This is a genomic window from Streptomyces yokosukanensis, from assembly GCF_001514035.1.
In the GTDB taxonomy this organism is placed as follows: Bacteria; Actinomycetota; Actinomycetes; order Streptomycetales; family Streptomycetaceae; genus Streptomyces; species Streptomyces yokosukanensis.
Genome location: NZ_KQ948225.1, coordinates 1 through 113,709 on the forward strand (window position 1 = coordinate 1; position 113,709 = coordinate 113,709).

General features: G+C 71.7%; 109 protein-coding genes and 1 pseudogene (1 of these 110 only partly in view). 58 read left to right on the plus strand and 52 right to left on the minus strand.

Going from position 1 to position 113,709, the window contains the following annotated elements:
- Nucleotides 1-12: 12 nt before the first annotated feature.
- The 31 genes from AQI95_RS48480 (at nt 13) to AQI95_RS36025 (ending at nt 27,264) form a co-directional block, all read left to right on the plus strand.
- Nucleotides 13-585 (plus strand): hypothetical protein, encoded by a 573-nt coding sequence (locus AQI95_RS48480; protein ID WP_067134112.1) that lies wholly within the window; start codon nt 13-15, stop codon nt 583-585.
- Nucleotides 582-1,121 (plus strand): hypothetical protein, encoded by a 540-nt coding sequence (locus tag AQI95_RS35875; RefSeq protein ID WP_067134116.1) that lies wholly within the window; start codon nt 582-584, stop codon nt 1,119-1,121. Before AQI95_RS48480 ends, AQI95_RS35875 begins: the two co-directional genes overlap by 4 nt.
- A gap of 233 nt (nt 1,122-1,354) precedes the next feature.
- Nucleotides 1,355-1,735: a hypothetical protein gene (locus tag AQI95_RS35880; RefSeq protein ID WP_079071753.1), complete on the plus strand. Its 381-nt coding sequence runs from the start codon at nt 1,355-1,357 to the stop codon at nt 1,733-1,735.
- 58 nt (nt 1,736-1,793) lie between these two features.
- Nucleotides 1,794-2,540 carry a glycosyltransferase family 2 protein gene (locus tag AQI95_RS35885; RefSeq protein ID WP_079071754.1) on the plus strand — a complete coding sequence of 249 codons (747 nt, stop codon included), beginning with the start codon at nt 1,794-1,796 and terminating at the stop codon, nt 2,538-2,540.
- Between the two features lie 50 nt (nt 2,541-2,590).
- Nucleotides 2,591-3,400: an SPDY domain-containing protein gene (locus AQI95_RS35890; RefSeq protein WP_067134125.1), complete on the plus strand. Its 810-nt coding sequence runs from the start codon at nt 2,591-2,593 to the stop codon at nt 3,398-3,400.
- A 180-nt stretch (nt 3,401-3,580) separates the two neighbouring features.
- Nucleotides 3,581-4,612 carry a hypothetical protein gene (locus AQI95_RS35895; RefSeq protein ID WP_079071755.1) on the plus strand — a complete coding sequence of 344 codons (1,032 nt, stop codon included), beginning with the start codon at nt 3,581-3,583 and terminating at the stop codon, nt 4,610-4,612.
- A 208-nt stretch (nt 4,613-4,820) separates the two neighbouring features.
- The gene (locus AQI95_RS50225) at nt 4,821-5,069 is read left to right on the plus strand and encodes a hypothetical protein (protein WP_341849490.1); all 249 of its coding nucleotides are present in this window, start codon (nt 4,821-4,823) and stop codon (nt 5,067-5,069) included.
- Nucleotides 5,066-5,410 carry a hypothetical protein gene (locus AQI95_RS35905; protein ID WP_067134132.1) on the plus strand — a complete coding sequence of 115 codons (345 nt, stop codon included), beginning with the start codon at nt 5,066-5,068 and terminating at the stop codon, nt 5,408-5,410. The genes AQI95_RS50225 and AQI95_RS35905 overlap by 4 nt, the downstream gene beginning before the upstream one ends.
- A 90-nt stretch (nt 5,411-5,500) precedes the next feature.
- Nucleotides 5,501-6,607 carry a hypothetical protein gene (locus tag AQI95_RS35910; RefSeq protein WP_067134135.1) on the plus strand — a complete coding sequence of 369 codons (1,107 nt, stop codon included), beginning with the start codon at nt 5,501-5,503 and terminating at the stop codon, nt 6,605-6,607.
- A gap of 76 nt (nt 6,608-6,683) precedes the next feature.
- Nucleotides 6,684-7,181, plus strand: a complete 498-nt coding sequence (locus AQI95_RS35915; protein WP_067134138.1) for a hypothetical protein — start codon at nt 6,684-6,686, stop codon at nt 7,179-7,181.
- A gap of 104 nt (nt 7,182-7,285) precedes the next feature.
- A complete protein-coding gene (locus AQI95_RS35920) occupies nt 7,286-7,726 on the plus strand; it encodes a hypothetical protein (protein WP_067134140.1) in 441 nt (146 codons plus the stop codon).
- Nucleotides 7,727-8,122: 396 nt separating this feature from the next.
- Complete coding sequence (locus AQI95_RS49315; RefSeq protein WP_067134143.1) at nt 8,123-9,157, plus strand: hypothetical protein; 1,035 nt, start codon at nt 8,123-8,125, stop codon at nt 9,155-9,157.
- A gap of 13 nt (nt 9,158-9,170) precedes the next feature.
- A complete protein-coding gene (locus AQI95_RS35930; RefSeq protein ID WP_067134146.1) occupies nt 9,171-9,869 on the plus strand; it encodes a hypothetical protein in 699 nt (232 codons plus the stop codon).
- A gap of 26 nt (nt 9,870-9,895) precedes the next feature.
- Nucleotides 9,896-10,651 carry a hypothetical protein gene (locus AQI95_RS35935; RefSeq protein WP_067134437.1) on the plus strand — a complete coding sequence of 252 codons (756 nt, stop codon included), beginning with the start codon at nt 9,896-9,898 and terminating at the stop codon, nt 10,649-10,651.
- A 400-nt stretch (nt 10,652-11,051) separates the two neighbouring features.
- A complete protein-coding gene (locus AQI95_RS35940) occupies nt 11,052-11,441 on the plus strand; it encodes a hypothetical protein (protein ID WP_067134149.1) in 390 nt (129 codons plus the stop codon).
- Nucleotides 11,438-12,238, plus strand: a complete 801-nt coding sequence (locus tag AQI95_RS35945; RefSeq protein ID WP_067134152.1) for an SPDY domain-containing protein — start codon at nt 11,438-11,440, stop codon at nt 12,236-12,238. The genes AQI95_RS35940 and AQI95_RS35945 overlap by 4 nt, the downstream gene beginning before the upstream one ends.
- A 29-nt stretch (nt 12,239-12,267) precedes the next feature.
- Nucleotides 12,268-12,624, plus strand: a complete 357-nt coding sequence (locus AQI95_RS35950; RefSeq protein WP_067134155.1) for a hypothetical protein — start codon at nt 12,268-12,270, stop codon at nt 12,622-12,624.
- On the plus strand, nt 12,615-13,442 hold the full coding sequence (locus tag AQI95_RS35955; RefSeq protein ID WP_067134439.1) for an SPDY domain-containing protein: 828 nt from the start codon (nt 12,615-12,617) through the stop codon (nt 13,440-13,442). The genes AQI95_RS35950 and AQI95_RS35955 overlap by 10 nt, the downstream gene beginning before the upstream one ends.
- Before the next feature lie 287 nt (nt 13,443-13,729).
- Entirely contained in the window at nt 13,730-14,035 is a 306-nt protein-coding gene (locus tag AQI95_RS49320; protein WP_244188960.1) for a hypothetical protein, read from the plus strand.
- Nucleotides 14,036-14,176: 141 nt separating this feature from the next.
- Nucleotides 14,177-14,530 (plus strand): hypothetical protein, encoded by a 354-nt coding sequence (locus tag AQI95_RS35965; protein WP_067134158.1) that lies wholly within the window; start codon nt 14,177-14,179, stop codon nt 14,528-14,530.
- Nucleotides 14,531-14,796: 266 nt separating this feature from the next.
- Complete coding sequence (locus tag AQI95_RS35970; protein WP_067134161.1) at nt 14,797-16,596, plus strand: type IV secretory system conjugative DNA transfer family protein; 1,800 nt, start codon at nt 14,797-14,799, stop codon at nt 16,594-16,596.
- A gap of 54 nt (nt 16,597-16,650) precedes the next feature.
- A complete protein-coding gene (locus tag AQI95_RS47560; RefSeq protein ID WP_067134164.1) occupies nt 16,651-17,019 on the plus strand; it encodes a hypothetical protein in 369 nt (122 codons plus the stop codon).
- A 413-nt stretch (nt 17,020-17,432) separates the two neighbouring features.
- The gene (locus AQI95_RS35980) at nt 17,433-18,029 is read left to right on the plus strand and encodes a hypothetical protein (RefSeq protein ID WP_067134166.1); all 597 of its coding nucleotides are present in this window, start codon (nt 17,433-17,435) and stop codon (nt 18,027-18,029) included.
- Nucleotides 18,030-18,061: 32 nt separating this feature from the next.
- A complete protein-coding gene (locus AQI95_RS35985) occupies nt 18,062-18,898 on the plus strand; it encodes a hypothetical protein (RefSeq protein ID WP_067134169.1) in 837 nt (278 codons plus the stop codon).
- A gap of 259 nt (nt 18,899-19,157) precedes the next feature.
- Entirely contained in the window at nt 19,158-19,997 is an 840-nt protein-coding gene (locus AQI95_RS35990) for a hypothetical protein (RefSeq protein ID WP_067134172.1), read from the plus strand.
- Nucleotides 19,998-20,115: 118 nt separating this feature from the next.
- A complete protein-coding gene (locus AQI95_RS35995; RefSeq protein ID WP_079071758.1) occupies nt 20,116-20,988 on the plus strand; it encodes an adenine nucleotide alpha hydrolase family protein in 873 nt (290 codons plus the stop codon).
- Nucleotides 20,988-22,259 (plus strand): DNA cytosine methyltransferase, encoded by a 1,272-nt coding sequence (locus AQI95_RS36000; protein ID WP_107121854.1) that lies wholly within the window; start codon nt 20,988-20,990, stop codon nt 22,257-22,259. The genes AQI95_RS35995 and AQI95_RS36000 overlap by 1 nt, the downstream gene beginning before the upstream one ends.
- Nucleotides 22,259-23,377, plus strand: a complete 1,119-nt coding sequence (locus AQI95_RS36005) for a DnaB-like helicase N-terminal domain-containing protein (protein WP_067134177.1) — start codon at nt 22,259-22,261, stop codon at nt 23,375-23,377. The genes AQI95_RS36000 and AQI95_RS36005 overlap by 1 nt, the downstream gene beginning before the upstream one ends.
- 54 nt (nt 23,378-23,431) lie before the next feature.
- Nucleotides 23,432-24,793: an SPDY domain-containing protein gene (locus AQI95_RS36010; protein WP_079071759.1), complete on the plus strand. Its 1,362-nt coding sequence runs from the start codon at nt 23,432-23,434 to the stop codon at nt 24,791-24,793.
- A 543-nt stretch (nt 24,794-25,336) separates the two neighbouring features.
- Nucleotides 25,337-26,548 carry a JmjC domain-containing protein gene (locus AQI95_RS36020; RefSeq protein WP_067134181.1) on the plus strand — a complete coding sequence of 404 codons (1,212 nt, stop codon included), beginning with the start codon at nt 25,337-25,339 and terminating at the stop codon, nt 26,546-26,548.
- Nucleotides 26,458-27,264 carry an aldo/keto reductase gene (locus tag AQI95_RS36025; protein ID WP_079071760.1) on the plus strand — a complete coding sequence of 269 codons (807 nt, stop codon included), beginning with the start codon at nt 26,458-26,460 and terminating at the stop codon, nt 27,262-27,264. Before AQI95_RS36020 ends, AQI95_RS36025 begins: the two co-directional genes overlap by 91 nt.
- Here AQI95_RS36025 and AQI95_RS36030 read toward each other — a convergent pair.
- Together AQI95_RS36030 and AQI95_RS36035 are read right to left on the minus strand one after the other, a co-directional pair.
- Nucleotides 27,252-28,091: a hypothetical protein gene (locus AQI95_RS36030; RefSeq protein ID WP_208614351.1), complete on the minus strand. Its 840-nt coding sequence runs from the start codon at nt 28,089-28,091 to the stop codon at nt 27,252-27,254. The genes AQI95_RS36025 and AQI95_RS36030 overlap by 13 nt on opposite strands.
- A gap of 212 nt (nt 28,092-28,303) precedes the next feature.
- Complete coding sequence (locus tag AQI95_RS36035) at nt 28,304-29,191, minus strand: DUF5655 domain-containing protein (RefSeq protein WP_067134183.1); 888 nt, start codon at nt 29,189-29,191, stop codon at nt 28,304-28,306.
- Nucleotides 29,192-30,203: 1,012 nt separating this feature from the next.
- Between AQI95_RS36035 and cas7g the strand changes: the two genes are divergently transcribed.
- From cas7g to AQI95_RS36055, 4 genes are read left to right on the plus strand one after another with little or no spacing between them, the layout of a single operon-like run.
- On the plus strand, nt 30,204-31,385 hold the full coding sequence (gene cas7g, locus AQI95_RS36040) for a type I-G CRISPR-associated RAMP protein Csb1/Cas7g (RefSeq protein WP_067134452.1): 1,182 nt from the start codon (nt 30,204-30,206) through the stop codon (nt 31,383-31,385).
- Nucleotides 31,386-31,389: 4 nt separating this feature from the next.
- Nucleotides 31,390-32,859: a type I-G CRISPR-associated protein Csb2 gene (gene csb2, locus AQI95_RS36045; protein WP_067134185.1), complete on the plus strand. Its 1,470-nt coding sequence runs from the start codon at nt 31,390-31,392 to the stop codon at nt 32,857-32,859.
- The gene (gene cas3g, locus AQI95_RS36050) at nt 32,856-35,882 is read left to right on the plus strand and encodes a type I-G CRISPR-associated helicase/endonuclease Cas3g (protein WP_067134187.1); all 3,027 of its coding nucleotides are present in this window, start codon (nt 32,856-32,858) and stop codon (nt 35,880-35,882) included. Before csb2 ends, cas3g begins: the two co-directional genes overlap by 4 nt.
- A 5-nt stretch (nt 35,883-35,887) precedes the next feature.
- Nucleotides 35,888-36,874 carry a type I-G CRISPR-associated protein, Cas3-extension family gene (locus AQI95_RS36055; RefSeq protein WP_067134189.1) on the plus strand — a complete coding sequence of 329 codons (987 nt, stop codon included), beginning with the start codon at nt 35,888-35,890 and terminating at the stop codon, nt 36,872-36,874.
- Nucleotides 36,875-39,584: 2,710 nt separating this feature from the next.
- Here AQI95_RS36055 and AQI95_RS36060 read toward each other — a convergent pair.
- The 10 genes from AQI95_RS36060 to AQI95_RS36105 all read right to left on the minus strand — a co-directional run bounded on the left by AQI95_RS36060 (nt 39,585) and on the right by AQI95_RS36105 (nt 52,933).
- Nucleotides 39,585-39,839, minus strand: a complete 255-nt coding sequence (locus tag AQI95_RS36060) for a hypothetical protein (RefSeq protein ID WP_341849491.1) — start codon at nt 39,837-39,839, stop codon at nt 39,585-39,587.
- Nucleotides 39,840-40,073: 234 nt separating this feature from the next.
- On the minus strand, nt 40,074-40,961 hold the full coding sequence (locus tag AQI95_RS36065) for a TrmH family RNA methyltransferase (RefSeq protein ID WP_067134193.1): 888 nt from the start codon (nt 40,959-40,961) through the stop codon (nt 40,074-40,076).
- A 100-nt stretch (nt 40,962-41,061) separates the two neighbouring features.
- Nucleotides 41,062-42,282 carry a uroporphyrinogen-III C-methyltransferase gene (cobA, locus tag AQI95_RS36070; protein ID WP_067134198.1) on the minus strand — a complete coding sequence of 407 codons (1,221 nt, stop codon included), beginning with the start codon at nt 42,280-42,282 and terminating at the stop codon, nt 41,062-41,064.
- A 200-nt stretch (nt 42,283-42,482) separates the two neighbouring features.
- Nucleotides 42,483-46,754, minus strand: coding sequence for a nicotinate-nucleotide--dimethylbenzimidazole phosphoribosyltransferase (gene cobT / locus AQI95_RS36075; RefSeq protein WP_067134201.1), 4,272 nt, complete (start codon nt 46,752-46,754; stop codon nt 42,483-42,485).
- A 393-nt stretch (nt 46,755-47,147) separates the two neighbouring features.
- A complete protein-coding gene (gene cbiE / locus AQI95_RS36080; protein ID WP_067134204.1) occupies nt 47,148-48,374 on the minus strand; it encodes a precorrin-6y C5,15-methyltransferase (decarboxylating) subunit CbiE in 1,227 nt (408 codons plus the stop codon).
- Between the two features lie 86 nt (nt 48,375-48,460).
- The gene (locus AQI95_RS36085; RefSeq protein WP_067134207.1) at nt 48,461-49,099 is read right to left on the minus strand and encodes a GNAT family N-acetyltransferase; all 639 of its coding nucleotides are present in this window, start codon (nt 49,097-49,099) and stop codon (nt 48,461-48,463) included.
- A 155-nt stretch (nt 49,100-49,254) separates the two neighbouring features.
- The gene (locus AQI95_RS36090; RefSeq protein ID WP_067134209.1) at nt 49,255-50,088 is read right to left on the minus strand and encodes a MetQ/NlpA family ABC transporter substrate-binding protein; all 834 of its coding nucleotides are present in this window, start codon (nt 50,086-50,088) and stop codon (nt 49,255-49,257) included.
- A 68-nt stretch (nt 50,089-50,156) separates the two neighbouring features.
- On the minus strand, nt 50,157-50,900 hold the full coding sequence (locus tag AQI95_RS36095) for a methionine ABC transporter permease (protein ID WP_067134212.1): 744 nt from the start codon (nt 50,898-50,900) through the stop codon (nt 50,157-50,159).
- Nucleotides 50,897-51,940 (minus strand): methionine ABC transporter ATP-binding protein, encoded by a 1,044-nt coding sequence (locus tag AQI95_RS36100; protein WP_067134215.1) that lies wholly within the window; start codon nt 51,938-51,940, stop codon nt 50,897-50,899. Before AQI95_RS36100 ends, AQI95_RS36095 begins: the two co-directional genes overlap by 4 nt.
- A gap of 342 nt (nt 51,941-52,282) precedes the next feature.
- Nucleotides 52,283-52,933 carry an HAD family hydrolase gene (locus AQI95_RS36105; protein ID WP_067134218.1) on the minus strand — a complete coding sequence of 217 codons (651 nt, stop codon included), beginning with the start codon at nt 52,931-52,933 and terminating at the stop codon, nt 52,283-52,285.
- A gap of 82 nt (nt 52,934-53,015) precedes the next feature.
- Between AQI95_RS36105 and AQI95_RS36110 the strand changes: the two genes are divergently transcribed.
- Both AQI95_RS36110 and AQI95_RS36115 read left to right on the plus strand, forming a co-directional pair.
- Nucleotides 53,016-53,375: a hypothetical protein gene (locus AQI95_RS36110; RefSeq protein WP_067134221.1), complete on the plus strand. Its 360-nt coding sequence runs from the start codon at nt 53,016-53,018 to the stop codon at nt 53,373-53,375.
- The gene (locus tag AQI95_RS36115) at nt 53,356-53,799 is read left to right on the plus strand and encodes a hypothetical protein (protein WP_208614352.1); all 444 of its coding nucleotides are present in this window, start codon (nt 53,356-53,358) and stop codon (nt 53,797-53,799) included. Before AQI95_RS36110 ends, AQI95_RS36115 begins: the two co-directional genes overlap by 20 nt.
- Here the strand turns inward: AQI95_RS36115 and AQI95_RS36120 are convergent.
- From AQI95_RS36120 to AQI95_RS36130, 3 genes are all read right to left on the minus strand, one after another.
- On the minus strand, nt 53,789-54,286 hold the full coding sequence (locus AQI95_RS36120) for a GNAT family N-acetyltransferase (RefSeq protein WP_067134228.1): 498 nt from the start codon (nt 54,284-54,286) through the stop codon (nt 53,789-53,791). The genes AQI95_RS36115 and AQI95_RS36120 overlap by 11 nt on opposite strands.
- Nucleotides 54,287-54,330: 44 nt before the next feature.
- Nucleotides 54,331-54,837 carry an RNA polymerase sigma factor gene (locus AQI95_RS36125; RefSeq protein WP_067134230.1) on the minus strand — a complete coding sequence of 169 codons (507 nt, stop codon included), beginning with the start codon at nt 54,835-54,837 and terminating at the stop codon, nt 54,331-54,333.
- A gap of 92 nt (nt 54,838-54,929) precedes the next feature.
- A complete protein-coding gene (locus AQI95_RS36130) occupies nt 54,930-56,108 on the minus strand; it encodes a glycerophosphodiester phosphodiesterase (protein ID WP_067134232.1) in 1,179 nt (392 codons plus the stop codon).
- Nucleotides 56,109-56,459: 351 nt separating this feature from the next.
- On the opposite strand from AQI95_RS36130, the gene AQI95_RS36135 reads away from it, so the two are divergent.
- Nucleotides 56,460-57,089 (plus strand): lysophospholipid acyltransferase family protein, encoded by a 630-nt coding sequence (locus AQI95_RS36135; RefSeq protein ID WP_079071772.1) that lies wholly within the window; start codon nt 56,460-56,462, stop codon nt 57,087-57,089.
- 87 nt (nt 57,090-57,176) lie between these two features.
- Here the strand turns inward: AQI95_RS36135 and AQI95_RS36140 are convergent, their stop codons facing one another.
- The 5 genes from AQI95_RS36140 to AQI95_RS36160 all read right to left on the minus strand — a co-directional run bounded on the left by AQI95_RS36140 (nt 57,177) and on the right by AQI95_RS36160 (nt 63,060).
- Complete coding sequence (locus tag AQI95_RS36140) at nt 57,177-58,700, minus strand: MFS transporter (RefSeq protein ID WP_067134236.1); 1,524 nt, start codon at nt 58,698-58,700, stop codon at nt 57,177-57,179.
- Nucleotides 58,701-58,714: 14 nt separating this feature from the next.
- On the minus strand, nt 58,715-59,263 hold the full coding sequence (locus tag AQI95_RS36145; protein ID WP_208614353.1) for a TetR/AcrR family transcriptional regulator: 549 nt from the start codon (nt 59,261-59,263) through the stop codon (nt 58,715-58,717).
- Nucleotides 59,264-59,369: 106 nt separating this feature from the next.
- Nucleotides 59,370-60,341, minus strand: coding sequence for an aldo/keto reductase (locus tag AQI95_RS36150; RefSeq protein ID WP_067134240.1), 972 nt, complete (start codon nt 60,339-60,341; stop codon nt 59,370-59,372).
- A gap of 57 nt (nt 60,342-60,398) precedes the next feature.
- Nucleotides 60,399-61,826 (minus strand): argininosuccinate lyase, encoded by a 1,428-nt coding sequence (gene argH, locus AQI95_RS36155; protein ID WP_067134241.1) that lies wholly within the window; start codon nt 61,824-61,826, stop codon nt 60,399-60,401.
- 40 nt (nt 61,827-61,866) lie between these two features.
- Nucleotides 61,867-63,060, minus strand: coding sequence for an argininosuccinate synthase (locus tag AQI95_RS36160; RefSeq protein ID WP_067134243.1), 1,194 nt, complete (start codon nt 63,058-63,060; stop codon nt 61,867-61,869).
- Nucleotides 63,061-63,197: 137 nt separating this feature from the next.
- On the opposite strand from AQI95_RS36160, the gene AQI95_RS36165 reads away from it, so the two are divergent.
- On the plus strand, nt 63,198-63,785 hold the full coding sequence (locus AQI95_RS36165) for a pyridoxamine 5'-phosphate oxidase family protein (RefSeq protein ID WP_067134245.1): 588 nt from the start codon (nt 63,198-63,200) through the stop codon (nt 63,783-63,785).
- 3 nt (nt 63,786-63,788) lie between these two features.
- The gene (locus AQI95_RS36170; protein WP_067134248.1) at nt 63,789-64,493 is read left to right on the plus strand and encodes a L,D-transpeptidase family protein; all 705 of its coding nucleotides are present in this window, start codon (nt 63,789-63,791) and stop codon (nt 64,491-64,493) included.
- A gap of 60 nt (nt 64,494-64,553) precedes the next feature.
- Here AQI95_RS36170 and AQI95_RS36175 read toward each other — a convergent pair whose 3' ends face one another.
- Complete coding sequence (locus tag AQI95_RS36175; RefSeq protein ID WP_244188961.1) at nt 64,554-66,035, minus strand: sensor histidine kinase; 1,482 nt, start codon at nt 66,033-66,035, stop codon at nt 64,554-64,556.
- Nucleotides 66,032-66,772 carry a response regulator transcription factor gene (locus AQI95_RS36180; RefSeq protein ID WP_067134456.1) on the minus strand — a complete coding sequence of 247 codons (741 nt, stop codon included), beginning with the start codon at nt 66,770-66,772 and terminating at the stop codon, nt 66,032-66,034. Before AQI95_RS36180 ends, AQI95_RS36175 begins: the two co-directional genes overlap by 4 nt.
- A gap of 211 nt (nt 66,773-66,983) precedes the next feature.
- Here AQI95_RS36180 and AQI95_RS36185 point away from each other — a divergent pair, with 211 nt between their 5' ends.
- From AQI95_RS36185 to AQI95_RS45510, 6 genes are all read left to right on the plus strand, one after another.
- A complete protein-coding gene (locus AQI95_RS36185; protein ID WP_067134251.1) occupies nt 66,984-68,336 on the plus strand; it encodes a ferredoxin reductase family protein in 1,353 nt (450 codons plus the stop codon).
- A gap of 10 nt (nt 68,337-68,346) precedes the next feature.
- A complete protein-coding gene (locus tag AQI95_RS36190) occupies nt 68,347-68,796 on the plus strand; it encodes an FMN-binding protein (RefSeq protein WP_067134255.1) in 450 nt (149 codons plus the stop codon).
- Nucleotides 68,797-68,854: 58 nt separating this feature from the next.
- Nucleotides 68,855-70,237 (plus strand): ferredoxin reductase family protein, encoded by a 1,383-nt coding sequence (locus tag AQI95_RS36195; RefSeq protein WP_067134258.1) that lies wholly within the window; start codon nt 68,855-68,857, stop codon nt 70,235-70,237.
- Between the two features lie 45 nt (nt 70,238-70,282).
- A complete protein-coding gene (locus AQI95_RS36200) occupies nt 70,283-71,110 on the plus strand; it encodes an FMN-binding protein (protein ID WP_208614354.1) in 828 nt (275 codons plus the stop codon).
- The gene (locus tag AQI95_RS36205; RefSeq protein WP_425264945.1) at nt 71,103-71,906 is read left to right on the plus strand and encodes an FAD:protein FMN transferase; all 804 of its coding nucleotides are present in this window, start codon (nt 71,103-71,105) and stop codon (nt 71,904-71,906) included. Before AQI95_RS36200 ends, AQI95_RS36205 begins: the two co-directional genes overlap by 8 nt.
- Nucleotides 71,907-72,012: 106 nt before the next feature.
- On the plus strand, nt 72,013-72,180 hold the full coding sequence (locus tag AQI95_RS45510; protein WP_167361982.1) for a hypothetical protein: 168 nt from the start codon (nt 72,013-72,015) through the stop codon (nt 72,178-72,180).
- A 59-nt stretch (nt 72,181-72,239) separates the two neighbouring features.
- Here the strand turns inward: AQI95_RS45510 and AQI95_RS36210 are convergent.
- The 9 genes and pseudogenes from AQI95_RS36210 to AQI95_RS36250 all read right to left on the minus strand — a co-directional run.
- Nucleotides 72,240-72,482 (minus strand): annotated as a pseudogene (locus tag AQI95_RS36210) (sigma factor); the annotation flags it as partial.
- A gap of 143 nt (nt 72,483-72,625) precedes the next feature.
- The gene (locus tag AQI95_RS36215) at nt 72,626-73,162 is read right to left on the minus strand and encodes an arginine repressor (RefSeq protein ID WP_067134260.1); all 537 of its coding nucleotides are present in this window, start codon (nt 73,160-73,162) and stop codon (nt 72,626-72,628) included.
- Between the two features lie 7 nt (nt 73,163-73,169).
- The gene (locus AQI95_RS36220; RefSeq protein ID WP_079071762.1) at nt 73,170-74,378 is read right to left on the minus strand and encodes an acetylornithine transaminase; all 1,209 of its coding nucleotides are present in this window, start codon (nt 74,376-74,378) and stop codon (nt 73,170-73,172) included.
- Complete coding sequence (gene argB, locus AQI95_RS36225) at nt 74,375-75,289, minus strand: acetylglutamate kinase (protein ID WP_067134263.1); 915 nt, start codon at nt 75,287-75,289, stop codon at nt 74,375-74,377. The genes AQI95_RS36220 and argB overlap by 4 nt, the downstream gene beginning before the upstream one ends.
- Nucleotides 75,286-76,473 carry a bifunctional glutamate N-acetyltransferase/amino-acid acetyltransferase ArgJ gene (gene argJ / locus AQI95_RS36230; RefSeq protein ID WP_067134266.1) on the minus strand — a complete coding sequence of 396 codons (1,188 nt, stop codon included), beginning with the start codon at nt 76,471-76,473 and terminating at the stop codon, nt 75,286-75,288. The genes argB and argJ overlap by 4 nt, the downstream gene beginning before the upstream one ends.
- Nucleotides 76,470-77,498 carry an N-acetyl-gamma-glutamyl-phosphate reductase gene (argC, locus tag AQI95_RS36235; protein ID WP_067134462.1) on the minus strand — a complete coding sequence of 343 codons (1,029 nt, stop codon included), beginning with the start codon at nt 77,496-77,498 and terminating at the stop codon, nt 76,470-76,472. Before argC ends, argJ begins: the two co-directional genes overlap by 4 nt.
- Nucleotides 77,499-77,551: 53 nt before the next feature.
- Nucleotides 77,552-77,950, minus strand: coding sequence for a GtrA family protein (locus AQI95_RS36240; RefSeq protein ID WP_067134269.1), 399 nt, complete (start codon nt 77,948-77,950; stop codon nt 77,552-77,554).
- The gene (locus AQI95_RS36245) at nt 77,947-78,897 is read right to left on the minus strand and encodes a glycosyltransferase family 2 protein (protein ID WP_067134272.1); all 951 of its coding nucleotides are present in this window, start codon (nt 78,895-78,897) and stop codon (nt 77,947-77,949) included. Before AQI95_RS36245 ends, AQI95_RS36240 begins: the two co-directional genes overlap by 4 nt.
- A 23-nt stretch (nt 78,898-78,920) precedes the next feature.
- Nucleotides 78,921-81,488 carry a YfhO family protein gene (locus AQI95_RS36250; RefSeq protein WP_067134275.1) on the minus strand — a complete coding sequence of 856 codons (2,568 nt, stop codon included), beginning with the start codon at nt 81,486-81,488 and terminating at the stop codon, nt 78,921-78,923.
- Nucleotides 81,489-81,741: 253 nt separating this feature from the next.
- Between AQI95_RS36250 and AQI95_RS36255 the strand changes: the two genes are divergently transcribed.
- From AQI95_RS36255 to AQI95_RS36265, 3 genes are read left to right on the plus strand one after another with little or no spacing between them, the layout of a single operon-like run.
- Nucleotides 81,742-82,167, plus strand: a complete 426-nt coding sequence (locus AQI95_RS36255; protein ID WP_067134278.1) for a MerR family transcriptional regulator — start codon at nt 81,742-81,744, stop codon at nt 82,165-82,167.
- A complete protein-coding gene (locus AQI95_RS36260) occupies nt 82,164-82,574 on the plus strand; it encodes a carboxymuconolactone decarboxylase family protein (RefSeq protein WP_067134281.1) in 411 nt (136 codons plus the stop codon). Before AQI95_RS36255 ends, AQI95_RS36260 begins: the two co-directional genes overlap by 4 nt.
- A 43-nt stretch (nt 82,575-82,617) precedes the next feature.
- Nucleotides 82,618-83,070 (plus strand): DUF6314 family protein, encoded by a 453-nt coding sequence (locus AQI95_RS36265; RefSeq protein ID WP_067134284.1) that lies wholly within the window; start codon nt 82,618-82,620, stop codon nt 83,068-83,070.
- On the opposite strand, the gene AQI95_RS36270 is transcribed toward AQI95_RS36265, so the two are convergent.
- Entirely contained in the window at nt 83,052-83,645 is a 594-nt protein-coding gene (locus AQI95_RS36270; protein WP_067134292.1) for a histidine phosphatase family protein, read from the minus strand. The genes AQI95_RS36265 and AQI95_RS36270 overlap by 19 nt on opposite strands.
- A gap of 73 nt (nt 83,646-83,718) precedes the next feature.
- Nucleotides 83,719-85,209: an aminotransferase-like domain-containing protein gene (locus tag AQI95_RS36275; RefSeq protein ID WP_067134296.1), complete on the minus strand. Its 1,491-nt coding sequence runs from the start codon at nt 85,207-85,209 to the stop codon at nt 83,719-83,721.
- Here AQI95_RS36275 and AQI95_RS36280 point away from each other — a divergent pair.
- Both AQI95_RS36280 and AQI95_RS36285 read left to right on the plus strand, forming a co-directional pair.
- Entirely contained in the window at nt 85,208-86,119 is a 912-nt protein-coding gene (locus tag AQI95_RS36280; protein WP_079071763.1) for a DMT family transporter, read from the plus strand. The two genes, AQI95_RS36275 and AQI95_RS36280, sit on opposite strands and share 2 nt — an antisense overlap.
- 19 nt (nt 86,120-86,138) lie before the next feature.
- Nucleotides 86,139-86,336, plus strand: a complete 198-nt coding sequence (locus AQI95_RS36285) for a DUF1918 domain-containing protein (protein WP_067134299.1) — start codon at nt 86,139-86,141, stop codon at nt 86,334-86,336.
- Between the two features lies 1 nt (nt 86,337).
- On the opposite strand, the gene AQI95_RS36290 is transcribed toward AQI95_RS36285, so the two are convergent.
- Entirely contained in the window at nt 86,338-87,564 is a 1,227-nt protein-coding gene (locus AQI95_RS36290; RefSeq protein ID WP_067134302.1) for a glycoside hydrolase family 10-like protein, read from the minus strand.
- 172 nt (nt 87,565-87,736) lie between these two features.
- Here AQI95_RS36290 and AQI95_RS36295 point away from each other — a divergent pair, with 172 nt between their 5' ends.
- Both AQI95_RS36295 and AQI95_RS36300 read left to right on the plus strand, forming a co-directional pair.
- The gene (locus AQI95_RS36295; RefSeq protein ID WP_208614355.1) at nt 87,737-88,612 is read left to right on the plus strand and encodes a 3-hydroxybutyryl-CoA dehydrogenase; all 876 of its coding nucleotides are present in this window, start codon (nt 87,737-87,739) and stop codon (nt 88,610-88,612) included.
- A gap of 194 nt (nt 88,613-88,806) precedes the next feature.
- Nucleotides 88,807-89,067, plus strand: coding sequence for a hypothetical protein (locus tag AQI95_RS36300; protein WP_067134305.1), 261 nt, complete (start codon nt 88,807-88,809; stop codon nt 89,065-89,067).
- A 29-nt stretch (nt 89,068-89,096) separates the two neighbouring features.
- Here AQI95_RS36300 and AQI95_RS36305 read toward each other — a convergent pair whose 3' ends face one another.
- The 10 genes from AQI95_RS36305 to infC form a co-directional block, all read right to left on the minus strand.
- Entirely contained in the window at nt 89,097-89,633 is a 537-nt protein-coding gene (locus AQI95_RS36305; protein WP_079071765.1) for an NUDIX hydrolase, read from the minus strand.
- 64 nt (nt 89,634-89,697) lie between these two features.
- Nucleotides 89,698-91,038 (minus strand): NsdA family TPR-like regulatory protein, encoded by a 1,341-nt coding sequence (locus tag AQI95_RS36310; RefSeq protein ID WP_067134312.1) that lies wholly within the window; start codon nt 91,036-91,038, stop codon nt 89,698-89,700.
- Between the two features lie 208 nt (nt 91,039-91,246).
- The gene (locus tag AQI95_RS36315; protein ID WP_067134316.1) at nt 91,247-92,338 is read right to left on the minus strand and encodes a PP2C family protein-serine/threonine phosphatase; all 1,092 of its coding nucleotides are present in this window, start codon (nt 92,336-92,338) and stop codon (nt 91,247-91,249) included.
- A 265-nt stretch (nt 92,339-92,603) separates the two neighbouring features.
- On the minus strand, nt 92,604-95,126 hold the full coding sequence (gene pheT, locus AQI95_RS36320) for a phenylalanine--tRNA ligase subunit beta (protein WP_067134319.1): 2,523 nt from the start codon (nt 95,124-95,126) through the stop codon (nt 92,604-92,606).
- Nucleotides 95,126-96,271, minus strand: a complete 1,146-nt coding sequence (gene pheS, locus AQI95_RS36325; protein ID WP_067134323.1) for a phenylalanine--tRNA ligase subunit alpha — start codon at nt 96,269-96,271, stop codon at nt 95,126-95,128. The genes pheT and pheS overlap by 1 nt, the downstream gene beginning before the upstream one ends.
- Before the next feature lie 130 nt (nt 96,272-96,401).
- A complete protein-coding gene (locus AQI95_RS36330) occupies nt 96,402-97,535 on the minus strand; it encodes a sensor histidine kinase (protein ID WP_067134326.1) in 1,134 nt (377 codons plus the stop codon).
- A 47-nt stretch (nt 97,536-97,582) separates the two neighbouring features.
- Nucleotides 97,583-98,440 carry a TrmH family RNA methyltransferase gene (locus AQI95_RS36335; protein WP_067134328.1) on the minus strand — a complete coding sequence of 286 codons (858 nt, stop codon included), beginning with the start codon at nt 98,438-98,440 and terminating at the stop codon, nt 97,583-97,585.
- Between the two features lie 198 nt (nt 98,441-98,638).
- A complete protein-coding gene (rplT, locus tag AQI95_RS36340; RefSeq protein WP_067134332.1) occupies nt 98,639-99,022 on the minus strand; it encodes a 50S ribosomal protein L20 in 384 nt (127 codons plus the stop codon).
- 106 nt (nt 99,023-99,128) lie between these two features.
- Nucleotides 99,129-99,323, minus strand: coding sequence for a 50S ribosomal protein L35 (rpmI, locus tag AQI95_RS36345; protein ID WP_003977225.1), 195 nt, complete (start codon nt 99,321-99,323; stop codon nt 99,129-99,131).
- A gap of 112 nt (nt 99,324-99,435) precedes the next feature.
- On the minus strand, nt 99,436-100,098 hold the full coding sequence (infC, locus tag AQI95_RS36350) for a translation initiation factor IF-3 (RefSeq protein ID WP_041667362.1): 663 nt from the start codon (nt 100,096-100,098) through the stop codon (nt 99,436-99,438).
- Between the two features lie 353 nt (nt 100,099-100,451).
- Here infC and AQI95_RS36355 point away from each other — a divergent pair, with 353 nt between their 5' ends.
- On the plus strand, nt 100,452-100,808 hold the full coding sequence (locus AQI95_RS36355; RefSeq protein ID WP_067134335.1) for a DUF1844 domain-containing protein: 357 nt from the start codon (nt 100,452-100,454) through the stop codon (nt 100,806-100,808).
- A gap of 1 nt (nt 100,809) precedes the next feature.
- Here the strand turns inward: AQI95_RS36355 and AQI95_RS36360 are convergent, their stop codons facing one another.
- Nucleotides 100,810-101,550 (minus strand): SseB family protein, encoded by a 741-nt coding sequence (locus AQI95_RS36360; RefSeq protein ID WP_067134476.1) that lies wholly within the window; start codon nt 101,548-101,550, stop codon nt 100,810-100,812.
- 173 nt (nt 101,551-101,723) lie between these two features.
- On the opposite strand from AQI95_RS36360, the gene AQI95_RS36365 reads away from it, so the two are divergent.
- Entirely contained in the window at nt 101,724-102,668 is a 945-nt protein-coding gene (locus AQI95_RS36365) for a serine hydrolase (protein WP_067134338.1), read from the plus strand.
- Nucleotides 102,669-102,762: 94 nt separating this feature from the next.
- On the opposite strand, the gene mycP is transcribed toward AQI95_RS36365, so the two are convergent.
- Complete coding sequence (mycP, locus tag AQI95_RS36370) at nt 102,763-103,950, minus strand: type VII secretion-associated serine protease mycosin (protein ID WP_067134341.1); 1,188 nt, start codon at nt 103,948-103,950, stop codon at nt 102,763-102,765.
- Complete coding sequence (locus tag AQI95_RS49325; RefSeq protein ID WP_244188962.1) at nt 103,947-105,647, minus strand: hypothetical protein; 1,701 nt, start codon at nt 105,645-105,647, stop codon at nt 103,947-103,949. The genes mycP and AQI95_RS49325 overlap by 4 nt, the downstream gene beginning before the upstream one ends.
- A gap of 273 nt (nt 105,648-105,920) precedes the next feature.
- Between AQI95_RS49325 and AQI95_RS36380 the strand changes: the two genes are divergently transcribed.
- Nucleotides 105,921-107,123 carry an amino acid deaminase/aldolase gene (locus tag AQI95_RS36380; protein ID WP_067134343.1) on the plus strand — a complete coding sequence of 401 codons (1,203 nt, stop codon included), beginning with the start codon at nt 105,921-105,923 and terminating at the stop codon, nt 107,121-107,123.
- Between the two features lie 21 nt (nt 107,124-107,144).
- Here AQI95_RS36380 and AQI95_RS36385 read toward each other — a convergent pair whose 3' ends face one another.
- Genes AQI95_RS36385 through AQI95_RS36395 form a run of 3 tightly spaced genes read right to left on the minus strand, consistent with a single transcriptional unit; the run spans nt 107,145 to nt 110,702 of the window.
- The gene (locus AQI95_RS36385; protein ID WP_067134345.1) at nt 107,145-107,927 is read right to left on the minus strand and encodes a 3-oxoacyl-ACP reductase; all 783 of its coding nucleotides are present in this window, start codon (nt 107,925-107,927) and stop codon (nt 107,145-107,147) included.
- Nucleotides 107,924-109,297, minus strand: a complete 1,374-nt coding sequence (locus AQI95_RS36390) for an aldehyde dehydrogenase family protein (protein WP_067134347.1) — start codon at nt 109,295-109,297, stop codon at nt 107,924-107,926. Before AQI95_RS36390 ends, AQI95_RS36385 begins: the two co-directional genes overlap by 4 nt.
- A 46-nt stretch (nt 109,298-109,343) precedes the next feature.
- Nucleotides 109,344-110,702, minus strand: coding sequence for a glutamine synthetase family protein (locus tag AQI95_RS36395; RefSeq protein WP_067134348.1), 1,359 nt, complete (start codon nt 110,700-110,702; stop codon nt 109,344-109,346).
- A 97-nt stretch (nt 110,703-110,799) separates the two neighbouring features.
- Between AQI95_RS36395 and AQI95_RS36400 the strand changes: the two genes are divergently transcribed.
- A complete protein-coding gene (locus tag AQI95_RS36400) occupies nt 110,800-111,537 on the plus strand; it encodes a FadR/GntR family transcriptional regulator (RefSeq protein WP_067134350.1) in 738 nt (245 codons plus the stop codon).
- 71 nt (nt 111,538-111,608) lie between these two features.
- On the plus strand, nt 111,609-112,304 hold the full coding sequence (locus AQI95_RS36405; protein WP_067134352.1) for a gamma-glutamyl-gamma-aminobutyrate hydrolase family protein: 696 nt from the start codon (nt 111,609-111,611) through the stop codon (nt 112,302-112,304).
- A 58-nt stretch (nt 112,305-112,362) separates the two neighbouring features.
- Here AQI95_RS36405 and AQI95_RS36410 read toward each other — a convergent pair whose 3' ends face one another.
- Together AQI95_RS36410 and AQI95_RS36415 are read right to left on the minus strand one after the other, a co-directional pair.
- On the minus strand, nt 112,363-113,316 hold the full coding sequence (locus AQI95_RS36410; protein ID WP_067134480.1) for a phosphotransferase: 954 nt from the start codon (nt 113,314-113,316) through the stop codon (nt 112,363-112,365).
- A 291-nt stretch (nt 113,317-113,607) separates the two neighbouring features.
- On the minus strand, nt 113,608-113,709 hold the final stretch of the coding sequence (locus AQI95_RS36415) for a LysR family transcriptional regulator (RefSeq protein ID WP_067134353.1). 822 nt of this gene lie beyond the right edge of the window; the window shows 102 of its 924 coding nt (coding positions 823-924); its start codon lies off the right edge, out of view; it ends in the stop codon at nt 113,608-113,610.

Genomic DNA, 113,709 nt, shown 5'->3' on the forward strand with positions numbered 1-113,709 from the left:
TAGGCGCCGGTCTTGCGAGATCCCGACTTCGAGCTGTACGACAACGTCGGCCGCGACACCGACCAGATCGCCGCCGCCCGCTACGGCATCGCCACCAACCGCGACCTGCTCCGCTGGGCGAAGCGCGACACCACACCGTTCCTGACCGAGCACCCGCTGCCGGACAAACCGCTGCCGAGCCCCGACCTGGCCCCGTACCTGGACGCGCTCGCCGCCGCCGAGACACCCCTGCAGGCCAGCGCGGTCACCAGGCACCTACTGGACGCCGCGGAACCCGTGCTTCAGGCGGTCAGCGACTACCTCGTGGCCGCCGCCCGGTGGCGCGGCCAGAACCGCGGAGCGGAACTGGACTCCCCGCCCAAGATGCTGATGACAGCGGCCAGCCGCAGCCTGTCCGTGATAGCCATCGCCCACCAGGCGGACCTGGCGATCCTACGCGCCGAATACGACCCGGCACCGCCCCCGCCGCCCCCTCCCCAGGCACGCACGGCGCCCGGTCTTCCCCCAGAGCCGCCCGGCACCCCGCCCGCTCCCTCGCACCCGCCCATGACGCGGGCGAACCCGCCGAAGGGCTCGATTCGATGAGCCGCCCGCACGCCGATTTCGTCCGCGCGCGCCTGGGTCTGTGGCAGCGCCGCATCCATGAAACCGCCGACTTCCTGGTCCTGGCACAGGACGCCACTCCCGTGGCGGGCATGATGCCCGTATTCGACCAGCTCGTCGCCGTGCACAATCTGACGTCCGGTCTCGTCGCCGACCTGCGCCAGTCCGCGGAGGGCTCCCTCGCCAGCACCGACGCCGGCCGTCAGTACCTGTCCCAGCTGGCCACCGCGCTCGCCCACGGCAGCCGCGCCGCCACACACCTCAGCACCGCCGCGATCGGACTGGCCGATGCCCACCGGGTCACCGCCGGCACCGGCAGCAGAGCGCCGGTGGAGAGCGAGCTGGCCGTCACGCTCGGGCACGCCGCCGCCCTGCGCAGCCTCAACCGCGCGCTGCAAGCCGTCACCCGCCGGCCCGCCGAGCCCGAGTCCGGCTCCGGCGCTCTGCCCGAGCCGGCCGTCGAGCACCGCCGGGCTCCCGATGCCGGCGGCACGCACCCCTCGCGCCGACGCACCTGAGAGCAGCGGCGTGAACGACCGCCGAACCCCACATCCCTGGAGTCCCTCTGTCCGCCCGCTCCTTCATCGCCCGGCCCACCGCCACCGGGTATCGCGGCGTCTGCGCCGGCTCGGGCGGCTACCCCAGCCACCATCTCCCTCTGCTGCTCGGCGCCTACCAGTACCGCTTCGCCAGCAGCCTCGATGCCCTGTCCCGGTACCTGATCGACGATGCACCCGCAGGCTGGTCGCAGTTGGGCACCGACCTCCTCGACGGCACTCCCGAACCGTTGCGTGCCGCGATCGTCGACGGCGATGAGCATCCCAGCGAGCCGTACGACGCACTCGACGCGGCCGGTGCAGGCCCATCCGAGCGGTGGAGTGTCACCGAAACGTCAGCCGGCCATCTGACGTGGGGATACGTCCTGCGTCCGGAGGGCATCGAGGTCATCCATCTCGAAGCATTCGCTCGCGGGCCGATCGTGACATGGGAGACCGACCCGCAAGCGCGGTTCGGCGGCGACTGGCGCTGGCACCTCGGCCACCCGCCGCCGACTACCTTGCCGCCCCGCGCCACACCCGTCATGCCGGCCTCTGCACCCGCTACCCGCGCACGTCCCGTCGCCCGCCGCTGAGCCATCGCCCCGCCTCCCGCTCCTGGAGAACTTCCTGTCCTCGCACACCGACCCGAAGATCACGGTCGTCATCGCCACCCGGCTGCAGCCCGACCGTCTGGCCTATCTCACGGCGATGCACGCCAGCCTCGACCGCCAAACAGTCCCTTGGAAGGCGGTCGTAGCGATCGACGGGGCCGACCCCGCCCGGCTTCCTGCCGCCCTCGCCACGGACCCACGCGTGCACGTCCTCGCGCTCCCGCGCGCGGTCGGCGCGGCCTGCGCCCGCAACCTCGCCCTCACCGAAGTCCGCACCCAATATGTGAACTGGGCCGATGACGACGACGAGTTCACCGACGGGGCCATGGCGCTGCGGCTGCGCACCCTGGAGGAGACCGGGGTGGGCTGGTGCGCGGGGTGGAGTGAGGATCTGTATGCCGACGGCGCCAGGGATCTGTGGCGATGTCCGACGCCGCCCGGCCGGCACGAGGCGGGGGACGTGTGGTCGTACTGGAAGGACCCGGGGGACACGATCCCGCTCGGCCCCACCACGATCCTCGCCCGCACCGACCTGGTGCGCGCGGCTCCCATGGGCGGACTCGTCCAGGGCGAGGACTACTGCACGCTCGCGGTCACCTGCCTCGCGCCAGGAATCCTGCTGCCGGTACCGGTCTACCGGTACCGCAAACACACAGGTCAGATGACCGCCCAGGACTCCTACAACGCCCTGGAGCCCCAGGTGCGCCGCTTCGCCCACCGTTTCGGTTCCAGCCTGCGCTCCGCCTCCCTTGCCCTGCGTGATGCCGCGTCGCCCGCAGCCGCATAGGCAGACGGCGCGCACGTTCCTCGCCCGTTTCCTCCACCATCGAAGGCTCCATGCCCCACGACCATGCCCCCGCAGCGGACGGGGAGATCCTTCTCAGCCCCCGCTACCTGGCAGCCAGCTACCCCGAAGAACACCACGCTCTGCTGGCAGCCTTCGCCGACGAGGCCGCCTGGTCCGCCTCCCTCGGTGAGTCGTCCTTCAGCGTCACCAGTCCCTGCGAGCGCCTCACCATCCGCCACGACCGCACCACCGAGGGCAACGGCCCCCACCTGGTAATCACGGCCCGCACGGACAAGGACGCGCCCGAACGCTGGAGAGCCGACGTCGCGGGCCTCGTACCCGTCGAGTTCGTCGCCTCCCTCATCAACACTGTCGCCACCGGACTCAAAGCCGACCCCGACCACGCCATCTACGGCATCGGCACCGAGCCCGACCTGATCGAGCTGCACGTGGACCCCAGCCACTGGGACTACATCGAGGACCTGGGGCTGACCGGGTTCCAGTCCCACGACGGACACGCCGCCGTGCTCGGCCGCCCGCCGGGCTCCCTGGGGCCGCCGCTCCAGGACGACGAAGCGATCATCTGGCACATCGGCGCCTACCCCGACGACCTGGGACCGCTGTGGGCCGTCTCCTTCACCGAGAAGACCCCGCCGTTCGTCGTCAACGTGGTCCTGGCCCAGACACTCAGCACCGCACCGATCCACCGGCCCACCACCTCCGTCCTGCCCGAGGCCCTGGCACCGCTGGTGTCCGCACGGTGGACCCCTCCGGCCCCGCGACACCCCACCGCGCAGCCCCGGCCCGCCCACGGCCTGCCGGGCGGACCCGGCACCAGCCGGTCCCCGCGGACACACTGACCCCTCCGCCAGCGACACCCCACAGGACCCGAAACGCCCCCGCACTCTCCCGCACACATCACGCTGTCGACCAGCACCACCACCGGCCTCGTCGCCGTCGCTCATGGTGAGAAGTACCCCTGGGCGCAGACCGTCCTGGACCTCTGCGGCTTCCAGCGCCGCGGCGACGGGACATCCTCTGTGTCCGTCGGCAGCCGGGAAGCAGCTCACCACACGCTTCGAAACCTGATCCGCACCGCCCACCGCCACCAGACCAGCGTCACGATCACCCCCCGCCGCTACCTCGGTGACGTCGCCGAAGAGATCGCCGCGCACCTGCCCGGGAGCTGGAGCGCCGAAATCAGCATCCACAGTCACCCGGCCTGGCAGCACGACCTGATCCCCCTGCTGTGGGACGACGGTGAACTGCTCCGCGCCGTTGAGGACCAGCGCGCTCCCTACGCCGCGGTCCTCAGCAACGGCGAGGGCGTCGAACTGCTCCTCGTGGAGCGGCCCGGCCACCCGAGCGACTACCTGGTCGGCGCCTTCGCCTCGGAGGGGTTCGACGACAACACCAACGAGCCGATCGTGCCCCGCAGCATCGCCATCCCCGGCGATCACCAGCTGGTGGCAGCGGCCATCGCGGAGCGGTTCCTGCCCGCCTACCACCAGGCCCTGCACGCCCGGCGGCTGGACACCGTCGCGTACGCACTCGACACGCTCCGCGAGGAGTACGAGACCTTGGCGACGATGGAGGAGTCCGGCCGCTACAGCGACGCCACCCTTCTCGACCCGGCCGAACTCCCTCACCTGGAGAAGCAGTTCGCCGACCTGGCCCAGTACAAGCTCCGCAACCACCTCATCCACGCACCGCATCTGCTGGAGCAGTGCCGACCGGACCAGACACCCTGGCCCGAAGACGCCGTCGCACTGGACCGCATCCGAAACGCCATATCGCAGTGGCAGGACGCGTTCGTCGAGTGGCGCCTGTTCGTCCCGCCCGGCCTCCTCGCGACGGCGTCGGACGAGGCCAAGGCGCAGGCAAAGACCCGGCGGGATGCCAGGCTGCGGCCGGTGATCGAGATCTGGATCGCCGACGGGGAAACCTTCCTCCGTCAGGCGAGGGCCGCCGCCCCCACCCCGCCACGCCCACTTCCCGGACCAGCCCAAGGCGCCCCGGCGCTCCCGCCGGCCCTGCCCGCACTACCCGGCACACCACCCCCGCGCCGGTGAGCAGAAGAAAGGCCCCCACCTGTCCGACCACTTCCACTTCGGCGCCCATCCCGAACACGGCTTCGTAGCCGCCGCCCACGCGAACATCCCCGCGCACCTGGCCCACTGGTATCTGGAGCGCACCCAGTTCGAGCCCGTCCCCGACACCCCGGGCCTGTACCGGCTGGCCAACCCCGAGCAGGACGGCCTGCGCCGCACCCGTCAGGCCGTGCAAGACCTGCGGGTCGTACTGCGCCGTCACGGCTACACGGTCGGAGCCGACTACGCCCTCGCCCCCGCCCTGACCTCACCCCCCGCGCCACCGAAGGTCCGCAGCCGTATCGCGCAGGCCGCCGCCACCCGCTCCCCGCAGCGGACATCCGCCCCCGCCGCCATACCCGGCCGACCCCTGCCCCAGGCCGTAGCCGTGCCCGCAGCCGGGTACACCCAGTCGGCCGGAAGCGGGCGGACCCGGTGAACTCCAACGACGCGACCATCCGCATCACCCGCGGCCAGGGCGGCGAGGTCGATGTCGACGGACCCGTCGACGCCTTCGCCGCGAGCATCCTGGACCGCGCCGGATTCGTCACCTACCCACAACTGCGGGGCGTGTGGATCCGCCTGCCGTTCGACCTCGGCCGCACCTGGGAGAACGAACACGCCACCTGGGCCGCGCAGATGCTTACCGCGGCCCGCTACGCCGTCGACCTCGCCCCCGACCTGCGCCCACGCACCGACGGGCGGGCAGCTCCCGGCGGGCCGGCACGCCCGCCGGCCATGACATCGCAGGCCCCGCCCCATCGTCCCTCCCGGCCCTGACCTCACATCTCCAGGAGCATCCCCATCCCCGACTCACCTACCCTGGCCATCTCGGACCTCGCCTCCCGGGCACGCGATTTCAGACTGCGGATGGGCGTCATCGACCGCGAGACACAGACCGCGTTCGACGCCGCCCGTGACCGCTACGGCCGCACCGTCCACCATCACGCCGAGGCAGCCGCACGGGCCCGCCGCAACCAGGCAGCCCTCGCCACGTACGCCACTCATCTCGTCCCGCACGCCGGCCAGTTGCTGGACGCCGCCCGCAGCGCCCTCGACGCACTGCCCCCGGCCCGGCACACGAGCGCCTGGTGCGAACTGCTCGACGCACTCGCCGCCTCCCACACCGAGGTCACCCGCGCACTGGACCGCCCCGCCGCACCCGGGACGCCGGCCAAGCGCGAGCAGCACACGGCCGTGTGGCCGCACCTCGCCTTCTGGGCAGAGAACGGTTGCCTCGCCGCCGACCTCGCCGACCAGCACCACCCGTCTCACACCAGCGAGCTGACCGCCGAGGAACGGCAGATGTGGACCGAGATGGCCCAAGCCGCCCAACGGCGTGGCGAGTTGGATCTGATCGAATCCTGGTACGCGGTGGACGGCCGCCTGGTCACTCTCGCCTATCTGGTCGAGGACGACACCGACACCGTTGTCGCTCTCACCGGTGACCCGGGCGCGCCGGGCTGGGAAGTGATCGGACAGTACGACAACGTATACGCGGCCGGACAGGCGCTGCCCGGGCCGGTGCCTCCGGGCGTCCTGCGCGCGGACGGCTCGTCCCGGTTCAACCGCCCCGAGCCTCCGCCCGAACTGCCCCTCCAGGAACTGCTGCGGGACGTCATCGAGGCCCGGGGCGCCGGCGACGTCTCTGAGGCCCTGCTCAGCGCCACGCAGAGCGGCTACGACGCTGGCCCGATGGTCAGGCTGGAGCAACTGCTGGAGACCGCGGCCGAGTTCTCCCACGCCCTGGACACCGTGCAGGGTCGGCAGACCGGCGCCCGCCTCGAAGCACTCGGCCGGCAGCTCGCCTTCCTCGTCCGCGAAGTCCATGCGGCGGCCGACGACCTCGGTGCCACCGTCGCCGTCCTGCCCCCGCACCGAACCCCCGCACCCCCACGGGTCCGGCCGCGCCCCGCCGTGACCACCGCGCCTGCGGCCACGCTGCCGCGCAGTACGGCCCCTGCGCGCCGCCCCTAGCGCCCGCAAGCGGCTCCCACCGACCAGCCGGCACACCCCAACCAACTCACCTGCACATAAGGAGAATCGTTACTGTATGGCCGTTCGTACACAGTGGACCGTCACGCACGCTTGCGGCCACGAGGCCGTCCATGATCTGTCCGGCCGTCCCGCCGACCGGCGCGCCGGCTTCGCCCGCTGGCTCGCAGGCCGGGACTGCTCCGAGTGCTGGAAAGCCGCCCGCGACAGCGACACCGCGTCCACGCAGCAGTGGCTTGCCGCCAAGCGCGCCGAGGAGCAGCAGGCAGCCTCCGAGTGGGCCGCCAGGTTCGACATGCCGCCGCTCGAAGGACCCGGCAAGGCACTTGCCTGGGGTGAGCGTTCCCGCCATCAGCTGGTAACCGCCGCACACACCGCGCTCGTCGTCGAGGGCACCTGGGACGAGGCGGACTGGGCCGTGCTGGAGGAGAAGGCCCGCACCGTCACCGCGGCTGGATGGTGGATCGACCAGCGCGACGCGGACGGCTCTGACCTGCTCGAACTCCTCGACGCGGCGTCGGAGGCGGACCACGGGACGGAGAATCCGTTCCGCTGAGGCGGGGGGGAACATAGCCGAGGATCGGCAGTTGGCCAAACGACCGATCCTGCGGAGCATAGATGTTCCCGCCGCTTCCCCAACTTCCGCGTGGAAGGACCCGCATGCTCCCGCCCTCCTGGACGTCTCCGCCAGCCTCGGCCTTCGTCCCGACGCCCGACCCGCTCACGCCTGCCCGAGACATCACCCATCAGCACTTCCAGGCCGGCGACGAGATCGTCGTCATCAAGGGCGTCGCCGACGGGGAGCTGTGGGGGGACGCGATGCGTGTCGTCGCCCCGTCCTGGCACACCCTGACCGAGGAGGACGGATGGCGGCTGCGCGACGCGGACGGCGGCGCGCAGACCTTCATCACCGCCCATCCCCGCTACCTCGTCCACCTCTCGCGCCCGTGCCCGGACTGCATGATCTACCTGCGCGCCATGGGGGACCACCTCCTGCCCAGGCACGCCGGAGCCGACAACACGGTCATCGACTGCGGCTGGTACACCACCACGGCCGTGGGCCAGCTCGTGCACATCGCTGACGTCCACGGCGGCCGGTGACTCTCCCTCCTTCCGCCGCCCTTGCCAAGCTCGCGCCATGCTCGGGCCGGCAGGCCGCGCGAACTCCACAGAGGCGCCAGCAAGCCGGCTGAGGCCGGCCGCCGGTGCCAGCGGCCGTGCACGCTGCCGCCCGGCACTCGACATGCAGATGGCTCCGGCATTCACGGTGCCGACGTTTCGCGACGACACCCCGCAAATGCGCCGGTCGGGGCATTCATCGACACGATGCCGCCGCCTACGAACATCCCGGTCCCACCACACCCTCCGCGGCCCGCGCCGGCCCCTGGGCCCAGGAAGCCAAATCGCCTCCCCGCCCTCGTACGCGATCGCTGCGGCGGCCGGCTGCCCGGGACCTTCACACCGCGACACCCCACCCACCGGAAAGAGCACACCGACGTGATCCCCCGCGTCAACGAACGCACCGACACCCCCCACGCCCCGCTCGGCGAAGCACTCGGGCGTGCCGTGAGACCGGAAGGAAGCCTGACCGAGCACGCCGTCGTCGCCCACTGGCCGGGCCTTAACTCCTACCTCGACGGCGAACAGGCCACCTGGAGCGCCGCCCAGTGGGCCGAACACCTCCAAGACCCGCTCTTCAACAACCCGTTCACCTCCAGCCCCGCCGGCGGCCGGAAGGCATTCGTCCACATCGGCGCCCGGTTCCACCCCGACGACCGTGACCTCAGCGGTGCCGAGTGGGCCGAGGTCGCCCACCGCCTCGCCCGCGCCGCCGGCATCGAGATCCCCGGCGACCAGGACGGCTGCCGGTGGATCGCCGTCCAGGCCAAGCCCGGCCGCATCGACCTGATCGCCAACCTCGTCCGCCTCGACGGCACCTGGCAGCGCCAGCCCGCCCACCTCCCCAGGCGGCTGGCGGACGAGGCCCGCCGGATCGAGCAGGACCTGCGGCTGAGGCCGCCTGCCGGGATCGCACGTGACCGCCACGGTCTCGCCGAGTCCGTGCCGACCGGACCTGCCCAGCTCGCGGCGCTCCTCACTCAGCTCGCCGACGAGCACTCCGGGCCGCTGGCCACCGTGCGCGGCCTGATCGAGCACACCGCCCACCGCGTCGCCCGCCAGCCCGGCACCCGGCCGGCAGCGGCCCGTGCGCAGGACCGGCCGAAGCAGGAAGCCGTCATGACCCGCTCGCACGACAACGATCACGACGCTCCCGATGCCGAGGACTACGAACCCAACCCGCCCTATGACCTGCCAGTCGGCGTCAGCAGCTGGGGGGAATGGCAGGGAGCCGGCCCCGACACCGCGCACCGCCTGGAGCTGATCGCCCGCCGGCTCCACGGCATCCAGCAGGACCTCGACACCACGGCCGCCCGTATGAACCCCCTGCCCCGCCCCACACCACCGGCCACGACTCCCGCACCGGCGCCGGCCCGGTCCGCGGTCCGGCCCGCACCGCGTCCGTCGCCGTAGGAGAAACGTCTCTTTGGCCCTCGCCGACCGTTTCCTGGCCATCCGCCGCGATCCGCACTCCACGGAGGTCCTCGCCCGCGGGGGTGACCGTGAGGCCCACAGCGTCCTGGAGCGCGCGGGTTTCGTGCCCGTGTACCGCCTCCATGAGACCTACCACCGCGCCCCCACTGGCCTCCCCCAGGACGAGGAGAGGGGCCTGGCCACCGAGGCCGTGGCCCGGCTGCGCGCCGTCGGCTACCACGTCGAGGCCGACGAGGACTTCGACACCGACCGCCGCCCCGCCCACTATCAACCGCTGGGCTCGTCGGTCGTCCACCTCGCCGACCGTATCCGGCAGGCCACCACCACCGGGGAGGCCGCCGACGTCCTGACCGAGCTGACTGGACCCCACGACGGCATCCTCGACGCTGTCGGGCAAGTCCTCGCCGCGGCAGCCGAGTTCCACGACGCTCTCGACGGCGCCACCGACCCCCACACGGCCAGGCGCCTTCGCTACCTCGCCGACGAGTACCTGCACGTCATCCGCACCAACCTGGGCCACACCCGCAACCGCCTCGCCGACCGGCACGCCGAGCACCCCGGCCGCAGCACCTGCACGAGGGAAGTCCCCGCCGGCGAACGCGAAGCCTCCGCCGTGTGCGCCTGCCCGACCCCGCCGCGCACCGTGCCGGCGCCGCCACCGCCTCCCGTGGCCGCCGCACCGCGCCGCTGACACCGCCCCACCCCGCCAAGGACACCATGCACACCCCTGAAGAATCCGAGCGCCTCGCCTCCTACGCCGACGTCCTCGCCGGCGAACTCCCCGGCGACTGGGCCGGCGCCCACCACCCCTCCGGGCACAAGGAGGACCTCACCGAACTGGCCGACCGGATCTGGGACCTGGACCTCATCGCCGAATCCCTTGCCGAACACCCGCTGGAGCAGGCGGCCGTCCTGACCCGCGCGGACGGCGCCCAGCTCGCCGTACTCGAGCGTCCGGGCGCCCGCGACGGCTTCCTCATCGCCGCCGTCGCGCCCCGTGATCTTCCCGACGAGGCGTACCGCGGCGTGCGCGAGCCCAACGGCATCGCTCTGGCGGACGATCCCTTCCTGGGTGCCGAGCAGGTGGCCGGCGACCTGCTCGCCCGCTACGACACCGCGCTCGCGCAGGTCCGCCACAACGCCGCCGCCGGCATCGTCCCATCCGATACGGACCGGGTCGTGCTGACCTGGCAGCCGGACGGCAGCCTCGCCGCCGCCCCCGTCGGCGCCAGGGCGGCGGCCGTGCTGGCCGCCAACGGCTTCGTCCACGACACGCAGACCGGTATCTACCGGCTCAGCGGCGACGACACCACCGCGCAGGCCCGCGCCGTGCGCGAGACCGGTCGGCAGCTCGAAGCGCACGGCATTGACACCGCGCTGCAGCATCCCTCGGGCCGGATCGCCCCCACCGCCACCCCGCCCACCACTCCGGCCGCGGCCGGCCACCGGTCTCCGGCGGCCAGGGCCCGATGAGCCGCACGGAGCCCGGCTTTCCGGTGGGGACGTACCTCAGCATCGCCAGCGGCCTCCGCACCGGCCTGGTCATCGCCCCCGGCCGGCGCCCCCGGCGTCGCGCACCCGCCCGGCACACGCCGTAAGACCGGACCACGGCCCCGGCTCCGGCCGGGCCGCCCCTGCCCGCACGATCAACCGGAGAACCCCGTAGCACCCCGCACACCCCCGCCGATCAGCCGGCGCCTCACGCCCCGCCTGGCGACCGCTCTGTTCCGCCGCTACCTGCGTGCCTGTACCCCCACCGGCCCCGACCGCGCTTCCTTGCTGGCCGGTGCGCGCCCCGAGGCCGTTCTCGCCGAGGCCCAGCGAACCGGCCACCGCCATCACCACTGATCCCGACACCGCGTCCTGGAGGAGCATGCCTCACCCCACCCCGAACCCGGCGCGCCTGGCCGAGGACATCGGCCGCCAGATCGGGCAGCTCGCCCATCTGCTCGCCCAGGCTCCACCGCACCAGGCCGCCCAGCTCCTCGGCGCCGTCCTCGACGCCGAGACCGGTGTCCTCACCCAGGTGACGGAACTGATCGGCACCGGCTCCCGCTTCGCCAAGGACCATTCCGAGCGCGGCCTCCTCCCGCCCGAGGTATGGCTCGCGCTGGGCCGGGCGGCGAACGACCTCGAACGTGTCGGCACGGACCTCGACGAGCACACCGACACCATCCGCAGCCACGCCCACCGGCCCCGCCCGGCCGGCAGCCCGGCACCCCAGCCAGTGGCCTCGGCCCTGGTGGTCAGGCGGCGCCGATGAAGAAACAGTGGACCGGCTGGGGACAGCACGAGCAGGCCGAGCAGCACTACCTCGTGGAGCCCCGTGCGCTCGCCGGGGGCGGCGACATCCGCCACATCAGTGAGTTCCTGCGCGCCTCCGGCTGGCGGGACACCTCCGAGAAGGGCGGGCCCCTGCTCCTGCAGAGCCCGGACCGCACCGTCCGCATCGCCTACAACCCCCATGTTCAGCCGGGCGGTTGGACGGTGCACGGGCTCGCCGCAGGGGACCAGGCCGAGTGGTGGGCGACTCTGGGCCGGCAGACGCCGGTGGAGATCCTCGCCGGGCTGACCGATGCCCTGACCCAGCCGCGCTCCGCGCACGCCCCCAACGTGTGGGCGCCGCTGGAAGAACACCAGTGGCGGGCCCAGTCCGAGGGCAGGCACTACACCGCGACCAGCCCGGACGGATCGGCGTGGCTGCACTTCCGCCAGGACGGCAGCGGCAACGCCGTGTGGTGGTCCGGCGCGAAGGACCAGCAGGGCAGCGCCTGGACCGCCCAGTTCACCTCCACCACCCCGATGCACCTCGTGCAAGCCTTCTCGGCCGCACTGGCCAGCCCCGAGCCCGTGATGCGCCCGCGCGGACGCCTCCCGCACAGCGCGAAGATCCGCGCCACGTCCGTCTCCGTTCTTCCCTCCGAACTCAGAGCCTGGCAGCAGGCCCGGATCACCGCCGCCCGGGCCGCCACCTGGGCCCGCAACTCGGTGAGACGACCCCGGCCCCGCACCACGGTCCCGCCCCACGCCCCCGCCGGCGGCGCCCGCGCCCGCCGCTGAAACCCGAAGCCGACCACCGAGGAGCACCGTTGCCCGCACTCACTCCGGACACCATCCACGCCGCCGCCGAAACCCTCGCCGACCTCACCGACTACCTGCGCGAGGACCCCGATCCCGCCGTCGCGCTCGCACTCGTCGAGCCGCTGCTGGACGAGTACACCGGCATACCCGTCCAGCTCGCCGACACCCTGCGCGCCCTCGCCCGCACCGTAAAGGAACACCCGGCCACCCCGCGCACCACCGACGTCGACCTCCTCATCGAGGAGCTGCGCACCGCCGCGCGGGAGCAGGCCGACCAGCACACCCTCCACTACGTCCTGGACGACCTGCGCGCCCTGTACGCGACCCCGCAGGCGAGGACACCGGGGTGCGGCCGGTGCCAGTGAGCGAACGGCAGCTCGCCGCCTTCGCCAACACGCACGCCTGGCGGATCCCCTTCGACACCAGCCCCCGCCACCTCGCCGGCCCCGGCGACGGACGCCACGTCACCCACGGCCTGGCCGCCGCCGGATGGCAGCGCATTTCCGATCCGCTCAGCCCCGAGATCGTCCTCACCAGCCCCGAGGGCCGCCACAGCCTCCAGTTCGACCCGCAGTCCGTCACCTCCGCCTGGTGGCGGCTGCGGGCCGAGCCCACCCGCACCGAGCCGGGCTGGTACGCCGAGTTCGGCGAACTCGTACCTGCCGAACTCCTCGCCGCCCTCACCGATGCCCTGACCGCACCCTCGCCGGACCAGCACACAGATCTCTTCCAGAAGCTGCGATCAGCGAACTGGCAGACCGACGCGCAGAACACGGCTCACTCGCCCGACGGCATGTGCCACATCGAACGGCGGCCCGCACGCAACGACAACGGCGCCAGGTTCTGGGCCGTCGAGACCTGCGAGCCCGGACACAGCACCCCGAGGGGCAGACGCCTCTGGCACGCCGTTTTCGACAGCCGCACCCCCATCCACCTGGTGAACGCCTTCGTCACCGCGCTCGCCGACCCTGCCCCGCTCCAGCGCGGCATGTACGACCGCACCGCCCACCACAGCGTCGTGCAGCAGCCCAGCCCGCTCACACCCGAGCAGGTCGTCGCAGCGCACACCGCCCGGCTCGACGCCGTCCGCGCGCAGACCCGTACCGCCGCCCGCCGCCGGCAGCCGAAACCCGCCACAGCCCCGGCGCACGCCGGTGCCGCCCGGCCAGCCGCTCACCGCTGATCCCGACAGGACCTCTCACCATCGCCTCCCGTCCCACCTCTCACCGCGAACTCCTGTGCCGCCTCGACGGTTTCCTCCAGGACAGCGAACAGATCCTCACCTCCTGGGCCGTCTACTCCGACGAGCACACCGACCTTGACGGCTGGCCCTACGACGACCACGCCTACGCACTGCGCCAGAGCCAGCGCGACGCCGACACCGCCCAGGCGTTCGAGACCGTCCGATCCGGCGCCCGTCACCTCCTGGCCACCGCCCACACGCAACTCGCCCACCTACCCACCCGCCTGGTGCAGAACCGCTGGGGATTCCAACTCGGCGTCCTCGCCACCGCGCTCGACCGCCTCGACGCCCTGCACGAGCAGTGGGAGCGCACGCGCGACTCTCTGCCCGCCGATGCCCGGCCCGGCACCCCGGTCTTCGACGACGCCCTCGCCGAGCACCACGCCGAATGCTGGACCTATCTCGACGACTGGGCCTCCCACGGAGATGCCCTCGGTGAGATCAACTCCGCCGCACGACACGCCCCCTCGCTGCTGGCCCCGCCTCCGACCGCAGTCCGGGCGCCCGGCCGGACCGCCTCGGCGGGAAAGTGACCGCCCTCGCCCGTCCGGAATCCGGCGCCGTCCTCCCCACCGCCAGCCAACCGGCTGCCAGGCGCACCCGGCGCCGACCGCCGACCGCCGACCGCACCCCCCTGCCCGATCACCTCACTCCCCACCCGCACAAGGACGTTGATGCCTCACACCCCCGGCCCCAGCCCCAACCAGGTCGCCCAGGCCACCGCCACGCTGGCCCACGTCAAGGACTACCTGCGCACCTACCCACCCGTCCCCGACGTGCTGCCGTTGCTCGCCCTGCTCCTGGATGAGGACACCGGCGTCCCCATCCTGCTCGGCGACATCCTGCGCGCTGCCGCCCGCTCCGTGTCCCAGCAGACCGACCAGCCCGTGAACGACACGATGCGGCGGAGCATCGACAGCCTCCGTGACGCCGCTCAGGAAGCCACCGACTGGCATGTCCTGCACTGGGACGTACAGCGCCTGCGCGACCTCGCGTCCAGCCCCGTAGACCCACCGGTCACACCCTGACCACCTGCGCCTGGCACCCGGCCGGACACGGCGACCCCATACCGCTGCGCCGCGCTCCCCTCGCCCTTCCCGGCCGGGCCCGACCGCGCCTGCGCACCACTCCCGTCCCCGACGCGGGCAACGTGCTGAAGCCGCTGGAAGAGCGCGTCCAGAACCTCGCCGCCGTCAAAGGCGGTCAAGGCCCAACGCCTGCACCGCCGAGCCAGCCACAGCCACCGCACCGCCGCTCTCGCTGACCGCGCCCTGCTCTCCCCTGGTTCCTGCCCTTGCCCCCTTCCTCCCCCGCCTCCTCCAGCAGCGACGGCTTCTACGACATCGCCTTCAAGGCTCTCCTCGGCGCCCTCGCCGTCGCCGTCCCCCTGTCCAACCTCGCCTGGCTGTGCGGAAATCTCACCGCCTGGGCCACCGACTCCGGCCGCTGGGCGCCGTATCAGCCCACCGAAGCACTCCTGCACCCCGCCCGGCTCTGGCCCAAAGCCGGAGAAACGTCCCTGCTCATCGGTGCCCGCATCATCCCCGTCACCGCGATGACCGCCCTCGCACTCACCGCCGCAATCTGGTGGGTGCGGCACAAGAACTCCGGCAACGGCCGGAAGAAGATCACCGGGATGGCCAAGGCCAAGGACATCGAGCCACTGATGGCCAAGGCGATCACCGTCAAGGCACGCTCCCTGCGCCCCAGCCTGAAGAACGCCACGCACATCGACGCCCGCGACACCGGCATCCTCCTCGGCAACCTCCAGGGCACCAAGCACGAGGTCCGCATGGGGTACGAGGACGTCGCCGTCGCGATCATGGCACCGCGCTCCGGCAAGACCACCTCGCTGGCCATCCCGTCCATCCTCAACGCGCCGGGCCCGGTCCTGCTCACCAGCAACAAGGCAGCCGGCGACGCCTACACCGCCACCCTCGACGCGCGAGCGGCGGCGGGGCGGGTGTGGTCGATGGACCCGCAGCAGATCGCCCACGTCCAACGACAGATGTGGTGGAACCCGCTCGCCGACGCCAAGACCCTCGACGGCGCGGGACGGCTGGCCGGCCACTTCCTCGCCGCGAGCGTGGACGCCTCCCAGCAGGGAGACTTCTGGTCCAAGGCCGGATCCAACATCCTGTCCCAGCTGTTCCTCGCCGCCGCACTCGACGAGCGGCCCATCACCGACGTGATGCAATGGCTCGCCTTCCCCGCCGACCGCACCCCGCTGGACATCCTCCGCGACCACCAGTTCACCGCCGTCGCCGCCCAGCTCAAGGGCACGGTTGAAGGGCCGCCCGAAACCCGCGACGGCATCTACGAGACGGCCCGCCAGTACGCCGCCGCCCTGCTGAACAGCGAGATCGCCGCCTGGGTCACCCCGCAGAAGGACATCCCCGAGTTCCGGCCCAGCGAGTTCGTCACCTCCACTGACACCCTGTACCTGCTGTCGAAGGACGGCGGCGGCGGAGCCTCGGCCTTGATCGCGGCGTGCGCCGACTCCGTCATGCGGGCCGCGACCGCCCAGGCCGAGCGTGCCGGCGGGCGCCTCGACCCGCCCATGCTCGCGATCTTGGACGAGGCCGCCAACGTGTGCAAGATCTCTGATCTCCCGGACCTGTACTCGCACTTGGGATCGCGCGGGATCATCCCGATCACGATCCTGCAGTCCTACCGACAGGGCCAGAAAGTCTGGGGCGAGCCGGGCATGGACGCCATGTGGAGCGCTGCGACCGTCAAGGTGATCGGCAGTGGTATCGACGATCCCGATTTCGCGGACAAGCTCAGCCGGCTCATCGGTGACCACGACGTCGAAACCACCTCCACCTCGACATCCGAGTCCGGCAAATCCACCTCCGTCAGCATGCGTCAACAGAGGATCATGCCCGCCGATGACATCCGCGCCCTGCCCAAGGGCACCGCCCTGTGCTTCGCCACCGGCATGCGCGTGGCCATGCTCGACCTGCGCCCCTGGTATCTCGAGCCCGGTGCCGACGAACTAGCCGCCGCCTCCGCCCGGGCCTCCAAGGCGATCACCGCCCGTGCCATCGCCAAGCACATGCCCGGCCAGTCCGACTTCGGCAAGGCCGCGTGAGCGCCGGCGAAGGATCTCGCACGCCCATGTCTGATCGCCTGGTTCGGAGTTGCATTGCAGACCATCGACTTGGCCGAGCACACCCGTCTCCTCGGCCAAGGTGTCCCCGAGTTGCACCATGTGTGCGAGGACGTGGAGCGGGTCCGGGAGGGCGACATCGCCAAGCCGGTCCGCGAGATCGCGCCCGTCGGCCTGCGTGTGCAGCAGCTGACGATGCAGCCCACACATCAGTTCCACGAGCTGTCCGCCAGCCAGTACGCCATCATGACGAACGGCCGGCAAAACCTGGCTCACCTCGCCTGCGCCTGTTCCCAGGTCTCGCTGGCTGCCACGTTGTGCAGCCTGGCCATGCACCACCATGCACCACCACACCCAGTTCCTGCTGCGTACGGACGCCCGCCCCACACCCGAGACCAGCCGTGACCAGCTCCGGCGGGCCGGTGACGGAATGAGACGGGCCGCCACGACGTACCGCGCTCTGGCACACCAGCTCTCTCGCCGGCTGGCTTCAGCCGCGGCACGAACCGAGGGCCAGCAGCTCATCGCCCGTGCCCTGTCCGGCGACTCGGAGAAGACGTCCGCTGCCTCAACGGCCCCGCCGGCCACCACGGCAGTGGCAGGGCCAGCGCCGAAGCCTCCCGCTCCTGCCAGGCGCTGACGGCCCGCTCGCCGCTCCCGGCCCCGACTCCTCCCCCACTACCTAACGGAAGTCCAACTCGATATGGCATCACGTCCACCCGCTGCCCCGTCCATCGATCTAGACCCTGACACCCATCGCAAGATCAGCCTGATCGCGCAAGCCTCTGCCCGCCGCTGACCCGACCTCCCGGAACGCCATGGCCGTCACCGACCACCACGATGTCTTCGTCGGCTCGACCGACGACGGATTCACCTTCGTCCTCCTCAACCGCTCCATCCGCGGCGCCCACCGCATCCTTACCGGCGCCGGATTCACCGTCCACCGGCATCAGGGGCGCACCCTCTACCTCCTCCCGCCCGAGACCGCCCAGGACGCTCACGAATGCGCCGGCATCGCCGTCTACGGACTCATGGCCCACACCATGGACCTCGTCGACCTCGCCTGGAGCACGCTCCACCCCAGCACCACAACCTCCGAGCCCGAAGCGACCATCCGCTTCCACAACAGCACGGTCACCGCCGCCGCGGTCACAGACCGCGCTGGCGCCGTCCTCGTCCAGCACGGCTTCACCCCCACCGGAACGACGCGGGAGTACGCACTGCCTGCCGGGCTCGGCGAAGCCGACGCCGTGAACGCGGTGGTCCGTGCCGAGACCCACCTCTACACGCTCGGTGTCAGGGTCCGCGTCAACCTCGGCATCCCCACCCTCCGGGACATTCCACCAGCGCCATCCCGCAGCTCTTCCGCGCCCGCCCCGCCCTCCCCGGAGCAGACGCAACGGCGCCGCCGCTGACCACCGCTTCCCCCTTCACCCGGAACAGCACCATGCATCAGATCGACCTGAAGGCCGAGGTCGCCCGCCTGCGACAGCTCGGCAGCGACTTCCAGGATGCGCACAGCACCGCCCGCTCGCTCACCCTCAGCCCCGGCACAGACGCCCTCCGGCAGCTCGTGCCCCAGATCACGGCGGTCAACGGCCTGGCCGGGCAGGCGATGGAGCGCCTGGCCGCGCTCGACGGCAGCCAGTACACCGCCGTCCCCGGCAGCCGCCCCGCCCTGGAACTCCTCGCCTCCGTCGTCTACTCCGCCAGCATCGCCTCCTGCGACCTGTCCGCCGCGCTGGAGGCCAACCCACTGGAGGGCGCCGCGTTCCCCGGCCCGCCCGCCGACGACGACGCAGTGCGTGCGGCACGGCACAAAGAGGCGGCACCTGTGATGGCGGGGCACCTCGCCGACGCGATCCACCAGCTCGACCTCGCCTACACCGGCTGCTACTACCTCGCCAGCGGCATCACCCGCGACATGGAACAGCACGCCGAACGCAGCCAGACCGTCGCAACGCCGAAAATCACAGACAGCCAGGCAGCCGTTCTCGCACGGCTGTCCACCGGTGGCGGCGCTCTCTACCAATCCCTCCGCAGGGGATCGCAATCGGCCTCGGACAATGTCGGAGCCAGCATCAACCTCGCCACCCTCAACGCTCTGATCAAACGGGGACTGGTCACGGTGGACGCCACGACGCCCCAGCTCGTGGGCCAACGCCTTGAGGCCACCGCCGAAGGCCGACGCGCCCTGGCCCAGCACAAACCGGCCAAAGTCTCCGCCCGCGCACCATCGGCGGTACCCCTCGCAGCACAGCAGCCGGCGGGACACAGGCGATGACCAGCTTCGCCCCCGCCGACCGCCCCCTCACCCTGCCGCGCCACCTGGCCGGCAGCGGACTCGACCGTCCCGGTGACGTGCCCGCAGGGCTGATCCACCCATTCGGCCTGCACCACGAGCACGACGATACGAGGGGCCGCCTCGTGCCGGGCAGTGCCCGTCACAGCCTCACCTCCGGCTTCACACCGGCCACGGGCCGGCACGCCGTAGGTGTCCGCAAGCTTTCGACCCGTTCGCTTCATTGCGAAGTCTCCTGCCGATGACGACACCGCCCGACGACGCCCTCCTGTTCGAGGTGGACGTGCCCGCGCCGCCGACGCCCGTGGAACGGCTCCTGGCCCTCGCCGACCTCTACACCCGGCACAATGACCAGCTCGACGCTCTTCTCATCGGCCGCCGCCCGTACGCCGACCCCAGCGCGCACACCACGTCGGCCCAGCGGCTGGAGCGCGAGACTCTCACGGCCGTCAACGCGGTCAAGGCCCAACGCCTGCGCCCCTGCGACACGGTGGCCAACACCGTCGTGCGCCTGAAACAGCTCGCCTACCTCAGCGGCGGCGCCACCCGCTACCTCGCCGCCGCGCAGGAAGCCCTGCCCGGAACCGGCGCGGAGCCCGAACACCTGGATCCTCATCGCGGTGTCGGCCAGTACGTACAGGTGGCCCGTGAACTCACCGGACTCGCTCCCGGCGCAGCCGTCGACTGCGCCAGCCACATCGCCGGCGAGATGCGCTGCCGAAGTGGCACCCGCGCCCCCACGCACGACCTCGACCCCGCCCTGTGCGGTGCCCTGCTCGAAGTCGCCCGCGGGCACATCACCGTCGCCGAGGACCTCGGCAGGGAACACGTCTACTGGCACACCGTGGTCGTAGGAATCGAAAGGCTGCGCCGGCTGGAAGCCCAGGACCTCATCACCCGCGAGCCCTCGTCCGCGCCGCCCGCGTACCGCGGTGGCCTGCCACGCGCCCGCGCCCGCCTGACCGCCCACGGCATCTCCACCGTCGGCGCCCTCATCGAACCGCCCCCGCAGATCAGCCTGTTGCCCAGAACAGCCGGCTCCGCCCCCAGCGCTGCCAGCGCCCCTCGCGCACGGCGCTGACAGCGCCACAGGGCCGTCGAAGCCGCCCTCCCGTACCCTGCTCACACAAGGAAGCGACATTCCCGCCCCACCCACGCTTAAATGTATTTCGCTAGGCGCCGGTATTCAGTCCAGCGCCATGCTGGCATTGTCCGCCGAGGGAATACTCCCGAAGGTCGACTACGCCATTTTCGCTGACACCGGCTGGGAACCGGCCGCCGTCTATACCCATCTCGACCGCCTCGAAGAGGAAATAGCCAAACCGGCCGGCATACCCGTGCTACGCGTGTCTGCAGGCAACATCAGAAACGACGCGCTTGACCCCGATCACCGCTTCGCGTCCATGCCTCTCTACGTCCTGAATAGGGACGGGAAACAGGGCATGACCAGGCGTCAGTGTACCGGGGAGTATAAAATTAAGCCGATCAAAAAGAAGGTTCGGGAACTCCTCGGATACCCCTACCCGTCGCGCATCCCGAAGGGGGTGTTCGTCGAGCAGTGGGTGGGGATCTCTACCGATGAATTCCATCGGGCCAAGGATGCAGACGTCAAGTACATGCGCAACCGGCACCCTCTCATCGATCTCGACTGGTCCCGTGCTGACTGCGTACGCTACCTGACTTCTATCGGCCTGGCGGATACGCCGAAATCAAGTTGCCTGGGCTGCCCATTTCACGGGAACGCCCAGTGGCGGCATATCCGGGACACGAGCCCGCAGGAATGGGTGGACGTGGTCGCGTTCGATGCGGCGATCCGGCAGGGCAACGCCCGCGCGAACGCTGCCGGGAACCGGCTGCTCGGGCAGGCGTTCCTGCACCGCTCCCGTGTCCCCCTCGGCCAGGCCCCCATCGACCATGTCACGGCCGCCGAATGGGCTGCACGCCAGGAAGAATTCAACGACGGCACCACCACGGTGGAGGAGCTGGAGGGCGGTGTGGCGGACGGCTGCTCTCCCTGGGCCTGCCGCGGTGACGTCCTGCTGGCGCAGGACGATTTTGGACTCGCCTCCTGATTACGCTGGATCTGTTCGCGGGTCCCGGTGGCTGGAGCCACGCACTGGCCGTGCTCGGCGTGCGGGACATCGGCCTGGAATGGGACGAGTGGGCCTGCAAGACCCGTGCCGCACAAGGCCAGTTGACGATTCGGACCGATGTGGCGATGTACCCAGTCCGGCCGTTCATCGGCAGGACCCGCGGATTCATCGCCAGTCCCCCCTGCCAAGCGTGGAGCATAGCCGGCAAGCGCCTCGGGCTGGTCGACCAGCCACTCGTCCACCAGGCCGTCGCCGACCTCGCCGCCGGCCACGACACCCGCGAAGCACTGCTGACGGCCTGCCGCGACGTACGGTCCCTGCTGGCGGCCGAGCCCATGCGCTACCTGCACGCCCTGAACACAGTCGGCGAGCCCGAGTGGGTGGCCATGGAAGAGGTACCCGACGTCCTGCCCCTGTGGCGGCAGTACGCGGCCATCCTGCGCGCCTGGGGCTTCTCGGTGTGGACCGGCGTCCTCAACGCGGCCGACTACGGCGTTCCGCAGACCCGGCGGCGGGCGATCCTGCTCGCCTCCCGCGTACGCACCGCCGCACCCCCGTCGCCCACACATGCCCAAGTCGCCGAGCCGGAGAGCCTGTTCGGGCCGGGCCGCGCCCGGTGGGTGTCCATGGCCGAAGCCCTCGGCTGGGGCGCCACCGACCGGCCCGTGCCCACCGTGTGCGCCGGCGGAGGACCGGGCGGCGGCCCCGAACCCTTCCCCTCCGGCTCCCGCAAGACCCTCTCCGACGCCCGCACCCGCGGCACCTGGTCGCCACGCAACGACACCGACGGCGTCCCGGCCTTGCGCCGTGACAGCTCCGGCCCAGCCGCGCGCCACGGCACCCGCGAGATACGCCCGCCAAGCGATGCGGCAACGGCGTTCACCCCCGATACGCCCCGCTGGATGTGGTCGCTGCGCAGCAACAACCAGACCAACGCCACCGTCCGACCGTTGTCCGAGCCGGCCGGGACGCTGTTCTTCGGCCACCGGGCCAACGAATGCACCTGGGTCGCCAATGCCACCGCCGACAACATGGAGGGCGAGCAGCCGGCGGTGCCAGAGCCGATCCGGATCACCGCCAGGGAGGCAGGCATCCTCCAGAGTTTCCCCGCCGACTACCCCTGGCAGGGGAACAAGAGCCAGGTCTTCTCCCAGATCGGCAACGCCGTGCCTCCACGTCTGGCCGCCCACCTGCTCGCCCCGCACCTCAACAAGCCCTTCAATCCCGGGGACTTCGCCCTCGCCGCCTGATGCCCCACACACCCGATACCCCCGAGGACGACGATCTGGACCGTGTGCAGGCTCCCCAGCCCGTGTATTACGCCGAACAAGCCCTCCTCGGTGCTCTCCTCCTCGAGCCCCGGGGTCTGGCCGACACCGGCACCCTGACCGCCGGCCACTTCGACAACCACAACCACGCGGCCCTGTTCACCGCGATCCGCACCCTCCCGGCGCCCGACCCCGCCGATCACGCGAAGGACACCGCCTGGCTCAACAAGGTGCTGGAACACTCCCAGCCCCACGCCCGGGGCCTGAGCGCCTCCTACGTCCACGGCCTCATCCAGTTCTGCCCGCAGTCAAAGCACGTCGCCGCGTACGCCCGGATGATCCGCGCCGACCACGCCCGCCGCACCCTGCGGCTGCACGCCGAACGCCTCGCACTCACCGCCACCGACACCACCCGACCAGACCCCGCTGCCGCCACCCTCGTCCAAGCCGACGCCCTCGGCCGCGTCCTGGACGACCTCGCCAGCCAGTTCGCCCCACACCCCGGCTCCCTGCCCCGCACGCCGACCGCTCCCGTCGCGGCCCAGCAGGGCAGCGAGGAAGCCCTCGACGAGGAGCGACTCCTACTGGCCACGGCCACCGCGCACCCGGCAGAGCTGAAGAACATGCGCTGGCTGCAGCCCGACGACTTCACGCTGCCCCTGCACGTCACGGTGTGGCAGTGCCTGACCGCCCTGGTCCACAACGGGGAGCCGGTGGACCCTGTCACCGTGCTCTGGGAAGCCCAACACCGCGGACTGCTCACCGGCAGCCTCGCCCCCAGCGACCTCATCGCCCTGGTCTCCACACCCGCAGGCTCCCCCGAACACTGGGGTGAACGCGTCCTTCAACGCGCCCTGCTGGCCCGCGCATTCGACGTCGCCACTCGAATCACCGCCTATGCCCAGGACCCGGCCAACACGCCGCACCAGCTGATCACCGGCAGCCGTCGTGCCCTGGCCGGCCTCACTGCACTGCGAACCCGATGGCAGCGCAGCACTGCCCCTACGCTGCCGGCACCTCGCGCAGGACACAGCCCGGCAGTCTCCCGCGCCGGCCCACCACCGCGAGCCGTCGCAGCCGGCGCACGAGCCCTCCGGTAGACCCACCTGCTCCGGCCGGCCCTGTGTCGGCCGGAGCCGCGAAACGAGAACAGATTGCCGCACCCCGAAGAAGACCTGCGCCTTCGCCTCGACCTGCTCCACGGTCGCCCCGGTGCCGTCACCGCCACCATCACGGGCACCAACAACCGCATCGTGCAAGCCCTGCTGGCCATCCACGGCTTTGAGCCTGTCGACGCCACGACGATGGTCATGGCACGCATCGACTGCGAGGAACCGCACTACGCCGGCCTGGCCGCACGCGCCCTGCGTGCCGAGGGCATCGCCGTGGACATCACGCCCAAGCTGCGCGAAGAGATCGACACCGAATGGACCTGGGCCAACTACCCCATGCCCTGGTGCTCACGCGAGGAGATCCGCGAGGTTTCCAACGACGCCCAGCGGATCTACGACGCCATCCGTCACGGCCGTCTGATCATCCACGCTCACGCCCACGACGAGTGGACCACCGTCGCGGTCGGCACCTACCGCGACGGCCCGAGCATCCACCTCCACGGTGAAAACCATCTGCGCACGGAGACGGCCCGGTACGACAACCCCGTTGCGGCCATCGCCGAGTTCGAGCGCCTCTACGGTGGCGCCGTACGCCCCGGCCCCGCCCCGGCCACCAGCACCGAACGCTACGCCGAGCAAGCACGCACCTCGTCGCCGGATACAGCCGACGCCAACCCGGCCCTGCCGGCGGCCGAGCCCGTAGAGGTGCACGCTGCCGTGACCGACGACCACGAAGCACTCCTGAACGACTTCCTCGAGTCGCACAGAGAGTGGGGAAGGTGGCGCACCTGGTCGGACGAGACCACCCACGCCGTCCACGAATCCCTCGTCCTGCGCGCCGAGTTCATCCACGAGGCCGACCCCGACGAACCCCAGTGGAGGATCGCCGCGTACGAAAGCCCGGTCGGCGAGCGCCTGTGGCACGCCACCGCGACCACCACGGTCCCCGTCGAGATCATGCGCGTACTCCTCGACAGTCTCGCCTCCGCCGACGCAGCAGAGATTGCGGCAGGCAGCCAGGTCTCGGAAGCGGCCATCGGCGAGGCCACCCGCCCGTTGGCGGACGCGGGCTGGGAGCACACCGTCGAAGGCCGCTGGATCCGCTGGCAGGCCCCAGGAGACCTCCCCGCTGGTGTCCAGTTCGACGCCTTCGCCGCCCACTCCCATCACAGCGCTCTGCCCACCTGGACGTTCTGGGGAGGCGACGACGCCGGCACTCCCGGATGGGCGCTCCACTTCTCGCCCCGCGCCGCAGCCTCCGTGCTGCAGGACGTGGCCTTCGAGGTGGCCAATGGGTTCGCGCCGAAGCCGGTTGCGGCCCGGCCCAGGGGGCTGAACGCCGCGTGCCGTACCGACATCCGCGCGCAGCCGACACCACGCGCCGGTTCGGCGAGGGGACGGTGACCCGTTCCAGCAGTCGCGCACCGACCCGGGCAGCATGGTTTGCCTGCGGCCCAACCATCTTCGCAGAGCAGTGTCCCTGCTCGTGGTGTAGCCGATCAAGGCAGCGGCATTCCCAGGTCTCGGCTCGAATTTCCCTTACCGGAAGCGCTGTTGGGGCCTACCGGGCCCCGGACCAGCGGCGATCGCCAGGCAGGCCGTCAGTAGCAGGTACAGGACGGCTCCGAAGCGGAGCCGACAGCCCGTGATCGACTACACCACGACGAGGGACACGACCCCTTCGCAGGCCCCGAGAGCCGCAGAGCGACTGTGCTGCACGGCCAACCTGCTGTGCCACCGGCAAGCGAGACCACATCACCACGCCATCGCACACCCGTCCGAATCTCGCTCTGGACCAGCCCCGCGCTTCTGATCGCCGTGGAGGAGCTGGCGACCGCGCACGACCGCAGCGAGTCCGAGCGGTCCGACATCACCAGCTCGCAGAACAGTGCTGGCGATGACGGCGACAACCGCGACCTGAACCTCCCGAAGGAGTAAGGGGAATCCATGGAGCACCGGCTCGTCGCCCACATCGAGAAGGCTCTCGGCTGGGACGGGCCGGGTTCCGTGGGGACCGCGTTCGCACGCGGCCGTCTCACGGACCCGGAGCTGCCCGCACGGCTGTTGACCCCTCACAAGCTGCTGGATCTGATCAAGCATCGCCACCTGGCGAATCCGCAGCTGCGCTGCTACGCCCAGGGCGACGAAATACACCCGTCCACGTTCCTGTCCACCAACGTCAACCGACGCAGGCAGGCCGTGAGCCAGGCCGACATGGCGGCTCTCGGACGGATCCTCAACGAGGGCGGCACCGTTGTCCTGGACCATGTGGACTTCTTCGACCCGACACTGGAAGTCGCCTGCCGAGCCCTGGGCTGGTGGTCGGGCGAACTGACCTCCGCGAACGCCTACCTCGCCGTCGGGGAAACCGACGGATTCCATCTGCACTGGGATGATCACGAGGTCATCGCCGTACAGATCTCGGGCGAGAAATCATGGGAGGTGCGCGGCCCGTCCCGGCGGGCACCGATGTACCGCGACGCGGAACGCAACCGGACGCCCTCGGAGGAAGTTCTGTGGAAGGGCACCATGCGGGCCGGCGACGTCATGCACATCCCCCGCGGCTTCTGGCACACCGCCACCCGCCTCGGCTCCGGAAGCGGTGGCCACTCGCTGCATGTGACGTTCGGGTTCACCAGACGGACCGGCGTCACGTGGGCCAACTTCCTCTCCGACGCGGTCCGCGCCGATGAGGCATTCCGCCAGAATCTGGAGGGCGTGGAAGGAGCCACGCACAAGGTGCTGACCGGCAAGCTCAGCGCCCTGGCCACCAGCTACAGCCCCGAGCGGTACCTGGACGAACTGAGGTCCAGTACCCCACCCGCACGCCACCTGCCTCACGTGGCCGCCTTCGGCCGGCCGGATCGAGTCGCGGCCGTCACCGAGTTCGCGCCATCCATCGTCCGATCCGGTGACACGGTCCAAGTCTGCGGTGGCGGCAAGCGACTGACCTTCCACGAGCGCGCAGAACCGGGCCTCCGGACGCTCCTGTCGGGCCACCCGGTCTTCCTCGCCGGAGCATCCGAGGACATCACCACTCTGACCGACCTACTGATCACGGAGGGGCTGTGCGAACCTCTGACGGGCGAATCGTCCTCGGGCTACACCGATCTGGTCACACCCGTGACCTTCTCGAAGCAGCCGCCGACCTCGGCATAACACACCTCGACACCGCGTCCAACTACCTTCGCCATCGCTCCCACGAGATCCTGAAGACCACGGCCGGCGACCTGCTGCCAAGATTTTCGGTCTCCACCAAGGTCGGTTTCTTCCCCGAGGGGCACAGCCTCGATCCCACCCGACTGCGGATCGCCGTCGAGCAGGCAGTCAAGGACCTCGGACACGAGCCTGATCTGGTGTTCCTCCACAACCCGGAGCACTCGACATCCGACACCGGAAGGCTTGGACCGGCGTGCGCAGCCCTTGCCGACACTGCACGAGCGGGGCTCTGCCGTTCCTGGGGCGTCTCAACCTGGGATCCACGCCCGCTCATGGACTCCGACGTGCCGTGCCCTGATGTCCTCATGGTCCGGGCGGGGCTACTGGTCGGAGTCGACGTCCTCGAAGCAGCCGAGGCCCTGGCAACGCGGTGGCGACCGTCGCAGGTCTGGGGCATGAGCCCTTTCGGCGGAAATACAGCCCAGGAGGTGTGGGAGCGGTTCGATCCAGGGGTCTTCCTGCGGAAAGCCGCGCCGGTCACGAAGATCCAGGCAGCGTTCCGCTCCGCCTACGGCCTGCCCCGGGTTGACGCGGTCGCGGTCGGCACGGACAACGTCGGCCACCTGCGCGAGCTGACTGAAGCCGTGGCGTACGAGGTCGACGAGTACGTCGTCCATGAGTACAGGCAGCTCCTCAAAGCCCGTCAGCTAGCCTGAAGCTCCTGCAGCAACTGCTCCGCCGTCTTCCGCGCAGGGACGAGGCGAGGGTCCTCCGGATCAGAGTAGGGACCAAGGATCTTCGCGGCGACGAACAGGGACATCAGCTTGCCATCCCGGCTCGCCAGATCGCTGCACCGCTCCCGGCGGACGCGGTCGGCCAGAGCCGGGACAGCAAGAGAGGCCCCCCACAGATTTGCCGCATCCAGGCCGCGCGGCGCCATGCCCCAGTCCTCCCAGTCGAACACGCAGAACACCGGCGCGGTCACATTCGCCCAGTTGAGATCCGCATGAGCCGGGCGCCAATCGGCCACCGCCGTATCCACGCCGGGGAAGACACTGTGGATCGTTCCCGTGATCAGTTCCTGTGTGAGGGTCTCGGTATCCGGTGTCGCGATCCGGTTCGTGTGCTGCGCGGCGAGGGCCTCCAGTGAAGCGCTCAGCGAAGCCCACCACTCCTCGGTCAGTCTCGGGTCCTCCGCCACCACGGCGCTCCCCACTGGTGCACCCGGCAGCAGTCCCGTCTCGTCCGCCCGCCACATCACCGGCTCCGCCTCGTCCCGCCACGCAACGCCGGCGAGCCAGGCCGGCTTCGCGATCCCCCGCAGGGCCTCCGCGGACGCGGTGCCGTCTCCGCCCTGAACCCCGATCCGGTCGAGCCCACGCCGCTCGATGCGCACCCACGTATCGCGGTCGGTACGCGCCCCCACAGACCGGCGCTTACGCACCACAGTCTCGCGGTCAAGGCGCACCCGCAGCATTCGCTCGACACGGTCCAGTACGGCTTCCACAGGCTCTTTACGCAGATCCACCGAACGCAGCGTCATGCCCCAGAACGTACCAAGCCCGAGCCGCAGCAGTCCGGCCCTTCACACGTGGGGCGGCAAGGTAGCGGAGGATCCCCGGTCACCGAAACCGGGGATCCTCCGCACCATTAGTGGTCCACCGCCATCCCCTGCCCGCCACGTCGAAAGGCAGCATCACCACGACAGTCCACAACTCCACATGCAGCCGGGGCCAGTGCGCCAGCGAGAGGTCTCTATGCCGCGGCGTAGCTGAGGCGGAGCAGGTCTCCAGCACGCTCCAGGTCCCGCTCCGAACGCAGCTGCAGCTCCAGGTCACCCGTGCCGTGGTGACCGAGCCCCGTCACGTCCCGGGTGAAACCGGGGACAAGATCGACCTCCTTCGGGTCGGCCTTGAGGTAGACGAGCAGCTTGGCCTGCTGCGGCAGGCAGACGCTGGCGAAGTTTCGCAGCCGTCGATAGGCGCGGTACTGCTTGCGCTGCACCCGCGTGACGCCCTCCCCGAGTCCGACCAGGGCCTCGTCGACCGCGTCGGCCAGCTCGGCCATCGCGCCGCCCTGCTTCCGGACCGGCGGCGTCCCGGCGGCACGGTGACGTACCCGCTTGGCCTCAGCCGCGTGCCCCGCGACCGAGGCCACGGTCTCAAGACCGAAGTGGTCGCTGCCGAAGTACCGGTAGCGGACCAGGTCGATCGAGCGCCGGTGCTCGCGTACGGCGTGGACGTCGTAGCGCGTGAAGTCGCCGGCCACGCAGATCAGCCGCGGTGCGCTCCACAGGATCTGGGACGCGGCCGTCACCCCGAGCCGGTCGCGGACCAGGTTCTGGAAAGCATCCTTATGGGCCATCAGCCAAGCCATGTAATAGAGGCCCTGGTTTATCACGCCCGCGTCGGTACCGCGCTTGTACTCGACGATCACCGGCGCCCCGTTCTCGTCGAGACCCACCGAGTCGATCCGCCCACCGTCGACACAGTCGATGACGAACTCGCTCGCCAGGAACCTGACCCCCAGCATCGTCTCCATGTGCGCCTCGACGAGGTCTTGCACATCCGCCTCGACCTCAGCAAGACGCGCGCTGACCTCCGTGACACCGCCTACTGTCGTGAACAGCTTCAGGACCGCCACTCCCCCTTCTTGTTCTCGGGTGCCACACGAGAACAGCATCGGACGCAGGGATATTTCCGTAGCCATGACGGCCGTTTCGTGGACTTCACGTCCGCCCGCCAAGCCGACGCCAAGGCGCTGGCTGACCACAGGGAAGCTGCCCCCACTCGAGAAGTATCCTGCGCAAGGACGACATCGTCGTTCCTGACGGTGTATCGGGAAGGGCGTCACAAGACCGCCGTCACCACCGTTTCCCGTCTCTCAGGCGAACCGGACTCCCGAGCCCATTCAGCGGAGGTAATGGTCCGATGGGAACGCCACCGAGACGTTCAGCGTGGGAGATGCCGTCTGGTAACCCGTGGTTTTGGGCCGCACTCCCCCGGGAGCCATCCGGCGCCTTGGCCAGGGCTGGCATTCCATGAGCCCCTGACGCAGCTGATCCTGGGGCTCCCGGACACAGGTTGGGCACGTCTCCAGTCATACCTACTAGCAGGCTCGCCCAGCAATACGAACATTCTGGTCGACACGTCGCCGCGCATGAAGATGTGTGACATCTCACGCGAAACCAGGGCCGGAAATCGCTAGTGCCTTAGATCGCATGTTTCGCACTACAGGGTCGCCAGGTCACGGAAATCGCCGCCATGACCAAGCATCCAGCTTGCTGTCACTGTGTCGCTCCGTCGCTATCGGGATCTACACAAACAGAGCCAAGATGATGGCGGCTGGCTCCAGTTGATGAGCGGTAGTTTTCCCGGCGTGGCCGTCCATTGGCCTGCGCTGTCCAGCCCTCGGGCGGCCACCGCACCGGACTGTTCGGTGACTGGTCGCCAAGGGGTGTCGGCGAGTGGGCAAGGGCTGGGCGGGCACCTTACCGAGCGCCACTGACATTCCATGTTTTCAGCCAACAAGGCGGTTTTGCGTTACCTGTTCCCTGCTGCTTCCATGGCGCCTGCCCTGCTCGGCTGACCGAATTCGCGTCCGCCTGGGGCGCGGACATTCACCATGCGAAGCGGAAGGCCCCGCCTTGAAGGACATGTACGAGCGGCTGCTGGCCGCTGCGAGCCTGCGGTCGACGGACGGTGCGATACGCGTCGTGTCGGAGTACGAGCCGGTGGCCGGGGTTGGTACGCCGCTGTTTCCGCCGACTGTGAAGGCGAAGGAGACGAACTCCGCCGGCTATTTGGTCGAGCCGCGCTATGTGGACGGCAATGAGACGCAGGTGGTTCTGCTGGATCAGCCGCAGTCCCAGGCCAATCGGTGTGAGACTGCCCTGCTCGACGCGGTGAAGCGACGAGAGATGTTCATCCCGCACCTGGAGATGGTGACCGAGTCGCACGGCATGCCGGTCCGGATGACGAGTCTGGAGGCTCCTCACCGATCGCGAGATGCGTATTTCCGTGACTCGGTGGATGAGGCGGGGACGAAGTTCGACGAGACGGAGCTGGGCGCCGCGCTGCGTGATGCAAGCTCCGGTGACCTGAGTGCGTATCTGCTTCTGGTCCCCAGCGATCTGGCCTACGGGGTATGGGACTCTCACCGCAAGCGGCGAATCCAGGTGAAGATTCCCCGCGCCTACCGATCCGAGATGATCGGTATCAAGCCGCTGGTCGGTGTCCGGGCAGCTGGTCGGGTCGATCGGCTCAACCTGGCGGGCGACACGGTGGAGCTGACTGAATCCGGGTGGGCTCCCAGCGCCTCCGAGAAGCCGAAGAAGGGTGTGAAGACGGCGCGCATGTCCGAGCTGGGACACGGGATGATTCCTCCTTCAGAGGGCCTCGGCGGGGTGTCGGTGACCTCGGTGCAGCGCAGTGCCTCACTGAGCCTGGCGCAACTGGCGGCGCTGCGCTTCGGCAATGCGAGCGAGGAACTGACGGCCGCTGCCCGGGCGTTGGTGGCCTCCATCGCGCTGCTGGGGGATCGGCTGGCGTTCTCGGCTCCTGCCCTGCACCTGCGCTCGGGGTGTGAGCTGCTGTTGGTCTCGGAACGCATCGAGTGGGTGCAGCGGGGCCGTGATGGGGTCCCGGTGCTCGAACCGCTGGAGCTTTCCACGCCCCAGGAGGCTCTTGAGCTGTTCACGATCGCGGTCGGCAGGGCCCGCGAGGCCGGGCTGCAGTGGGCGTCCGACCCGATGGTCGTGCGTCCGAACTCCAGCTTGCAGCAGGCGATCGACAAGTCGTATCTGATCGCCGGGGTCGGCGCAGCCGAGAGCGAGTGACCCGGTGCCGCTTCGCATCACTGTCGACCTGCTGGACTCCTCCTACCAGGCGTCCACGCTAGACCGCAGCCGGGCCGAATGGCCCCCGCACCCCTCCCGTATCTTCTGCGCCCTAGTGTCCGTGGCTGATCCAGCCGACCCCGTCCAGGATGCCGCTTTGTCCTGGCTGGAGCAGCAGCCCCTTCCTGCTCTGCGGGTGCCGGCACGGACCATGGAGGCCGAGATCCCGCGGATGTCCTGGGTGCCGACTAACGCCTCGGCGACCAAGCCCGGTCACGCGGTGCTGCCCGGACGGACGAGCGGCGGCAAGCCGAAGGTGTGGCCGCAGCGTTCATTGGCTCAGTCCCGGCTGGAGTTCGAATGGCCGTCAGAGCCACCGCGCGGGGTGTTCGCTGTCCTGGAGGAGTTGGCCAGGGCGGTGCCCTACATCGGCCGCGCCGGTGGCCACGCCCTCGTCACCGCCGACGTTGCCGCGCACTCCATGGCGGAGGGCAGTGGCGGTGACAGGGAGATCTGGCAGCCCAGCGCGGGAGGTTGCACGACAGACGCGGCGCAATCGCTGCGGGCTCCGTATCCGGGCTATTTGCAGCGGTTGCGTCTGGCGCATGAGCAGGGCGAGTCGGCCTGGCAGCAGGACCGGACGTTCCCCTACACCCGCCAGGGCGCCGCCGAGCCGGAAGCGGACGAGGAGCCGCTGGCGGGCCCGTTCGAGGACTTGATGACTTTTGCCTTCCCTCCGCGGTTCTCTCTGGATCCCGCGCTGACAGTTGAGGCGACCGGCGCTCTTCGGGAGAAGGTGATGGGCTTGCTGTCGGAGGCGGGGCACGACGTCGAGGCCATGGTCGCCGTCCACGGCCACAAGCCGAAGGGGGACGAGCGTCGCCTCTGTGCCTACCTGGGGCTGCCGTTCGTCGGCCATCCGCACGCCGATGGCCGACTGCGCGGTATAGCGGTCGCGCTGCCCAGCGACCTGGATCCCGCGCACCGCAGGGCGCTCCTGGCCGTGTTGCTGCGCATGGGCGGTGGCCTGCGCAAGCTCAAACTGCCCAGCCTTGAGCGGCCCGTGCAGCTGAGCTATGTCCGCGCCGGCGACGCGGCGGTGAACTCCCTCAAGTCGGTGATGGCGGAACAGTGGACGCGGGCCTCGCGCCAGTGGACGACGGCGCTGCCCATGGTTCTCGATCACTTCCCCCGGGGGCGTGACATCGAGGGCTCGGTGGCCACCAGCTGCCGCTTGGCCGGCCTTCCTGCGCCCGATGCGGTGGAGGTCCTGCGCACCGGTGCCTTCGTACCCGGTGCCCCCACCTTGCGGTCTGATGCGGTACGTCGCAAGGACGGTGAACGCCCGCTTCCCGTCCGGCATGTCCGTCTGACCTTCCCCCAGCCCGTCACGGGGCCGGTGGTGCTGGGCAGCAAGAAGAACTTCGGCCTGGGCCTGTGCGTGCCCACGGCCCCGCGGAAGGCAGACGCATGAGCCTCACTCTTGAGGACTTTCCCGACTTCGTCGAAGCCGTACACGGCCACCACCCCTTCCCCTGGCAGAGCGACTACCTCAACAAGGCTGGGGAGACGGGGAACTGGCTGGACCTGGATGTGCCGACCGGTCTGGGCAAAACCAGCCTGATCGACATCTGGCTGTTCCTGCTGGCCTGGCAGTGCGTCACCGGGCAGGAGCGGAGCGTCCCGCTACGGCTGTTCTTCGTCGTCGACCGCCGTCTGGTCGTCGACCAGGCGCACGAGCACGCCCGCACTCTCCAGCAGGCTCTGGCCGACGCCCCGCAGGAGTCCCTCACGGGCCGCGTCGCCCAGACGCTGCGCACCCTGAGTGGGGAGAGTACCGCGCTTCAAGCCGTACGGATGCGCGGCGGCGTGGACTGGGCCTCGCGCTGGCTGCGCTCCCCCGTCCAGCCCGCCGTGATCACCTCGACCGTGGACCAGTACGGCAGCCGCCTGCTCTTCCGCGGCTATCACACCAGCCCCAGGATGCGGCCCATCGATGCGGCCCTGTGTGGCACCGACGCGCTGCTGGCGGTGGACGAGGCGCACATCGCCCTGCCGTTGCTCACGACCGCCACCGACTCCACCGCCTACCAGCAGACCGCTTCCCACCCGGACCTTGCCCGCCGTGGCGTCCAAGTCGTCAGCCTCTCCGCCACCGCCACTGCTGATCCCGCCCGCCCGCCACACCAGATCAGCGAAAGGGACCGCGAGCACCCCGTCGCGGGAGCTCGTCTCAACGCCCAGCGGCGCCTGACCCTGTGGGACGCGAGCACCCTCGCCAAGCATCCCTCGCTCGCCTTCGCGCAGGCCGCCGAACAGGCCGTGGACGCCATGCTGCCGCTCGTGGCCCGGCCCGTCCTCGGCGTCGTCGCCAACACCATCCGCAGCGCCCGCGCAGCCTTCCAACGTCTGATGGCCCGCGACGAGATCGACGTGGTCCTGCTGACCGGCCGCTGCCGTGGCCAGGACCGCGAGCGTCTGCTGAACAGCCGCCACATGCGCGAGTTGTTCGAGGGCATCAGCGCCGACCGAGACCGTCCCCTGGTGGTCGTCGCGACCCAGACCGTCGAAGTCGGTGTCGATGTGTCCTTCGCGGGACTCATCAGCGAGACCGCAGCGGCTGCTCCGCTGATCCAGCGCCTGGGCCGGCTGGACCGCACCGGCGCCTTCCCCTGGGCCCCCGCGATCGTGATCCGCGCCGCAGCACCGGATCCGCAGGACATCCCGGTCTATGGCCCGGCCGCCCACGCGACCTGGGAATGGCTCTCCTCCCATACCCCCCTCACCAACCCCGCGGACCACGACGGCGATACCCTCCGGGACAGCCTGGGCCACGGGCTGGTCATCAACCCGACCACGCTTCCCGGCCTGCTGGACGGCATCGAGACTGCGCCGCTGAACGTGCCCGCACCGCGCATCCCCGTCCTCCACCGCACCCTGCTGGACTCCTGGGCCCGCACCAGCCCCACCCCGGTGCCCGACCAGCCGACCGCGCCCTTCCTCCACGGCCTGAGCACCACGCCCGAAGACGTCCAGGTCCTGTGGCGCAGCGACCTCCCGACCGTGGACGGCCAACCGAACTGGGAGCAGTGGGCCGCGCGCATGGCCCAAATCCCGCACCATCCCGGCGAAACCGTCGCCATCCCCGCCCGGCAGCTGCGCCGCTTCCTGACCCAGCCGACCGCCGACGACACCACCAGCGACCTCGAAGGCACACCAGACGGGGAAATACCCGGCGCGTCCACGAAGCACCAGGCGATGGCTCCGGCACTGCGCTACGACGACCGCGACAACCAGTGGGTCCCCGCAACCGGCCCCCGCGATATCCGCCCCGGCAGCACCATCGTCCTGCCCTCGCACTACAGCGGCCACGACGCCTACGGGTGGACGGGAACCCCCGGCGCCCCCGTCGTCGACCTCGCAGACTTCCCGCCCCGCACCGACAGCGAGCCAACCCGCCTGGATGCCCAGCCCCTGGCACTGCTCGGCGGATTCGACGAAGCCACCACCCACGCAGCCACGGCAGCCATCACCCGTGCGTCCAAGAAGCTGCTGGCCGGCGAGGACGGCGAGTCCGTCACCGACATCGTCCACCAGCTCCTCGACCGCCTCCTCAGCCTGCTGCCCGCCGCAGCCTGTGCTCAGCCGACGACCGGCTCGTACGCCCCCGAACTGCACCAGCGCCTCAGCCAGCTCCGAACCATCACCGCATGGGACACCGCCGCCGACGGCCGCTCGGCCCGCACGGGCCACGCCATCCTCGACTCCACCGACCCATCACGCCTGCTTCTCGTCCCCGCCCGCCCACAGGGCGACCGCATCGAGCGCACCGCCGGCGTCAACGACGAGGACGCCGACGGCAGTTCCCTCACCCGCCCCGTCACACTGACCCGGCACAGCAAGGCCGTCGCGGCACGCGCCGCCGACTTCGCCGTACGGCTGGAACTGCCCGCTCCCCTAGTGGCGGCCGTGGAAACCGGGGCGCACGCCCACGACTGCGGCAAACACCACCCCCGCTTCCAGTGCATGCTGTGCGCCGGCGACCGTCTCCTCGCCGAATCACTCGACGAGCCCCTGGCCAAATCCGGCATGGACCCGGCCGACCGCACCGGCCGCCGCCGCGCCGCCCGTCTGGCCAACTGGCACCCCGAGCTGCGTCACGAAGCACTCAGCGCCCTGGCCGTACAAAGATGGCTCACCACCAGCCCCGCCCACACCAAGGGCCTGGACACCGACCTCATCCTCCACCTCGTGGCCTCCCACCACGGCCACGCCCGGCCGCTCCTGCCGCCGGTGACCGACCCCGACCCCATCGACGTCACCTGCCTCATGCCCGACCAGCAGCACATCACCGTGAACAGCGCCGCCATGGGCACCGACTGGACCGGCCCCGACCGCTTCCACGCCCTCAACCGCCGCTACGGCCCCTGGGGCCTGGCCCTGCTCGAAGCCGTCGTACGCCTGGCCGACATGGCCTGCTCCGAGGAAGGCAGCTAACCCGTATGACCCACCACGCACTCGAACTGCCCGCCCTGGCCAGCAACTCCCCCCTTGGCTTCCTCGCCGCCCTGGGCATCATCCAGCTCACCACCCCCATCCTCGACCAACCCGCCCGGCTGTCCTGGCGCGGCCCCGACGCACCCGCCGTCCTCCACACCCACCAGCCCCTCACCCACCAAAACCTCGCCGACCTGCTCCACACCCAACTACCCGACGACCCCGCCAAGGAGCCCCTGCCACTGGTTCCCGGCATCCTCTCGCTGCCCCGCACCGGACCCAGCGACGCCCTGCGCATGCCCATCGACACCGCTCTACACCACCTGCGCAGCCACGCCCAGGCCGAGCGCGAGCACAACACCCCCACCGCCCACTGGTTCGCCGCACTCGTCAACCAACTGAGCATCACCCCCACCGAGAAGAACCCCGGCAAAGCCCGCCATCCACACGGCAAACAGCCCGCCCTCTACACATCGAGCACCCCGCTCTTCGGCCGCGGCGGACAAATGACCCTGGCCAACAACTGGATCAAAGCCGCAGAGGAATGCCGAAAAGACCCCACCCACCTCCACGCCGCGCTCACCGCCTGGCGCCGCGTCGACGGCTACGCCGGCGCCAACCTCGACCACCACTCAACCGGCGACGCCCACATGGTCAGCCAAGGCAAACCCACCCAACAAGGCGTACCCGGAGCCACCTGGCTCGCCCTCCACGGCTTCGCCACCTTCCGCCTCACCGGCGACAGCGCCTACGCCCAGACCACCAGCTGGGACCGCACCACCCCCAACGGCGCACTCACCTGGCCCATCTGGCAGCCCCCACTCACCACAACCAGCATCACCACCCTCCTCGAACACCCCCTCGTACGCACCCCAAGCGCCGACCCAGCCAAACTCCACAACCTCGGCGTCACCGCCATCTACACCGCCCCCCGCACACGCCTCCCACAAGCTGACGGACCTCTCCAACTCAGCTACCGCGCCTACCCATGAATCACCACCAAACCCGAGTTCGGAACCACGAGCATGCCGAGAATTCCAACAGCACACCGAAGCCGAATGCCGGAAAACACCCCATCCATCCCCGTGGGCCGCCCACTCGATTCCTCACACTCCGGAGTAACGCCTGCTCATTTGCCCTACCTCTGCGGCTCCGAACCGCAGCTCCATCACGGCACGTGTACGACTGCGGTAACGGGGCTGAGGGAGTCCACTACCTCTGCGGCTCCGAACCGCAGCACCATCACGGCATCCTGGACCACGTCCTGCCGTACCTGCCGGTCAAGCTACCTCTGCGGCTCCGAACCGCAGGACCGTCACGGCGAGATGACCTACGAGGAGTGGATCGCCACCCAGGTCCACCTCTGCGGCCCCGAATCGCTGCACCATCGCGGCGGCATCTACCTGCCCGATGTGGTGCGCCGCCGCACCCGCTACCTCTGCGTCTGCGAAGCGCAGCACCACCACGGCTGGGGAGGATCGGAGGCCGGAGACAACCAGGGCCCGACTGGCTCTGCGGTACCAAGCCGCAGCACCACAGCGGCTCGTAGCCGTTGCCGGCCTCGATGCCGAGCAGCTTCTGTATCTGCGGTCTCAAACCGCAGCGCCATCACAGCCACGAAATGTTCTTTTCTCAGGTCACAGGGTTGCGTCTTGCATCTGCGGTCTCGAACCACAGCACCATCACAGAATCGCGTGCAGCATGGGGACGACTTCTCGGGAGCGGCTGACTCTGCGGCTCCGCGCCTCAGCACTACCGCGGCGACTGGAGCCGCGGCCCACCTGCCGATGAATGGCAACCACCTATGTGCTCCCGAACCGCATCACCATCACGGTCCTGTAGTTGGACAGGCCATCACGCCCCTCCATCGCACTGCCTCTGCGGTCACGAACCGCAGCACCACCACGGCAAGGGCGACTACGGCGGTTTGGTCAGTGCCGGGCGGCTCCACTTCTGCGGCCAGCTCCGCAGCATCATCACGGCTCGTAGGCGTGCTCGTGGATTGCGTACCGGCGGATCTGCCCCTGCGGCTTCGAACCGCAGCATCATCACGGCATCGCGATCACCGAGGCCGTCTGCCACGTGGTCGCCTGCCTCTGCGGTCTCGAATCGCAGCACGACCACGACAACGCTGGCTGGGGCTCAGTCGAGCAGTACCGGGGTATCCGCTCTGCCGCCACACGCCGCAGCACCATCACAGCGTCCGCGCCTCCGCCACCTCCGTACGCAAGGTTGACTTGCCTCTGTGGTTTCGAACCGCAGCACCACCACGGAATCTTCGCCAGGCGCCGGACCGCGTTACCGAATTCGCCTGCCTCTACGGTCTCGAACCGCAGCACCATCAAGGCCACGACCCCGCGCTCAAGCATCTCACCGGCCTCGACATGCCTCTGCGGTCTCGAATCGCAGCACCACCACGGCACCATTACCCGCCACCCCGCCCAGGGTCTCGCCGTCCTGCCTCTGCGGGCTCGAATCACAACACCATCACGGCGTCGTCATCTGGCGCAGTGTGCCATACGTGACGCCCTGCCTCTGCGAACTCGAACCGCAGCACCATCACAGCCCGATTCCAGCCCGCGCCCTGGCCACCAGCGGCTCGCCGCTTCTGTGGTCACGAACCGCAGCACCACCACGGCTGCATGTCCAGCAGCACCAGCGTCCCGAAGGTGCGCACTGCCTCTGCGGATTCGAACCGCAGCACCATCTGGGATTGAACTTGTGAGCCTCATCAACGAACACCTGGTCAGAACTCTGCGATCACATATCGCAGCACCACCCCGGCGACCAGATCGGCATCTACGTTGGAAGCGGTCAGTTGCTTCCAATGCGCCCCGTGGCCACGGGTTCGACATATCTCTGCGATTCAGATTCGCAGCCTCATTGTGGCGATGGCGCCGACATCGGCCTAATACTTGGCCTGAGGTAATCTCTGTGGCTGCCGAGCCACACACCACCACGGACAGATATTCTGATCAATATCATTGCAGCTTCCCGTCAGTACCTGCGGCTCTACCCGCAGCACCACCACGGCACGCTGAACGTCATTGCCTAGGTCTACCGGAACGAGCGCACCTCTGCGGTCTCAAATCGCAGCACCATCGCGGCAGCGCGACCATGCTCCACGGCTTGGTCATGATGGTCTACCACCGTGGTCGCGAACCACAGCACCATCACGGCGGTTGAACGCAAACTGCCAACGCAGGAGCCGTCCTTCCATCTCTGCGGCGACCCTGACCGCAGCACCATCGCGGCCAGGACTTGCCGGACCACAACACGGCGTGAATCACCTACTTCTGCAGCCTCGCTCCGCAGCACCACCACGGCCTGTAGCATCGCTGGCATTCACGCCCGTGGTTCCGGTGGTACCTCTGCGGTTCGGGGTCGCAACACCATCACGGAAAGACCGTGGAGCAGCGCTGCAACGAGCGCCTACGCCCTGCCTCTGGGGTCCGGACCCCGGCAGTGGCGCCCGCTTGCGGACCGGGATCACCACCGATCAATAAGCCGTTGGAGTCCGGAAGCAAGGCCAGCAAGACGTCGGGTCCAGATCAGAGCGGTGGGAACATAGCGGAGGATGGCCGTTTGGCCAAACTGACGATCCTCCGCATCATTGATAATCCACCGCCACCATATGCCCGTAAGTCGAAAGGCACCGCCAGCATGACCACAACCCGAGCACGAAACGCCCACGTTGGCGTTTCAGTCCACCGTATAGCTCGCGCGGAACAGGTCCTGGGCACGCTCCACGTCCCGTGGGGTGCGTAGCACCTCCAGGTCATCCGTTCCGTGGTGGCCCAGCCCCGTCACATCCCGGGTGAACCCGGGAACAAGCTCGACCTGCCTCGAGTCCGCCTTCAGATAGACGAGGAGCTTGGTCTTGTGTAGCGGGCAGATGCGGGCGAAGTTCCCGAGATGCTGATACGCCCGGTAGTGCTTGCGCTGGACACTGCTCACGCCATCCCTCAGGCCGAGCAAAGCCACGTCGACCGCCTCTGCAATGTCGGCCGGTGGGGCACTTCGCTGACCGCCGACAACGGCCACCCTCCGGCAACCCCGCCCAACCGTCGGTGCCCGGCTACCGACGATGGCTTCCGCCTCAAGACCTAGCAGGTCGCTGCCAAATCTAGCGAACCCGCATCCAGCGCATGCCATCCGGCGATCTCTTCAGGTGTGGCTTAGCGATGGGACTCAGAGCCTCGTCGCATAGAAAGCCACAGCGGAGGCTGCTGCGACGTTGAGGGAGTCCACGCCAGCAGCCATCGGGATCCTGACCCATTCATCGGCCGCGCGCAAGGCGTCGACCGACAGTCCGTCGCCTTCGGTGCCGAGCATGAGTACCAGCTTCTCGTACCGGCGGGCGGCCAGTTCGTCAATCGTGATCGACTTCTCGTCGAGGCACAGGGCAGCCGTCACAAAGCCCTGCTCGCGGAAGATCTCAACGTCCTTCGGCCAGGAGGTCAGCCGGGTCCAGGGCACGTGGAAGACAGCGCCCATCGACACCTTCACGGCGCGCCGGTACAGGGGGTCGGCGCAGCGTGGCGTGAGGAAGACGGCGTCCAGGCCCAAAGCGGCTGCGTTACGGAAGGCGGCTCCCAGGTTCGCATGATCAACGATGTCCTCGAAGATGGCAACGCGCTGACCTGCACCCTTCTGTAGACCCAAAGGCAACACCGTGCCGATGTTGGTGTGGTCGTTGACCGACTCCATGACCACGACCCGGCGGGCGGAGCGCAGCAGTTCGCCGGCCGTGGGGAGCGGCTTGCGCTGCATGGAGGCGAGCGCGCCGCGGTGCACGTGGTAGCCGGTGACCTGCTCGGCGAGTTCGGGACTCACGGCGTAGACCGGGGCGGGGAGTTCGTCGATGACGTCGCGCATGACGTCGATCCACTTGGCCGAGAGCAGCATGGAGCGCATCTCGTAGCCCGCTTCCTTGGCCCTGCGGATGACCTTCTCGCCCTCGGCGATGAACAGGCCTTCCGCGGGCTCGCGCTTGCGGCGCAGCTCTACGTCGGTCAGGCCCGTGTAGTCGGAGAGACGCGGGTCGTCGGGATCCTCGACGGTGATGAGATCGGCCACAGGGTGATACTGCCTTGTCCTGGGTGTGGTGCCAACGGTTGGGAACGGGTGCGTTACCCCGGGTTACGTGTGATCAAGTCGGGGGTGCTCAGGAGGCCGACTACGGGCCGACGGTGACCACGTCGCCGATGACGATGACCGCCGGGGGCTTCACGTCCTCCGCGCGCACGGTCTCGGCGACCGTGGCGAGGGTGGCGTCGACGCGGCGCTGCGCGGCCGTCGTGCCCTCCTGGACCAGCGCGACGGGGGTCTTCGGCGACTTGCCGTGTGCGACGAGCGTCTCGGCGATCTTCCCGATCTTGTCCACGCCCATGAGGATCACCAGCGTGCCGGTGAGCTTCGCCAGCGACGGCCAGTCGACCAGGGAGCGCTCGTCGTCCGGGGCGACATGGCCGCTCACGACCGTGAACTCATGGGCGACGCCCCGGTGGGTGACCGGGATGCCGGCCGCGCCCGGCACGGAGATCGAGCTGGAGATGCCGGGGACCACGGTGCAGGGGATGCCGGCCTCGGCGAGCGCCTGCACCTCCTCCATGCCCCGGCCGAACACGAAGGGGTCGCCGCCCTTGAGTCGTACGACCGACTTCCCCTGCCGGGCGTGTTCGATGAGCGCGTTGTTGATGGCCTCCTGGGCCATGTACCTGCCGTACGGGATCTTCGCCGCGTCGATCACCTCGACGTGCGGCGGGAGTTCCGCGAGCAGGTCGCGCGGGCCGAGCCGGTCGGCAATGACGACGTCCGCCTCGGCGAGGAGGCGGCGTCCTCGGACCGTGATCAGGTCCGGGTCGCCGGGGCCGCCGCCGACCAGGGCGACACCCGCTGTGCGGGTGCGGTGATGGGGCGCCACCAGGGTGCCGTCCCGCAGCCCCGCCACCACCGCGTCTCGGACGGCGGCCGTGTGGCGGGGGTCGCGACCGCGCGCGTCCGTGGTGAGCACGGCGACGGTGACGCCCTCGCTGTGGCCGGTCGCGGGGGTCCAGGCGGTCGCGAGGTCGGCGTCGTCGGAGCGGACGCACCAGACGCGGTGCCGCTCCGCCTCGGCGGAGGCGGCGGAGTTGGCGCCCGGGTCGCTGGTGGCGATGAGGGCGTACCAGGCCTCGGCGAGGTCGCCGTCCTCGTACCGCCGCCTGACCCAGGTGATCTCGCCCGCGTCCGCCATGGCCTCGACCGAGGGGGTCGCCTCGGGGGACACGAGGACGATGTCCGCGCCCGCCGCGATCAGGGCCGGGAGGCGGCGCTGGGCGACCTGGCCGGCGCCGAGGACGACCACGCGGCGGCCGGTGAGGCGGAGGCCTACGGGGTAGGCGGGGTGTTCGGCCATGGGTGCGGCTCCTGGTGTGGCGGCGGTGCAATAGCCCTGACGTGCGGATTTTATGCGGCGCCGGGCTTCGGCGGGTCAGCTGTCCGGTGGCTGGGCGGGCTCGCCCGGTGGGTGCGGTGCGCGGCTCCTGCGGCCGGCGCACCCACCGGGTCGGCGCTCAGGGTCCTGGAGCTGTCGTCCCAGGACCCCTGCCCCGGCCGCTACTTCTCCGTCACGCCCGCCGAATCGAACGTGGCCACCTCGTGCATCGCCCGCGCCGTGCTCTGCACCAGCGGGAGTGCCAGCAGGGCGCCCGTGCCCTCGCCGAGGCGGAGGTCGAGGTCGACCAGGGGGCGCAGGCCGAGCTTGTTGAGCGCGGCCACATGACCGGGTTCGGCGCTGCGGTGGCCGGCGATGCAGGCCGCGAGCACCTCGGGAGCGATCGCGCGGGCCACGAGAGCGGCCGCGCCGGCGCTGACGCCGTCCAGGATCACCGGCGTACGCAGAGAGGCGCCGCCGAGGAGCAGGCCGACCATGGCCGCGTGCTCGAAGCCGCCGATGGCCGCGAGGACGCCGATGGGGTCGGCCGGGTCCGGCTGGTGGAGTTCCAGGGCGCGCCGGACGACCTCGGTCTTGCGGGCGAGCGTCTCGTCGTTGATGCCCGTGCCCCGGCCGGTCACCTCCGCCGGGTCGGCCCCGGTGAAGACCGAGATCAGCGCGGCGGACGCGGTGGTGTTGGCGATGCCCATCTCACCGGTCAGCAGCGCCTTGTTGCCGGCCGCGACCAGGTCGCGGGCGGTCTCGATGCCGACCTCGATGGCCGCCGTGGCCTCCTCGCGGGTCATCGCGGGACCGGTGGTCATGTCGGACGTACCACCGCGGATCTTGCGGGGCAGCAGGCCGGGCGTGGCGGGCAGGTCGGCGGCGACGCCGACGTCCACGACGCACACCTCGGCGCCGACCTGGCCGGCGAAGGCGTTGCAGACCGCTCCCCCGCCGAGGAAGTTGGCCACCATCTGGGCGGTGACCTCCTGCGGCCAGGGGGTGACGCCCTGGGCGTGCACACCGTGGTCACCAGCGAAGATGGCGACGGCCGCGGGCTCCGGGATCGGCGGCGGGCACTGCCGGGACAGCCCGGACAGCTGGGCGGAGATGATCTCCAGCATGCCGAGCGCGCCGGCCGGCTTGGTCATGCGTTTCTGACGCTCCCACGCCTCGCCGAGGGCCTTGGCGTCGAGCGGGCGGATCTGTGCGACGGTCTCGGCAAGCAGGTCGTGGGGTTCCTCTCCGGGCAGGGCGCGGCGGCCGTACGTCTCCTCGTGCACCACCCAGGACAGGGGGCGTCGCTTGGACCAGCCGGCCTGCATCAGCTCGGGCTCGTCCGGGAACTCGTCGACGTACCCGACACACAGGTAGGCGACGACCTCCAGATGCTCGGGCAGGCCGAGCGTGCGGACCATCTCCCGCTCGTCGAAGAAGCTGACCCAGCCGACGCCGAGGCCTTCGGCGCGGGCGGCGAGCCAGAGGTTCTCCACCGCGAGCGCCGAGGAGTAGGGCGCCATCTGCGGCTGGGTGTAGCGGCCGAGGGTGTGACGGCCGCCGCGGGTGGGGTCGGCGGTGACGACGATGTTGACCGGGGTGTCGAGGATGGCCTCGATCTTCAGTTCCTTGAACTGCTTGGCCCGGCCCTTGGGCAGCGACTTGGCGTACGCCTCGCGCTGTCGCATCGCCAGTTCGTGCATCGTCCGCCGGGTGTCGGCGGAACGGATGACGACGAAGTCCCAGGGCTGCGAGTGGCCCACGGAGGGCGCCGTGTGGGCGGCCTCCAGGACGCGCAGCAGCACCTCGTGCGGGATGGGGTCGCTGCGGAAGCCGTTGCGGATGTCGCGGCGCTCGCGCATGACCTTCAGGACGGCCTCGCGCTCCGCGTCGGCGTAGCCGGGCGCGGCGGGGCCGGTGGGCTGTGCTGGTTCCGCCACTGCGGCCGTGCTCTCTTCTTCATCCTGGTCGGCGGCCCTGGTCTGCAGGTCTTCCGCCTGCTGTGCGACATCGGGCACCTGCGGTACGGCGGCGGGGGCGTGCTCCCCGGCCGGAGCCGCGGGTGCGACGGCCGGCTCGCCCTCGCGCGGCGCGGGCACCATGGCCACGGGCTGCTGCGCGTCCTCCGTGGGCAGGACGAGGGGCTGCGGCGGGGTCGGCGCCAGGTGCGGGGTGGTGGGCACCTGGCCCTCGACCGGCACGAACTGTCCGAACGACTGCTCCGGGTGCGGCTCCTGCGCGCTGTCGGACGGCGGCGGCCCGTCCGGTGCGTCGAGGGTGTGCTGCGCTGGGAGCGCCGGGTGCCCGGACGTCTCCGCGTGCCCAGGTGTCTGCGCGGACGCGGGGGCCTGCGGGTGCGCGATCGTCTCGGGGGGCGGGGCGGGGGCGTCCGGCGCGGGCACGGCGTCGGAGGCCGCCGTCGTCATGGCGGGCACGGCCTCGGTGGCCGGTGCGGGCGTGGTCACGGCGGGCTGCGCCTGCGGGCCGGCGGGGGCGCCGGGCCCGGTCACGGGGGCGGCCTCGGCCACGGGGGCGGGCGCGGCCAGGTGGACGGCGCCCTGGGCGACCGGCTCGGGCCGAGCCTGCGGCGCGACGGCGGCCTGGGCCTCCGGGGCGCCCGGCACGGGCACGGGCACGGCGAGCAGGGCCGGTTCGGCCAGCTGGGGGCCCTGGGCCGGGTAGGGGTGCGGGCCGGACGCGGCGACGGCCGGAGCCGGTACGGCGTCCTCGGCCGGGGAGACGGCGGGGGCCGGGGAAGCGGCGGGGGCCTCGGTCACCGTGGCCGTCGGCGCCGGGGCCACGGTGCCGGACTCGGGCACGGCCGTCGGCACGGCTGCGGCGACGGGCGCGGCCTGCGCGGCGGCCGGTTCACCGGCGACCGCGACGAGCTGCGCGTCCACCGCACCCGGCTGAGCCTCCGTCACGCCGGGCTGCGGCTCGACCGCCACCGCGGGCTGCGCGGGGACGACGGCCTCGCCCTGGGCCGGAACGGACCGCGGGGCGGCCTGGGCGGCGTCCGGGGTCTGCGGCACGGGATCGGCCTCCACGCTCTCGACGGCTGCGGCACCCTCGACGACCACGGCAGCCTGCGCGGCGCCGACGGCTGCCGGCGCGTCCTGAGCCGTGGGGACGCTCCCGCCCTCTTCCGGCTGGACCGCCGTACCGGCCTCGGCCGCCTCTGGCTGTCGGCCGGGCTCGAACGCCTCGGCGGCGGTGCCGGCCGCAACGTCGTCGCGCACCTCGGCCGGAACCGCCTGGGCCACCGCCTCCTGGGCGGCGAAGGAAGCCGGCTCCACCGGGTCGGCGACCGTGTCCTCCGCGGGGGCCGTCTCCTGCGCGGGGACCGTCGTCTCCGCCTCGGCCGCGAGGGCGGGCCCGGCCTCGGAAGCCTCGACGGCGTCCCCTGCCCGCAGGCCGTCCTCAGGCACCACCGGCGTCTCGGCCGCGGGCACGGCGACTCCTGCGACAGCGCCGTCGGCGACCAGGCCGCCGTCCGTCGCGGCCGTGCCCTCGACGGGCTGCCCGGCGGGCGCACCCTGGCCGCTCTCGGCGGACGGCTGGGGAACGCTCTCGGCCCCCTGCTCGGCGACGAACGCCGGGGCTTCCTCGGGAACCGCGCCCGAAGGCACCCCCGCAGAAGCCGTGTAGACGCCGTCGTGGCCCAGTGCGGGCTGCATGCCGTCGTGCCCGTGCACCACCTGAGCGGGGCCCGGATCGGGCACGCCCGCCTGGTGCGTGAGGCGGGCGACGGCGGCCTGGGCGGCGCCGGACGGTTCGCTCGGTGCGGCGGTGGCCGCGGGGGCGGCGGGCGGATCAACCGTTTCGGCAGCCGGCGCCGGTGCGCCGACCTGGGCCGCCACGGCCGGTGCCGGTGCCGGTGCGCCGGCCTCGGCCGTCGCGGGGGCGGTGGGCGCCGCGCCCCAGGGGGCCGCGCTCTGCGGGGCCATGTCCCGCAGCGGCTGGGCGTCGAGATACTCGGGACCGGTCGCGGGCTGCGCGGTCTGCCGCACCGGCGCACCGGCGGGACCGCGGTCGGCGAGGGAGCGGACCGGGCTGGCGGAGGCGTCGGGGATCGGCGGACCGAGGTGCAGCGGACGGCGCGGCGGCTGCGGGGCGGCCGACTGGTCCTGCGGGGCCGAGAGGATGGGCGAGGGCGGCACGGAGGCCGGGGCCGGGTTCGGCAGGCGGACGCCGCTGAGGTCGACGGAGCCGCTGTCGCGGCCGGACGTCTCGTGCGGGCCCGGCTCGTGGACGGCCTCGACGACCGGTTCCGGAGCGGGTGGTGGCACTTCGTTGCCCCACGCGCCCTGGGCGCCCGGCAGCAGCAGGTCTTCGTCCTCGGCGGGAGCCTCGGAGAGGTAGGCGTACGCACCGTGCGGGGAGACGCCCGGCTGTTCCACCATGCCTACGCTCTCCGGCTGCCCCTCGGCCGGGACCTGGCCGGTGTCGGTCATGCGTACCCCTCGCCCATCGGTTAGTGCTCCTACGACCAGCTCATCCGGAACGGCGCACCGACCGCCCGTAGTGAAGAACGAGCGTCCATGCCCAGCGGCACGAACGACCCGCCGGAAAAGGCGACAAAGCCATTCAGTGGCATTGTCCCGGCCGTTGCGCCGTCGCGACAGCATGATCCGGGACAGCCCGCTGTGGACTGCGCCACGTTGCGCGTCCTCCGGTTCCGCAGTACCACACCCACCCCAAAACGGGCGTGCTTTCCGGACATTGGCGAACGAAGTTCCGGGCCGCCCGGTGCGGTACAACGATCGGCCAGCCTACCGCGCGCAGTACGACAACAGGATCACGGGGCGCGCTCCGGCAGGCCCGCCCGCCGCCCCTCGACGCGATGCTCAGCGCGGCGGCAATTCTCCTGTGAGCAGGAACGCGACGTTCCGCTCGGTCTCGGTCCAGGCACGGGTGTCGAGTTGGACGGACTGCAGCAGCGCGCACTCGACCCGGTATCCGTGCTCGGTCAGGTCGCGCCCGACGAGTTCGGCCGCGTCGCGGGTCGCCGCGTGGGTGACGATGCGCTGCGGGCGTCGGTCGGCGACCGCCGAGACGACGGCCGCTCCTCCGCCGCCGACCCGGACGACGTCCGGTTCCGGCAGGTTCTCCAGGATGTGCGGGGCGGTGCCCTGGACCACGTGGAGCTGGACGCCGAACCGGCGGGCGACCGCCTCGGTGCGGGCGCACGCCCGCGGGTCCCGGTCGACGGCGATGACGGCCGCGCCGGCGCGTGCCGCCTCGGTGGCGAACGCGCCGGAGCCGCTGCCGATGTCCCAGACGAGGTCGCCGACCCGGGGGCCGAGGCGGGCGAGTTGCGCGGCGCGCAGCAGTTCCGTCTCGCCCTCGCCGAGGCCGCCGCCGGGTCCGTCGCGGTAGACCTCGTCGGGCTGCACCCAGCCGCGCGGTCCGGCGCCCGGGTCGCGGCCGACGATCCAGTCGCCGCCGTCCGCCGCGGCCCCTCGTGCGGCGGGCCCGCCGATGACGATGACGACGTTGGGGTCGCGCCAGGTGTGGTCGGGGGCCTTGTCGGAGGTGACGACGGTGACCTGTTCGCGTTCGGTGCCCAGTTCCTCGCAGATGACGAAGGTCCGGTGGACGCCCTCCAGCAGGAGCCCGAGTTCGGCGGGGCCGGCGCCCGGTGCGGTGAGGACGGCGACCTTGGTGTGGGCGCGGCAGACGTTCACGGCCCGGCGCAGGGTGCGCGGGTGGGCGACGACCACCTGGGCGTCGTCCCAGGGCATGCCGGCGCGGGCGAAGGCGGCGGCGACCGAGGAGACGGCGGGGACGACCTCGACCTCCAGGCCGAACTCCGGTGCGCGCAGGGTGCGTACGACGCCGAAGAAGCCGGGGTCGCCGTCGGCGAGCACGACGGCGGTGCCGCGGTGGGCGGCGATGCGGCGGGCGGCGAGCGTGATGCTGCCCAGGCGGACGCGTTCGGCGGCGGGCGGGATCTCGGACAGCGCCAGGTGGTGGGCCGCGCCGGCCACGAGCGTGGCGGCGCCGAGGGCGGCGCGTGCCGCCTCGGTCAGCGGGGAGCCGTCCCAGCCGATCACCGTGACCCGGTCGGCCATCGTCGTCTCTCCAGGTCTTCGCAGGTCGTCAGGGGGTACGGGCCCATGGCCCGGCTCCGTGAGAGTACCTGGTGGAGCTCGGGGGGTCAGTTCCAGTCGGAGTAGGGCGCGAAGCCGCCGGTGTCGGCGAGCTGCTCGTCGCCGCCCTCCAGGTCCTCGGGGAGCAGGCTCCACACGATGTAGTCGCTGCGCGCGTCGGTCCAGGTACCGTCCTCGGCGCGGTGGCGGACTATACAGGCGTTGCGCAGGACGCCCTCGCTGATGCAGCCGATCTTCTGGGCGACCTGCTGGGAGGCGGTGTTGTCGGCGGCCGTGCGCATTTCTATGCGCTCGAACCTCTGGGCGCCGAAGAGCCAGTGCGCGGTGGCGAGGGCGGCCTCGCAGGCGTAGCCCTCGCCGCGGGCCCAGGGGGCGATGATGTACGACATCTCGGTGGACCGTACCCGCCAGTTCGTCCTGGCGAGCTGGACGGTGCCGACCAGGCGCTGGGTGAGGAACTCGGCGACGGCGAGGTCGAGGCCGCGGCCCGCGATGCGTTGGGCGGGGGCGTCCTGGGTGATCCAGTGGCGGGCCCGGTCCTCGGAGTAGGGCTGGGGAACGCCGGTCCAGGCGCCGACCTGTTCGTCGTTCATCATCTCGGCCAGAGCGGGCACGTCGTCCTCGTCGAGGGGACGCAGCACCAACCGCTCCGTGCTGATGGAGATGTTGGGGAAGGTGCTAGTCATGCGCCACTCCGTAACTTCGGAAGAACCGTCAGGGCCTGCTGAACTGCCCAGCATGCAGCATGAAACCACTGAACCGCACGACGGGGTCCACACCCGGTGAGGGAGTGGACCCCGTGCGTCGTCCCCGTTCGGCGGCCGCAGCGATGCCGGAGGGATCAGAAGGAGGGGATGACCGAGCCCTGGTACTTGTCCTCGATGAACTTCTTGACCTCGGGCGAGGTGAGGAGCTTGGCGAGCTTCTTCACCCGCGGGTCCTTCTCGTTGCCCTTCTTGACCGCCAGGAAGTTGGCGTAGGGGTTGTTCTTGGCGGACTCGAGGACGAGCGCGTCCTTGGCGGGCTTCAGACCGGTGGAGATGGCGTAGTTGCCGTTCACGACGGCGGCGTCCACGTCGTCCAGGGAGCGCGCGGTCTGCGCGGCCTCGACCTCCTTGAACTGGAGGTGCTTGGGGTTCTTGGCGATGTCCTGGGTGGTGGCCTCGTTGCCGACGCCGTCCTTGAGGGTGATGAGCCCGCCCGCGGCGAGCAGCTTCAGGGCGCGGGCCTCGTTGACGGCGTCGTTCGGGACGGCGACGGTCGCACCGCTCTTCAGGGCGTCGGCCTTCTTGACCTTGTGGGAGTAGAGGCCGAGCGGCTCCAGGTGCACCGTGACGACGGGCACGATGTGGGTGCCACGCTTGTTGTTGAAGTCGTCCAGGTACGGCTGGTTCTGGAAGTAGTTGGCGCCCACCGAGCCGTCCTCGGTCGCCGTGTTGGGCGTGATGTAGTCCGTGAACTCCTTGACCTCCAGGTCGAGGCCGGCCTTCTTCGCCAGGTTCTTCTTGACGAAGTCGAGGATCTCGGCGTGCGGGGTCGGGCTCGCGGCGACGACCAGCGGGCCGCTGTAGTCGGCGGAGGAAGAGGAGGACGAGCCGGAGCCGCAGGCGGTGAGCCCGAAGGCGAGGGCTCCGGCGGCGAGGACGGCGGTGGTGAGCTTGGCGGTGTTACGCACGAAAAGTGCCTTTCCTGAATGGGTGGTGCGACCCCGTGTGGGGGTGAACGGGGAGTCTGGGGAGAGGGTCAGCTCTTCTCGACGGCCTCGGCGGCGGCCGTGCCGGGGAAGACGCCCTTCAGCGGGCGGAAGAGGAGCAGAGCGCCGGACCCGCCGCTGCGGCGGTGCAGGGAGCGGGCGGCGAAGTCGCCGACGACCTGCAGCAGGGAGATGGCGACGGCCAGGATGGCCACGGTGATCCACATCATGCCGGTCTCGAAGCGCTGGTAGCCGTAGCGGACGGCGACGTCGCCGAGGCCGCCGGCACCGACCGTGCCCGCCATGGCCGAGTAGCCGATGAGGGCGATGATCGTGGTGGTGGCACCGGAGATGAGCGACGGGAGCGACTCGGGCACGAGGACGCTGCGGACGACCTTCCAGGTGCTGCCGCCCATGGACTGGACCGCCTCGACGAGCCCGCCGTCCACTTCCCGTACGGACATCTCCACGAGCCGGGCGAAGAACGGGATGGAGCCGACGGCGAGCGGCACGATGGCGGCCTCGCGGCCGATGGTGGTGCCGGTGACCCAGCGGGTGAAGGTCAGCAGCGCGACCATGAGGATGATGAACGGCATCGAGCGCGCGATGTTCACGATCTGCCCGATGGCCTTGTTCACGACGACGTTCTGCAGCAGTCCGCCCCGGTCCGTGAGGACGAGGAGGATGCCGAGCGGAAGCCCGCCGACGACGGCGATCACCGTGGACCAGCCGACCATGTAGAGCGTGTCCCAACACGCCTGGCTCAGCACCGGCTGCATCTCGGACCAGGTCACTTGGCACCATCCTTCACGAGCACGGGCGCCTGGCCCTCCTGGCCGACGACGTCGATCTGCAGGCCCTGTTCACGCAGGAATCCGATCGGCACCACGTTGTCCTCGTAGCGGCCGGGCAGTTCGATGCGCATCCGGCCGACCTGCAGGCCGCCGACGGTGTCGATGGCGGCGCCGAGGATCGAGATGTCGATGTTGTAGGTGCGCGCGAGCTGGGAGACGACCGGCTGGGTGGCAGCCTCGCCGTGGAAGGTGACGTCGAGGACGGTCCGGTCGGCGCCGGTGCGCTCACCGCTCACCGGGAACAGGGCGGCGGCCAGTTCGGAGCCCGGGGTGGCCAGCAGTTCGCTGACCGTGCCGGACTCCACGATCCGGCCCCTCTCCATGAGGGCGGCGGAGTCGCAGACCGACTTCACGACGTCCATCTCGTGGGTGATGAGCAGAACGGTCAGGCCCAGCTGCCGGTTCAGGTCGCGCAGCAGCTGGAGGACGGAGCGGGTGGTCTCGGGGTCGAGGGCGCTGGTGGCCTCGTCGGAGAGCAGCACCTTGGGGTCGCCGGCGAGGGCGCGGGCGATGCCGACACGCTGCTTCTGGCCGCCGGAGAGCTGGGCGGGGTAGGACCCCGCCTTGTCGGCGAGGCCGACCAGGTCGAGCAGTTCCAGCGCCTTGCGGGAACGTTCCTTCCCCGACGTGCCGAGGATCTCCAGCGGCAGCTCGATGTTGTTCTGAACGGTGCGCGAGGAGAGCAGGTTGAAGTGCTGGAAGACCATGCCGATGCGGCTGCGCGCCCGGCGCAGCTCCCTGCCGGCGCGCGGGCCGCGGCCGGCGAGGGCGGTGAGGTCCTGTCCGGCGACGGTCACGGTGCCGGAGGTGGGGCGCTCCAGCAGGTTGACGCAGCGGATCAGGGAGGACTTGCCGGCGCCGGACTGGCCGATGACGCCGTAGACCTCGCCTTCGCGGACGTGGAGATCGATGCCGTCGAGGGCGGTGACCTCACGGCCGCGCGAGCGGTAGACCTTGGTCAGGCCTGAGGTGGTGATCACAGGATTTCCGTCACTGTCGAGTGCGCGGGCGTGGGTGTGCCCGGACACGGGTGCATGCGGTCAGGCATGGAGAGTGGTTGTGCGTCTCGTACGGCCTACGGCGCACGGACATGCCACGGCTCTCGCTTCGGGGCGCGAGGCTCAGCTGATGCGGGGGCCCTCTAGAAGGCGCACATTCGACACATCAGGCGACACATACAACGAGCACCGGGCGTCATGGTCGCCTCGGTCGCAAGGGTGCGGCAGCTCGTCGTGGTCATGCGATCAGTAAAGCAGACGTGCCGTCCTGACCGGTCGCCGCTGTCCGGATACTGGACAGCGGCGGACAGCCCGGGCCTGGACTCAGCGGCGGACGGAGATCTCCACGCCGGAGTCGGTGACCAGTGCGGACAAGGCCGACAGGTCCCTCACCACGAGGTCGGCGTCCAGCTCCTGCGCCCGATGGGTTGTGGTCAACGCCACGGTGGTCATTCCGGCGGCGCGGCCGGCCTGGAGTCCGGCCGGAGCGTCCTCGAAGACGACGCAGTGGGCGGGGTCGACGCCGAGCTGCCGGGCGGCGAGCAGATAGGGCTCGGGGTCCGGCTTGCCGCGCGTGATGTCGTCGGCGGCGATCAGCGTCTTGGGCAGGATGCCGACCGCGTCCAGGCGGGCCTCGGCCAGCCGCCGGGTGGCGGAGGTGACGACGGCCCAGCGGTCGGCGGGCAGCGCGTCGAGGAGGTCCCGCGTGCCGGGCAGGAGCCGGACACCGCCCTCGGGGACGTCGTCCACCTCCAGCTGCTCGACCCGGGCGACCGCCGCCGGCACGAGGTGGGCGGGCAGCAGGTCGGCGACTATCTCGACGGCGGGCCGCCCGTGCAGGGGTACGCGCCCGAACTCCTCGGCGGTGATCCCGTACTCCCGGGCCCAGCGGGTCCAGCAGCGCTCGACGGAGTCGAGGGAGGAGACGAGGGTGCCGTCGTTGTCGAACAGGAGGGCGTGCGCATGGATCGTCATGGTCTAGACCCTACGGCGTACGGCGGGGGCGGCGGCCGGGGTCCGTTGCGGCCGGATGTTTCGGCCGTAATAAGGTCACGGCATGCTCAATGCCCTGACGCTGGTGACCGGTGTCGCCGCGCTGCTGCTCGCCGCCTGGTGCGGCTGGGCCGCCCATCGGGACCAGCCGACCAAGGACTGGCACTTCATCGGCATGGCCGTGGTGTCGCTGCTGGCCGTGATCCAGCTGGTGGTCGGGATCGTGCAGCTGGCGCGGGGCGAGAAGCCGGAGCAGGGCACGACGATCTTCGTGGCGTATCTGCTGGGCGCGTTCGCGTGCGTCCCCGCGGCGGGGTTCATGTCACTGGCCGAGCGGACCCGCTGGGGCTCGGTGACGGTCGCCGCCGGCGGGGTGGTGCTTGCCGTGCTGGAGGTGCGGCTCTATGACATCTGGGGAGGCTGAGGTGACGGCCGTGCAGGAGAAGCCGGCCCGGTTGATCAGTGGGCCGGGCATGCTGCTCGTGTGGTTCTACGGCGTGATGGTGGTCGGAGCGGTGTCACGCTCCGCGTACCAGATCGGCACGGACTTCGGGCGGGCGCCGCTGGCCTATGCGCTGTCGGCCGTGGCCGGGCTGGTGTACGGGTTCATCACGTACACGTTGATCCGGGGCGGGGAGACGGCCCGCAGGGCGGCACTGGTGTGCTGTGCCGCCGAGCTGGCGGGTGTGCTGATCGTCGGCACCTGGACGCTGGTCGACCGCTCGGCGTTCCCGGACGCGACCGTCTGGTCGTACTACGGGGCGGGCTACATCTTCATCCCGGTGCTGCTGCCGCTCTCCGCGATGTACTGGCTGCGCAAGGCCCGCACCGCCACGGTCACGCCGTAGTCACGTACGCCCCGGCCTGCTTCTCCAGGATGATCAGCTCCACGCCGTCCGTGCCCTTGGAGCGGCCCACCGCCTCGTAGCCCACGCGGCGGTAGAGGCGGAGGTTGCCCTCGCTGCGGTGGCCGGTGAAGAGCCGGAACTTGGTGGCGCCGCGCTCCTTCGCCAGGGCCGCTTCGGCCGCGCGCAGCAGCCGCGCGCCGATGCCGTGGCCCTGCAGGCGGGGGTGGACGCAGAGCTTGCCGATGGCGGCCGCGCCGTCCTCGGTGACCTTGCCGCGTACGGAGCCGACCACCTCTTCGCCGAGCCGGGCGACGTAGACGCAGTCGGAGGCGACCTCTTCCCGAACCGAGTCCAGGGTTTCGACGAGCGGGTCGATGCGGTAATTGCCGTACAGCGCCGCCTCGCTCTGGAAGCAGAGGTACTGCAGTCTGAAGATCTGCTCCGCGTCCTGTTCGGTCGCCACCGAGATGGTCACGCTCATGCCCATGTGCGCATGCCTCCCGCTCACCTGATCACCTGTCGTTCCCACTCCTATCCCCGCGCTTCGCGGACCGCAACCTCCGGCGTGAGCAAACGCCGCAGACATCCCAGACATCTGGAGCGTTCCGGGCCGAGACTGCCCTGTGAGATACCCAACTCCCCCGCGATCTCCCGGTAGGTGAGGTCCTTCGGGGAGAGCAGGGCCTCGATCAGCCGGGGGCAGCGACCGGGCAGGCGGCGCACCGCGTCGCGCAGCGCGCCGTACCGGGCGGCCGCAAGGACATGACTCTCGGGGTCGGTGCGGGCGTCGGCGGCCGGCTCGGCGCCGTAGGGGCGTTCGCGGCGGGTGGTACGGCGGCTGCGACGGGCCTCGGCACGGACGGCCTTGCGCAGCCAGCCCTGCGGATCCGGTGGCGGCCCGTCGGTCTGCAGGCGCTCCAGCAGGCGGAGCCAGACGGCCTGTTCCAGGTCGCCCGGCTCGCTCCCGGCCGCATATGCCTCGGCGGAGGCCTCGGCGGTGAGCAGCGGATGCAGGACGGCTACCAGGTCGTCGGTCATATGCGGAACGACGCGCCGACCCCGGAGCAGGTTTCCGGGGCGGCGCGCAGTCACTCCGAACGAGGTGCCGGCCAGGTCGTGCGTTGACGGTGTCAGCCGGCCAGGAAGTCGGCGCGGGCGAGCAGGCCGGTGTCGGCGTTGTCCGTGAAGACGCCGTCGATGCCGGTCGCGAAGTACGTCCTGAACGCGCCGAAGGGGTCGCCGTAGGCGTCGGTCGCGCTGCCCTTGCGGTACTCGGCCGGGAGGAACGGGTTCTCGTTGCGCATGGTGTAGGGGTGCAGGACCAGGCCCACCCGGTGCGCGTCGGAGACCAGGGACGTCGGCTTGCCCAGGGTGCCGTCCGCGTTCTTGGGGATGACCAGGTCCAGGGTCGGGCCGATGCCCTGCGCATAGCCGGCGATCTCCCGCAGGCCCTTGGGCGTGATCAGGTCGGCGACCGTGCGCGGGTCGCCCGATGCGACGAAGTCGTAGGGGCGGCTGTCCGCCGTGGAGAGCAGCACGACGAGCGGGTTGTCGACCAGCTGGTTCAGCTTCTGGATGCTGGTGGGCTCGAAGGACTGCAGGATGACGGGCGAGTTGCGGCCGTCCTTGCCGTGCTTGCGCAGCAGCTTCGCGACCCGCTCCTCGAGGCCGAGGCCGAGCCCCCGGAAGTAGGTGGGGTGCTTGGTCTCGGGATAGATCCAGACCTGCTTGCCGCGCTTGCGGGTCTGCTCGTCCTGCCACTTCAGGACCTCTTCGAAGGTGGGGATCCCCCAGCGCCCGTCGTAGAGGGTGTTGTGCGGCCGGTTGGCCGGGATGCGCTCCACCGCACGCAGCGTCTTCAGTTCGGCCAGCGTGAAGTCCTCGGTGAACCAGCCGGTGGTCGCGACGCCGTCCAGCATCTTGGTGGTCTTGCGGCCGGCGAACTCCGGGTGCGAGGCGACGTCCGTGGTGCCGCCTATCTCCGGCTCGTGCCGGCACACGAGATGGCCGTCCTTGGTGGGCACCAGGTCGCCGGCCTCGACCACGTCGGCGCCCAGGTCCAGGGCCAGGTTGTAGGAGCCGAAGGTGTGCTCGGGGCGGTAGCCGCTGGCACCCCGGTGGCCGATGATCGTCGGCTTCGGCAGACCCTTCAGGCCCCGGCCGCCCGGTCCGGCCGTACCGGCCTCGGCGGCAGCGGCCGCGCCCGGCAGCCCGAGGACCGCTCCGCTCGCCGCGCCGAACACCGCCGCGCCGAGGATCGCCCGCCGCCCGGTGCCCTGCGTCTTCTCGTTCGCCTGGTCGCTGCCCATCAGCGCCTCCTGCCTGTCCAAACGTGAGTGCGGGCCGATCGTAGGGGCGTTGACGTGACCGGAGGGAGTCCTGGGCCGGAACGCGCGGCTGATACCGGCTGTCCTGTCGGAGCCGGGCCGTGAGCGATCTCCGTCACATCACCGCAGGCGGTCACGGCCCGTTCTCGATGCGTCACTGCAGGTAAACCCGTGTCAACACTTAGTAAGACCTCGGTGAACCGGGCGTACCCGATGTGCGCCTGCCCCGTTGCCGCGAGTAATGTCCTCACCTGCACAGACTCATAACGCCCCTCGACATCGGAGGACCCGTTGTCCCGCTTCCGGCTCATCAAGGCAGTGCTCGGACCGATCATGCGCCTGATGTTCCGCCCACAGGTGGAGGGCGTGGAGCACATCCCGGGAGACGGTCCGGTCATCCTGGCGGGCAATCACCTCACGTTCATCGACTCGATCGTGCTGCCGCTGGTGACCAAGCGGCAGGTGCACTTCATCGGCAAGGACGAGTACGTCACCGGCAAGGGCGTCAAGGGCCGGCTGATGGCGTGGTTCTTCACGGGCGTCGGCATGGTCCCGGTGGACCGGGACGGGGCCAACGGCGGTGTGGCCGCGCTGATGACCGGCCGGCGGATCCTGGAGGAGGGAAGGATCTTCGGGATCTACCCCGAGGGCACGCGCTCGCCCGACGGGCGGCTCTACCGGGGGCGCACCGGTATCGCGCGGCTGACGCTGATGACCGGTGCGCCGGTCGTTCCCTTCGCCATGATCGGTACGGACAAGCTGCAGCCGGGGGGCAACGGCATCCCGCGGCCCGGCCGGGTGACCGTTCGGTTCGGCGAGCCCATGGAGTTCTCGCGCTACGACGGGATGGACCGGGACCGGTATGTGCTGCGGGCCGTCACCGACTCCGTGATGGCCGAGGTCATGCGGCTGTCCGGGCAGGAGTACGTGGACATGTACGCGACCAAGGCCAAGGCGGCCTGACTCCGCCGGAGTTGAGCGCCGGCGGCCGGTCGGGCGCGGGCGCACTGTGTTCTCTCGCGCACATCCCGCGCCCTTCGGCCGCTCTCCTCACCCGGCGCTCTCCAGCTTCTGGCCCTTCAGCAGGAACCACGCCGCGAGCGCCGTCGCCAGCAGGACCGCCGCTCCCGCGCCGGAGGCCAGGTGCAGGCCGTGGACGAAGGATTCGCGGGCCGCGTCGAGCATCTGCTGGGCCGTGTGCGGGGGCAGGTGGGTGGACGCCTCCACGGCCGCCCCCAGTGACTCATGGGCCTGGGGCGGGGTGTCCGCCGGGCCCGCGAAGGTGCGGTAGGCACCCGTCACGATCGAGCCCAGCAGGGCGATGCCCAGGGCCGCGCCCAGTTCGTACGCCGTCTCGGAGACCGCCGAGGCGGCGCCCGCCTCTTCCTTGGGCACGCTGGAGAGGATCACGTCCGCGGTGACCGTGAAGGAGAAGCCCGCGCCGACGCCCACGACCAGGAGCGCGGCGCCGAGGATCGGGTAGCCGGTGGACTGGCCGAGCGTCGTCAGCACGGCCAGGGCCAGGCCGACCGCGGCGAGGCCGCCCGAGACCACCGCGCGGACCGAGAAGCGGCGGGCGGCGCGGCCCGCGATCAGACCGGCCACCACCGCGCCCACGGCGGCGGGCAGTTCGGCGAGACCGGCCTCGAACGGGCGCCTGCCCTGGACGAGTTGCAGATACTGGGAGAGGAAGAACACCAGGCCGGACATGCCGAGCACGGTCAGCAGATCGGCGAGGACCGCCCCGCTGAAGCCGCGCCGGCGAAACAGCCGCATGTCCAGCAGCGGGGTCGGCATGGTGAGCTGGCGGTGGACGAAGCCGTACAGTGCGGCGGCGCCCAGCAGGCCCGCGGCGAGCGTGGGGCCGGTGACGCCGTGCGTGGCCGCCTCCTTGACCGCGTAGACGACGCCGATCATGCCGACCAGCGACAGGACGACGCTGATCAGGTCCCAGGGGCCGGGGTTGGGGTTGCGGGACTCGGGCAGGGTGCGGATGCCGACGAGGACCAGGACCGCCATCACCGGCAGGTTGATGAGGAAGACCGAGCCCCACCAGAAGTGTTCGAGCAGGAAGCCGCCCGTGATCGGGCCGACGGCCGTGCCGGCGGAGGCGGTGGCGCCCCAGATGCCGATCGCGAAGCTCCGCTCGCGCGGGTCGTGGAAGAGGTTGCGGATCAGGGCGAGGGTGGCGGGCATCAGGGTCGCGCCCGCGACGCCGAGCAGCGCCCGCGCCAGGATCATCAGTTCGGGAGTCGTCGCATAGGCGTTGAGGACGGATATCGCGCCGAACGCCGTGGCACCGCCGAGCAGGATCCGCTTGCGGCCGATGCGGTCGCCGAGGCTGCCCATGGAGACCAGCAGACCGGCGATGACGAAGGAGTAGACGTCGCCGATCCACAGGAGCTGGGTGCCGGAGGGGTTCAGGTCTTCGCTGATGTAGGGCGTTGCCAGACCGAGAACGGTGGCGTCGACGGCCACCAGCAGCACGGCCAGGACGAGGACCGAGAGCGCGAGCCAGCGGCCCGGACGCTTCTCCACCTCCGCCACGCGCGCCGGCTGCAGGGTGCTGGTCATGATTCCTCTCTTCGTTACGCGTTCGTACGTCGTGCGCCGCCGAGCAGCAGCTCGACGATCATGTAGGTGAAGTCCTTGGCGGCCACCCGGCCCTCCGCCACCGCCCAGGCGCCGGAGGCCAGCAGGCCGTAGAGCGCCTCGGTGAGCCAGGCCGGGGTGAGGTCGATGCGGAACTCGCCGCTCTCCTGGCCGCGCCGGAACAGGGCCGTGAGTCGTTCGTCGATGCGGGCCCAGCCCTGGTGCTGCTGCTCGCCCTCGAACAGCTGGTTCTCGGTGTAGAGGAAGGAGAGGAGTCCGGCGGCGGGCTCGATGGCGCGGACCAGGCGGTGGACGGCCTCGGCCGCCGGGCCCTCGTCCAGCCGGGCGACCTCCAGCGCCGCCTCGCACTCCTCGATGCCGAGCGCCTCCAGCGCCCGTACGAGCGCGTCGCGCCCGGCGAAGTGGCGGTGCAGCGTGGCGCGGCTGATTCCGGCTGCCTTGGCGACCTCGTCCATGGTCGCGGTGGATTTGCGGGTCAGCAGGGCGGCAGCGCTGCGCAGCACCTGGTCACGGTCGAGAGCCATGAGACGATGATAGAGCATGTGAGACATTCTTGTCTCACTACAGGCATGAATGACTCATCTCCGCAGGTCATCGCAGGTGATCCGCCGGCCGGCGCGCACGTGCGGGTCAGTGCCAGGGCAGCTGTGCGCGCCGCTCCCAGTAGGCGCGCGGGTCCTCCGCGAGTGCGGCGAGGCGGGTGAGCTGGTCCGCGTCGAGGTCGACGGCGGGGGCGTGGAGGTTGGAGACGAGCTGGGGGACCGTCGCGGCGCCGGAGAGGACGACACCGGCCCACGGCTGGCGCAGGATCCAGGCGAGGGCCACCGCGTCGCAGCCCAGGGCGGTCTCCTCGGCGACGGCCCGCAGGGCCTGCGGGGCGCGTTGCGCGGCCAGCCGGCCGTTGGCCATGCCCTCCTTGACGATCACCGTGAGCCCGGCGTCGTGCGCCTCGGCGAGCGCGGGGCCCGCCGAGGTCTCCAGGGCGTTGTACGTCGACTGGACGGTACGGAAGAGGCGTTCGCCCTCGACGGTGATCTCCAGGGCGGCGCGAACGGCGTCGGCCTGGGCGGGGCCGCTGGTGGAGAAGCCGACGGTCAGCCCTTGGGCGGCGGCCTCGGCGAGCCGGGCGTGCAGGTCCTTGTCGGTGAGGGCCGGGCTGTCCGGGGTCACCGAGTGGATCTGGTAGAGGTCGAGCCGGTCGCCGAGCAGCGCGTCGGTCTCGGCGCGCTGCCGCTCGTACGCGGCGGGGCTGTGGTCCTTGACCTCGTGCCGTTCGGCGTCGGTGGACCAGCCGGCGGTGTAGGTGTAGCCCCACTTGCTGCCGACGACGACGTCGTCGATGTCGGGGCGGGCGTTCAGCCAGTCGGCGAGGAACTCCTCCGAACGGCCGTAGGAGCGGGCCACGTCGAAGTAGCGCACACCCTGGGCGTAGGCGGCGTCGAGGAGTTCGAAGGTGCGGGTGCGCAGCGCCTCGACGCTGCGGTTCGCCCCGAGGTCGTCCTCCCGGCCCAGGTTGATGTAGCCGGGGCGGCCGACGGCGGCCAGCCCGAGACCGATGTGGCAGGTCGGCGTGGTCGCGTGCGCGAGACGGGCGAAGGGCATCGCGGGCTCCGTTCGGTCGGCTGACTGACGACCAACGTAACCCGCGACGCCCTCACGTCACTTCTTTGCGTCCGCCCACGCGTGCTGCGCCGCCACGTCCGCCGCGACCTCGGCCAGTTGGACGGCGACCGCGCTCGGTGCCGTGCCGCCGCGGCCGTCGCGGGAGGCCAGTGCGCCCGGGACGTCGAGGACGGAGCGGACCTCGGGGGTGAGGTGCGCGGAGATCTTCGCGAACTGCTCGTCGGTCAGCTCGTCCAGTTCCTTGCCCTCGGCCTCGGCGACCTTCACGCACTCCCCCGCGACCTCGTGGGCCACGCGGAACGGCACGCCCTGCTTGACCAGCCACTCGGCGATGTCGGTGGCGAGCGAGAAGCCGGCCGGGGCCAGCTCCTGCATGCGCTCGCGGTGGACCGTGAGGGTGGCCATCATGCCGGTGAAGGCGGGCAGCAGCACCTCCAGCTGGTCGCAGGAGTCGAAGACCGGCTCCTTGTCCTCCTGGAGGTCGCGGTTGTAGGCGAGCGGGAGGGCCTTGAGGGTGGCCAGCAGACCGGTCAGGTTGCCGATCAGGCGGCCGGACTTGCCGCGCGCCAGCTCCGCGATGTCCGGGTTCTTCTTCTGGGGCATGATCGACGAGCCGGTGGAGAACGCGTCGTGCAGGGTCACGAAGGAGAACTCCTTCGTGTTCCAGATGATGACCTCCTCGGCGATCCGGGAGAGGTTCACACCGATCATCGCGGTGATGAAGGCGAACTCCGCCGCGAAGTCGCGGGAGGCCGTGCCGTCGATGGAGTTGCCGACGCTGCCGTGCTCGAAGCCGAGGTCCTCGGCGACCGCCTCCGGGTCCAGGCCCAGGGAGGAGCCGGCGAGGGCGCCGGAGCCGTACGGCGAGACCGCCGTCCGCTCGTCCCACTGGCGCAGCCGCTCGGCGTCCCGGGACAGGGACTGCACATGGGCGAGGACATGGTGGGCGAAGAGCACCGGCTGGGCGTGCTGCAGATGGGTGCGGCCGGGCATCGCGACGTCCGGGTGGGCCTCGGCGAGGCCGATCAAAGCGTCCTGGAGGTCGGCGATCAGACCGCCGATCGTGCGGGCGTGGTCCCGCAGGTACATCCGGAAGAGGGTCGCCACCTGGTCGTTCCTCGACCGGCCCGCGCGCAGCTTGCCGCCGAGGTCCGGGCCGAGGCGCTCCAGCAGGCCGCGCTCCAGGGCGGTGTGCACGTCCTCGTCGGCGATGGTGCCGACGAACGCGCCGGAGGCGACATCGGCCTCCAGCCGGTCGAGACCGGCGAGCATGCGGGTCAGCTCGTCCTCGGTGAGCAGCCCCGCCTTGCCCAGGACGCGCGCGTGGGCACGCGACCCGGCGATGTCGTACGGCGCGAGGCGCCAGTCGAAGTGGACGGACGCGGACAGCTTCGCCAGGGCCTCGGCGGGACCGTCGGCGAAACGGCCGCCCCAGAGCCGTACGTCACCGCTGCTGCTGCTCACTTGCGTTGCTCCTAGAGAGAGGTGGATGTGCGAACCGTACTCAGGCCAGGTCACGCCGGGCGGCGATCTTCGACGACAGGCTGTGGATGTCGATGAAGCCCCTGGCGGCGGACTGGTCGAAGCTGTCGCCGGTGTCGTAGGTGGCGAGGCTGAAGTCGTACAGGGACGACTGCGAGCGCCGGCCGGTGACGACCGCGCGTCCGGCGTGCAGGGTCATCCGGATGTCGCCGCTCACATGCTGGTTGGCCTCCGCGACGAAGCCGTCCAGAGCGCGCTTGAGCGGGGAGAACCACTGGCCGTCGTAGACCAGTTCGCCCCAGCGCTGCTCGATCTGGCGCTTGTAGCGGGCGAGTTCACGCTCGACGGTGACGTTCTCCAGCTCCTGGTGGGCGGTGATCAGGGCGATCGCGCCCGGGGCCTCGTACACCTCGCGGGACTTGATGCCGACGAGCCGGTCCTCGACCATGTCGATCCGGCCGACGCCCTGGGCGCCGGCCCGCTCGTTGAGCTGCTGGATCGCCTGCAGGACGGTGACGGGGCGGCCGTCGACGGCGACCGGGACGCCCGCCTCGAAGCCGATGACGACCTCGTCGGGCTCGCGCGAGACGGCCGGGTCGGCCGTGTAGTCGTAGATGTCCTCGATCGGGGCGTTCCAGATGTCCTCCAGGAAGCCCGTCTCGACCGCGCGTCCGAAGACGTTCTGGTCGATGGAGTACGGCGACTTCCTGGTGGTGGCGATCGGGAGCCGCTTGGCCTCGCAGAAGGCGATCGCCTTGTCCCGGGTCATCGCGTAGTCGCGGACCGGGGCGATGCACTTCAGGTCGGGGGCGAGGGCGACGATGCCGGCCTCGAAGCGGACCTGGTCGTTGCCCTTGCCGGTGCAGCCGTGGGCGACCGTGGTGGCGCCGTGCTTCTCGGCGGCGGCGACCAGGTGCTTGACGATCACCGGCCGGGACAGGGCGGAGACCAGCGGGTAGCGGTCCATGTAGAGGGCGTTGGCCTTGATCGCCGGAAGGCAGTACTCCTCGGCGAACTCGTCCCTCGCGTCGGCCACCTCGGCCTCGACGGCACCGCAGGCGAGGGCGCGCTTGCGGATGACGTCCAGGTCCTCGCCGCCCTGGCCGACGTCCACCGCGACGGCGATGACCTCGGCGCCCGTCTCCTCGGCGATCCAGCCGATGGCGACGGAGGTGTCCAGACCGCCCGAATAGGCGAGTACGACGCGCTCGGTCACGGGTTCCTCCTCACACTGCACCTGCTGTCATGCATGAGTATGCAGAACTCTGCATGATTCGTCAATCGAGACCGAACGGTGAGCGCTTTCGCGTTTTCCTTAGACAGGCGAAGGGATTGCGTCGATAATCGTTAGGCATGGGAAAGACTTACGAGCGCATCGACGGCAGGCTCCGGACCTTCATCGAGGAGCAGCCCGTCTTCTTCACCGCGACCGCGCCGCTGTCCGGCGACGGCACGGTCAATCTCTCCCCCAAGGGCCTCAGGGGTTCCTTCGCGGTGCTCGACGAGCTGACCCTGGCGTATCTCGACTTCGCCGGGTCCAACGCCGAGACCGTCGCCCACCTCAGGGAGAACGGACGGATCACCCTGATGTGGTGCGCCTTCCAGGGCCCGCCGAACATCGTGCGCGTGCACGGCCGGGGCGAGCCCGTCTTCCGGGACGACCCGCGCTTCGCGGAACTGCTCGCCCACTTCCCGGACATCGACCCGAGCCCGCACGGGCTGCGGGCGATCATCGTCGTACACGCGGAACTGGTCCGGGACAGCTGCGGGTACGCCGTCCCCCACATGGCCTACGAGAGCGATCGCGAGCTGCACGGAAAGCGGTTCGCGCGAGAGGACGACGCCTCGCTGAGCGCCTACTTCGCGAAGAAGGAGCACATCGCGACGAGCCTGGACGGACTACCCGGGCTGCCGTTGCCGCTCCCCCCGTCTACCGTCTGAGCCATGCGCCCCGGTGTCGTGCTCGCCCTCGTGTCCGCGTCCTCGCTCGCCCTGCTCGGGCTCGCACCGGACTCCGTGTGCGCGCCGCTGCCCGCGCGCATGAAGGACACCGGCGGCGGCAGCCAGCTCATCACCGCCCAGGCCCCGCGCACGGACTCCACGTCCGGGACCCTCACCCTGTGGGACCTGCGGCACGGACAGTGGGTGCGGGCCGGCTCCGCACCGGCGCGGTTCGGGGCGAAAGGCCTGGTGGAGGGGGTGAAGCGAAAGCAGGGGACGAACACGACACCGACCGGGCTGTACGCTCTTCCGTTCGGCTTCGGGATCAAGGCGGCGCCGGGCGGGACACGGGTCAAGTACCGTGCGGTGAAAGCGGGTTCGTGGTGGTGCGAGGACAACGACTCACGGTCGTACAACCGGTGGGTCGAGCCGCTGCCGCACGACTGCCGTGGGTCGGAGTCCGAGCATCTGGTCTCCTACACGGCTCAGTACGCGTACGCGCTCGTCATCGGGTTCAACTACGACCGGCCGGTCCGTGGGCGCGGTGCCGGGATCTTTCTGCATGTCAACGGGCGGGCGGCCACGGCTGGATGTGTGTCGGTGCCCCAGGACGCGATGCGGCGGATCCTCTCCTGGGCCGAGCCGGCGAAGCACCCGCACGTCGCGATCGGGACGGTGGACGGGGCGACGGCTCTCACCCGGTACTGACCTCGCCGTGGGCCCCGTGCGACGGAGCCGCGATCGGACGCGGCCCCGCCCGGACCGGGCTCAGCTCGGCAGACTGATCCTGAACGTCGTGGAGCCCGGTCCGCTCTGCAGCCCCACGCTCCCCCCGTGTGCCTCCGCCACCGCCGCCACGATGGACAGGCCGAGGCCCGCGCCGGAGCCGGAGGCGTCGGTGGGGCGGCGGTGCTCGGCCCGGGTGAAGCGTTCGAAGACGCCGGGCCGGACCTCCTCGGGGACGCCCGGGCCGTCGTCGTGGACCGAGACCACGGCCGCACCGGCTTCCGTCTCCAGGGTCACCGTCACCTTGGTGCCCGCGGGTGTGTGCAGACGCGCGTTGGCCAGCAGGTTGGCGAGCACCTGATGGAGGCGGTGGGTGTCGCCCGGGACCGTCACAGGCTCCTCGGGCAGGTCCAGCGTCCAGCGGTGCCCGGGGCCGGTGGCGCGGGCGTCGGTGACCGCGTCCAGCACCAGACGGGTCAGGTCGACGGGGTGGCGCTCCAGGGGGCGGCCGGCGTCGAGGCGGGCCAGCAGCAGCAGGTCGTCGACCATCTCGCCCATGCGGGCGGACTCGGCCGTGATGCGTTCCAGCGCGCGGGTCACCTCCGGTGGCACCGGGCCGGGGTGGAGCAGGGCCAGCTCGGCGTGACCGCGCACGGAGGCGACCGGGGTGCGCAGCTCGTGGCTGGCGTCGGCGGCGAAGCGGCGCAGCCGCTCCTCGACGGCGTGCCGCTTGGTGAGGGCGTCCTCGACGTGGCCGAGCATGCGGTTGAAGGCCGCGGCGACCCGGCCGACCTCACCGCCCGGGTCGGCGTCCGGGGCGCGCGGCGGCAGCGCCACCTCGCCGCTGGCCAAGGGCAGCTCGCTGACCCGGGTGGCGGTGGCGGCGACCCGGCTGAGCGGCCGCAGCGACCAGCGCACCCAGCAGGCCCCGGCCACGCCGGCCACCACCAGGGCCAGGCCGAAGACGCTCGCGGCGACCAGCTCCAGCCGGTGGACCGTGGCCTGGACCGGCTCCAGCGGCAGGCCGACCATCAGTACGTCCCCGTCCCGGCCGGCGGAGGCGACGACCCGGTAGTCGTCCAGCGCGGACAGCTCGACGGTGTGGGGCCGGCCGTCGACCGGCACCCGGGCCAGCCGGGCGGCGTCCCGCGCGGTCAGGTCGACGTTCAGGTCCGCCGCCGGGTCGCCGGAGCGGATGAGGCCCTTGTTGGTGACCGTGCCGTTCAGCAGGCGGGCGCCGAAGGTCCCGGTGGCCGTCCGGCGGGTGTCGCCGTACTCGTCCCCGTCGTGGTCGTCGGGCAGCCGGCCGTTGTGCTCCAGGCTCTCCGGGAACCGGGTGCCGACCTGGGCGAGCTGCTCGTCCAGGCGCTGGGTGAGGAAGCCGTTCAGCTCGACGACCGCCGCCACGCCCACGGCCGCGCAGCTCACCGCCAGGAGCACCACCAGACCGGCGGTGAGCCGGGCGCGCAGGGTGCGGGGCCGGGGCAGCCGGGCCAGGCGTGCCCGGATGTCCGGGCGGCTCACCTGGTCACCGGCTTCAGCACATAGCCCGACCCGCGCACCGTGTGGATCATGGGCTCGCGGCCCGCGTCGACCTTCTTGCGCAGATAGGAGATGTACAGCTCCACGACATGGGCCCGGCCGCCGAAGTCGTAGGACCACACCCGGTCGAGAATCTGCGCCTTGCTGAGCACCCGGCGCGGATTGCGCATGAGGAAGCGGAGCAGCTCGAACTCGGTGGGCGAGAGTTCGATCAGGTCCCCGGACCGGGTGACCTCGCGAGCCTCCTCGTCCATCACCAGCTCGCCCACGGTCAGCCGCGGCCCGTCCTCCAGCTGCCGGGCCATGCCCGCCCGGCGCAGCAGACCGCGCAGCCGGGCCACGACCTCCTCCAGGCTGAAGGGCTTGGTGACGTAGTCGTCGCCGCCCGCCGTGATGCCCGCGATCCGGTCCTCGACCGCGTCCCGGGCCGTGAGGAAGAGGACGCAGACGTCCGGCTTCACCTCGTGCAGCCGGCGCAGTACGGCGAAGCCGTCGGTGTCCGGGAGCAGCACGTCGAGCACGACGGCGTCCGGCAGCAGCTCGCGCGCGGCGGCCACGGCCGAGCCGCCGTCGCCGGCCGCGCGCACCTGCCAGCCCTCGTAGCGCAGGGCGCCGGTGAGCACCTCGGCCAGGTCGGGGTCGTCGTCGACGACCAGGACGCGCAGCGGGGTGCCGTCGGGGCGGGTGAGGGCCGGACGGCCGGAGCGGGTGGTGTTCATCGCGCCTCCCAGCATCACCCCTCGGGACGGGTGGGAGGTACCGCCTCCGCTCTGAGTTTCCTGTGAGTGCGCTCACCGACGTCCTGAACGCCGCCTGCGGACACCCTCTGAGTCCGCTCTCGACATGCCTGGTCAGCGGGGGTGTTCACAGGGACCTCAGAACTTCGCCCCGCACAGTGGCCGGGCACGACGGAGGAAGGGACGACGACTGATGACCACTGTGGATGCGCGGCGGGCGGCACCGCCCCTGCCCGCGAGCGCACGGCGCTCCCCCGCGGGGCCGGTGCTCGCGGTGCTGTGGGCCGGGGCCGCGGCCGTGGTCGCGCTGTGGTGGGCGGACACCCCGTCCGTGGTGGGCACGGCCGGCCGGCTGACCGGCGCCGGACGGATCGCCGGGCTGCTGTGCGGGTACGCCTGCGCGGTGCTCGTCGGCCTGATGGCGCGGGTGCCGCTGCTGGAGACCCGGGTCGGCTCGGACCGGGTGGCGCGCTGGCACGCGATGGCCGGCCGCTACACGGTGTGCCTGCTCGCCGCCCACATCGGGCTGATCCTCGCCGGGTACGCCGCCCAGGACCGGGCCTCGCTGTGGCACGAGACGGTGACCGTCGTCCTGGACTACCCGGACATGCTCAAGGCCACCGCCGGCACGCTGATCCTCTTCGCGGTCGGCATCACCTCGGCCCGCGCCGTGCGCCGCCGTACGAGCCACGAGTTCTGGTACTACGTCCACCTGCTGACGTACGCGGCCGTGTTCCTGGCCTTCTTCCACCAGCTGGCCCTCGGGAACGAGTTCAACGGCAAGCCGGTCGCGACCGCCCTGTGGTACGGGCTGTACCTGGGCGTCGCCGCTCTGGTGCTGTGGTTCCGGATCCTCGCACCGGTCCGCCTCAACCGGCGCCACCGGCTGCGCGTGGAGTCGGTGCACGCGGAGGCGGCGGGGGTCTACTCGGTCGTCGTGCGCGGGCGGCACCTGGAGCGGCTGGGGGCACGGCCGGGGCAGTTCCTGCGCTGGCGGTTCCTCGGCGCGGGCATGGGCTGGACGTCGACGCCGTACTCCCTGTCGGCGCCGCCGCGCCCGGACCGCCTGCGGATCACGGTCAAGGCGCTCGGCGACCACAGCGCGGCCGTGGCCCTGCTCAGGCCCGGCACCCGGGTGTGGGCCGAGGGGCCGTACGGCGCGCTGACCGCCGACCGGGCCACCGCCCACCGCTCGCTGCTCATCGCGGCCGGCGTCGGCGTCACCCCGCTGCGGGCCCTGTTCGAGACGCTGCCCGGCGAGGTCACCCTGCTGTACCGGGCCCGGCGCGCCGAGGACCTGGCGCTCGGCCAGGAGCTGGAGGCGATCGCCCGCCGGCGCGGCGCGCGGGTGCTGTACGCGCTGAACGGTCCGGGCGGGCAGCGCCCGGACATCTCGGCGCGGTCCCTGTCGGCGACCTTCCCCGGACTGCCCGGCCACGACGTCTATCTGTGCGGTCCGCACGGCTTCGCGCAGGAGATGTACGAGGCGCTGCGGGCGGCCGGGGTGCCGGACCGCCGTATCCATCACGAGTCGTTCGAGCTGTGAGGCCGTACACGTGCACGCGTTGAAGAAGAACCGTCCCCTGCGCCGCATCGTGCTGGCGAGTGCGGCCACCGTCTCCGCGATGGTGCTGCTGTTGGCGCTCAAGCCGCACACGAGCCCCATGGCGGTGGCGGCGGGCACCAAGTCGCCCGCGTCGTCGAGCAGTTCCGGATCGCCGGGCAGCGGCACCAGGACCGCCACCGGCGACACCGTCCAGACCCGCTGGGGCCCGGTCCAGGTGCGGGTGACGATCGAGAGCGGCAGGCTGACCGACGTCACGGCCCTGCGGTATCCGCAGGACAACCCGCGCGACCAGGAGATCAACAGCTACGCCCTCCCCCAGCTGCGGCGCGAGGCGCTGGCCGCGCAGAGCGCGCGCATCGACATGGTCTCGGGCGCCACGTACACCAGCACCGGGTACCAGCAGTCCCTCCAGTCCGCGCTGGACTCGGCGGGGCTCTGAACACTCAGCGCATGCGCCACGTATCTCTGGGCCAAGGGCCGAGTCCCACGGAGGAACCGTGACCACCACGCTCGCAGGCGGACGTGCCGCCCGCCGCCAGACGATGCGCCGCATCCGCCCGCGCCGCAGCCCGGCCGTACCGCTGCTGCTCGCCGTCGGGGCGGGCGCGGCGGCCGTGCTGTGGCTCTGGTGGCACAACACACCCTCGATCGCCGACAACACCGGCAGGATCCTGAACGCGGGCCGGATCACCGGACTGCTCGCCGGCTATCTGATGGCGCTGGTCGTGCTCCAGATGGCGCGCGTGCCGGCGCTGGAACGCCGGGTCGGCTCGGACCGGGTGGCCCGCTGGCACGCGAGGAGCGGCCGGTACACGCTCTGCCTCATCGCGGCGCACGTCTTCCTCACCATGTGGGGGTACGCGCTCCAGGCGGGCAAGTCGCTCGGTGACATCGTGCAGCAGACGGTCGACTCCGTCGAGCAGCTGCCCGATGTGGGCAAGGCGGCGATCGGCACGGGCCTGTTCGTGCTGATCGGGCTGACGTCGATCGGCGGGATCCGCCGCCGGATGCCGTACGACACCTGGTACCACGTCCATCTGATGACGTACGCGGCGGTGTTCCTGACGTTCTGGCACCAGATCACCACCGGCAACGACTTCGCGGTCGAGCCGGCCGCCAAGATGTTCTGGTACGGCCTGTACGGCGCGGTCACCGCGCTCGTGGTCTGGTATCGCATCCTCACCCCGATCCGGCTGAACCTGCGGCACCGGATGCGCGTGGAGGCGGTGATCGAGGAGACGCCGGGCATCGTGTCGGTGCTGATCGGCGGGCGCAGGCTGCACCGGATGGGCGCGGAGGCGGGCCAGTTCTTCCGCTGGCGGTTCCTCGCTCCCGGGATGCGCTTCAGCTCGCACCCGTACTCGCTGTCAGCGGCGCCCCGCCCGGACATGCTGCGGATCACGGTGAAGGCGATCGGCGACCACAGCGCCCGGCTGCGCGAGCTGACGCCCGGCACCCGGGTGTGGGCCGAGGGCCCGTACGGCGCGCTCACCGCGCAGCGCCGCAGCCGGGGCAAGGTGCTGCTGGTCGCGGGCGGGGTGGGCATCACGCCGATGCGGGCGCTGTTCGAGACGCTGCCCGGCGCGGCCGGTGACATCACCCTGCTCTACCGGGCCAACAGCACCCAGGACCTGGCGCTGTGGGACGAACTGGCGAAGATCGCCGACGAGCGGGGCGCCCGGCTGATGTACGCGGTGAACAGCCCGGACGGCGAGCGGCCGGACATCTCCGCGGAGAACCTCCGGCGGAAGATCCCGGACATCGACCGGCACGACGTCTTCATGTGCGGCCCGGCCGGGTTCGCGCAGTCGGTGTACGAAGCACTGCGCGGCGCGGGGGTTCCCGCCCGCCGTATCCATCACGAGTCGTTCGAGATGTGAGCGGGAGCACCGCAAAGACCGCGAGCTACGGAGAGATACGGACAGATGAGGAAGAGCCATCCCATTCGACGGGTCGTGCTGGCCACCGCCGCCACCGTGTCCGGTGTCGTCCTGCTGCTGTCGCTGAAGCCGGCGTCCGGTCCGGCCGCCGCGTCGGCGGCGGGCGCGGCACCGCAGGCGACGGCGTCCGGGCAGGCACCGCAGGGCGGCGCGCAGGCGGCCGGCGCGGCGGGCGGCACGGTGACCGGAGACGCCGCCCAGACGCAGTACGGGACCGTGCAGGTACGGCTGACCGTCGCCGGCGGGAAGATCACCAAGGCGGAGGCGGTGCAGGCGCCCAAAGGCGGACTGAGCGACCAGAAGACGGCGTTGGCCGTCCCCAAGCTCAACCAGGAGGCCGTCGCCGCGCAGAGCGCGCGGATCGACGCGGTCTCCGGGGCGACGTACACGAGCACCGGCTACACGAAGTCGCTCCAGTCGGCGCTGGACAGGATGAAGTCGTCGGCCGGCTCGACGGGGGCTGCAGGCTCCTCGGGGTCGTCCGGCTCCTCGGGTGCATCCGGCTCCTCGGGGGCTTCCGGCTCCTCGGGCGCCGCGCAGGCCCGTACGGTCACCGGGAAGGTCGCGCAGACCCAGTACGGCCCGGTCCAGGTGCGGATCACGGTCAGCGGGGGCAAGATCACCCAGGCCTCGGCCGTGCAGGCACCCAAGGGCGGACTGAGCGACCAGAAGACGGCGTCGGCCGTCCCCAAGCTCAACCAGGAGGCCGTCACGGCCGGCAACGCGCACATCGACGCCGTCTCCGGCGCCACCTACACCAGCACCGGCTACCAGCAGTCCCTCCAGTCGGCGCTGGACCAGGCCGGTGGCTGACACGGTGGCCGAGCCGGCGAAGGCTCCCGCCGCGGTGCGTCATGCGGAGGAGGTCATGGGGACCGTCTTCTCCTTCGACGTCCGCGGCGGGGAACCCCGCGCGGTGCGCGCGGCCCTGGCCGAGGCGGTCGCCGCGCTGCACGAGGCGGACGCCGTGTTCAGCACCTACCGCGAGGACAGCGAGATCGCGCGGCTGGCGCGGGGCGAACTGACCGTCGACCGGTGCGCGCCCGAGGTGGCCGAGGTGCTGGACCTCGCGGCGGAGGCGGAACGGGTGAGCGAGGGCTGGTTCAGCAGTCGCTATCGGGGCCCGCTGGATCCCACCGGCATCGTCAAGGGCTGGGCCGCCGAGCGGGCGGCGCGGCTGCTGGCGGGGGTGGCCGGGGTGCGGGGGGTGAGCGTCAACGGGGGCGGGGACGTCCAGTTGCTGGGCACCGCGGAGCCGCAGCGGCCGTGGCGGGTGGGGGTCTCCGACCCGCTCCGGCCGGGCGGACTGGCGGCGGTGATCTCGACGGCGGGCGCGGCCGAGTTGTCGGTGGCGACCTCGGGCACGGCGGAACGGGGTGCGCACATCGTGGATCCGCGGACGGGGAAGCCGGCGGTGACGGATCTGGTCGCCGTGACGGTCGTGGGGCCGCGGCTGACATGGGTGGACTGCTGGGCCACGGCGGCGTTCGCGATGGGCTCGCGCGCCGGGCTGGCCTGGCTGGAGTCCCTGCCGGACGTGGAGGGCCTGCTGATCACCGCGGGCGACGAGGTGCGCTGCACCGGGGGGTTGGCGGCGAGGCTCGGCTGACAGCGACGCCTGCGGACCACATTTTCCAGCGACCTTTTCGCCGCGGAGCCATCCGGTTCCCGTCCCGGGACGTATCCCGTGTACAGCGAGTTTCGGGAGGAACCCCATGACTGTCTTCAGCAGTCTCCTCCCTGCCGTCCACGGTGACCACGAGAAGGACACCTCGCGTCACGACCACGGCCGGCGTCACGACCACCACCACGGCCACGACCACGATCACGGGCACCGCCACGGCCACGGCCACGGCGACCACCACGGCCACGACCACTACTGAGAGCGCACACCAGGCTGAGCGGACCGGTGGCCGAAGGCGCCGGTCCGCCTCGCCGAACCCCAGGTGGTGACCGAGCCGCGGCGCGAGTCGTAGATCTGGGCATGGCGCCATGCCCGCTCGAACGTCGACTGGGCGACGTCCCCGGCGAGTTGTTCGTCCCCGGTGACGGCCATGGCGACCCCGAAGACCCGGCGCTGGAACCTTCGTACGAAGACGACCGCGAGTTCCGGGTCCCCGGTGGCCAGCCCGGACAGCAGAGCCTCGTCCGGGAGGCGGTCCACCGGGGACCGGAGAGCCGGCACACCTCTGGATACGGTCGACGGCCGCCAGGGGATTGCCCGCCCGCCTGCCCGCCCGCCTGCCCGCCCGTCGCGGAAGATCACATTCTCATTCTCCGCCGACGGGCGGGGCGACGCATGCGGGCTCCGGGCTCGTCACCGCGCGTTCAGTGCCCGTTCTGCGCCAGTCGCAGCATGTGGTCCGCCAGCGCCTGACCGCCGGTCGGATTCCGGCTGATCAGCATCAAGGTGTCGTCGCCGGCGATGGTGCCCAGGATGTCGTGCAGTTCGGCCTGGTCGATGGCGGAGGCCAGGAACTGGGCCGCGCCCGGCGGGGTGCGCAGGACCACGAGGTTGGCGGAGGCCTCCGCGGAGATCAGCAGCTCCTGGGAGAGCCGCCGCATCCGCTCCTCCTTCGCCGACTCCCCCAGCGGCGCGCGAGGGGTGCGGAAGCCGCCCTCGCTCGGCACCGCGTAGATCAGCTCGCCGTCGGTGTTGCGGATCTTCACCGCGTTCAGCTCGTCGAGGTCCCGGGAGAGCGTCGCCTGGGTGACGCTCAGCCCGTCGTCGGCGAGCAGCTTCGCCAGCTGGCTCTGGGACCGCACCGGCTGCCGGTTGAGGATGTCCACGATCCGGCGGTGCCGCGCGGTACGGGTCTGCGGCACGGCGGGTCCGCCCTGCTCGTGGTCCTGCGCCTGGCTCATCGTCGTCTCATTCTCCGGATCGTCCGTCCCCGCCCGCTGGGTGCGCTGCGTCGAGGATGCCGGGCAGCGCCTGGAGGAAGGCGCCCACCTCGTCGTCGGTCAGGTTCAGCGGCGGCATCAGCCGTACGACGTCGGGAGCGGGCGCGTTCACCAGGAACCCGGCCTCCTGGGCCGCCTGCTGCACCTGCGGCGCACGCGGCCCGGTGAGCACGATACCCAGGAGCAGACCGGCACCCCGCACATAGTCGATCAACGGGTGGCCGAGCCCCTCGATTCCCTCGCGGAGCTTCTCGCCCTGCCGCTTGACGTTCTCCAGCAGTCCCTCGCCGGCGATGGTGTCGAGGACGGCGAGTCCGGCGGCGCAGGCGACCGGGTTGCCGCCGAAGGTGGTGCCGTGCTGGCCGGGGTGGAGGAGTTCGGCGGCCCGGCCGAAGGCCACGGTGGCGCCGAGCGGCAGTCCGCCGCCGAGCTGCTTGGCGAGGGTGACGACGTCGGGGAGCACGCCTTCGTGGGCCTGGTACTCGAACCAGGTGCCGGTGCGGCCGACGCCGGTCTGGACCTCGTCCAGGACCAGCAGGGCGCCGGTGGCGGCGGTGATCGCGCGGGCGGCCTTCAGATAGCCGGCCGGGGGCACCACCACTCCGTTCTCGCCCTGGACCGGCTCGATGATCACCAGGGCCGTCTCCTCGGTGACGGCCGCCGCGAGTGCCTGTGCGTCGCCGTAGGGCACATGGGTGACATCGGCGGGCAGCGGCCGGAACGGGGCCTGCTTGGCGGGCTGGCCGGTGAGCGCGAGGGCGCCCATCGTACGGCCGTGGAAGCCTCCGTCGGTGGCGACCATGTGGGTGCGCCCGGTGAGCCGGCCGATCTTGAAGGCGGCCTCGTTGGCCTCGGCGCCGGAGTTGCAGAAGAAGACCCGGCCGTCCCGGTCGAAGAGCTGGAGCAGCCGTTCGGCGAGGGCGATGGGGGGCTCGGCCATGAAGAGGTTGGAGACGTGGCCCAGCCGGCCGATCTGCCGGGTGACGGCCTCGACGATCGCCGGGTGGGCGTGGCCGAGGGCGTTGGTGGCGATGCCGCCGACGAAGTCGAGGTACTCGCGGCCCTCGGCGTCCCACAGCTTCGCGCCCTCGCCGCGCACGAGGGCCAGGCTCGGGGTGCCGTAGTTGTTCATGAGCGCGCCCTGCCAGCGCTGGGTCAGTTCCTGGTTGCCCGTCACTGCGCGTCCCCCTCGAGTTCGTCGGGCACGACCATCGTGCCGATGCCTTCGTCGGTGAAGATCTCCAGCAGGATCGAGTGCTGGACCCGGCCGTCGATGACGCGGGCGGTCGTCACACCGCCGCGCACGGCGTGCAGACAGCCCTCCATCTTCGGCACCATGCCGGAACTCAACTCCGGCAGCAGCTTCTCCAGTTGGGAAGCGGTGAGTCGGCTGATCACCTCGTCGGAGTTCGGCCAGTCCTCGTAGAGGCCCTCGACGTCGGTGAGGACCATGAGGGTTTCGGCACCCAGTGCGGCAGCGAGTGCCGCAGCCGCCGTATCAGCATTGACGTTGTAGACATGTCCGTCGTCCTGGGAGCGGGCGATCGACGACACGACCGGGATACGGCCGTCGGCGAGCAGCGCCTCGATGGCGCCCGTGTCGATCTCGGTGATCTCGCCGACCCGCCCGATGTCGATGCGTTCGCCGTCGATCTCGGGCCGGTGTCTGGTGGCGGTGATGGTGTGGGCGTCCTCGCCGGTCAGGCCGACGGCCAGCGGGCCGTGCTGGTTGAGCAGCCCGACCAGTTCACGCTGCACCTGCCCGGCGAGCACCATCCGTACGACGTCCATGGCGTCCTCGGTGGTGACGCGCAGGCCTGCCTTGAACTCGCTGACGATGCCGTGCCGGTCGAGGGCGGCGCTGATCTGCGGGCCGCCGCCGTGCACGACGACCGGCTTGAGGCCGGCGTGCCGCAGGAAGACGACGTCCTGGGCGAAGGCGGCCTTCAGCTCCTCGTTCACCATGGCGTTGCCGCCGAACTTGATGACGACGATCTTGCCGTGGTGCCGGGTCAGCCAGGGCAGCGCCTCGATGAGGATCTGGGCCTTCGGCAGGGCCGTGTGCTTGCGTGTGGTTCCGGTGCTCATGACGAGTAGGCGCTGTTCTCGTGGACGTAGTCGGCGGTGAGGTCGTTGGTCCAGATCGTCGCGGTCTCGGTGCCCGCGGCCAGGTCGGCGACGATGTGCACCTCGCGGTAGCGCATGTCGACCAGCTCGCGGTCCTCGCCGACGGAGCCGTCCTTGCACACCCACACGCCGTTGATGGCGACGCTCAGCCGGTCCGGTTCGAAGGCGGCCCGCGTGGTGCCGATGGCGGAGAGGACGCGTCCCCAGTTGGGGTCCTCGCCATGGATCGCGCACTTGAGGAGGTTGTTGCGGGCGATGGAGCGGCCCACCTCCACGGCGTCCTGCTCGCTCGCCGCGTTGACGACCTCGACCTTGATGTCCTTGCTGGCGCCCTCGGCGTCACGGATCAGCTGCTGTCCGAGGTCGTCGCAGACCCGCGTCACGGCCTCGGCGAACTCGGCGTACCCCGGGGTGATGCCGGAGGCGCCGGAGGCGAGCAGCAGCACGGTGTCGTTGGTGGACATGCAGCCGTCGGAGTCGACGCGGTCGAAGGTGACCGCGGTCGCGGCGCGCAGGGCCCGGTCGAGCACCTCGCTGTCGAGGTCGGCGTCGGTGGTGAGGACGACCAGCATGGTGGCGAGGCCCGGGGCGAGCATGCCCGCGCCCTTGGCCATGCCGCCGACGGTCCAGCCTCCCCCGGACTCCGAGGTGACCACGGACGTCTTGTGGACGGTGTCGGTGGTCTTGATGGCGATGGCGGCCTTCTCGCCACCGTGCGGGCTGAGCTGGGCCACCGCCTTGTCCACGCCGGGCAGCAGCCTGTCCATCGGCAGCAGCACACCGATCAGTCCGGTGGAGCAGACGGCGACATGGCCCGGGGCGTGGCCGCCCGTCTCGTCGTGGCCGGCGGCGTTGAGCGAGGCGGCGACCTTCTCGGCGGTGGCGTGGGTGTCCTGGAAGCCCTTGGGGCCCGTGCAGGCGTTGGCACCGCCGGAGTTCAGGACGACGGCGGTCAGCTCGCCGCCCTTGAGGACCTGCTCGGACCACAGGACCGGCGCGGCCTTGACGCGGTTGGAGGTGAAGACGCCCGCGGCGGCACGGCGGGGACCGTCGTTGACCACGAGGGCCAGGTCGGGGTTGCCGTTCTCCTTGATCCCGGCGGCGATGCCCGCCGCCGTGAATCCCTTGGCTGCCGTGACACTCACGGTGCGACTCCGATCGTGGAAAGCCCGGTGGTCTCGTCGAGGCCCAGGGCGATGTTCATGCTCTGTACGGCACCGCCGGCGGTGCCCTTGGTCAGGTTGTCGATGGCGCTGATCGCGATGATGCGGCCCACGGACTCGTCGTACGCGACCTGCACCTGAACGGCGTTCGAACCGTGGACGGCGGCCGTCGCGGGCCACTGGCCCTCGGGAAGCAGACGGACATAGGGCTCGTCGGCGTAGGCCTTCTCGTACGCGGCGCGCACGGAGTCCGCCGTCACTCCCGCGAGCGCGGCCGCGCTGCACGTGGCGAGGATCCCCCGGGACATCGGTGCCAGGGTCGGCGTGAAGGAGACCGCGACCCGCCGCCCGGCCACCTCGCTGAGGTTCTGGATCATCTCGGGGGTGTGCCGGTGGCCACCGCCGACGCCGTACGGCGACATGGAGCCCATGACCTCGCTGCCGAGCAGATGCGGCTTGGGCGCCTTGCCCGCGCCGGAGGTGCCGGACGCGGCGACGATCACCGCCTCGGGCTCGGCGAGCTGGGCCGCGTAGGCCGGGAACAGGGCGAGGGAGACGGCGGTGGGGTAGCAACCGGGCACCGCGATGCGCCTGGACCCCGCGAGCCGGGCGCGGGCACCGGGAAGTTCGGGCAGGCCGTAGGGCCAGGTGCCGGCGTGCTCGGAGCCGTAGAACCGCACCCAGTCGGCCGGGTCCCGCAGCCGGAAGTCGGCGCCCATGTCGATCACGAGAACGTCCGGCCCGAGCTGCTCGGCGACAGCGGCGGACTGGCCGTGCGGCAGCGCCAGGAAGACGACGTCGTGCCCGGCGAGCGCCTCGGCCGTGGTCTCGGCCAGGACGCGGTCGGCCAGCGGGAGCAGATGCGGCTGCAGTGCGCCGAGCCGCTGGCCGGCGTTGGAGTTTCCGGTCAGGGCACCGATCTCGACCTCGGGGTGGGCAAGGAGCAGCCGCAGGACCTCTCCGCCCGCGTATCCGCTCGCTCCGGCCACCGCCGCACGTACCGCCATGTCCATCCTCCTCTAGATGGCATGACTATACGTAGCGCCGCAGTTTTATGCAATCACTCCGTGGTCGGACGGGCGACGGGCCGGGCGGTCGCCCCGGGGAGCATCACCCGGCGGGACACGACGAAGGTCACCGGGATCGCCGCCGCCGAGGCGAGCAGCGGGGCGAATCGGCTGCCCGCGTGCAGGACGTCGACGATCACATACACACCGGCCGTCGTGATCAGGAAGTTGGTGACGTTGGTCAGGGGGAACAGCAGGAATTTACGCCAGGTGGGCCGCGTCCGGTAGGTGAAGCGCGCGTTCAGGAAAAAGGATCCGACCATGCTGAGCGTAAAGGCGAGAATATGCGCGGCCAGATACGGCAGCCAGCCGAGGAACATCAGATAGAGACAGTAATAGGTAGCCGTGTTGATCACACCGACCACGGCAAAGGTGAGGATCTGTCGTTTCAAGGAATGAGGTCTTTCGTCCGTTCCGCGTTGGTCGCCTTCACCAGGAAGTGCGGACGGCCCTTCACCTCGTAGTAGATGCGGCCGGTGTACTCCCCGATCACTCCCAGCATGACCATCTGCACGCCCGCCAGGGCTGTGACGGCGGTGATGATGGTCACATAGCCGGGGGTCTGGACCCCGTGGATCAGCGCCGCGCCCACGATCCAGGCCGTGTAGAGGCCCGCGCACAGCAGCAGTCCCATGCCGAGCCAGAGGGCGGCGCGCAGGGGGCGGTTGTTGAAGGACAGCAGTCCGTCGATGCCGTAGTTGAGCAGGCCGCGCAGGTTCCAGGAGCTGCGGCCGGCCTCGCGCGCGGCGTTCTCGTACTCGAAGGTGGTGGCGGGGAAGCCCACCCAGGCGAACAGGCCCTTGGAGAACCGGTTGTACTCCGTGAGGGCCAGCACGGCGTCGACCACGCGGCGCGAGAGCAGCCGGAAGTCGCCGACGCCGTCCACGAGTTCCACGTCGACCAGGCGGTTGACCAGCCGGTAGTACAGGCGCGCGGTGAGCGTGCGGGTGAGGCGGTCGCCGGTGCGGCTGCGCCGGGCGATGACCTGGTCGTGGCCCTTCTCGCGCAACTCCACCATCCGCCGGATCAGTTCCGGCGGATGCTGCAGGTCGGCGTCCATGACGATCACCGCGTCGCCGGAGGCGTGCCGCAGGCCGGCGAGCAGGGCGGCCTCCTTGCCGAAGTTGCGGCTGAACGAGACATAGCGCACCCGTGCGTCGAGGCCCGCGAGGCGTTTCAGGGCCGCGAGGGTGCGGTCGCGACTGCCGTCGTCCACGTAGACGAACTCCATGTCGTGGCCGAGCGGCAGCAGGTCCTCGGCGACGGCCTGGACCTTCTCGTGGAAGCGCTCGACGACGTCTTCCTCGTTGTAGCAGGGTGCGACGATCGATATCAGCATGGTGGATCCCCCCAGGGGCGCGGTCAGGGTGCGGCGGTCACGCGCTCGCGTGGTGGTGCGGTCGTGGGCGGCCCGGGGGCGCGCCGGCGGCGGACGGCGGTGCGTGCGGTGAGCAGGACGAGGGCCGCGAGCGAGACGAGCCCGACGGTCGTGCCCAGCCGCAGGCCGGGTGGGTGGAAGGTGCAGGTCAGGGTGGTGGGGGTGGCGTCGGGCGGGACGGCGATCAGCCCGTGGTAGGAGCCGGCGGGCCTGGCCGCGCCGGCGCCCGTGGCGCATCGCCAGCCGGCGATGCGGGGCGCGGCGACGACCGCGATCCCCTTGCTGCCGCCGGGCAGTCGGGCGCGCAGGGTGCCGTCGGCGACGCTCACCTCGGTGGCGCCGGTGGCCTTCAGACGGGCGGCGGCGGTGTGCAGCCGCGCGGTGTCCAGGCAGCCGATCGCGCCGGACGGGATCCGGCCGGGGCTCTTCGGGGTCAGCTCGATCCGCACGCGCCCGGAGGCCGGGGTCCGGCCGAGGGGCGCCAGGGCGGCACGGTTGCGCCCCGGGCTGTACGAGAAGTTCACGCCGGTGCCGGTGCCGGCGAGCCGGGCGGTGCCGGAGAAGTACGGGGCCCACAGGTGCACCTGGGTTCCGGCGGGGCAGCGGGCCGTGACGGTGGGCCGGGTGGTCGCGTTCCCCGAGCCCACCGAGCGGCTCGCGACGGGCGCGCCGAGATCGTCCCGCACGGCGGCGGGGGGCACGGTGTAGACGCGGCTGCCGAGGAGCAGTTCCTGGTTGCGGTACGGCGAGGGACCGAACGGCGCGCTGTCGGGGGCCGTCCGCACGGTCACCAGGGGCGGCACGTCGCGCCGGGTGACGGTGACCGGGGCGGCCCCCGCCTCGGGCGGCGGCGTCCGGTGCGGGTCCGGCGGGTTGTGCAGCCGGGCGCCGACGGAGAAGAGGACGTCGGTGACGGCGTTGTCCAGGCTCTGCACACTGCGGCCGCGCGAGGTGGTGCCGCCGCCGAGGGCGGTGAGGGTGCGGCTGAGGACGTCCGAGGTGAGGCTGCTGTAGTACTGGGCGCCCTCCCCGCCGACCAGCAACGGGTCGTTGCCCACGGTCTGTTCGCGGCCCGGGTCGGTGCGGTACCGGGGCCAGCCGTCGGCCTCGGCGATCGCCGCCGCCTGCCGTCGCTGCTGCTCGCCCCAGGGCGCGTAGTCGTCCAGGTGCTTCAGCCGCAGCTCGGTCGCGACGGCGGAGGTCGCGGCGGTCTCGCCGATCTGCGCCCCGAGCAGGAGGACGACGGCCAGGCCGGCCAGTCGGGGGCGGGGCCCGGCGCGGCCCAGCAGGGCGAGCCCGCACAGGGTGCCGCCGACCGCGAGCAGCAGCACCGGCCAGGTGTGCGGCCGCACCAGCGCGCTGCTGCTCGACGCGGCGGTGATCAGGGCGAGCAGCGCGGTCGCGGCGGCGAGGGCGCGGCGGTCGGGCAGGCCGTACGACAGCGCGTGCCAGGCGGCGACGACCAGCAGTGCGCACAGGACGAAGGTCTGCCGGTAGGGGCTGCCCTGCGGGGTGGCGAAGGCGTGCCAGACCAGGCTGGTGGGCGCCCACTGGAACGACAGGGCGACCGCGAGCACCAGCGCCGTCCAGCCCGCGCGCACCCGGGCGGGGACCGCGCGGTGGAAGGGCAGCGCGAGGGCGAGGACCAGGGCCGTGATGCCGACGTAGAGGGCCGGGGAGCCGAAGCCGTACGTCGTCGGCAGCAGCCGGGCCAGCAGGTCCTGGGTGGGAACGGGGCTGAACTGCCGTTCGTGGCCCGGGTAGGCGTGCCGGGTGCCGAAGTAGATCACCGTGACGAGCGGGGCCGCGAGACCCACGCCGAGGACGACGGTGAGGACGGCGCGGCCTGCCGCCGCGAGCGCCTGCCGGCGCGGCGGCCGGGCGAGCAGCAGACGCAGCAGCAGGACCAGCCCGGCGCCGAGGGTGGCCATGTAGGCGGTGTAGAAGTTGGCGGTCCAGGCGAGGGCGACGATCAGGACGCCGGGCAGCCGCCGACGCCCGGCGATCGCCCATTCCCCGACCAGGCACAGCAGCGGCAGGGCGATCAGACCGTCGAGCCACATGGGGTTGTAGTCGGCGTCGGCCAGGGTCCAGCCGCACAGCGCGTACGAGGCTCCGAGCAGGCCGGCGGCCCACCAGCGCCCGGGACGCAGGGCGAGCAGCAGGACGGCCATGGCGGCCGCGGCGCAGGCGGTCTTCAGGGCGGTGACGGCGTAGACGGCCAGGTCGATGCGGTCGCGCGGGAAGACGGCGACGAGGAGGGCGAACGGGCTGCCGAGGTAGGTGCCGAGGTCGGGCAGGAAGCTGGAGCCGTAGCCGGACTGCCAGTTGACGAGGAGGCCGCCGTCGGCGTGTCCGTGCAGCAGGTCCCAGAGGTGGGCGTGGAAGGGCACGTACTGGTTGCCGAGGTCGTTGACGCTGCGGGTGCGCGGGCCGAAGGGACGGCTGCGCGCGAGGACGTCGCCCGCGCAGAACGCCGTGAGTGCGACGGCGGCGGCGAGCAGCGCGGCGGCCCGCCGCGGAGCGGATATCGGTTTCGCACCCTGGCGCATTATCCGTCGCTCCCCCATAAAGCTGTGCCCGCCTTTTCGCCGACGTAGACGGCCGGTGTTTCCGATTGGTTGTGCGCGCATCGAAAAATGGCGCCACAACCTCCGAATACGGGAAACACCGCATGAATTTGATGACGTAGGGGAAAACCTCTGATTTCCAGAAGGCGTTCTCGGGGTGAACCGGCCCCGCGGTCCGCGCCGGTCGCCGTCGGGGCTTGACCTGGAGCGCGCTCCAGGTTCTACCGTTCTTGTCATGACCAGCGGACAGCCTCTCCCGCAGGACCGGGAACCGTCGTGGACCATCGCCCAGGTCGCCGAGCGCACGGGCCTGAGCCACGACACGCTGCGGTACTACGAGAAGGCCGGCCTGATCGAGCGGGTCGGCCGGACCACCGGCAACCAGCGCCGCTACGAGGCGGCGGACCTGCTCTGGCTGGAGTTCCTGCTGCGGCTGCGCGAGACCGGCATGTCGATCTCCGACATGCAGCACTACGCCCGGCTGCGGGCGGAGGGGGACGCGACGGTCGCCGACCGGCTGGCGATGCTCCGCGAGCACCGCGCCGAACTGGCCGACCGCATGCGGGCGCTGCGGCGCAACGCGTCCGCACTGGACGACAAGATCGAGCACTATGAGCGGCTGCTGGACGAGCGGCGGCCGGGAACGGACGAGCTGACATGAGCGAGAGCACCACCCGTGAAGAGCGCTACGCCCACGGCCTGGAGGTCCTGAAGAAGGTCGACGGCGAGGCCGGGCAGCGGGTCGTCGACTCGCTCGCCGACATCAGCCCCGAGCTGGGGCACCAGGTCGTCACCTGGGCCTTCGGGGAGATCTACGACCGGCCCGGACTCGCCCCGCGCGACCGGCAGCTGGTCACCCTGGGCATGCTCACCGCGCTCGGCGGCTGCGAGGCCCAGCTGGACGTGCATGTGAACGCGTCCCTGAACGTGGGCCTCACCCCGGAGGAGATCACGGAGGCGCTGCTGCACTCCGCCGTCTACTGCGGCATGCCGAAGGCGCTGAACGCCACCTTCGTCGCGAAGAAGGTCTTCGCCGAGCGCGGGCTGCTGCCGGTCGGCGGGCAGTAGGTTCGTCGTCGGTGAAGCCGCCCCCGGCCCGTAAGCTCGACGCATGGATGTGCAGCCGCGGTACCTGCCGGTCGCCGATGTGCTGGCCTATCTGGCCGGGCGCTGGCGCGTCGAGCGGAGTGTGCGGGATCTGGCGAGCGGGAGCGAGGGTCACTTCGCCGGCGTCACGGTCTTCGGCACACCGGCCGACGGCGGGCTGCTGCACGAGGAGTCCGGGGAATTCACCTGGCAGGGCGTGACCCGGCCGGCCACCCGGACGCTGCGCTTTCTGCCCGGATCCCGGCCGGGCACGGCCGACGTGCGGTTCACGGACGGGCGGCTCTTCCACGAGCTGGACCTGACCACGGGGCGGTACGTCGCCGAGCACCCGTGCGCGGCCGACCTGTACCGGGGCGAGTTCACCGTCCGGGACGCGGGCCACTGGCGCTCGGTGTGGCGGGTCGGCGGTCCCGCGAAGGACCTGGTGCTGACCACGGACTACGAGCGCGGGGACTGAGCCGGGGCGCCGTCGAGGCGGAGGTTCCAGCGGCCCGCGCGGCCGGTGACCGTGCACACCGACAGCGGACGCACGTCGATGTTCCAGTAGGTCGCGGGCGGCGCCTTCAGGGCGTAGACCAGGGCCGCGCGGACCACGGCGGGCTCGGCGACGGCGACGATCCGGCCGCCGTCCTCCGCAGGCCTGGTGTCCAGCCAGCCACCGACCCGGGAGACGAAGGCCAGCAGGGACTCCCCGCCGTGCGGAGTGGCGCGCGGGTCGGCGAGCCAGGCGTCCACCGCGTCCGGCTCACGGGCCATCGCCTCGCCCAGGGTCAGTCCGCGCCAGCGGCCCATGTCGCAGTCCCGCAGCGCCGGCTGGACCAGCGGGGCATACCCCAGCGCGTCACCGGTGGCCCGGCTGCGCGGGGTCGGCGAGCAGTAGCGCAGCTCGGCGGCCGCCAGCGGCAGCAGGTCTCCGGCGACGCGCTGCACCTCTTCCCAGCCGGCCTGGTCCAGCGGCCGGTCGTCCTCGAAGCGCTCGGCGAGCAGCGGGGCGCTGCGCGCGGCGGCGACGAACGTCACCCTCAGTGGCATGCGGTGATGGTGTGCCGCGAGTGAGGGCAGGTCAAGGGGTGCCCCCTGTGAGCTACGGCTGGTGAGCGGCTGCTTACTCCAAGGCTCCGCCCGAAGGCCGTGGGAGCACCTCGTCGCAGGCCGCGCGCAGCCGCCGCACACCCTCCGCGATCTCCCCGGTGCCGGCGACCGCGGCGAAGCTCAGGCGGAGGTGGGCAGCAGGGGGTTCGGCGCTGAAGTAGGGGCGGCCGGGGGTCACGGCGACGCCCGCGCGAAGGGCGGCCGCGGTGAGCGCGGACTCTCCCCCGGACCCGAGGGTCCGGGAGTCGCCCCCGGCGCCGCCGGGCAGGCGCAGCCACAGGTGGTAGCCGCCGGACGGGATGTGCGGCAGGGCCAGCTCGGGCAGGTGCGTCGCGAGCGCGGCCGTCATGGCGTCACGGCGGGCCTTCAACTCCCCCGACAGCGCCCGCAGATGGCGGGGCCAGGCCGGGGAGCCGACCAGCTCCAGGGCGGCCTCCTGCAGCGGCCGGGGCACGAAGAAGCTGTCCACGACCTGGATGGCGCGCAGGCGCTCCAGCACCGGGCCGCGGGCGGCCAGCGCGCTCACCCGGAAGCTCGGCGAGGTCGCCTTGGTCAGCGAGCCGACGTGCACGACCACCCCGTCCGGGTCGTCGGCGGCCAGCGGTCGCGGCAGCGGGCCCGCGTCGGCGTGCACCAGGCGCCGCACGAAGTCGTCCTCGACGACGAACGCACCGGCCTCGCGGGCGATGCGCAGCACCTCGGCGCGCCGGCTCGGGGCCAGCACGGCACCGGTCGGGTTCTGGAACAGCGGCTGGCAGACGAACACCCGGGCGCCGCTGGCCCGAAAGGCGTCGGCGAGCAGCTCGGGACGTACGCCTTCGGGGTCGACGGGCACCGGCACGGGGCGCAGTCCGGCGGCGCGGGCGAGGGCGAGCATGCCGGGGTAGGTGGGCGACTCGACGAGGACCGGGGCGCCGGGCGGGGCGAGTGCGCGCAGGGCGGTGGCGAGGGCCGCCTGGCCGCCGGCCGCGATCAGCACCTCGGCCGCCGTGACGGCCCCGCCGATCCCGCGCGCGAACCACTCCCGCAGCTCCGGCAGTCCCTCCAGCGGCGGCCGCCCCCAGGCACCCGGCCGCCGCCCGGCCCGCGCCAGGGCCGCTGCCATGGCCCGCTCCGGCTGCAGGGAGGGGTGCAGATAGCCGCCGTTGAACTCCAGCACTCCGGGCGGCGGCGCGGCCAGCGAGACGGTGACCCCGGAGGCGTCCACCGTGCGCGGCACGAGTTCGGCGGCGCTCTGGGCGCTCAGCGTGACCTCCTGCCAGGAGGTGTCCCCGGCCGCGGACCGCGTCGTACGCGGCCGGGCCCGGAAGGCGCCGGCGCCGGGCCGGGTGACCACCAGTCCCTCGGCAGCCAGCTGGGCGAGAGCGCGCGAGACGGTCACCGGACTCACACGGAACCGCTCGACCAGTGCCCGGCTCGACGGGAGCTTTCCACCGGGCGAGTAGTGGTCGAGGTCCCGTCGAAGCTGTTCTGCCAGTTCACTGACACTGCTACTCTGGTACATGAGAGTACAGAGTAGCGCTACTGCATCGAGTCCGATAGCGGTCACCGCTCCCCGCGAGCGCCACGGCCTCGGCACCGCGCTGGCCGCCCTCGGCGTCGCCTCCTTCTCACTGACCTTCCCGGCCACCGCCTGGGGTCTGGAGGGTTTCGGACCCTGGTCGCTGGTGGCCGTGCGCTGTGTGCTCGCCGCGCTCGTCGCGGGCGGCTGCCTGCTGTTCCTGCGGGTTCCGCTGCCCGAGCGCCGGCATCTGCCCGGACTCGCCGTGGTCGCCGCCGGTGTGGTGCTCGGTTTCCCGATGCTGACCACGCTCGCCCTGCGGACCTCCACCACCGCGCATGCCGCCGTCGTGGTGGGGCTGCTGCCGCTGACCACCGCCGCGCTGTCGGCCCTGCGCATGGGCAGCCGCCCCTCACGCCGGTTCTGGGCGGCCGCGCTGGCGGGCGCGGCGGCCGTGGTCGCCTTCACCGTCGTGCAGAGCGCCGGCGCGCTGACGGCCGCCGACGGCTTTCTGTTCGCGGCCCTGCTGGTGTGCGCGGCCGGCTACACCGAGGGCGGCCGGCTGGCCCGGGTCGTGCCGGGCTGGCAGGTGATCGCCTGGGCGCTGGTGCTGTGTCTGCCGCTGAGCGTGCCGGCCGCCGCGGTGGCGCTGGCGCGCGAGCCCGTGCATCTCACCGCGCACGGCGTCGTCGGGGTGCTGTGGGTGGCGCTCGGCTCGCAGTTCCTCGGTCTGGTCGTCTGGTACCGGGGCATGGCGGCGATCGGCATCCCCCGGGCGAGCCAGTTGCAGTTGGCTCAGCCGCTGCTCACACTGGTGTGGTCGGCGCTGCTGCTGGGCGAGCACTTCACGGCGGCCGCTCCGGTGACCGCTGTCGCCGTGCTCGTGTGCATCGCCGTCACACAGCGGTCGTGATCATGAGGAGGGCCAGCAGATGCGCGCATCCAAGGGCGACCGGCTTGTCCAGCACGGCAGGGTGGTCGGCCAACAGGACCAGGTCACCGAAGTAGTGGAAGTACTGGGCACCGAGGGCAGTCCGCCCTACCGCGTCCGGTTCGAGGACGGGCACGAGGCGATCATGTCCCCCGGGCCCGACTGCCAGGTCAAGCACGGCAAAGAGCAGCACAAGTGAGTCAGGTGGGCGGCTTCGCCGATCGCCCGTAGTGGTCGGCGATCACACGTGACATCGCCCCGATCGGGTCGGCCGCCACGTCCTTGGCGGCGAAGAACACATGCCCGCGCACCTGCGGGTGCCGGGCGGCGAGGGTGAGGTGCCGGGACAGCTCGACCGGGTCGCGCCAGGCCTGGGGCTGCCCGGCCGCCCCGGCCTTGTACAGGGCCTCGCCGATGTAGAGCTGTGTCCTGCTGCCCTTGGCGACCGCCGCCCACCAGTCGACGAGCTTCGCGTAGTCGGCGGCGGCGAAGCCGATGTTCCAGTACAGCTGCGGGACGATGTAGTCGATCCAGTGCCCCCGCACCCAGGTGCGGGTGTCCGCGTACAGGTCGTCGTACGTCTGCACGCCCGCCTGCGTGTCCGAGCCGCGCGTGTCGCGCGCGGCGTTGCGCCACACCCCGAAGGGGCTGACCCCGAACCGGGTGCCGGGCCGCACGCCCTTGATGCCGGCGGCCATCTCCTTCACCAGCTTGTCGATGTTGTCCCGCCGCCAGGCGGCCCGGTTGCCGAAGTCGCCGCCGTAGCGGTCGTAGGCGTCGTCGTCGTCGAAGGTCTGGCCGGCGACCGGGTACGGGTAGAAGTAGTCGTCGAAGTGGACGGCGTCGACCGGGTACTTGGCGACCGCGTCGAGCATGGCCTTCTGGACGAAGGCGCGGACCTGCGGCAGGCCGGGGTTGTAGTAGAGCTTTCCGCCGTAGGGCACCGCCCAGTCGGGGTGCTTGCGGGCCGGGTGCGAGGCGGCGAGCCGGCCGAGGGCGGTGTGGTTGGCGATCCGGTAGGGATTGAACCAGGCGTGCAGCTGCAGGCCCCGGGCGTGGGCCTCCTGCACCGCGGTCCCCAACGGATCCCAGCCGGGGCTGCGGCCCTGGGTTCCGGTGAGGTACTCGGACCAGGGCTCGTACGGGGACGGCCACAGGGCGTCGGCGGTGGGCCGCACCTGGAAGACCACCGTGTTGAGCCGGTCACGGTGCGCCGTGTCGAGATGGGCGATCAGCTCCCTGCGCTGAGCGGCGGCGGTGAGGCCGCGCCTGGACGGCCAGTCCCGGTTGGCCACCGTGGCGAGCCACACGCCCCGCATCTCGGCGCCGGCGCGCGGCCGGCCGGCCACTGCCGCCGCCGCGCCCGGCGCCGTGGCCAGCGCCGACAGCGCGGCCAGGGTGAAGGCCCGCCGTGCCAGCTGCCCCATTCCGCACACCCCCATACGCTCCGGATCCGCTCCGTCACGGATCGTTCCGCGCCCCAGGATGCCCCCACCCGGGCGATCGATCATCGATACTTGGCGGTAACGTGCACGATCGGAGCAGGCACCGAACCCGGGGGCCCTGCCAGCGAGCCGGAGAACCAGCGAAGGGGACGATGTGACAGGCATCCCAGGGGGAGACATCGCACGCGTCGGAGTCGTGGGCTGCGGCCAGATGGGCGCGGGCATCGCCGAGGTGTGCGCCCGCGCGGGACTGGACGTGAAGGTCGCCGAGACCACCGGCGAGGCCCTGGAGATCGGCCGCACCCGGCTGTTCAACTCCCTGGCCAAGGCCGCCGAGCGCGGGAAGATCACCGAGGAGGAGCGGGAGACCACGCAGGCGCGGCTGAGCTTCACCACGGACCTCGGCGAGTTCGCCGACCGCGACCTGGTCATCGAGGCCGTCGTGGAGAGCGAGGCGGTGAAGACGGAGATCTTCCAGGTGCTCGACCAGGTGGTGACCCGCCCGGACGCGATCCTCGCCTCCAACACCTCCTCGATCCCGCTGGTGAAGCTGGCCGTCGCCACCTCCCGCCCCGACCACGTCGTCGGCATCCACTTCTTCAACCCGGCCCCGGTGCAGAAGCTGATCGAGCTGATCCCGGCGCTCACCACCTCCGAGGGCACCCTCAGCCGCGCCCAGGTCTTCGCCGAGAAGGTGCTCGGCAAGCACGCCATCCGCGCCCAGGACCGCTCCGGTTTCGTGGTCAACGCGCTGCTCGTGCCCTACCTCCTCTCCGCGATCCGGATGTTCGAGTCGGGCATCGCGAGCCGTGAGGACATCGACAACGGCATGGAGATGGGCTGCGCCCACCCGATGGGCCCGCTCAGGCTCTCCGACCTGATCGGCCTGGACACCATCGTCTCCATCGCCAACTCGATGTACGCCGAGTACAAGGAGCCGCTGTACGCCGCTCCCCCGCTGCTCCAGCGCATGGTCGAGGCCGGCCGGCTCGGCCGGAAGACCGGCTCCGGCTTCTACACCTACGGTTGACCACACAGAGCTACGACGCACGGGCCCGGCACCGCACTCGGTGCCGGGCCCGTCCGTTTCACACACCGTGTGCGCGCCGGGCACGCATATGCCCCTCGCACACGCTCCCCACGCGCCCACCAGGCGAGTTGACTCCTCATGCGCATGCAAGGGATGCGGAACCATCCATGCCGACTACCGAAAGGAGTGGACTCGTGACCGCCGAACCGGAGCATCCCGTGATCCACGGAGAACTCGCAGAGTTACGGCGCCGCCTCGACGTGGCCTACGCCCGCGTCGAGGGAGGGCTGGCGCTGCTCAGTCATCGCACCGAGGAGACCGCCAAGGAGCTGGACGAGCTGAACTCCCGCATGGTCTCACTGGAACACGCGCGCTGGCCGCTGCCCTCGCTCGCCGCGCTGACGGCGCTGGGCGCGCTCGTGGTGACGATCTGGCAGGCACTGGCCGCCCGTTAGCCCACCGGGCCACTCGGACGGACCCCTGGCTAGCCGTCGGCGAGCCTGAGGTGGTGCAGCAGGAGTAACGCGGCCGCCATGTTGGCGGCCGGGACCTCCCCACGGGCGATCATGTCGGGGACGAGTTTGAGGGGGACCCATTCCCGGCGGTCCGACTCGAAGTCGTCCACGGGATGCCCGATGTACTCGCCCCGGTCGGACCAGTAGATGTGGTGCCGGGCGTCGGTGAGGCCGTTGGACGGCTCCACGCTCATGAGGTGGTGCAGGGGCCCCGGCCGCCAGCCGGTCTCCTCCTCCAGTTCTCTGGCGGCCGCGCTCGCGATGTCCTCGCCGTCCTCGACGACGCCCGCGGCCAGTTCCCACCCCCAGCTGTCCGTGATGAAGCGGTGCCGCCACAGCAGCAGCACCTCGTTGGCGTCGTTGACCACGGTGGCCACGGCCACCGGGCGCAGCCGGATCAGGAAGTGGTCGAGATGCCGGCCGTCCGGCAGTTCGACATCAGCGAGATTGACGCTGAACCAGCGGTTTTCATACACAGTTTGTTCGTTCTGTTTCGTCCACTGCACGGTTCTGCCACCTTCCGCCGAGTAAGTGGCAATATCGCAGCAGGGACTGTGCAGCTACAGGGGTCTACAGCGGTACGCGCAGTGCCCCGTCGATGAGTTCGGCTGCCTCGGCGGTCCCGGCCGAGGCACAGCGCACCAGGTGTTCGCGCACCGCGCGGAGTCTGTCGCGCAGTCGCTGGGACTCCATCCCCCGGGCCTGCTCGGCCATCCGCACGGCGGTGGCGACCGCGTTGTCGGCGTCGCCCTGGCGCAGCTCGATGGTGCTGAGCATGGCGAGCCGGTGCACCCGCCCCCGGTCGTGGGCCGGGTTGTCGACCGCGGCCGCGGCATGCTCCCGGGCGGCGGCCAGCTCACCGAGGCTCAGCAGCGCCTCGGCCACCTGCACATTGACCAGGCCCGGCTGGACATAGCCGGTCTCGTCCGGCTCGTGGCCGCGCCGGATCCGTTCGGCTGCCGTCTCCGCGCGCCGGATGCACGACAGGGCGGCGGAGGAGTCGCCGAGATGGGCGTACGCCTTGGCCTGCATCGCGTACAGATCCGAGGCGAGCGCCGGGGTGATGTGCTTGCCGGCGGCCCGCAGCGCCGCCTCCGCGAAGGCGACGGCCTGGCGGTACTCCCGCATGTAGAGCGACTGGTTGACCAGCAGCGCTATGACATACGCCCCAAGACCCCGGTCCCCGCTGGCCTTCGCCAGTCTGAGGGCCTGGTGGAAGTAGCGCTGGGCGAGACCGTGCGCGTCGGAGTCGTACGCGCAGATGCCGGCGACGGCCACCAGACCGCCGGTCGCCCGGTGCAGTTGGCGCCCGGTGGCGTCGGTGTAGCTGCCGCGCAGCAGCGGCGCCGCCTCGGCGTTGAGGAAGCCGACGATCCGGGTACGGGTCGCGATGCCGCCGGCCTTGCGGTACATCTGCTCGTAGTGCGTCCGCGCGGCCCGCAGCATCTCGATGTCGGCCGAGGTGACCCGGTGCCGGCCGCCGCGCGAGACGTCGACGTCCTCGGGCGGGTTCTCCCACTCCCACACCGGCATGACGGCCGGGGTCCCGGTGACGGCGGGCGCGCCGAGCACATGGGCCCGCTGCTGTTCGTCGGAGCGCCACAGGGCGGTCGCCCGCTCCACGAAGCCGTTCAGCGAGCCGACGTGCGGGGTGCTGGGCTCGCCGGGCACGCCGAGGCCGATGTCGTCGAGGGTGACGGGACGGTGCAGGCGGGCGGCGAGCACTTCACAGATCAGGTCCGGGACCTGGCCGCGCGGCCGCTGCCCCTTCAACCACCGCGCCACGGCGGTGTGTTCGTAACGGAGCGTGAGGCCCCGTCCGCGGCCGGCCTGGTTCACATGGGCGGCGAGACCGGCGTGCGAGATCCCCGCCTCGTCCAGGATCGCGTCGAGCAGAGTGTTGGGCTGCATGGGATGCCCCCCGAGTGGCCTGGTGCGGTCAGCGTAGTGGCTCCGCCTTCACACGGGGTGTGAACGGAGTGCCCGCATCCGCAGCGTACGCGCGCTGTTGCGCTGCGTGGCGATCCCGGTTGACTGGGAGCCTCGCAAGAGACTGGCCAAGCCACCGGCTCCCCCTCGAATAGCGGTGGCTTGGCCGCCTGCGACTGCCCGGGGGCGGCTAACGGCGCGTCGTCGGCTGCGGATCGTCCTTGGCCGGACACACCCGCGCGGCGGAGCCGCAGGTGTCCCTGTCCCGGGCGCCCGCGATGTGCAGCTCTCGTCGATCGTTGCGCAGGACCAGCAGCGCCGTGTCGTCCGTCGGGCTGCCGGCCGTGTGGTGCAGGAGGGCCGTGAAGACGGTGCGCAGGACCGCCTGGGGCGACACGGGGTGATCGCCGACTGCCGCTCGCAGCACCTCCGGCAGCGAGAAGAACCGGCCTCGCGCGTCCCGGGCGTCCTCCACACCGTCGGTGAACAGGACCAGGGAGTCGCCGGGGAGCAGTCGTCCGCAGGGGTGGGCCTGAAGCGCTGTCGGCAGCGGGAAGGGGCCCAGCGGCGGAAGAGGGTCGACGCGCGTCAACGCCTCGACCTGTGCGCCGCTGAGCCGATACGGCCATGGATGGCCGCAGTTGAGGGCCTGCAGCGCGCCGTCCCGGCCGATCTCCAGGAGCAGGAGGGTGACGAACTCCTCGGCCACCGGATGGTCGGGGTCCGCGTTGCCGTGGGCCGGGTGCTCGGCGCGGGCCCGCTCGCGCAGGTGCCGGGCCAGGGCGCGCTCCAACCGGCGCAGCACACCGCCGAGTTCGGGTTCGTCGTGGGCCGCCTCGCGGAAGCTGCCGAGGACGGCGGCGACGGTGCCGAGGGCGGCCAGGCCGTGCCCGCGCACATCGCCCATCACCACCCGCACCCCGTGCTCGGTGGCGATCGCCTCGTAGAGGTCGCCGCCGACGCTCGCCCCGCGGTCGGCGGACAGCTGGGCCGCGGCGACGTTCAGCCCGTCGAGGCGCGGCGGCAGCGGCCGCAGTACGACGCTCTGCGCGGCCCGCGCCACCCGGCGGGCCTGGCGCAGCTCCCGCAGCAGCGCGCGGCGGACGTGGAAGATGAGCCCGGTGCCGACGGCGAAGAACACGGCGCTGGTGACGATGCGCGCCCCGAGCCCGTTCTGCTGGGCGAGCGGACAGCCGAACTTGTAGGCGACCGCCACGGCTCCCCAGAGCGTGGGCAGTACGGCTCCCCGTGCGGTGGGCGCCCGTGCCTTGATGCGGATCATGCCTCTGGTCCCCCATGGAGAGTCCCTGACAGAGCAGACGGACCGACCCCGAAAGGCCGGTCCGATTCTGTCGACGCCATGGCCCGAGAAGACCAGATCGCCATGAGTTCCCACTCGATCGAGTGAGCCCGAGTCGGTCAACTCGCATTTATGCAGCTCGCCGAAGGGGTGAGCCCTCCCGGCACCCCTTGCGCGGCTGCGCAGCACGGGCGCGGCCGGCCGCGGAACACCCGCAGCCGGCCGCGCACGGTACCTCTCGCCGCGATCAGCCCCGCAGCACGGCCCCGGTCCGCTCGCCCGCGAGAGCGATCGCCGCATCCCGCGCGGCCGACGCCTCGTCCACGGTCAGCGTCCGGTCGCCGGCCCTGAAGCGGAGCGCGTACGCCAGCGACTTCTTGCCCTCGCCCAGCTGCTCGGCGTTCTCGTACACGTCGAACAGCCGGATGGACTCGAGGAGTTCACCCGCGCCCTCGCGCAGCGCGGCCTCGACGTCCGCGGCCGGGACGGGCCGCTCGACCACGAGCGCGACGTCCTGCGTGGCGACCGGGAAGGTGGAGATCCGCGGCGCCTGCGGGACACCGTCACCCGCCGCCTCCAGGGCGTCCAGGTTCAGCTCCGTCGCACAGGTGCGCTCGGGCAGGCCGAGGGCCTTCACCACGCGCGGGTGCAGTTCTCCCGCATGGCCCACGACCTGCTCCGTGCCGTCGGCGACGACCACCAGTTCGGCGCAGCGGCCCGGGTGCCAGGGCCCGTACTGCCCCTTGCGCACGACCAGGTCCGCACCGGCCTCACGGGCGACGGCACGCGCGGCGTCGACCGCGTCGGCCCACCCGGCCGGACGGCCCTCGCCCCACCAGCCGGCCTGCTCGCGCGCGCCCGTGAGGACGACGGCCACGTGGCGCGGCTGCTCGGGCAGCGCGGCGTTCAGCGTGGCGATCTCCGCGTCGGTGGGACGCCGGTCGACGGGCAGGTGCACGGCGGCCCGCTGCTCCTCGCGCGGATGGAAGACCAGGCCCGTCTCGAACAGCGCCAGGTCGTGCGCGCCCCGGCCGCCGTTGCGCCGCAGCGCGCCGAGCAGGCCCGGCAGCAGCGTCGTACGCAGCGCGGGCTCCTCGTCGCTGAGCGGGTTGACCAGCTTGACGACACGGCGGGCCGGGTCGTCGGCCGCCAGGCCGAGCTGGTCGAAGACCTGCTCGCCGACGAAGGGGTAGTTCGGCGCCTCGACGTAGCCCGCGCCGGCGAGCGCGCGGCCGACCCGGCGGTGCAGCCGCTGCCGGTGGGTCAGGCCGCGGCCCGAGGGGAGCTTGGGCAGCGTGGAGGGCAGGTTCTCGTAGCCCTCGAGGCGGATGACCTCCTCGGCGAGGTCGTTCGGGTCGACGAGGTCGGGCCGCCAGGACGGGACGGTGACGATCAGCTCGTCCTGCCCGTAGACGTCGCAGCCGACCTCCTGGAGGCGGCGGACGACCGTCTCACGGCCGTACTCGACGCCCGCCACCTTGTCCGGGTGGTCCGCCGGGACGGTGATGGTGTGCGGCGCGGAGGGCGCGACGACCTCGGTGACGCCGGCCTCCGCCGTACCGCCGGCGAGCAGCACCAGCAGGTCCACGGTGCGCTGGGCGGCGGCCGCGGCGGCGTTCGGGTCGACGCCGCGCTCGAAGCGGCGGGAGGCCTCGGAGAGCAGCTTGTGGCGGCGGGACGTACGGGCGATCGCGACGGCGTCGAAGTGGGCCGCCTCGATGACCACGTCGCTGGTCCCGTTCACGCCGTTCTCGGTGACCTCGTGATCGGCGATCTCCGTGTTGGCGCCGCCCATCACGCCGGCGAGGCCGATGGGCCCGCGGTCGTCGGTGATGACCAGGTCCTCGGCGTGCAGCGTGCGCTCGACGCCGTCGAGGGTGACGAGCTTGTCGCCCTCCTGGGCGCGGCGCACGCCGATCGTGCCCCGGACGAGGGAGCGGTCGTAGGCGTGCAGCGGCTGGCCCTGCTCCATCATCACGTAGTTGGTGACGTCGACGGCGAGCGAGATCGGGCGCATGCCGACCTTCTGCAGCCGGCGCTGGAGCCAGATCGGGGAGCGGGCCTCGGGGCGCAGTCCGGTGACCGTGCGCGCCGTGAACCGGTCGCAGCCGAACGGGTCGGAGACCTGGACCGGGTAGCCGTAGGCGTTCGGGGCCGGTACGTCGATCAGGGCCGGGTCGCGCAGCGGCAGGCCGTAGGCGATGGCGGTCTCCCGGGCGACGCCGCGGATGGACAGGCAGTCGCCGCGGTTGGCGGTGACGGCGATGTCCAGAACCTCGTCGACGAGTTCCAGCAGCTCGATGGCGTTCCTGCCGACCTCGGTCTCCGGCGGCAGCACGATGATGCCGTGGCTGCCGTCGTCGCCCATGCCCAGCTCGTCGCCGGAGCAGATCATGCCGTGGGACGTCCTGCCGTACGTCTTGCGCGCGGCGATGGAGAAGCCGCCGGGGAGCGTGGCGCCGGGCAGGACCACGACGACCTTGTCGCCGACCACGAAGTTGCGGGCGCCGCAGACGATCTCCTGGGGCTCGCCGGTGCCGTTGGCCCGGCCGACGTCGACGGTGCAGAAGCGGATCGGCTTCTTGAAGCCCTCCAGCTCCTCGATGGTCAGCACCTGCCCGACGACCAGCGGTCCCTTGAGGTCGGCGCCGAGCTGCTCGACGGTCTCGACCTCCAGGCCGGCCGATACGAGCTTCTCCTGGACGTCTCGGCCGGTTTCCGTCGCCGGCAGGTCGACGTACTCCCGCAGCCAAGAAAGCGGGACCCGCATCAGATCTCCATCCCGAACGGCCGGGTGAACCGGACGTCACCCTCGACCATGTCTCGCATGTCCTCGACGTTGTGGCGGAACATCAGCATCCGCTCGATGCCGAACCCGAAGGCGAAACCGCTGTACTTCTCCGGGTCGACGCCGCAGGCGGTGAGCACCCGCGGGTTGACCATGCCGCAGCCGCCCAGCTCGATCCAGCCCTCGCTGGAGCAGGTGCGGCAGGGCCGGTCGGGGTTGCCGACGGACTCGCCCTTGCAGACGTAGCAGAGCATGTCCATCTCGGCGCTCGGCTCGGTGAAGGGGAAGAAGTTCGGCCGCAGCCGGGTCTTCATGCCCTCGCCGAACAGCGACTGGACCATGTGGTCCAGGGTGCCCTTGAGGTCGGCCATGGTCAGGCCCTCGTCCACGGCGAGCAGCTCGACCTGGTGGAAGACGGGCGTGTGGGTGGCGTCGAGTTCGTCGGTGCGGTACACGCGGCCGGGGCAGATCACATAGACCGGCAGCTCGCGCTCCAGCAGGGAGCGGATCTGCACGGGCGAGGTGTGGGTGCGCAGCACCACGCCGGACTCGGTGCCGCCCTCGCGCACGGCGGAGCCGCCGCCGGACGCGGTCTGCACGAAGAACGTGTCGGCCTCGCCGCGGGCCGGGTGGTCCGGGCCGATGTTGAGGGCGTCGAAGTTGAACCACTCCGCCTCGACCTGCGGGCCCTCGGCGACCTCGTAGCCCATGGCCACGAAGATGTCCTCGATCCGCTCGGAGAGCGTGGTCAGGGGGTGGCGGGCGCCGGACCGGACGCGGTCGTAGGGCAGCGTGACGTCGACGTCCTCCTCGACGAGCACGCGCGCGTCCCGCTCGGCCTCCAGCTCCGCCTGGCGGGCGGCGAGGGCCTTGTTCACGCCGCCGCGGGCCATGCCGACGCGCTTGCCGGCCTCGGCCTTGGCGTGCGGGGGCAGGGCGCCGATCTCGCGGTTGGCGAGGGCCAGCGGTGAGGCGGGGCCGGTGTGGGCGACCTTGGCCTCGTGGAGCGCGTCGAGGGAGCCCGCGGCGGCGAAGGCGGCGAGCGCCTCGTCCCGCATGCGCTCGATCTCTTCCGGTTTCAACGTCTCGACCTCGACAGGGTCGTACGACTTATTGGGTGCCGACATTTCTTCCCGTGCTTCCGATTGGCTGGCGGATGGTCCCCGTCACCGACTCGCGAGGGCCGCGTGAAGGACACAAAGGTGCCAAAGGCCGAGTCTAACGGGGTGAAGGAACGCGAATGCGCCCGCGGGGCACCTAGGCCAGGTAGGCCGGGGCCGCCACGGGCAACGTAAATCGGAACTCGGCGCCACCGCTCTGGGCGCGGCCGACCGTGATCGTGCCGCCGTGGGCCTCGACGATGCCCTTGACGATGTAGAGCCCGAGGCCGGTGCCGCCGCGCTTGCTGCCCCGCCAGAAGCGGGTGAAGACGCGGTTCATGGATTCCTCCGGGATGCCGGGACCCTCGTCGCTCACCGTGACCGACGTGCCGGTTTCCTCGCCCTCGCGCGGGGATGCGCAGGGCGTGACGTCCATGGTGACGGTTCCCTCACCGTGCCGCACGGCATTTTCGATCAGGTTGCTGAGGACCTGGTCGATCTTGTCGGGGTCGGCCCACAGGGCGGGCAGCGGCTGTTCGATGCGGAGCAGGAAGCGGTCGGCGGGCTGGCCCGCGGCGACGTAGGCCTGGATGTGCCGGGAGACGGCGGCCCCGATGTCGACGGGCTGCCGGCGCACCTCCAGCCGCCCGGAGTCGATCCGGGAGATGTCGAGCAGCTCGGCGATGAGCCGGGTCACGCGGTCGGCGTCGGCGTCGACGGTCTCCAGCATCAGCCGCTTCTGGTCGTCGGTGAAGCGTTCCCACTTGGCGAGGAGCGTGGCGGTGAAGCCCTTCACGGAGGTGAGGGGCGAGCGCAGTTCATGGGCGACCGTCGCGATCAGCTCGGCGTGGCTGCGCTCGGTACGACGACGGGCCTCCGTGTCCCGCAGCGAGACCACGACCCGCTGGACGGGCCCGAGCGGTTCGGCCCGGATGTACCGGGCGCAGACCAGGACCTCCCGCCCGCCCGGCAGCAGCAGATTGCGCTCGGGCTGGCCCACCCGGATCGCGAGCCCGCCGTAGGGGTCGGTCAGCTGCCACCAGCGGCGGCCCTCCAGGTCCTCCAGCGGAAGCGCCTTCTCCAGGGGCTGCCCGAGGGCGTCGGCGGCGCGTACGGCGGTGATACGGGCGGCGGCGGCGTTGAAGCGGACGACCCGGCCGTGTGCGTCGGCGACGACGAGGCCGTCGGGGAGCTGGTCGGGGTCGAGGCCGGCCTGGTCGCCGTACCCGGACACGGGTGCGCGCCGCGCGCCCCGTCCCTCCGGTGCGGTGTTCGTGCCGGCCACACTCATCCCCGTACCCCACCTCTCAGACGGCGCAGGGCCCCGAGCCCGTCACCCTACTCGCTCTCGGTGACGATGCGGCACCCTCCGGAGGCGCGCTGCGCACGGGCCGAGGCGTAGAGACATACGGCGGCGGCCGTGGCCAGGTTCAGGCTCTCGGCCCTTCCGTGGATGGGCACGCGGACGACGGCGTCGGCGAGGGCGCGGGTCTCCTCCGGCAGCCCCCACGCCTCGTTGCCGAACACCCAGGCGGTCGGCCCGCCCATGGTCCCCTTGTCCAGCTCCTCGTCGAGGTCGCGGTCCCCGGCCCCGTCGGCGGCGAGGATGCGCACCCCGGCGTCCTTCAGCCCCTGAACGGCCCGCTCGACGGGAACGCCGACGGCGACGGGCAGATGGAAGTGGGAGCCGACGGAGGCGCGCACGGCCTTGGGGTTGTACAGGTCGACGGAGGCGTCGGTGAGGATCACGGCCTCGGCGCCGGCGGCGTCGGCACAGCGCAGCACCGTGCCCGCGTTGCCGGGGTCGCGCACATGGGCGAGCACGGCCACCAGCCTCGGCCGGGCGGCGAGGATCTCCTCGAACGGGGTGTCCAGGAACCGGCAGACCCCGACCAGCCCCTGCGGGGTCACGGTGGTGGAGATGTCGGCGATGACGTCCTCGGAGGCCAGGTGCACCCGGGCGCCGGCGTCGCGCGCCGCGCCGATGATGTCGGCGTACCGCTCCGCGGCCTCCACGGTGGCGAACAGCTCGACGAGGGTGGGGTCGCCGTCCACCCGATGCCCGGCCGCCTCCCTGACGGCCTGCGGCCCCTCCGCGAGGAACAGCCGGTCCTTGCCCCGGAAATTCCGCTTGCCGAGCCGCCGCGCGGCGACGACACGGGCGGACCGGGGGGAGATCAGCTCGGGGGTGGGCATCCTCTTCACTTTCACGAGAATTTCAACGCGGGTACTTCTTGGGCCACGGCGCCCGCACCCCCCAGGGGCGCGGGGAACTGCGCGACCAGCCCCCACGCACCCGCAGCCGAACGAATCCGCTGCGGGCCCAACAACAGGACCCGCAAGCCCTGGAGCCTGCGGGTCCTACCGTCACGTCGGCCTACAGCCAGCGCAGCGTCACGCGGCCTTCGGCGCGTTGACGTCCGCCGGCAGCGCCTTCTGCGCGACCTCGACGAGCGCCGCGAAGGCGCTCGCGTCGTTCACGGCCAGCTCGGCCAGGATCTTGCGGTCGACCTCGACGTTCGCGGCCTTCAGACCCTGGATGAAGCGGTTGTAGGTGATGCCGTTGGCGCGGGCAGCGGCGTTGATGCGCTGGATCCACAGCTGACGGAAGTCGCCCTTGCGCTTCTTGCGGTCGTTGTAGTTGTAGACCAGCGAGTGGGTGACCTGCTCCTTGGCCTTGCGGTACAGGCGCGAACGCTGACCGCGGTAGCCGGAGGCCTGCTCGAGGATCGCCCGGCGCTTCTTGTGGGCGTTGACTGCCCGCTTGACGCGTGCCACTTGTTAACTCCTTGTAGCGGGGTCGTGGGGGTACTCACACGACCCGGAAACGACTGGGTCCCGGTCCTGACGTACGGCGCTCAGAGGGGTACGAGCGCCGCGTACGTCACTTGCCGAGAAGCTTCTTGATCTTCGCGGCGTCGCCCGGGGCCATCTCGGCGTTGCCGGTGAGACGACGCGTGACGCGGGACGACTTGTGCTCGAGCAGGTGGCGCTTGCCGGCGCGCTCGCGCAGCACCTTGCCGGAGCCGGTGATCTTGAAGCGCTTGCTGGCACCGCTGTGCGACTTGTTCTTCGGCATAGCGCCGTTATCTCCTCGTCGGTGGCGCTCCGGTGCCCGGTCGTGAAACCGGGCACGGTGGAGCGTCGCTCTTCATTCGGTTACATCCACTGGGGACTGCTGTCCCCCGGGATCACGCCTCGGCGGGCTCCTCGGAAGGCGCCTCAGCCTCGGCAGGGTTCTGCGACTTACCGGGGTTCGCCTTCGCGTCGGCCTTGCGGGCTTCCTGCGCCTGACGGGCCTCGGCCATGGCCTCGGTCTTCTTCTTGTGCGGACCGAGAACCATGATCATGTTCCGGCCGTCCTGCTTCGGGTTCGACTCGACGAAACCGAGGTCCTGGACGTCCTCCGCGAGACGCTGCAGCAGTCGGTAGCCCAGCTCGGGCCGGGACTGCTCGCGACCACGGAACATGATCGTGATCTTGACCTTGTCGCCCTGCTTGAGGAACCGGACGACGTGACCCTTCTTGGTGTCATAGTCGTGCGGGTCGATCTTCGGCCGGAGCTTCATCTCCTTGATGACCGTGTGCGCCTGGTTCTTGCGCGCCTCACGGGCCTTCATGGCCGACTCGTACTTGAACTTCCCGTAGTCCATGAGCTTGCACACGGGCGGACGGGCGTTCGCCGCGACCTCGACCAGGTCCAGGTCGTACTCCTGCGCAAGCTCCAGTGCCTTAGCGAGCGGGACGATGCCCACCTGCTCGCCACTGGGACCGACAAGTCGCACCTCGGGAACGCGAATCCGGTCGTTGATGCGGGGCTCGGCGCTGATGGATCCTCCTCGGTAGCACCACACGGTTGTCTGGCGGACAGCCGCGTACGTCTTTTCCTTAGACCTAACCGCACCGAAGCAGCAAAAATGCCCCGGACGATCACAGGCGAGGCTCCGCAGCACTACCGGAGCACCGCCGCGATGCCGCGGGGCGCGATTCGGGCGGCTCCATCGTCCGTACGGAACGATGGTGGCCGCCTGACCGGGGTGACCCGCCGTCCCGAAGGACGGTCAGGTGGGAGATCGGAGCCTCCACTTGTGGGCCGGGTGCTCTGCCTTGGCAGGGCATGTCCGGCCGGTCGTCACACAAGGTTAGCAGCACCGTCGGGGAAGGGCTAATCGGAGGACGCCCGCCCGCACCGCTTATCGTGTGGGGCATGAGTCAGACCCCTCCTGAGAATCCCGACTTCGACGCGATGACCCGGGACATCGCCGAGGTCCCCGCCGTCGAGGTGATCGTGACGGTCGCCGTCAACCTGATGAGCGCCGCCGCCGTGAAGCTCGGACTGAGCGAGGAGGGTGACAAGTACAAGGACCTGGACGAGGCCCGCAAGCTGATCACCGGGCTCGCCGGCCTGCTGGACGCGAGCGCGACCGAGATCAGCTCCTTCCACGCGGCTCCGCTGCGCGACGGTCTGAAGTCGCTGCAGCTGGCGTTCCGCGAGGCGTCGATCGTCCCGGACGAGCCGGGCCAGGGGCCGGGCGAGAAGTACACCGGCCCCGTCTACGGCTGATCTATTCCTCTTCTTCCTTCGTGTACAGGGGCTCGCCCGGCGGCGTGGTCCCGGCCGGCAGCAGTGCCAGGTCGAGGCCGCGCGTCAGGCGGGCCCTCAGCGTTTCGTCGGCGGCGAGGCGCTCGGCGACCACGCGGGCGGCGCGGGCGGGCTCCGCGGCCGGGTCGAGGACGAGGGCGAGGGTGCCGTCGGCCTGTCCGGGCCCCAGGTGGGCGCGCAGCACGGCGGGTTCCGCGGCCACGGCCGCGCGGACGGCGTCGAGAACGGCCGGGTCGGCGATCGGTTCGGTGCTGGTACGGCCCTCGGCGAGGGCGAGCAGCGCCGGGCCGGTCAGTTCGAACGGCACCGGTCCGGCGAGGTCCAGCACGACCGTGTCGGCCTTCTCGTGGGCGGCGGCCTGCAGCGCCTGGTGCAGCGGTACGGCGACCGGGCGGGCCGCGGGGTCCCAGCGGGCGAGGGAGTCGGTGGAGGTGAAGGCGGGCAGGGCGGTGCGGTGGCCGGCCTTCAGGGTGGGTACGGCCATGTCGCTCGTCTTCTCGCGGCGCAGCCCGTTCTCGTCCTCCTCGACCTCGCCCAGCACGGCGACGACCGGGACGAGCAGCCGGGCGCCCTTCAGCGCCTCCAGCACGGGACCGAGGGCGCCGCGGTCCGCGGCCCAGGCGGCGAGCGCGGCGCTCAGCCGGGGGTCGGCGGAGCCGTCGTCGTCGGAGAAGCCGGGGTCGGGAATGTTCTTGTTCGCCACGGTCACCGACCCTATAGGGGGCACGTCGCGGGGTTCGTGCGGGGCCGAAGGCGCCGCCGGCTGCCGTCCCGAAGGGCCGGGGGCGCCGGTTTCACGGGAATCTCAGCCGTCGCTGACGCGGATCTCATGTCCGTCCAACGCGCCGCACAGTCCGCGCTCCAAGTATCGCGGGCATGGAGTCCCCCAGAGCCCGCCGTGGCCGTCGTGCGCGCCCGTCCCGGCGCCGTCCGCTGCTGTACGCCGCGCTGGCCGTGGTCGCCGTGGGCGGGGCCACGGCCGGCGGTACGGCGTATGTGAAGGCGCGGGCGCACTCGGGGGCCTCGGCCGTATCGTCGTCGGCGGCGCCCTCGGTCTCCGCCTCGGCCGGGGCGGGTGAGGAGGCCTCCGTGACGGAGCCGGTGGTGGACCGGGACGCGCGCTTGAGCAGCGCGATGTCCGCGGTGAGCGTGCCGTCGGGCGCGCAGGTGTCGGCGGCGGTGCTGGCGGTGGACTCCGGGCAGAGCGCCGTGTACGGGGACGCCGCCTTCGACACGGCGAGCATCGTCAAGGTCGACATCCTGGCCGCGCTGCTGCTCCAGGCGCAGGACGCGGACCGGCGGCTGACGGCGGCCGAGCGGGCGTACGCCACGAAGATGATCGAGAACAGCGACAACGCGTCCGCGACGGCGCTGTGGCACTCGATCGGGCGGGCGGACGGCCTGGACGCGGCGAACAGACGCTTCGGGCTGACCGCGACCACCGGCGGCGAGGGCGAGCTGTGGGGACTGACGCAGACCACGTCGGCCGACCAACTCGTCCTGCTGCGCCAGGTGTTCGGCGAGGACTCACGACTCGGCGCCGCCTCCCGGACATATGTGCAGGCGCTGATGAAACAGGTCGAGCCGGACCAGCAGTGGGGCGTGTCGGCTGCCGCCGAGGGCAACTCCTGGGCGCTGAAGAACGGTTGGCTGGCCCGCAGCACGACAGGGCTGTGGGACGTGAACAGCATCGGCCGGGTGACGGTGGACGGCACCGACTACCTGGTGGCGGTCCTGTCGAACGGCACCGCCACCCAGACGAAGGGCATCGCCCTGGTGGAGGCGGCGGCGAAGGCGGCGGTGTCGGCGTTTCGCCGGTGAGTGAACGGTGTGAACCGGCGATCGATCCGGCCGAGCGCCTCGGCGCCGCACCGGGGTCCTGCACGGACCTCACGGCGGTCGGCGCCGGGTGCTCTCAGCCCGTCTGTCTGCGGCCCCGCCACAGGACGATGCCCGCCACCAGCAGCACCCCGCCGGCGCCGCCGGCGAGGGGGCCCGCCCAGTCGGCGGCCTGGGCGGTGGCCTTGGGGGCGTCCGGACCGGCGCCGAAGTACTTCTTGTCGTACGACGTCACCCGCAGGCTCTCCGGCCGGATCCGGTCGGCGGCCTTCAGCGCGGCCGCCGGGTCGATCATGCCGAAGCCGCGGGAGTCGTCCCGGCCGCCGACCGGCGCGTCCTGGGCGGTGTCCTCGATCAGCTTCTTGACCTGGGCCGGGGCGAGGTCGGGGTGGGCGGCCTTGATCAGGGCCGCCGCGCCGGAGACGAAGGCGGAGGCGGCCGAGGTGCCCCAGCCCTCGTAGTACTTGTGGTCGGGGTCGGCGATGACCACGTTGACGCCGGGCGCGCTGACCGCGGCGTACCAGCGGCGGGTCGAGAAGGAGGCCCGGGTGTCGAAGCGGTCGACGGCCGTCGCGGCGATGACGCCGGGGTAGGCCGCCGGGTAGGAGATGTGGTCGCCCTTCTCGCCGCCGTTGCCCGCGGAGGCGACGACGACCACGCCCTTCTTCAGGGCGTACTGCACGGCCTCGTCCTCGCTCGGCTCGGGGTGCGCGGAGTCCGAGTCGTCGCCGAGGGAGAGGTTGATGACGTCGGCGCCGTGGTCGGCGGCCCAGCGGATGCCGTCGGCGAGGGCGTTGCCGCGGGTGGTACGGGCCTTGGCGCGGGCGGGGTCGTTGTCCTCCAGGATCACCCGCACGGGCAGGATCCTCGCCGCGGGGGCGACGCCCATCACACCGGCCGAGTCGCCGGGGCCGTGGCCGTGCCCGGCGATGATGCCGGCCATGGCGGTGCCGTGCCGGGCCCAGGCGCGGTCGCCCTGCCTGGCGCCGAAACCGATCATGTCGTGGGTGGGCAGCACATTGCCGGCGAGGTCGGGGTGGTCGGCCTCGACACCGGTGTCCAGGACGGCGACGGTGACGCCCCGGCCCTTGGTGGTGCGCCAGGCCTCGTCCAGGTGGAGCGCGGACAGGGCCCACTGCTGGGCGCGGATGCCGTCGGCGTGGGCCTCGGTGGAGGGCAGCACGGCGAGGGTGCCGGCGAGCAGCGCGCTCACCGTGGCTCCGGCGCGGCCCACCCGGAGCCGGCCGCGTATCGATCGCCTCATGAGGGTTTCTCCGTGGCCGTGCCGATGTCCTGGCGCAGCCGCCGTTCGATGCGGTCGGCCAGCCCCTGGGCCTCGTTGCCGAGTCCGGCCTGGGCCTGGGCGGTGGTGGCGCCGGCGCTGACGGCGTCGGCGGCGGGCTGGGGCGCGTCGACGCCGCGGCCGTCGGCCCAGCCGGAGACGGCATAGGCGACGACGGGGGCGTCGGTGAGGACGGAGACAGTCCAGGAGGCGCGCTGCTCGTCGCCGAAGCCGGCCGCGACGGTGCCCTGGGCCGCGTACGGGCGGGGCATCAGGTCGGCGCGGCGGTCCAGGCGCTCGGTGCGGAAGCGGTGGGCGAGCGCGGACATGGCGGCGGGGTCGCCCTTGGTGAACAGCAGGCCGACGGTGGTGACATAGCTCTGCGTGGCGTCGGTGTAGGTGGCGCGCAGGAGGCGCTGGCAGCCGACGGGTGCGAGGACCTTGGCCAGCAGCGGGTCGAAGGCGTGGGCGCAGCCGCTGTCGGGGGCCACGGCGATCCGGGCCCAGGTGCGGTCGGCGCCGCCGGGTCCGGCGCCCGTGCCCTGGACGGTGGGCGGGAACAGCTGGTCGACGGGCACGTTGTGCCAGAGCGTGCCGGCGGTGGCGAAGTGGTCGGCGGAGGCGTCGTCCCCGTCGTCGTCGGTGAGCCAACTCCCGGTCACGGCACCGCCGATGAGCCCGAGGCCGAGCACGAGGCAGGCGGCAGCGGCGGCGGTGCGGGGCCCCACCCGGTGCCGCGCCGGCTCGCCGCCGGGGACGACGGGCCGCACGACCGCGGCGGCGGTCCAGGACAGCGCCGGGTCCGGCACGTACGCGGCGGCGGGCGGTAGTGGTCCGGCGAGGCGGTCCGGCGCCGTGGGACTCCAGGCACCCGTCTCCGTACGCCGGGCGGAGACCGGGGCCGCGTGGGCGGAGGCAGGGGTGGTACGAGACTCACCGCCCGGCGTGAGGGACGCACGGCGCTCGGCGCTCGGCGCGGCGGACGTACGGCGCTCGGCGCCTGACGCGGCGGACGGAGCGGGCGGGCGGCCGGCCGTGGCACCGGTGCGGTGCGCCGCCGGGAAGTCGGTGATCGGGCGGAGCCGGGTCGTCGTCTCCGCCGGGGTCTCCGCCGGGGCTCGTGCCGGCCGGGGCGCCCGGCCGGGGCGCTGGGTGCCGCCCTCGGGCCCGCCCGCACCGGATCCGTCCCGGCGCCCCGCGCGTCCCGTGCTCGGCGGCGCGTCCGGGAACCGGGCCGAAGCGGACGGCGGAGGCGGACTCACCGGTGCACCGGCTTCGGACAGGACGGGGTACGGCTTCCCGGACCGAGGCAGCTGCCCGGCGCGCGTCCCGGAGCCGGCGTCGTCGGCGGACGCGCTGTCGTCCGAGGCGGCGGGCGGTGCCTGGTCCTCGGGCCCGACCGGCCGGGCCGGGCGCCGGGCTCCGGGGGCGAGGTCCCCGGTCGAGGGCCGGCCAGGGGCTGCGGCGGCGGCCGTGGCAGCCCCTTCCTGCCGTGCCGGTGCCCCGGTCGGCGCGCGGCCGGTTCGCGCAGTGCGCGGGGTGAAGACCGACGGCTCGTCGTCGGCGTCGTCGGGCGGGGTGGCCGGGCGCGGTGGAGCGGAGGGACGCGGTGGGGCCTGGGGGCGGGGCGGGGCCTGGGGGCGCGGCGGGATGGGAGCGTGGCGCGCTTCCGTGCTCATGCACCCCCCGTTTCCTCGGACCCGGGCCGTCTTCACCGACGCGGGCCGCTGCGCTGCTCGGCCGCGCCCGGTGCGAAGGCTCCGTCCGGGCACGCATACCCGTACGGCCGGACGGGCATCCCGGTTCAAGTGAAGCGGTCGGGTGCCTTCCGCCGTACGTGCGCGTCACTCTACGGGTTGTCCGGGCCAGAAACAGAACCACTCCGGGGCTCCGGGGCATCTGCCCGGAACGTCCCCCTACCCTGCGGTAATCCTGTCTGGCAGGCTTCCGTCATGACTGCGCCTGCCGCTGATCGGGCCCGTTACGACCGGGCCACCGCCCATCTCGACGCCCCTTGCGCGATCGTGGACCTGGACGCCTTCGACGCCAACGCGGCCGATCTCGTCCGCCGGGCCGCGGGCAAGCCGGTCCGGGTCGCCAGCAAGTCCGTGCGCTGCCGGACGCTGCTGGAACGCACCCTGGCCATGGACGGCTTCCGGGGCATCATGTCCTTCACCCTGGCCGAGTCGCTGTGGCTCGCCCGTTCCGGGTTCGACGACATCCTGCTGGCCTACCCGTCCGCCGACCGCGGCGGCTTCGCGGAGCTGGCCGCGGACCCCAAACTCGCCGGTGCGGTCACCGTGATGGTGGACGATCCGGCCCACCTCGACCTCATCGACGCCGCCCGCGACGGCGGACGTGAAGTGGTGCGTGTCTGCCTGGAGTTGGACACCTCGCTGAAGCTGCTGGGCGGCCGGGTCCGGGTCGGGGCGCGACGCTCCCCGCTGCACTCCCCCGCCCAACTCGCCGAGCTGGCCCGCTCGGTGGCCCGGCGGCCGGGTTTCCGGCTGGTCGGGATCATGGCGTACGAGGGGCACATCGCGGGGGTCGGGGACTGTGTGGCCGGGCGGCCGCTGCGGTCGCGGGCCGTCCGGCTGATGCAGGCGGCGGCCCGCCGGGAGCTGGCCGAGCGGCGGGCCGCGGTCGTGCGCGCGGTACGGGCCGTCGTCCCCGACCTGGAGTTCGTCAACGGCGGCGGGACAGGCAGTGTGCAGCACACCGCCGCCGAGGACGCCGTGACCGAGATCGCGGCCGGCTCGGGGCTCTATGTGCCGCGGCTCTTCGACAACTTCACGTCCTTCACCGGCCGCCCGGCGGCCCTGTTCGCCCAGCCCGTCGTGCGGCGGCCGGGCGTCGGGGTGGTCACCGTGCTCGGCGGCGGGTATCCGGCCTCCGGCGTCGCCGGTCCCGACCGGCTGCCGGTGCCGTATCTGCCCGAGGGCCTGCGGTACGACCCGCAGGAAGGCCCCGGCGAGGTGCAGACCCCGCTGCTGGGCTCGCCCGCCGACGACCTCCTCATCGGTGACAAGGTGTGGTTCCGGCACGCCAAGGCGGGCGAGCTGTGCGAGCGGTTCGAGGCGCTGCACCTGATCGAGGGGGACGCGGTCACGGCGACCGTGCCGACCTACCGGGGCGAGGGCCGGACCTTCCTCTGACCGGCCGCCTCGGACCCTTCTCTACAGGGGCGTGACGTACGCGCCCGCGATACCGCCGTCCACCAGGAAGTCGGTGGCGTTGACGAACGAGGAGTCGTCGCTGGCCAGGAAGGCGACGGCGGCGGCGATCTCCTCGGCCTCGGCGAACCGGCCGACCGGGATGTGCACGAGGCGGCGGGCGGCCCGCTCGGGGTCCTTGGCGAACAGCTCCTGCAGCAGCGGGGTGTTGACCGGCCCCGGGCACAGGGCGTTCACACGGATGCCCTCGCGGGCGAACTGCACTCCGAGTTCGCGGGACATGGCGAGGACGCCGCCCTTGGAGGCGGTGTACGAGATCTGGCTCGTGGCCGCGCCCATCCGGGCCACGAAGGACGCGGTGTTGATGATGGAACCCCTGCCCTGGCGGCGCATGTAGGGGATGGCGGCCTTGCAGCACAGGTAGACGGAGGTCAGGTTGACCTCCTGGACGCGCTTCCAGGCCTCCAGTCCGGTCTCCAGGATGGAGTCGTCGTCGGGCGGGGAGATGCCGGCGTTGTTGAAGGCGACGTCGACACTGCCGTAGGTGTCGTACGCGGTCTTGAACAGCGCCTCGACCTGCTCGGGGTCGGTGACGTCGACCTTCACGAAGAGTCCGCCGACCTCGTCGGCGACGGCCTTGCCGCGAGCCTCGTCCACGTCCGCGCAGACCACATGGGCGCCCTCGGAGGCGAGCCGGCGGGCGGTGGCGAGGCCGATGCCGCTGCCGGCTCCGGTGACGACGGCGGTACGGCCGACCAGGCGGCGGCAAACAGTTTCTGCGGTCACTGTGCGGGGCCCTCCGTGCTGATGAAGACGTTCTTGGTTTCGGTGAAGGCGGTCAGGGCGTCGGGGCCCAGTTCACGGCCGAGGCCGGACTGCTTGTAGCCGCCGAACGGGGTCCAGTAGCGGACGCTGGAGTGGGAGTTGACGGACAGGTTGCCCGCGCGGACGGCCTGGGAGACGCGCAGGGCGCGCCCGAGGTCCCGGGTCCACAGGGAGCCGGAGAGGCCGTAGGGGGTGTCGTTGGCGAGCCGGATCGCGTCGGCCTCGTCGGTGAAGGGGAGCAGGACGGCCACCGGTCCGAAGATCTCCTCGCGGGCCGCGCCGGAGTCGTGCCGCTCCCCCGTGAGGACGGTCGGCGGGAACCAGAAGCCGGGGCCGTCGGGGGCGCTGCCGCGCAGGGCGGGGGCGTCCTCGGGAACGTAGGAGCGTACGCGGTCCAGCTGCTGACGGGAGATCAGCGGGCCCATCTGCGTCTTGTCGTCGGCGGGGTCGCCCACGACGACGGCGGCCAGCGCGTCGGCGAGGCGGTCCCGGGCCTCCTCCAGCACGGCCTCCTGGACCAGGATGCGGGTGCGGGCGCAGCAGTCCTGGCCGGAGTTGTCCAGGAAGGAGAAGGGGTCCAGGGCGGCTGTGAGATCGGCGTCGGCGAAGACGACGTTGGGACTCTTGCCGCCGAGTTCGAGGGTGACGGGCTTGACCAGGCGGGCGCAGCGCTCCATGACCTCGCGGCCGGTGCGGGTGGACCCGGTGAACACGATCTTGGCGACGTCGGGGTGGTCGACCAGGGCGCGTCCGGCAACGTGGCCGTGGCCGGGCAGGACCTGGAAGACATGCTCGGGCAGGCCCGCGTCCAGGGCGAGTTCGGCGAGGCGCAGCGCGGTGAGCGGGGTGGTCTCGGCGGGCTTGAGGACGACCGTGTTGCCGGCCGCGAGGGCCGGGAAGGAGCCCCAGGCGGCGATCGGCATGGGGAAGTTCCAGGGGGCGATCACGCCGATGACGCCGAGGGGTTCCTGGAAGGTGACGTTCCAGCCGCCGGGTACCGGGATCTGGCTGCCGAGGAGGCGTTCGGCACCGCCGGCCGCGTAGTGCAGCAGGTCGCGGGCGTTGCCGGCCTCCCAGCGGGCGTTGCCGATCGTGTGGCCGGCCTCGCGGACCTCCAGCTGTGCCAGTTCCTCGACGTGCGCGTCGACGGTGTCGGCGAATCGGCGCAGCAGCCGGGCCCGGTCGGCGGGGGCGAGGGCGGCCCACCGGGTCTGGGCGCGTGCGGCGCGTACGACGGCGGCGGCCACGTCCTGCGCGCTCGCGGCGGGGACGGTGGCGACGACCTCTTCCGTGGCGGGGTTGAGGACCTTCAACTCGTCTGGTTCGGACACGAATCGACCTTTCCGGGGCTGGTTCACATGCGGTCGCGGGAACGGCTCACAGGCGTTCGAAGGAGCGGCGCAGCTCCCAGTCGGTGACCGCGGCGTCGAAGGCCTCCAGCTCGACGCGCGCCATGTTGCGGTAGTGCGCGACCACCTCGTCCCCGAAGGCGGCCTTGGCGATGGGGCTGTTCTCCCACAGCTCGGCGGCCTCGCGCAGGGTGGTCGGGACGTGGGCGAGGCCGGCGGTGTAGGCGTTTCCGGAGCAGGGCTCGGGGAGTTCCAGCTTCTGCTCGATGCCGTACAGGCCGGCCGCGACGAGACCGGCGACGGCGAGGTGGGGGTTGACGTCTCCGCCGGGCAGCCGGTTCTCGAAGCGCAGGGAGCGGCCGTGGCCGACCACACGCAGGGCGCAGGTGCGGTTGTCGTGGCCCCAGGCGACGGCGGTGGGGGCGAAGGAGCCCGGCTGGAACCGCTTGTAGGAGTTGATGTTCGGGGCGTAGAGGAGGGAGAAGTCGCGCAGGGCGGCGAGCTGTCCGGCGAGGAAGTGCCGCATCACCTCGGACATTCCCTCGTCGTCGGCCATCGCGCCTGTGCCGTCGGCGTCGGCGAGCGAGAGATGGATGTGGCAGGAGTTGCCCTCGCGCTCGTTGTACTTGGCCATGAAGGTGATCGAGACGCCCTCCTGGGCGGCGATCTCCTTGGCGCCCGTCTTGTACAGGGCGTGCTGGTCGCAGGTGACGAGGGCCTCGTCGTAGCGGAAGACGATCTCGTGCTGGCCGGGGTTGCACTCGCCCTTGGCGGACTCGACGGTGAGACCGGCGCCCGCCATGTCGTTGCGCAGCCGGCGCAGCAGGGGCTCGATGCGGCCGGTGCCGAGGATGGAGTAGTCGATGTTGTACTGGTTGGCCGGGGTGAGGTCGCGGTAGCCGGCGTCCCAGGCCTGTTCGTAGGAGTCCTTGAAGACGATGAACTCCAGCTCGGTGCCGACCCGGGCGGTGTAGCCGAGCGCGGCGAGCCGCTCCAGCTGGCGGCGCAGGATCTGGCGGGGCGCGGCGACGACCGGGGAGCCGTCGTTCCAGGCGAGGTCGGCGACGAGGAGGGCGGTGCCGGGGTGCCAGGGGATACGGCGCAGGGTCGACAGGTCGGGATGCATGGCGAAGTCGCCGTAGCCGCGCTCCCAGGAGGACATCGCGTAGCCGTCGACGGTGTTCATCTCGGTGTCGACGGCGAGGAGGTAGTTGCAGCCCTCGGTGCCGTGGTGCAGGACCTCGTCGAGGAAGAAGCGGGCGGCGAACCGCTTGCCCTGGAGGCGCCCTTGCATATCGGGGAAGGCCAGGACGACAGTGTCGATCTCACCGCTCGCGACGAGGGCGTGCAGTTCCTCGACGCCGAGCGGGGGTGTGCGGTCTGCCACGGGAGAGCCTCCTTCGGCGCCTTCGCGCTTTTTTCGGCCGGGCCGGGAGCCATAAGGTATTGCTCAGAACCATTGCTTGGGAAGGGGGTACGGCCGGATGTCCTGGGAGAGCGATGCGCAAGGGGTGGGCGATCGGCTCGCTCCGGTGCTGCGACCGGTGCGGGCCGGCAACGGCTTCGAGGAGGCGCTGGAGCAGATCCTCCAGGTCGTGCGGCTCGGTCTGGTGCCGGGCGGGCAGCGGCTGCCGGCCGAGCGGGAGCTGGCCGAGCGGCTCGGGATCAGCCGGGTGACGCTGCGCGAGGTGCTGAAGGTGCTGCACGACCAGGGGTTGGTGGAGGCGCGGCGCGGACGCTACGGCGGAACCTTCGTCATGCCGCGCGCGGACGCCGGCGGCGAGGACGAGCTGCGCCGCCGGATCGCCGAGGTCGACATCGAGGACGTGCTGCGCTTTCGCGAGGTCCTGGAGGTGGGCGCGGCCGGCCTGTGCGCGACGCACGGGCTGACGGCCGCCCAGGCCGACCGGCTGCGCGAGGCGCTGGACCGCACCCACGAGGCCCCGCTCGCCGACTACCGGCGCCTGGACACGCTGCTGCATCTGACGCTGGCCGAGCTGTGCGGCTCCCCGTCCCTGACCGCGCAGTACGCGGCGGTCCGGGCCACCGTGAACGATCTGCTCGACTGCATCCCGCTGCTGGTGCGCAACCTGGAGCACTCGCAGCGCCAGCACACCGCGCTGGTGGAGGCGGTGCTGGACGGGGACGCGGACGGCGCGCGGGAGATGATGCGCGAGCACTGCGCGGGCACGGCGGCGCTGCTGCGGGGCTTTCTGGCGTGAGCGGGGTTTCCTCGCGCACGACGGCTCTGCAAAGGTATGGGCGAGAACCTTTGACTGCCGGGGAGGTCAAGATGACCGTACGACCACGACCGCTGATCGGTGTGAGCACCTATCTGGAGTCGGTGGCGCGCTGGGGCGTGTGGGAGCTGGAGGCGGCGCTGCTGCCGGCCGGCTATCCGCGGCTGGTGCAGCGGGCCGGCGGGCTGGCCTGCATGGTGCCGCCGGACACGCCCGAGCACGCGGCGCAGACGGTGGCCCGGCTGGACGGGCTGGTCATCGCGGGCGGCCCGGACGTGGACCCGGCCCGCTACGGCGCCGAGCGCTCGCCGCGCACGGGGCCGCCCGCGCACGAGCGGGACGCCTGGGAGCTGGCCCTGATCGACGCGGCGCTGGCGGCGGGCGTGCCGCTGCTCGGGATCTGCCGGGGCATGCAACTGCTGAACGTCGCCCTCGGCGGCACGCTCGTCCAGCATCTCGACGGGCACGCGGAGAAGGCCGGGGTCTTCGGGCACCATCCGGTCGAGCCGGTGCCGGGCACGCTGTACGCCGATCTCGTGCCGGAGGACACGGCCGTGCCGACCTACCACCACCAGGCGGTCGAGCGGCTCGGCCGGGGACTGGTCCCCTCCGCGTACGCGGCCGACGGCACGGTGGAGGCGGTGGAACTGCCGTCGGCCCGCAGCTGGGTGCTCGCCGTCCAGTGGCATCCGGAGATGGGCGAGGACCTGCGGGTGATGCGGGGCCTGGTCGCGGCGGCCGGCAGCTGAACGGGCGGGCGGGACGGCGGACGGGGCACGGGAGTCGGCGACCGGGCCCCGTCCCCGCTCACAGCCGCTGTCGGAGCCAGGCCAGGGCCGCGTCCCCCTGCGCGCGCTGGAAGGGGCGCAGGGTCGGCAGGCCCGGCGGCGGCGGGGCCAGGGAGCTGCGCAGGAAGTAGCCGGCGAGGGCGGCCAGTGCGGCCGTGACGGCGTCCGGGTCCGCGTCCCGGCCCAGCGGGTGCCGGGTGAACACTTCCTCGGGATCGGGGCCGCCCTGCGCCCGCACGCACGGCAGCAGGACGAGCAGGTCGAACCAGGGCGCGGCGCGCAGGGCGTGCGGCCAGTCGACGAGGACGACGCCGCCGTCCGCCGTGAGGAGCACGTTGTCCGCGCGCAGATCGGCGTGGGCCAAGGTGTCCCCCGAGGCGCCCTCCGCCCAGCGGGCCTCCAGCGCGGCGAGGTCGGGCAGCCGGTCGGCGGCCTGGGCGCCGAGCCGGTCACGCACGTCGCCGGCTTCGCCGTCGAGCAGCCGGCGCCAGCCGCTGAAGGAGTCCGCCAGGTCCTCTTCGACGGACGGGACGTCGAGCGGGCACGGCGTGCCGGTGCGAGCGAGCACGGTCACGGCGTCGAGCACCCGGCACAACTCGTCCACCCGCCAGGGCACGTGCGGCTGACGCCCTGCCACCTCCTCGAAGACCAGCGCCACCCAGGTGCCGTCGTCGTACGTGCCGAGCAGCCGGGGCGCGGGTACGGCGGCCGGGAGCTCGGCGGCGTTACGGGCCTCACGGCGGTGCAGCTCGGGGCTGTGCGGGTTGGCCTCGGCGCTCACCGCCTTCACGAAGCCGGTGCCGCCCGCGGCGGTGCGCACGCGGGCGGCGACGCCGGGTGAGAAGCCGCCGTTCTGGGTCACGGCCCGCACGACCGGCGCGCCGAGCACCTCGCCGACGGCGTCACGGACGGCGGCGGGGAGGTCTGCCCAGGGGGCACGGACGCCTGTGGCGGGCGGGGCGGTGAGGGTCATGCGGAGCATGGTGCCGGGCTCTGCGGGCCGCCGGCCAGGGATTTTCTCCGCGGCTGAGCTGCGGGGGGGCGTTCGGGAAACGCCGTTGGGCGCTGGGCGCGGGCCGGGCCACGCGCCAAGCGCCGGTGAGTGGGCAGCCGGCACCCGGGGCCGCGCGCCGGGCGCGGATGGGTGGGTGGCCGGTCGTGCGGTTCGCCGCGCGTGCCCGCAGCGGCTGCGGCGCCACCGGCCGCGTGGCGCCGCAGCCGCTGCGGGCCGTCGTGCCGCGAGCGATCCCGGCCTCCCCCCTGCTCACCCGCGCGTCAGCGACAGCAGCTCTCGGGCCGGGCCCGTGGGGCGATGTCCCTTGGGCCAGACCGCGCGCAGGTCGCGGCGCAGGGAGACGTCCTCCAC

Coding starts and splice junctions, on each gene's coding strand:
- AQI95_RS36180 (WP_067134456.1), bottom strand. CDS start 66,772: ATGAACACCACCCGCTCCGGCCGTCCGGCCCTCACCCGCCCCGACGGC.
- cas7g (WP_067134452.1), top strand. CDS start 30,204: ATGTACGAGCGGCTGCTGGCCGCTGCGAGCCTGCGGTCGACGGACGGT.
- AQI95_RS35985 (WP_067134169.1), top strand. CDS start 18,062: ATGCATCAGATCGACCTGAAGGCCGAGGTCGCCCGCCTGCGACAGCTC.
- AQI95_RS36260 (WP_067134281.1), top strand. CDS start 82,164: ATGAGCGAGAGCACCACCCGTGAAGAGCGCTACGCCCACGGCCTGGAG.
- AQI95_RS36145 (WP_208614353.1), bottom strand. CDS start 59,263: ATGGCTCTCGACCGTGACCAGGTGCTGCGCAGCGCTGCCGCCCTGCTG.
- pheT (WP_067134319.1), bottom strand. CDS start 95,126: ATGCGGGTCCCGCTTTCTTGGCTGCGGGAGTACGTCGACCTGCCGGCG.
- AQI95_RS36170 (WP_067134248.1), top strand. CDS start 63,789: ATGCGCCCCGGTGTCGTGCTCGCCCTCGTGTCCGCGTCCTCGCTCGCC.
- AQI95_RS35990 (WP_067134172.1), top strand. CDS start 19,158: ATGACGACACCGCCCGACGACGCCCTCCTGTTCGAGGTGGACGTGCCC.
- AQI95_RS35965 (WP_067134158.1), top strand. CDS start 14,177: ATGCCTCACACCCCCGGCCCCAGCCCCAACCAGGTCGCCCAGGCCACC.
- argC (WP_067134462.1), bottom strand. CDS start 77,498: ATGGCGGTACGTGCGGCGGTGGCCGGAGCGAGCGGATACGCGGGCGGA.
- cbiE (WP_067134204.1), bottom strand. CDS start 48,374: ATGGCCGACCGGGTCACGGTGATCGGCTGGGACGGCTCCCCGCTGACC.
- AQI95_RS36330 (WP_067134326.1), bottom strand. CDS start 97,535: ATGAGTGTGGCCGGCACGAACACCGCACCGGAGGGACGGGGCGCGCGG.
- AQI95_RS36315 (WP_067134316.1), bottom strand. CDS start 92,338: ATGATCCGCATCAAGGCACGGGCGCCCACCGCACGGGGAGCCGTACTG.
- AQI95_RS36005 (WP_067134177.1), top strand. CDS start 22,259: ATGCCCCACACACCCGATACCCCCGAGGACGACGATCTGGACCGTGTG.
- AQI95_RS36405 (WP_067134352.1), top strand. CDS start 111,609: ATGACCGTACGACCACGACCGCTGATCGGTGTGAGCACCTATCTGGAG.
- AQI95_RS36335 (WP_067134328.1), bottom strand. CDS start 98,440: ATGCCCACCCCCGAGCTGATCTCCCCCCGGTCCGCCCGTGTCGTCGCC.
- AQI95_RS35980 (WP_067134166.1), top strand. CDS start 17,433: ATGGCCGTCACCGACCACCACGATGTCTTCGTCGGCTCGACCGACGAC.
- AQI95_RS36275 (WP_067134296.1), bottom strand. CDS start 85,209: ATGTACCAGAGTAGCAGTGTCAGTGAACTGGCAGAACAGCTTCGACGG.
- AQI95_RS35940 (WP_067134149.1), top strand. CDS start 11,052: ATGCCTCACCCCACCCCGAACCCGGCGCGCCTGGCCGAGGACATCGGC.
- AQI95_RS49325 (WP_244188962.1), bottom strand. CDS start 105,647: ATGAGCACGGAAGCGCGCCACGCTCCCATCCCGCCGCGCCCCCAGGCC.
- AQI95_RS36085 (WP_067134207.1), bottom strand. CDS start 49,099: ATGACTAGCACCTTCCCCAACATCTCCATCAGCACGGAGCGGTTGGTG.
- AQI95_RS36355 (WP_067134335.1), top strand. CDS start 100,452: ATGAGTCAGACCCCTCCTGAGAATCCCGACTTCGACGCGATGACCCGG.
- AQI95_RS36245 (WP_067134272.1), bottom strand. CDS start 78,897: ATGCTGATATCGATCGTCGCACCCTGCTACAACGAGGAAGACGTCGTC.
- AQI95_RS35995 (WP_079071758.1), top strand. CDS start 20,116: ATGCTGGCATTGTCCGCCGAGGGAATACTCCCGAAGGTCGACTACGCC.
- AQI95_RS36200 (WP_208614354.1), top strand. CDS start 70,283: ATGAGGAAGAGCCATCCCATTCGACGGGTCGTGCTGGCCACCGCCGCC.
- AQI95_RS36185 (WP_067134251.1), top strand. CDS start 66,984: ATGACCACTGTGGATGCGCGGCGGGCGGCACCGCCCCTGCCCGCGAGC.
- AQI95_RS35935 (WP_067134437.1), top strand. CDS start 9,896: ATGCACACCCCTGAAGAATCCGAGCGCCTCGCCTCCTACGCCGACGTC.
- AQI95_RS36270 (WP_067134292.1), bottom strand. CDS start 83,645: ATGCCACTGAGGGTGACGTTCGTCGCCGCCGCGCGCAGCGCCCCGCTG.
- mycP (WP_067134341.1), bottom strand. CDS start 103,950: ATGAGGCGATCGATACGCGGCCGGCTCCGGGTGGGCCGCGCCGGAGCC.
- AQI95_RS35920 (WP_067134140.1), top strand. CDS start 7,286: ATGCTCCCGCCCTCCTGGACGTCTCCGCCAGCCTCGGCCTTCGTCCCG.
- AQI95_RS35890 (WP_067134125.1), top strand. CDS start 2,591: ATGCCCCACGACCATGCCCCCGCAGCGGACGGGGAGATCCTTCTCAGC.
- argB (WP_067134263.1), bottom strand. CDS start 75,289: ATGAGCACCGGAACCACACGCAAGCACACGGCCCTGCCGAAGGCCCAG.
- AQI95_RS36165 (WP_067134245.1), top strand. CDS start 63,198: ATGGGAAAGACTTACGAGCGCATCGACGGCAGGCTCCGGACCTTCATC.
- AQI95_RS36020 (WP_067134181.1), top strand. CDS start 25,337: ATGGAGCACCGGCTCGTCGCCCACATCGAGAAGGCTCTCGGCTGGGAC.
- AQI95_RS36120 (WP_067134228.1), bottom strand. CDS start 54,286: ATGGGCATGAGCGTGACCATCTCGGTGGCGACCGAACAGGACGCGGAG.
- cobA (WP_067134198.1), bottom strand. CDS start 42,282: ATGGCCGAACACCCCGCCTACCCCGTAGGCCTCCGCCTCACCGGCCGC.
- AQI95_RS36125 (WP_067134230.1), bottom strand. CDS start 54,837: ATGACCGACGACCTGGTAGCCGTCCTGCATCCGCTGCTCACCGCCGAG.
- AQI95_RS36110 (WP_067134221.1), top strand. CDS start 53,016: ATGCTCAATGCCCTGACGCTGGTGACCGGTGTCGCCGCGCTGCTGCTC.
- AQI95_RS36255 (WP_067134278.1), top strand. CDS start 81,742: ATGACCAGCGGACAGCCTCTCCCGCAGGACCGGGAACCGTCGTGGACC.
- AQI95_RS36310 (WP_067134312.1), bottom strand. CDS start 91,038: ATGCAGCCCAACACTCTGCTCGACGCGATCCTGGACGAGGCGGGGATC.
- AQI95_RS35915 (WP_067134138.1), top strand. CDS start 6,684: ATGGCCGTTCGTACACAGTGGACCGTCACGCACGCTTGCGGCCACGAG.
- AQI95_RS35910 (WP_067134135.1), top strand. CDS start 5,501: ATGGGCGTCATCGACCGCGAGACACAGACCGCGTTCGACGCCGCCCGT.
- AQI95_RS36285 (WP_067134299.1), top strand. CDS start 86,139: ATGCGCGCATCCAAGGGCGACCGGCTTGTCCAGCACGGCAGGGTGGTC.
- AQI95_RS36130 (WP_067134232.1), bottom strand. CDS start 56,108: ATGGGCAGCGACCAGGCGAACGAGAAGACGCAGGGCACCGGGCGGCGG.
- AQI95_RS36140 (WP_067134236.1), bottom strand. CDS start 58,700: ATGACCAGCACCCTGCAGCCGGCGCGCGTGGCGGAGGTGGAGAAGCGT.
- AQI95_RS36115 (WP_208614352.1), top strand. CDS start 53,356: ATGACATCTGGGGAGGCTGAGGTGACGGCCGTGCAGGAGAAGCCGGCC.
- AQI95_RS35945 (WP_067134152.1), top strand. CDS start 11,438: ATGAAGAAACAGTGGACCGGCTGGGGACAGCACGAGCAGGCCGAGCAG.
- AQI95_RS36105 (WP_067134218.1), bottom strand. CDS start 52,933: ATGACGATCCATGCGCACGCCCTCCTGTTCGACAACGACGGCACCCTC.
- AQI95_RS36030 (WP_208614351.1), bottom strand. CDS start 28,091: ATGACGCTGCGTTCGGTGGATCTGCGTAAAGAGCCTGTGGAAGCCGTA.
- AQI95_RS36280 (WP_079071763.1), top strand. CDS start 85,208: ATGAGAGTACAGAGTAGCGCTACTGCATCGAGTCCGATAGCGGTCACC.
- AQI95_RS36410 (WP_067134480.1), bottom strand. CDS start 113,316: ATGACCCTCACCGCCCCGCCCGCCACAGGCGTCCGTGCCCCCTGGGCA.
- AQI95_RS45510 (WP_167361982.1), top strand. CDS start 72,013: ATGACTGTCTTCAGCAGTCTCCTCCCTGCCGTCCACGGTGACCACGAG.
- rpmI (WP_003977225.1), bottom strand. CDS start 99,323: ATGCCGAAGAACAAGTCGCACAGCGGTGCCAGCAAGCGCTTCAAGATC.
- AQI95_RS36215 (WP_067134260.1), bottom strand. CDS start 73,162: ATGAGCCAGGCGCAGGACCACGAGCAGGGCGGACCCGCCGTGCCGCAG.
- AQI95_RS36365 (WP_067134338.1), top strand. CDS start 101,724: ATGGAGTCCCCCAGAGCCCGCCGTGGCCGTCGTGCGCGCCCGTCCCGG.
- cas3g (WP_067134187.1), top strand. CDS start 32,856: ATGAGCCTCACTCTTGAGGACTTTCCCGACTTCGTCGAAGCCGTACAC.
- AQI95_RS36055 (WP_067134189.1), top strand. CDS start 35,888: ATGACCCACCACGCACTCGAACTGCCCGCCCTGGCCAGCAACTCCCCC.
- AQI95_RS36380 (WP_067134343.1), top strand. CDS start 105,921: ATGACTGCGCCTGCCGCTGATCGGGCCCGTTACGACCGGGCCACCGCC.
- pheS (WP_067134323.1), bottom strand. CDS start 96,271: ATGTCGGCACCCAATAAGTCGTACGACCCTGTCGAGGTCGAGACGTTG.
- AQI95_RS36265 (WP_067134284.1), top strand. CDS start 82,618: ATGGATGTGCAGCCGCGGTACCTGCCGGTCGCCGATGTGCTGGCCTAT.
- AQI95_RS36400 (WP_067134350.1), top strand. CDS start 110,800: ATGTCCTGGGAGAGCGATGCGCAAGGGGTGGGCGATCGGCTCGCTCCG.
- AQI95_RS35875 (WP_067134116.1), top strand. CDS start 582: ATGAGCCGCCCGCACGCCGATTTCGTCCGCGCGCGCCTGGGTCTGTGG.
- cobT (WP_067134201.1), bottom strand. CDS start 46,754: ATGACCGACACCGGCCAGGTCCCGGCCGAGGGGCAGCCGGAGAGCGTA.
- AQI95_RS36290 (WP_067134302.1), bottom strand. CDS start 87,564: ATGGGGCAGCTGGCACGGCGGGCCTTCACCCTGGCCGCGCTGTCGGCG.
- AQI95_RS36135 (WP_079071772.1), top strand. CDS start 56,460: ATGCGCCTGATGTTCCGCCCACAGGTGGAGGGCGTGGAGCACATCCCG.
- AQI95_RS36150 (WP_067134240.1), bottom strand. CDS start 60,341: ATGCCCTTCGCCCGTCTCGCGCACGCGACCACGCCGACCTGCCACATC.
- AQI95_RS36250 (WP_067134275.1), bottom strand. CDS start 81,488: ATGCGCCAGGGTGCGAAACCGATATCCGCTCCGCGGCGGGCCGCCGCG.